The organism is Trichococcus ilyis, from assembly GCF_900109135.1.
Classification (GTDB): domain Bacteria; phylum Bacillota; class Bacilli; order Lactobacillales; family Aerococcaceae; genus Trichococcus; species Trichococcus ilyis.
This window is the reverse complement of sequence record NZ_FNYT01000005.1, coordinates 1-115,343: the sequence shown is the minus strand read 5'-3', so window position 1 is coordinate 115,343 and position 115,343 is coordinate 1. Positions and strand designations below refer to the sequence as shown.

Here is a 115,343-nt window from a genome sequence, read left to right as displayed (position 1 = left end):
GATGTGCAGACGGAAGACGGCTATTTTGTTGCGGATCCGCAAAACGATCAAGTGAAGATGGTGGTTTGCGAACGCCATCACCAAACCGGCAGCATCGGAGCTGGGATCGTCAGCGGGCTCGGTCTGAAGCGCGGCGCGATCGCCTCGACTGTAGCCCACGATTCGCATAATCTGGTCGTGGCCGGAACGAATGATGACGATATGCTGTTGGCGATCGAGGAAGCGGAACGGATGCAGGGCGGGCTCGTCATCGTGGATGGCGGCAAAGTGCTGGCATCTGTACCGTTGCGGGTCGGCGGCATCATGTCGGAAAAAACGTATGAGGAAGTGATTGCGGAATTGCATGGGCTGCACGAGCAGTTGGCTACGCTGGCGGAGGAATCGCAGAACATTTTCATGATCCTCTCGTTCCTGTGCCTTCCGGTCATTCCGCGCCTGAAATTGACGGACAAAGGCTTGTTCGACGTAGATTCCTTCCAGCATATCGAAGTGGGGATTCCGATGTAGAGGGGTCTGCTTCATTGTCACCATAAGTCATCGTGAAAGGCGGGATCGTTATGGCGATTTCATTCCATGCATTTATCCAGATTCTGCAGACGAGTCCGGCCACCTTGGTGACGGTTGTGTTGACGTTGGGCGTCGTTTTGGTGAACGGGTGGACCGATGCGCCGAACGCGATCGCCACCTGCGTCTCGACCCGGAGCATGACGCCGCGGAATGCGATCCTGATGGCGGCGGTGTTCAATTTTTTGGGCGTCTTTGCGATGACGGCGATCAACGCGAAAGTTGCCCAGACGATGGCGAAGATGGTCGATTTCGGCGGGAATGCGGAGGATGCGGTCGTGGCGCTGTGTGCGGCGCTCTTTGGGATCGTAGTCTGGGCCACTGCGGCTTGGTATTTCGGTATTCCGACCAGCGAAAGCCACGCTTTGATCGCCGGTGTATCGGGGGCTGCAATCGCTTTGCAGGGCAGCACCGGCGGCATCAACGGGGCGGAATGGATCAAGGTGCTGTACGGCTTGGTGCTTTCCACCGTACTGGGCTTGTCCTTGGGTTTTCTGGTGGTAAAACTGGTCGGCGCGCTGTTCCGTGATATCGAACGCCAGAGCACATCAACCTTTTTCCGCAACAGCCAAATAGCGGCCGCCGCGGCGATGGCCTTCATGCATGGGGCCCAAGATGGCCAGAAGTTCATCGGGATTTTCCTGTTGGGCATCGCCTTGTCTCAGGGAGGCACCGCAACCGAGTTTGCGATCCCGCTCTGGCTGATGCTGCTGTGTTCCATTGTCATGGCCTTGGGGACCGCGATCGGCGGCGGAAAGATCATCAAAACGGTTGGGGTCAATATGGTCAAGCTGGAAACCTATCAAGGCTTCAGCGCTGATTTTGCCGGAGCCTTGAGCCTCTTGACGGCTTCCCTTCTGGGGCTGCCGGTGAGTACGACCCACACGAAAACGACCGCCATCATGGGAGTGGGCGCGGGCAGGCATCTGGGGAGCGTAAACTGGCTGACGGTCAGGGAAATGGTCTATACGTGGGTGTTGACCTTTCCGGGCTGCGGGCTGGTCGGGTATGTGATGGCGAAGCTGTTCATTCGGATTTTTTAGGGGGTGCCGGTTATGTTCAAAAAGAAGACGGAAAAGTTGGATTATTTCGATGCGTTCATCAGACTGGCCGAATGGGGCGTCGAAGCGGCGAAGTTCCTGAAACAGGCCCTGGCGGACTATCCGGTCGCTGACCTGAGCCAAAAGCTGGACGAGATGCATGCGATCGAACATGATGCCGACCTCGCCAAATACAGGCTGATGCGCTACATGTACAACGATCTGCTGCCGCCTTTCGACCGGCCGGATGTGATTGCGCTGGTCACCAGTCTGGACCATGCAATCGACATGATCGAGGATGTCATGATCCATATCGAAATTTATCAGCCGCAGCACATTACCCCGGAAATCAGCCAATTCCTGGATCTGGTGGAACAATCGGCGGAGGAACTCCTTGAGGCGGTCCGGTTGCTGAAGACCTACAAGAAATCGCACAAAGAGATCCATGCAGTCATCGACCGGATCAATGCCAGCGAAAAAGCGGGCGATCTGCTGTATATCCAAGCGATGCGCGAACTCCACCAGAGCGAAAAAGACGCCGTCAGCATCGTCATTCTGAGCAAAATCTATCAGTCGCTGGAGGATTGCTGCGACGCGTTCAAGGACGTGACCAAGTTCGTCGAAGAGATCGCGTTGAAATATGCATAGATTGGCAGTAGTTTTGGCGGTACAGGGTGGACTTCGTAGCGATATTCCCCGCCAAAATGGTCTTGACGGGGAATATCGCGAGGTCCGCGGACATTTTTGCCCGCCAAGGCGGTTTCGGCGGTTTTTTTGACTGCGAGTTGAACTGATTTTTCCCGCCAAATTGGTTTTGACGGGTTATTTCAGAGCATGCATTCCATTTCTATACAAAATCAAAGAGGCAGTGACAAAACCAGAAGAGTATTTTCTGATTTTGTCACTGCCTCTTTAGCATCATTATTTCGTTGAAAACTATCCAACCGCCATAGTTCGTTGCCTGAGGAATGAAATCACTGGGTCACGGTTGGCGTTGCTTCTTGAGCGCAATAACGAACCGTTCCATCCCAGTTTCTCGCATGCATACTGACGCCGTTCATGTGATGGGCGTCTTCCGTGTGATGACGGAGATGAGTGGCATGGCTACGCACATACTGTCCGTGGTTTTCAAATGTCACCGTATCCATCATCGCTGCTTCAACAGGCGTTGCGAGAGCGAAGCTGGTCAAGGCAGTAAAAGAGATGAGGCCAATCAGCAAAGATTTTTTCTTCATGGTAAGTTCTTCCTTTCTGTGTGTAAACAGGCTATCCATTGTGACCATATTTTTGTGTCTCGGAGTGGGTGATGAGAACGAGCATTGTATCCGGATCACTTGATCCTTCTAAATTATACAAAGGAATTATGTAGAACAGATGTAGAAAAAATATATTGAACGAATTGGTAATTAGTTGAATTTTGCGCAATGTTATGACATAATATATTTGAAAACTAAATAACTTCTTTATCACGAGAGATTGAGGGACTGGCCCGATGACATCTCAGCAACCGACCCACGCGTAACGCGGCGGCACGGTGCTAAATCCTGCAGAGTAATCTGAGAGATAAGAAGAGCAAATCGACATTCCCGACTCTTCTTGTTATAAGAAGGGTTTTTTGTTTTCAAAAAAACAATCTGGAGGGAAAAACGATGACAATGACAAAAGAACAATTCGAACAGTGCGAAAAAATGGAAGCAACAGGTGGCCCGAAAAGCCAAGCCGGGGCAATGCTTTACCATCAGTACAAGCAACAAAAAAAACAACTGGAAGGTGCAAGACAGCTCGGCAAGGGACAGCTCCAAAGTGACATAATGGAAAAAATATTGGAAGTGCAGCAGCTTGAATGCAGCATCAAAAAGCTACAGGGACAGCTTCAGATCGAAAAGCTTGCCTTGGAAACCATGACCAAAACACTGGTGCTCTTGGGAGATTAAGTGTAGAAAGAATAACCGGAGATATGCCAAGCAGACCTTTCGTCATATTTGGCAACTTATAATCATTTTTGTGGAGGAGTCAAACGAATGAATCATATTTCTCGCGGGGCACCGGCTAAATACGCCCACTTTCCAAATATTCAAAAGATTGGTCATTCAGATAGAGTTTCTTGCGGTACTTGTGCATTTTATGACAGGAGTGATCGATCTTGCAAGAAGCAACCTGTCTTTGTTCCGGAAATCGGTTATAACTATTGGAAATATTGCAAACACTTCCAGTTAGATCGTGAGTATGCCTCCCAAGGTAATCTAGCCTTTGTGGAAAGAAACTGGATGTGTGCGAAAAAAAAGAAGAAAATGAACAATACGAAAAATGAAGAATCACCAAAAGAAGCAGCACCTCAAAAGCGAAAAGAGCCTTCCAAAAAATCAGAATGGCTGGACCGGAAGATTTCTGTGTACGACTATGAGGATAAAGAGACATACAGTTACAAAGTTGTCCAATCACCGAACAGCAACTTAGAAAAGCACCAAATCAGCAAAGATTCCGTTCTTTTCCAAGAAGCAAACAAAGTATCGCCGGGAACAGATTTCAAAGTGAATGGATTCAGGTATAAGCTGATCAGTAAGAAAACACGCTAGTCAGGATCGGACTGTGATTCGATGATCAGTACGATTTTGGTTAATGTAAGAAAAGGAGTGATAAGCTTGGAACTGAAAATGAAACGCATCTACGATTCCCCGACAGAAGCGGATGGTTTCCGGATTCTGGTCGATCGATTGTGGCCGCGCGGAGTCAAGAAGGAGGCCGCACAGCTGGATGCATGGCTGAAGGACAGCGCGCCTTCACCTGATCTGCGCAAATGGTTCGACCACGATCCCGAAAAATTTGCCGCCTTCAAAGAACGCTACGAGGAAGAACTGCTGACGAACCCACCGGCTGCGGCTTCAGTGGCTGAGATCCTGAAACAGTTGGAAACGACCGATGTCACATTGGTCTATGCCGCGCGGAATCCGGAAATCAATCACGTTGTTGTGCTTCGGGATTTTCTGGAGGAGCAGCAACGCTAGCAAGCATTTAACCGATAGGAAGGTATTCCGGATGAACGAAAAACCCCACTCTGCATATTCTCTGAAACCGAGAATATGCAGAGTGGGGTTAAATGATGCTGTTTGACTATCAAATGATGGCTATTGTTCCCCCAGTATCACGCGGTAATAACCATCATCACCTTTGAAAACCAGCTTGATCTTCAGGTCACGTTCGGAAAGCTCCGGATCAACAAAAGTATTTGTCTCATCGGATACCTTTTCTTTGATTGCATCGAGGGAGTCATAATAGGCTACAATGAAGGGTTCATGTTCCGCATCAAAATCCGCGATTTGTTCCAGAAAGGCAGTTTCGTCGTCAATTACTTCCGTGCTTAGGACTTCTGTACTTTCGCTGACTGATGATTGAGTGTTTTCAGATTGGGGAGTTTCGTCCGTACCATTGGAACAGGCCATTAGCAGTAGGGCAACCGGAAGAGCTAAATAAGGTTTCATTTTCATATTGATTCCTCCAATTTTTAAATTGTTTCAATATTAAGTATAAACCAGTTATACTGAGAGTAGAAATAATGTTAATAATAAGGAACAAATAAGATGGCTTGGTGATGGTCTGTGCTTTTTACACTGTCGCTTTATGGGTTCGCGAGGCAATTCCAGCTTCCCGTTAGTTATCCCTTGACTTAACCTTAACTTTAAGGAGTATGCTTTTTATACAGGAGCAAGAGCGCCGTGAAAGGACAGTGCGCAGCTTTTGAATACGGAAGCATAATGGAGGAAATATATATGGTAGTAGCAAAAGCAAGAGCAGTCGATGGTCCGGACAAACCGTTCCGATTTGCGGAAATCGAAAGACGGGAATTGGACGAGCAGGATGTCCTGATCGAAATCAAATATGCGGGCATCTGCCACTCGGATATCCATACGGCCCATGGTGAATGGGGGCATGTGCATTATCCGCTCGTGCCGGGGCATGAAATCGCCGGAATCGTGACGGACGTCGGAACCGGAGTCACAAAATACAAAGTCGGCGATCGCGTTGGCGTCGGCTGCATGGTCGATTCCTGCGGGGAATGCGAAAACTGTCTGCGCGACGAGGAGCAGTACTGCCTCAAGGGCAACGTCCCGACTTACGCCGGCGTCGACAAATACGGCGAGCCGACACAAGGCGGCTATTCCACGCACATCGTCGTGACGGAAGGTTTTGTGGTACGCATTCCTGACAACATTGGATTGGATGCGGCAGCGCCGTTGTTGTGTGCCGGCATCACGACCTACTCGCCGTTGAACCGCTGGCAGGCCGGCCCCGGCAAAAAAATCGCCGTGATCGGACTGGGCGGATTGGGGCACATGGCCGTCAAAATAGCGCATGCGATGGGGGCTGAAGTCACCGTCCTGTCGCAAACTTTGGGCAAAAAAGAAGACGGCCTGAAGTTTGGGGCGCAGCACTATTACGCCACTAAGGATCCGGCGACCTTCACGGAATTGGCCGGCAGCTTTGACCTCATCATCAATACGGTGAGCGCCGTGATCAACTTGGATGCCTATCTGGGCTTACTGAAGCTTGACGGCACGTTGGTGAATGTCGGCGCTCCAGGTGAACCTTTGTCGCTGAATGTGCTGTCCCTGATCGGGCACCGCCGTTCCTTCGCCGGCTCGATGATCGGCGGCATCCGCGAAACCCAGGAAATGCTGGATTTCTGTGCCGAACACGGCATCGTTCCCAATATCGAAGTCATTTCCGCCGACCAGATCGATGAGGCATACGAACGCGTACTGGCTTCCGACGTCAGATACCGCTTCGTCATCGACACAAGCACAATCTGATACTGACTCTTTTCGGGAGTGCCTCATTTAGTTGGGGGCACTCTTGTTTTTTGGAGTTTTGTCGGTTGTTCAGTCTTGAGAGAATGCATAACAGCCGAGAGATAAGCATTTTGTCGGCTGTTCTTCCTTTGACAGTCGTTGTTCACCCGACGTTTCTGCTCCGGCTCAGCAATTGCGAAGCGGAATTCCCAAAATTGCGCCGATGCTATTGCTAATCCCTGCGTAAAATTATAATATGATTAAAAAGAAATCGGAGGAAAACAGATGGAATTCAAGAATGTAAGTGTAGTGAAGGAAGCGAATGTGTATTTTGATGGGAAAGTGACGAGCAGAACGGTCCTGTTCGAAAGCGGCGAGAAGAAGACGCTGGGCTTCATGTTGGCGGGGGATTACGAGTTCAACACGGACGCGGAGGAAACGATGGAGGTACTCGGCGGCGAGATGTCGGTGCTGTTGCCGGGAGAATCCGAGTACAGACTGTACACGAAAGGCGAGAGCTACATCGTTCCTGCCAATTCATCCTTCAAGATGACTGTGGAGAAATACGTGGATTACTGCTGTTCCTACAAAAATTGATCAAAAGCTTCTGCGCAGGGATGAATAATCCTCTCTGCGCGGAAGCTTTTTGCATATCCAAATGCATTCGTTCAAAGAGTTGTCGGAAAATGTCGGTTGTGCTGAACGGACGCGAGGGGCATAATGGAAGAAAGGATTGGAGGGATCGGAAGATGACGAAGGAAAACGCAGCAGATTATGCAATCACCATCGGGAATGTGCGTTATGCCGCGCCGCAGCGGTATTACGGAACGCGGATTTTATTCGTGGTCAACGGAAGTGCGGGCGTTTCGGTGAACGGGGAGCAGCACCTGATGGAAGCGGGGGACATCCTATTCATCAACCGGAACGACCACTATACCGTCCGTGGCAGCACAGACAACAATATCGTTTGCCTCAGCATTCCGAGCCATTTTTTCGTCATGCACTATCCTCATTATTTCCATTATGATTTCGTCTGCTTTTCGAAGGAACTGGATCCGGGGCGCGGGGATGTCGTCGCGAAACTGCGCAGGATGCTTTCCGAGCTCGTGATCGTCCATTCCCGGAATGAAGAAGGCAGCCTGCTGGAAGCCCAAAGCCTGCTCTTTCAGTTGCTGCTGTTGGTGACGCGCTACTTCAAAACGGAACGCCCGCATATGGACGCTGGCGAGGCGAGCGATGAACGGATTGCGCGGATCATCCAAAAAATGGAGTTGCGCTACGCCGACCCATTGACGCTGGCGGAGATGGCGGAGAGCGAGTACTTGTCTTCGGCCTATCTTTCCCGTTATTTCAAGCAAACGACCGGCATGGGCTTCCTGCAGTATCTGAAAATGGTGCGCCTGAAGCATTGCGTGGAAGATCTGCTGTACACCTCCGACAATCTGTCCCAGATTGCATTGAAGAACGGTTTTTCGACGGCCAAAAACTTCACGGAAGCCTTCAGATCGGTCTACGATCAGACGCCGGTGCAGTACCGGAAGGAGCACAGGCAAGAAAACAGCGCCGCGTTCGCATCCATGCCTGAAAAGCTGGCGGCCGGAAAGGAACCGGAAGCGCCGGAAACGCTCATGCAACTGACGCGGTATCTGGAAGAGGCTCCGGATCAGCGTGCCTTGCCGAATGAAGCGCCGAGCGAGGATTGCCGGATCACCATCGCTAAAGGCGAAACTGCAACAGCTTTGGCGCGCGAAAAGCACATCCTTTTCATCGGGGAACTAAATGAGCTGCTGAATCAGCAGGTGAAAGAACAGGTCATTCTGGCCAAACAGCAGATCCGGGTTGACTATGTGGGCGTGCGCAATCTGATCGGCGGGTCCACGCTGTTGCCGGAAGTGGAGACGGATGAGTTCATTTCCACCACACCGAAGTACGCCAATGCCGACCTGGCCATGCAGTTCATGAAGGAGCAGGGAATCGGGCTCTTCTTGCGGATCGCCTACACGGAAGTCATCCGCAACGAAGACCGCTATTTCCTGGAGCTGGAACGGTTCCTGGTCCACGCCCTGCAGGCATTCGGAAGGGAATTCGTCAACCGCTGGCAGTTGCTTTTCCATGCCGAAAAGGAGACGGCCGTTTTGGGCACCGAACTGGAACGCATCTATTTGCGGCTGCATGCAAGCATCCGCAAATACGCGCAGCAAATCAAAGTCGGCACGTTCCTTCCTTTCAAAGAGGAGAAAGAAAGCCTCGGATTGGCCCATCAATGGCAGTTCCAGCAAAGCGACAGGATCGATTTCATCACGTACGATGCGGACCAGAACGAGGTCGTCGACTTTTCGGAAATCAGCGATGAAGACTTCCAGAGCAGCCAGGATTATATCATCGGGAAGACCCGTAAGCTGAAGCGATTCCTGAAAAAACATCATATGCCTCAGCCAATCTACTTGGAGAACTGGAACACGCTGACCGGAAATACGCGCTACACGAACGGAACCTTTTTCCGGGGTGCGTTGATTTTGAAGACGGTCCTGGATCTGAGCGCGGAAGTCGCAGGCCTGGGCTTCTGGCTGAACAGCGAAATCCACGGAAAGAACGGCGGAACCCGCAATCCGACAGTGAGCGGGCTGGAACTGTTCCACTTCTTCAACGGCAAACGGCCGGCCTTCTACACGATGCTGTTCAAGGAACGGATGACCGGGGAAGTGTGCGCGGAAGGGGAAAACTACGTGCTGACCCGCGACGAGGACGGTTATCGCTTGCTGCTTTTCAATGAAAAACATTTCAATCCGCGCTACTCGGTCGATACCCTGTTCATGCGCAACCGCAGCCAGGAGCTGCACGTGCGCTTGCTGGGGATGGAGCCCGGGGAATACCAAGTCCGGAAATACTTGTTCGACCAGCAAAATGGCGGCCTCTACACGAAATGGGGCCAACTGAACAGCAAGCACGGCATCGATCTCGAGGTGATGGACTACATCGTCCAATCATCCCGGCCGACGCTGGAGATAGAGGATGAACGGATCGACGCCGATTGGTCCTTCTATGCCTCGATGAGCAGCAACGCCATTATGTTCATCGAATTCCGCCGCGCAATCGGGGGATCAGTACAATGAATGAAGAAAAGGTTGTCTCCGATTAGTCGAGGCAACCTTTTTTTGTCCGATTCATTCGGTTTATCGGACAACCTGCAGAACAGAAACTCTTTTTCCGCCCGCTTGCGGACCATTTTCGAAATGAAAGGGCTTCATGACAAAAATCATCCGCACCAAATTGCTGTTCTGCCTGTTTCTGAAAATACAAAGACAAAAATCCGGAGTTTTTGCATAAGAACCGCCCTTTTCTTATTTTTCCGTGGCGGTATACTGACTGAGTGATTACGAAACGTAGCATCAATCAACCTATACAATGGTTAATAAGTCAAAAATAAGGGAGCGCAATAAAAATGAACGAAACCATCAAAGCGCAATTATTCCGCAAGCTGGCCGAGAAACAGGCGCGCATGATCGAAATCTACCGTTACCTGCATGCCCACCCGGAATTATCCTTCCAGGAGGAAAACACCGCCAAGTACATCGAGGAATTTTATGCAGGCAAGGACTGCGACGTCCGCACCCATGTCGGCGGACTGGGCATCGTCGTGACGATCGACAGCGGCAAGCCCGGAAAAACGCTCGCCATCCGCGCGGATTTTGATGCGCTGCCGATCCAGGAAGAGACCGGCCTGCCGTATGCCTCAAAAACTCCGGGCGTCATGCATGCCTGCGGACACGATGCGCATACAGCCTACATGCTGACACTGGCTGAATGCTTGATCGAAATGAAAGAGCAACTAGAAGGAAAGGTTGTTGTCCTGCATCAGCCTGCCGAGGAAGTGCCGCCGGGCGGAGCGATCGGCATGATCAAGGACGGCGCTTTGGACGGCGTCGACAATGTCTTCGGGATCCATGTGATGTCGCAGATGCCGTTCGGGAATGTGTATTATCGCGAAGGCAATGTCCAGACCGGACGCGCCAATTTCCGCGTGAAGATCCAAGGCGTCGGCGGCCACGGCTCCTCGCCGCACAAAGCCAACGACGCCATCGTGGCGGCCAGTTATTTTGTGGTCGCTGTGCAATCGATCGTCAGCCGCCGGATGAATCCTTTCGATGTCGGCTCGATCACGATCGGCAGCTTCGACGGCAAAGGTTCGTTCAATGTCATCAAAGATTCGGTCTTCCTTGAAGGCGATGTGCGCTCGATGTCCGAGGAAACGCGCACGCTGATCGAAAAGGAAATCCGGGCGAAACTGGACGGCATCGCCGCCATGTTCGAGGTGACCTATGGACTGGATTACGAAAACGACTATCCGGTGCTGTTCAACGATCCGGAACTGACGGCATTCGCGGCAGACGCTCTGCAGGCCACCGAAATGCCGGGAGTCATTGGAATTGAGCGCTGCGAGGCGCAGCCGCCTTCGGAAGATTTTGCTTATTATGCGAAGGAACGTCCGAGCGTCTTCCTCTATGTCGGGGCGGCACCGGAAGACGGTGAGGCTTATCCGCATCATCATCCGAAATTCCGGATCAACGAAGGCAGCATGCTGGTCGCAGCCGAAACGATGGGGACATTAGTGGTTGATTACTTAAAAGGGAGCAGTGAGAAATAGTGGAAACGCAATACAAAGGCAATGACAAATTAATTGCAGGGATTATGATGGGTGTCGTCACATTCTGGTTGTTCGCGCAGGCGATGGTGAATATCGTGCCGGCCGTTCAGGCGGACTTGGGCATCTCATCGGGCGTGCTGAGCATCGCGATCAGCTTGACCTCTTTGTTTTCTGGGATGTTCATGGTTGCGGCAGGTGGCTTGGCGGATAAATACGGTCGGGTCAAATTGACGAATATCGGCCTGATCTTGAGCATCATCGGTTCGTTGTGCCTTGTGTTCGCCAACGGGGCAGCGCTTTTGATCATCGGTCGCATCATCCAAGGGCTTTCAGCGGCCTGCATCATGCCCGCCACTTTGGCTTTGATGAAGACTTACTTCGATGGCGCCGAAAGACAGCGCGCCTTGAGTTTCTGGTCGATCGGTTCATGGGGCGGATCGGGGATCTGTTCTTTCTTCGGCGGTCTGGTAGCGACTTATTTCGGATGGCGCGCCATCTTCATTGTTTCGATTTTCGTTGCCGCGTTGGGCATGTTCCTGTTGCGGGGCACGCCGGAAAGCAAATTTGAAGCAACCGGTGAAAAGAAACCTTTCGACATCGGCGGTCTGGTTACCTTTGCGTTGGCAATGCTGGCATTCAACATTATTGTTGGTCAAGGCGCTTCAATCGGATGGACCAATCCGGTCATCCTTGGCTTGGCGGCTTTGCTGGTTGTATCGGTCTTCCTGTTCGTAACAATCGAAAAGAAACATGTGAACAGCTTCATCGACTTCTCCTTGTTCAAGAACAAAGCCTACAGCGGAGCGACATTGTCCAACTTCTTGCTGAACGCGTCGGCTGGGACGATGGTCGTCGCAAATACCTATGTGCAGATGGGCCGCGGTTTTTCTTCGTTCCAATCCGGCTTGCTGACGATCGGCTACTTGGTTTGCGTATTGAGCTCCATCCGTTTGGGTGAAAAAGCCCTGCAAAAATTCGGTTCGCGCAAGCCGATGGTGACCGGATCATTCATCGCGACGATCGGGATTGCTTTGATGGCCTTCACTTTTGTGCCGGGAATCATCTACAACTTGTTGGTGTTCGTCGGCTATGCTCTGTATGGTTTCGGTTTGGGGATCTATGCGACACCATCCACTGATACCGCCATTTCGAATGCGCCGGCTGACAAAGTCGGCAGCGCATCCGGCATCTACAAAATGGCCAGCTCGTTGGGCGGGGCAGTCGGCGTTGCCCTTTCATCCAGCCTGTTCAACGCATTGAGTGCACAGGGGAATATGGAAATTGCCGGTTCCGCCGGGTTGATGCTGAATGTGGCGTTTGGGACGATCGCATTGGCTTCGATTTTGCTGACGGCTCCGAAAGCGAATGCGCAAGTGGAAGCGACGGAATAGGTTTGTGCAAGTAAACCAAAAATAGATGAAAATAAGAATGCAAAGCCCTAACAGCTTCGCATTCTTTTGCTATATACTAGTACCCGTACGCAATACTAAAAGATCAGTAGGAGGATTAATATGGCATTCATTTCGATTGTGGAAATGATCGGGACGGTCGCCTTCGCTATGGCGGGAGCGCTGACTGCGATCGAGAAGGACCTTGATTATTATGGTATAGGAATATTTGCGATCACAACCTCTGTCGGCGGTGGGATCGTCAGGGATCTGCTGATTGATCGGCCTTTGCCGGCTTCATTGGAAAATCCGCTTTATGCACTCATCAGCCTGCTTTCTGCCGGCTTCGTCATCCTTTTTTATACGCACATCACCAAGTTGTCGAGAATGCTGCAGTTTTTTGATGCGATCGGTCTTGGGGCGTTCACAGCCATCGGAGCTGAGGTGGCTGTGCAGATGGGCTTCCAGCAATGGTACGTCGTGGTGACTTTGGCTGTATTGACCGGAACCGGCGGCGGCCTGATCCGCGATGTGTTCGCCCGGGAGATCCCCTATGTATTCCGCAAAGAAGTCTATGCGCTGGCTTCGATCCTGGGCGCCATCCTTTATATCTTTGTATATCAGTTGGCCGGAAGCCAGATTGCGCTCTACAGCTGCTTCTTGGCGACGGTTTTGATCAGGATTTACTGCATGGAGAATGATGTGCACCTGTTGCGGGTCGGGAAAGTCAATCTCGAATAGTCGTCAGTTCCGCAGTTATGTTCATTATTCAACACAATTTCCAAATAAGTTTTTTGTTGAATTTTTTATACTTACAAATTGAGCTGCCTAATTGAATGTTAAACCGCAAAGAAAGCCTTTCTGATGTCTTTCTTTGCGGTTTTTTGCATTTCAACAGATTCTGAACTCCGGAAATGACAGCGCTTTAAAACCGCTTGACACTTCTTTGTTGTGGGGTTATAATTCATTTAGTTAATATTTAGTAAAAATAACTAGTAAATATTTATCGGAAACAAAACAAAAAAACGAAACTCAAAACAAGAAGGAGCGGATGAAGATGGAATTGACAGGATTGAAGCAGAAATTTGAGGAATTGTTCGGCAAAGGGGACTACACAGCATTTTTCGCGCCGGGACGGATCAATCTGATCGGCGAGCACACCGATTACAACGGCGGGAATGTTTTCCCATGCGCGATCACATTGGGGACTTATGCGGTTGCGGCAAAAAATGATCTGAAGCAAGTGCGCCTCTATTCGGAAAACTTCCCGGAAGCCGGCGTCATCAGTTTCGATTTGGCCGATTTGGATCATAAAAAAGCGGACAGCTGGGCCAACTACCCGAAAGGTATGCTGCGCTATCTGAAGGAAGCCGGTCATGTCATCCCGGAAGGCATGGATATGGTCATCTTCGGCAATATCCCGAACGGATCGGGCCTTTCTTCTTCCGCTTCCCTCGAACTGTTGATGGGCGTCGTTTTGGATAACCTCTTCAACCTGAACGCGGATCGCCTGGATCTGATCAAAACCGGCAAGCGCGTCGAGAACGAGTTCATCGGAGTGAACAGCGGCATCATGGACCAGTTCGCCGTAGGGATGGGCGAGGAAAACAAAGCGATCCTGCTGGACTGCAATACGTTGGAATATGAGTTGGTCCCTGTCGAATTGGGCGACCACGCGATCGTCATCATGAACACAAAAAAACGCCGCGAATTGGTCGACTCCAAGTACAACGAACGCCGCAGCGAATGCGAAGAAGCCTTGGCGAAGCTGCAGACGGTCGTGTCGATCGGCAGCCTTGGCGAACTTGATGAAGAAACGTTCGAAAATGCGAAAGCGGTTCTGGAGAGCGATGTGCTGTACCGCCGGGCACGTCATGCGGTCACGGAAAACCAGCGCACGCTGAAAGCCAAAGCGGCCCTGCAGGCCGGCGAATTGGATGCATTCGGCCAACTGATGAACCAGTCGCACATTTCCTTGCGCGACGACTATGAAGTGACCGGCATCGAATTGGACACATTGGTCCAAGCTGCCTGGGATCAATCGGGAGTGTTGGGCGCACGCATGACCGGAGCCGGCTTCGGCGGCTGCGCAATCGCAATCGTCCAAAAGGCTGCCATCCCGGCCTTCATCGAAAATGTCGGCAAGACTTATGAAGCAGCGATCGGTTACCCAGCAGAATTCTACATCGCCGAAATCAGCGATGGCGCAAAACGGTTATAAGGAGCGTTCGCAATGACGATAAATGAGACAGTGTATGCGATCGACCAGGCTGTTGTCGATTTTGTGGAAACGGGCATCGCAAACGGGGAAACGGATGCGCTGGACAGGATTGCGTTGCGCAATCTGCTGCTGGCCCTGATCGGAAAGGAAGACTTGGATACGCAGCTGGCGCCATCGCAAACTTTGCCGGATCGTTTGGATCTGCTGGATCGCTTGGTGGATTGGGCGGCCGCAAACGGTGAAATCGCGGACTACCAGTACGCAAGGGAGACGCTGGAGGCGCAGATCATGTCTTTGATCACGCCTCTGCCTTCCGTCATCAACAAGCGTTTTTGGGAACTTTATGAAATAAATCCGGAAACCGCGACCGACTATTTCTACGAGCTGAGCCAAAACAATGATTACATCAAAACCCGCAGCATCGCCAAAAATATCGCATTTGCCCACCGGACCGATTACGGCGACCTGGAAATCACGATCAATTTGTCCAAACCGGAAAAGGATCCGAAGCAGATCGCGCTGGCGAAACATGCGCCTGCCTCCGCGTATCCGGCTTGCCAACTCTGCATGGAAAATGAAGGCTATGCCGGTCGCATCGATCATCCGGCCCGCGCCAACCACCGCATCGTCCGCATGCCTTTGAACGGCGAGAAGTGGGGGCTGCAGTATTCGCCTTACGCTTATTACGAGGAGCACTGCATCTTTTTATCGGAGGAGCACACGCCGATGAAACTGAACAAGCATACTTTCGGGAAGCTGCTCGGGATCATCACGCAATTCCCGCACTATTTCGTCGGATCGAATGCGGACCTGCCGATAGTCGGCGGTTCAATCCTGTCGCATGACCATTACCAGGGCGGCCGGCACACCTTCGCGATGGCGGAAGCGCCGATCGAATTGCCGTTCGAACTGGATCGATTCGCGTCGGTGCAAGCAGGCATCGTCAAGTGGCCGATGTCCGTCATCCGGCTTGCCGGGAAGGATGCGGAAGAATTGGCGGAAGCCGCAGAATTTATTTTGGATGCATGGCGGGGCTATTCGGATGAAGCGGCCGACATCCTGGCGGCGACCGATGGCACGCCGCACAATACAATCACGCCGATCGCGCGCATGAGGGACGGTTTATTCGAACTGGATCTGGTGCTGCGCAACAACCGGACTTCGACTGAATTTCCGGACGGCATTTTCCACCCGCATCCGGATGTGCAGAACATCAAGAAAGAGAACATCGGCCTGATCGAAGTGATGGGGCTGGCCATTTTGCCGCCGCGCCTGAAGGATGAATTGATTGCAATCGAAAATCATCTCAATGGAGAGACGGCGGAAATCGCTACCTACCACAAGGAGTGGGTTGCAGGTTTGGCGGAAACGAAGGACCGGAGCGGTGCTGATACCGCGGATGTGGTGCAGCAAGCGGTAGGCGCGGCCTTTTTGCGGGTGCTGGAGGATGCCGGTGTGTTCAAACGCACCCCCGAAGGCCAGCAAGCGTTCCGCCGTTTCATCGGAAAGTTGCATTGAACTTTAGAGTGAAAGTGGAGGGGATAAAATGTCAGTATTAGTGACTGGAGGCGCCGGCTACATCGGCAGCCATACCGTAGTGGAATTATTGAACGCAGGCCAGGAAGTGGTCATCGTCGACAACTATTCGAACAGCAAACCGGAAGTGTTGAACCGGATCAAAACAATCACCGGAAAAACACCGACTTTCTATGAAGTGGACGTGTTGGACCGCGAAGCGTTGGACGCTGTCTTCGCAAAAGAGGATATCGACTCGGTCATCCATTTCGCCGGCTACAAAGCGGTGGGGGAATCGGTCGCCAAACCGATCGAGTACTACCACAACAACATCACGAGTTCTTTAATTTTGTGCGACGTGATGCGCAGCCATGGCGTCAAAAAAATCGTCTTCAGCTCTTCGGCGACGGTCTACGGCATGAACAACGTGTCGCCGCTGACGGAGGACTTGCCGACAAGCGCGACGAATCCATACGGCTACACGAAAGTCATGATCGAACAGATCCTGCAGGACGTTGCCGTTTCCGATTCCGAGTGGAGCATCGCTTTGCTGCGCTACTTCAACCCGATCGGCGCGCATGCATCCGGCCTGATCGGCGAAGACCCGACCGGCATCCCGAACAATCTGATGCCTTACATCACGCAAGTGGCGGTCGGCAAACTGCCGCAACTGAGCGTCTTCGGGGATGATTACAATACACCGGACGGCACCGGCGTGCGCGACTATATCCACGTCGTCGACTTGGCGTTGGGCCACATCAAGGCTCTGGACAAAATCAAGCAAACCGAAGGCGTCGGCATCTACAACCTCGGCACCGGCATCGGCTACAGCGTGCTGGACTTGGTGCACAACTTCAAGAAGGCGAACGGCATCGAGATCCCTTACGTGATCGTCGACAGACGCCCCGGCGATGTCGCGACCTGTTATGCGGATGCGACGAAAGCAAAAGAAGAACTGGGCTGGACCGCGACGAAGGATTTGGCGGACATGTGCCGCGATTCCTGGAACTGGCAAAAGAACAATCCGAACGGCTACGAATAAAAAAGTGAAGGCCAGCTCCATTTTTCTGGTGCTGGCCTTCACTTTTTTCGTTTTTTTTTTTAGATTTGGTTCGAGTGTTTGGAGCTTGTCGGATAACCGAGAAGAATCCGACAAGCGGCGACCGTGTACGTTATTTTTTCCGCACTTCCGAAGGCAGACAGTTGAATCTGTTCTTGTAGCACGTATAGAAATAGGTTTTGTTCGAGAAGCCGACTTCGGTCAGGATCGTCTGGACCGGGAGTTCGGTGGACTCGATCAGCAGGTTGGCCTTCAGCAGCCGCTTCTCATTCAGCAGTTCCGTGAACGTCTGGCCGCTGCGCTTTTTGATCATGTTGCTCAGGTAATTTTTGTTGAAGTTCAACCGTTTGGACGCTTCGTCCAAAGTCAGCGTTGTGAACTCGGTATCGATCAGCTGGAGGACCTCGTAAAAGGGGTCCTTTTTGCTGAACGTTTCGCTGTATTCATGCGGCAGCGAGCGCGCCAATTCGTAGAGCAGGATCGGCAGATAGCTGCTGATGATCTTGCCGGAAAAGACTTTCGGGAAGAAATATTCGTCCGCCATGTTGTTGACGATCTGCTTGATGTGCTCGTTCTGGTCGTTGCGGAACAGGATGAAATTCGCCGCCTGCGTGTCGAGCGGATTGTTCGTCAGCAGAATCTTGTAGAGGATGCTGTCGTTGTGGTTCATGTTCATCAGCCAGTTGATCGAGATGCTTTTGTTGTTGAAAAGGATGTTCAAAAGCAGGTCGTCCTTGCCGAGCGCTTCGATGGAATGCGCGCTGCCGGTGTCCATCAGCAGGATATCGCCTTCCTTCAAAAGATATGGGATCCCGTTTATGATCTGGCGGCATTCGCCTTTCACGATGTAATTGAGCTCAAGGAACTGGTGCGAGTGCTCGGGATAGGCGGCGTAGCGGTTGTGCTTGCTGATGTAGATATCCTTGTTTTCGAAAAACAGATGCTCCTTGATTTTTGGGGCCCGGATCGACGAACCCTCCAGTTCCGGCAGATCGGGCACGAATTTATGCCGCTTTTTCTGCTCCTTTTCGATGGCAGACTCCTGCGACAACAGCGCAATCAGATCCATCCCAACACCTCCTGTATATTTGGTACTCACAACTCATTCAGTGACATTGTAGCATACATCCGGAAGTTGTTTAATAGTAATGTAAACAATTACAAGACGGAGGTGTGAAACAAGTAAATGAAGTACTATGCAATGATAGATATCGGCGCCTCCAGCGGGCGCATCATGCTGGCGGAAATAGACAATAAACAAATGGATTTGCAGGAGGTGCATCGTTTCAAAAACGGCTTCAGCCGCATCGACGGATCCGACAGATGGGACATCGAGACCATTTTCGAAGAAATCTTGACCGGGCTCTCCAAACTGAAGGCGCTCGGCGTGACGGAATGCCATCTCGGCATCGACACATGGGCGGTCGACTACTGCCTTATCGGAACGGACGGCCAGCTGCTGCAGCTCCCGATCAGTTACCGGGACGAACGCACGAAGGACACGATCGAAAAAGTGGCGCAAGAAATCCCCAAGGAGACGATCTACGCCAAAACGGGCATCCAGTTCCTGGACTTCAACACGTTGTATCAACTGTATGAAGAGGACAAGGACTTGTTGGCCAGGACGGACAAAATCCTGATGATTCCGGATTATCTGGAGTACCGCTTGACCGGAGCGATGGTCGGCGAAGTGACGAACGTGTCCTCTTCGCAGATGCTGAATCTCGAAACCGGCGAGTTCGATGCGGATCTGCTGGAACTTGTGGGCATCCCGAGAGATAAGTTTCCGCAATTGGTTGCACCAGGAACGAAAATCGGCGATGTAAAGGCGGAGCTGGTGGAAACCTATGACCTGCCCCAGATCGAAGTGATCGCTGCGGCGACGCACGATACGGCATCCGCAATCGTCGGCGTGCCGGCACTGGGCGGGAAATGGGCCTACCTGAGCAGCGGAACCTGGTCCTTGATCGGGGTCGAAAACGACGCACCGATAAACGGCCGCCCGGCTTACGAAGCGAACTTCACGAACGAGTGGGGCGCTTACGGCACCTACCGTTTCCTGAAGAACATCACCGGCATGTGGTTCGTGCAGGAAATCGCGCGCAACCTGGATTACCGCCATTCCTACGCCGAAATGGCGCAGCTGGCTTATGCGGTCGAACCGTTCCTGCAGTATGTCGACCTGAACGATCCGCGCTTCCTCAATCCGGAAAACATGATCGCGGAGATCCAAGCCTACTGCCGCGAGCGGGGCGAAATCGTGCCGGAAACGACAGGAGAATTGGTGATGTGCGTGTACAGCAACTTGGCTTTGGCCTATGCGCATGAACTGAAAAAAATCGAACAGCTGACGCTGGAACCGATCGAAGTGCTGCACATCGTCGGCGGCGGCGCGAACGTCAAACTGCTGAACCAGCTGACTGCCGATGTCACCGGCAAGCTGGTCGTTGCCGGTCCTACCGAAGGAACCGCAATCGGCAACCTGCTCGTGCAGATGATCGCGACCGATGAGTTCAAAAACCTGGCGGAAGCCAGAGAATGGCTGCGCACCCAGATCCACGTTGAAGAATATCCACCGAACCCAATCGCTGACCGGGAGCATTTAAAAAAATACGAAGAAAAGATTGGAGTATAGAAAAATGACACAACCTATCGAAGAAGCCTACACATTAGCAAAACAGAAATACGCCGCCATCGGTGTCGATACTGATGCCGTGCTCGATAAATTGAGCCAAATCAAGGTTTCCTTGCAATGCTGGCAAGGGGACGATGTATTGGGATTCATGTTCCCAGACCAAGCCTTGACCGGCGGGATTTCCGTCAGCGGCAACTACCCGGGCAAAGCAACAACGCCGGCGCAACTGCGTGCCGACTTGGACAAAGCCTTGAGCCTGATCCCCGGCAACCATAAAGTCAACTTGCATGCCATCTACGTCGATACGGACGAAAAAATCGATCTGGACCAGATCGAACCGAAGCACTACGAAAAATGGGTAGAATGGGCGAAAGAAAAAGGCCTTGGGCTGGACTTCAACCCGACTTGCTTCTCGCATCCGAAATCGACGGACGGCACCTTGTCCAGCAATGACCCTGAAACACAAGCGTTCTGGATCGAGCACGTGAAACGCAGCCGTAAAGTTGCCGCTTATTTCGGGGAAGAACTGAACCAAACTTGCGTGAACAACATCTGGATTCCGGACGGCTACAAAGACAACCCGATCGACAAAATGTCGCCGCGCGTACGCCTGCGTGATGCGTTGGATCAATGTTTGGAAGAGAAATTCGACGATGCGCACATGCTGGATGCAGTCGAAGGCAAACTTTTCGGTATTGGGGCAGAAAGCTTCACGACCGGTTCCAATGACTTCTACCTGTCCTACGCTCTGACGCGTGACATTTTGTGGACGATCGATGCCGGACATTTCCATCCGACCGAGGATGTTTCCGATAAATTCACTGCCTTCCTGCCGTTCGGTAAAGGCTTGATGCTGCACGTGAGCCGCCCGATCCGTTGGGATTCCGACCATGTCGTCATCCTGGATGAAGCGACTACCCGCATCGGCGAAACCTTGGTCCGCAATGACTTGCTGGACAAAACGTTCATCGGCATGGACTTCTTCGATGCAACGATCAACCGTGTCGCAGCGATGGTCATCGGCGCGCGCAGTACGTTGAAATCCTTGCTGCTTGGCATGCTGAGCCCGATCGATACATTGAAGGACGCCGAAAGCACAGGCGACTTCACGACCCGTTTGGCTGTCACGGAAGAAATGAAATCTTACCCATTCGGCGCTATCTGGGATTACTATTGCCAACAACAAAGCGTTCCTGCAGGTACGGAATGGCTGAAGGAAGTAAAAGACTACGAACAAAAAATTCTTACGGAACGCAACTAAGGGGGAAATCATAAAAATGAAAAACATTTTGGAAGCACCATTCATCAAAGAAGTCATGCTGTTGACGGACGTCATGTACAAATTCGGCTGGCACGAAAGAAACAGCGGCAACCTGTCCTACTTGCTGAAGGAAGAGGAACTGACGGACTATCTGGACCTGAACGAAGTCAAACGCAACATCCCGATCGCTTTCGACGGGAAAGCCCTGGCCGGGAAATATTTCCTGGTAACCGGAACAGGCAAATTCTTCAAAAACGTCATCCATGACCCGGCTGATGTTTTGGGAATCCTGAAAGTGACTGCGGAAGGCAACAGCGTGGATCTGTTATGGGGCCACGAAAACGGAGCGGCTCCTACCAGCGAATTGCCTGCGCATTTGATGTCGCACATTGCGCGCTTGTCGGTAGATCCCGAAAACCGCGTCGTCTACCACTGCCACGCAACCAACTTGTTGGCGATGTCCTTCTCTTGCGAGTTGGATGAAAGAAGCTTCACGCGCATCCTTTGGAAAATGTGCACCGAATCATTGGTCGTGTTCCCTGAAGGCGTGGGCATCCTGCCTTGGTTGATGCCGGGAACGAACGAAATCGGCGAAGCGACTGCTGAAAAAATGAAGGAATACCGTCTGATCGTCTGGCCGCACCACGGACTGTACGCAGCCGGAAAAGATCTGGAAGAGTGCTTCGGTTTGGTCGAAACGGCCGAAAAATCAGCGACAGTTTACACACTTGTGCAATCGCAAGGCGGCATCCGCCAGGAAATCACCGACGAACAACTGAGCAATCTGGGCAAACGTTTCTCGGTAACACCAAGAGCGGGCTACTTGAACGTCTAATCATATCAAAAGGGGATAATCGAAAATGGCAACTTTTTATGTACCGGCAATAAACCTTATCGGAAAAGGCTGCATCAAGGAGATGGGCGGTTATGTGAAGGACCTTGGCTACAAGAAAGCTTTGTTCGTAACGGATAACTTCCTGGCCAAAAGCGACATGATTGACGTCGTTTTGGCGGAATTGGACAACGCGGCGATCGACTATGTGATCTATGCTGATGTCGATCCGAACCCGACCTGCAAAAACGTCAATGAAGGCGTAGCGATGGCCCAAGCGGAAAACTGCGACTTCATCATTTCCTTCGGCGGCGGCTCCCCTCAGGATGCAGCGAGCGCAATCAGCATCATCCTGACGAACGGCGGCAAACCGCAGGATTACGAAGGCTTGCACAAATCAGCGAAAGCCGGCTTGCCGGTTGTGGCGATCAACACGACTGCCGGAACATCCGCAGAAATCACAATCAACTACGTCATCACCGATGAAGAACGCAAAGTGAAGATGGTCATGGTCGACAAAAACAGCTTGGCGAAGATTTCCGTGAACGATCCTGAACTGATGCTGACGATGCCGAAATCATTGACGGCCGCAACCGGAATGGACGCGCTGACCCATGCGATCGAATCGATGGTAACGCCGGGCGCTTACGCTGTGACGGAAGTCCTGGCAGCCGGCGCGATCGAATTGATCCGCGAGTATTTGCCGAAAGCTGTCGAAAACGGCACGGATCTGGATGCGCGCGACAAGATGGTCAATGCCATCTTCCTGGGCGGAATGGCCTTCAACAATGCCGGCCTAGGCTATGTGCATTCGATGGCGCACCAACTGGGAGCCGTTTACCACTTGCCGCACGGCGTCTGCTGCGCGATGTTGTTGCCGATCGTGGAAGCTGAAAATGCCAAATTCGCGCCTGAGCGTTTCCGCAAAGTGGCGAAAGCTTTAGGGATGGCCGTTACGGATGCAGTATCCGATCAGGCCTGCGCGGATTACACAGTCGAAGAAATCAAACGCTTGTCCAAAGTCGTCGGCATTCCAACATCATTGAATGAGCTGGGAATAAAAGAAGAGGAGTTCGACTACGAATACCTGTCCAAAAATGCCATGATCGATGCCTGCGCACCAGGTAATCCGTTCACGCCGACATTGGAAGAAACGATCGCAATGTACAAAAAATTGTTCCAATAATCCAGTCCTGATCCAAACAACGACTTTTTTCAAAAAATGCAGATAATCCGAATTTGTCCAAAAATAAGGTTATCCACAACAAAGAAGAGCCACCTCGATAATTTGAGGCGGCTCTTCTTTGTCTTGCCAAACTTCGGGTATGGGGCTGGTTGTCGGCTGTTGAGGATGCGATAGATACCGAACAGCCGACAGAATCCGGATTTCTCGACAGTTCGCGCGTTTCCGGGGCATCAGTCTTCCGGAAACAGCTTCAGGTGCTGGCAGGCATAATAGATGCCGTCCCGCCACACTTCCCGGGTGACGAAATCGGCTTTTTCCTTCAGCTCGTCGATGGCATTCCCCATCGCGACGGCAGTTCCCACCGCATCGAACATTTCCAGGTCATTTTGCTCATCCCCGAAAGCCACAGCGGATTCCGCCGGCAAGGCAAGTATGTCCAGCAGGTGCTGGATTCCGGAAGCTTTCGAGACATTATGGGGCAGGATATCCAGGGTTACTGGGGTGGTCTTGACGACCTTCAGATTCGTCACCCAACTGCTGATGCCCTCAAGATCATCCGTATCAACCAGTATCTGCATCACCTTTGTCGGGCATTCGCCGGGTTCGAGGAAGCGGATCGGGGCTCCCCGGTCAATCAAGTCCTTTCGGCCGGCGGAGCTGAAGATGCCGTGAGCGGTGTCGTAGAACACATCGATCCCGCGTTCTTCGAAGGCACTGAAGATATCTTCCACCACATCCTGTTCGATCCAATTCTGGTAAATGCTCTTGCCGTTCAGGATGATCTCTTGCCCGTTGGAGGTGATCATGCTGTCGATGCCCAACAAGGAAGCCAGGTCCACAACCGCTTCTTTGTAGCGCCCGGAAGCTATCACCGGAATGATTCCCGCCGCTTGGATCTTTCTGATGGCTTCTTTTGTGGATTCGGGCACCATTTCACTCATGTTGAGCTTGCGGTTGCGGGAATCGACCAAAGTGCCGTCGATGTCAAAAAAAGCGATCTGATAGTTTGTCATACTCATGCTCCTTTGCCTATTGCTAATCTCTTGATAGTCGGTATGTGCTCACCTTCATTATAGAATGATTTTGGGGGATGAAAAGGTTTTGATTGCAGTCGGGTGAAAAGTACCAGTGATTTCAGGCGAAAATAAGCCTGTTCCGGACCTAATGTTCAAAGCTGCGACTTGCCGAACTTGCCGGTGCATCCGGCATTAGGATCTGTTTGTGGGCGGAGGCTTCGCCGGAGTTCGGCGGCCATAATGTGGTGCATTCTCCGACGAGCATTGCTTCATCGGAGTTGAGTTCGATAGCTGCCGACGTCCTCCGATGAGCGCGGGTTCCCCGGAGGACAGCTCTTCCGAATGGAGGCGTCCTCCGCCGAAGCCAGCGTTGAGCGGAGCAGAGCGAACCGCAACAGCGCAACGGGCTCAACTCCGGCCAACCGAGATTGCCCCGCCAACCCTTATAGCATTTATCTATATCTGAGTATATTTATTTAGTGTTATCCTATATCCCGATTCCGTGGCATACTGAAACAACCTTCTGATAAGAGATGATCAGCAAACAGCACGACAGTCGTCTGTATGCTCACTATTATTGCAGCAGGAACCAAAAAACGAAATGGAGGAGTCAAAATGAACAGTTCACTAATCGGTTTTCCAAGGGTAGGCAAGTTGCGCGAATTGAAGTTCGCATCCGAAAAATACTTCAGAAAAGAAATTTCAACAGAAGAGTTGGAGCAAGTCGCAAAGGGTCTGCGGGAAATGCACTGGAATCTGCAGCAGGATGCCGGCATCAGCCACATCCCTTCGAATGATTTTTCATATTACGATAACGTGCTGGATCTGACGGTCCTGTTGAACGCGCTGCCCGAAAGCTACAAACAGCTCGGTTTGAGCGAGCGCGATACGTATTTCGCGGCCGCACGCGGATACCAGGGCGAAGCGGGCGACGTCAAAGCATTGGCGATGAAGAAATGGTTCAACACCAATTACCATTACTTGGTGCCTGAATTGTTCGACGATTCCGAAATCAAATTGGCGGGCGACAAGCCGTTCGACGAATATGAAGAAGCCAAACAAATCGGTGTGCTGACGAAGCCGGTCATCATCGGCGGATTCACTTTCCTGAAGCTGGCAAAATGCAAAGGCTCAAAAACGATTAACGATTTTGCGGAGGACGTGGCGAATGCCTATATCGCAATCCTGGACCGGTTCAATGAACAGGGCGTGGAATGGGTGCAGTTCGATGAACCGAGTCTCGTCACCGATCTGACGCAAGCGGATGTGGCGCTGTTCACGGCCCTTTACGAAAAAGTGCTGGCGCACAAGGGCAACGTAAAAGTGTTGCTGCAGACGTACTTCGGGGATATCAGGGACAGCTATGAGGAAGTGGTCGGCTTGGACTTCGATGGCATCGGCCTGGATTTCCTGGAAGGCAAACAAACGCTGGCACTTTTGGAAAGGCACGGCTTCCCGGCCGACAAGACGCTGTTTGCCGGCGTCGTGAACGGGAAAAACATCTGGAAGAGCGACTACAAAAAAGTCATCGCTTTGGTCAACGGACTGGAAAAGTTCAGCCAAGACATCGTCATCAGCACTTCCTGTTCGTTGCTGCATGTCCCTTACACTTTGGAAAATGAAACGAGCTTGGCGCCGGATGTATCCCGCTACTTCGCTTTCGCGAAGGAAAAGCTTCAGGAAATCAAGGAACTGACGGAACTGATCGGCGCCTCCGGATATGAAAATAAGGAAAGTTATCTTGCGAATCAACAAGTCTTTTCAGCGGAGCGTGTGTACGAGGACAAGCACGTGCAGGCGTCCGTGGCGAGCTTGACGGAGAGAGATTTTGTCAGAAATGTTCCAAGAACAAAACGCAGGGCGATCCAAAAGGAGAAATTGCAGCTGGGGCTGTTGCCGACGACGACGATCGGCTCCTTCCCGCAGACGAAAGAAGTGAAGCAGAACCGCAGCAAATACCGCAAAGGCGACATCACGAAAGCCGAGTACGATGAGAACATCAAAGGATTCATCAAGGACTGCATCGAGCTGCAGGAGGAATTGGGGCTGGATGTGCTGGTCCACGGCGAATCCGAGCGCAACGACATGGTGGAATTCTTCGGGGAAAACCTGGCCGGATACATCTTCACCGAAAAGGCCTGGGTGCAATCCTACGGAACAAGATGCGTCAAGCCGCCGATCATCTTCGGCGATATCCGCCGCGAAAACCCGATCACCGTGTTCTATTCGGAATATGCGCAGAGCCTTTCCGACAAACCGGTCAAAGGGATGCTGACGGGTCCGGTGACGATCCTGAACTGGTCGTTTCCGCGTGAGGACATTTCGCTGAAGGAGATGGCTTTCCAGATCGGACTGGCGATCCGCGAGGAAGTTTTGGATTTGGAAGAAGCCGGCATCAAGATCATCCAGATCGACGAAGCGGCGCTGAAAGAGAAGCTGCCGATCCGCAGGGAAGAATGGAACAGCGAATACCTTGATTGGGCGATCCCGTCGTTCCGCCTTTGCCACAGCGGCGTGCGACCGGAGACGCAGGTGCATACGCATATGTGCTACAGCGAATTCGAGGAGATCGTAACGGATATCGACAACATGGATGCGGACGTCATTTCCTTCGAAGCTTCGCGTTCCAAACTGACGATCATCGATGCTCTGAAGGCGAACCGTTTCGAAACCGAAGTCGGACCGGGCGTGTATGACATCCATTCGCCGCGCGTGCCGAGTGTCGAGGAGATGGTGGCGGTCCTGAAGAACGCGCTGACGAAGATCGACGAAGAAAATCTCTGGATCAATCCGGACTGCGGGCTGAAAACCAGAGGCATCAAAGAAACGAGAGAAAGCCTGGCCAATTTGGTGGCGGCAGCGCAGATCATCAAAGACGCAGTATCGGTCTGAAAAGAGGTGTCAGCTGATGAAAATCGAATCCAAATTCCAGAAGAAAAAACCGGTGCTTTCCTTTGAAATCTACCCGCCAAAACGCGATAAAGCGATCCAGAACATCGATGAGACGCTGGCGATCCTGAGCGAACTGAACCCTGATTTCATCAGCGTCACTTTCGGCGCGGGCGGGAGCCACACGAACAACCAGACGGTCGCCTTGGCCAAGCGGATCAAGCATCAATTCGGCATCGATCCGCTCGTGCATCTGACCTGCCTGAATTCTTCGAAATTCGAAATCTGCGAACTGTTGGAGGAACTGAAGGACGCGGACATCGACAGCATCCTGGCCTTGCGCGGGGATGTCAATCCGGAGGTGGAAGCGAAGAAGGATTTCCGCTATGCCAGCGATCTGGTAAAGTTCATCAGGCAATACGGCGATTTTTCCATCAGCGGCGCCTGTTATCCGGAATGCCACACCGAGTCGAAGAACAAAGTCGAGGATATCGCCCATCTGAAGGAAAAGGTGGACAGCGGTGTGCAGCATTTGATTTCCCAGCTTTTCTTCGACAACAATGCCTTCTATTCCTTCCAGGAGCATATCCAGATTGCCGGCATGCAGGTGCCGGTCGAGGCGGGCATCATGCCGGTCATCAACAAAGCCCAGATCGAGAAGATGGTGACGCTCTGCGGGGCCTCTTTGCCGGAGAAATTTTCGAGGATCATGCACAAGTACGAAGACAACAAAGAAGCGCTGTTCGATGCCGGCATGGCCTACGCGATCAACCAAATAGTCGATCTGCTGGCGCATGATGTGGACGGCATCCACATCTACACGATGAACAATCCAATCGTCGCAAAACGGATCTGCGACGGGATCAAAAACCTGATTTGATCCGGAATATGTTTGGGTACCGCTCATCGGAGCAGGGCGATGGAAAAAAGTGCGCTCCTCCGGCGAAGATTCTGGCGGCCGGAGGAGAGTGGTAACTTTTGCGCTCACCTCCTATAAAGCCGTGCTCCTCGGAGGACAGGTCTTAAATGTGGTCTGAACTTCGGCGAAGCCTCCGTTCGCCGGAGGAGGCGATTCATCACGCCGCATTCATCAGTTTTTTCATAAAAAAGAGAGCTCCCGCCGGATCTGTTTCGGCGGGAGCTCTCTTTTTGCTTACTTGCTTTGGGTATTCTTTTTGCTTTGGGGGCGCGGTCTTTGGCCGGCTTTTTGGCCGCCGCGTGGACCTTGCTGGTTTTTGGTGCGGGTACCGTTATTGCGCGCGGCAACCGGTTTTTTCGGTTGCGGTGCCGGTGCCGCAGTGCCTTCCTTCAACAAGAAAGGCTGATCCTTTACGACCGGAACTTTTCTTTGGATGAGTTTTTCGATGTCGCGCAACAAAGCTGCTTCCGTTTCATCACAGAAAGAAATGGCTTTACCGCCGCGTCCGGCACGTCCTGTCCGGCCGATGCGGTGAACGTAGGTTTCCGGCACTTCAGGCAGATCGTACAGAATGACATGTGAAAGCTCAGGCACATCGATGCCTCGCGCTGCGATATCCGTCGCTACGAGAATGCTGGTTTTCTTGGTCTTGAAGTTTTCCAAGGCGCGCTGACGCGCGGTCTGGGATTTGTTGCCGTGGATCGCTTCGGCTGTAAGCCCAGCCTGCAACAGTTTTTTCACGATTTTGTTGGCGCCGTGCTTCGTTCTTGAGAAGACAAGCGAGCGTTCCACCGTGTCTTCCTTCAGCAGATGGATGAGCAGGTCGGTTTTGTCGGTCTTGGCTACGGGATAGACGCTTTGGTGGATGATTTCCACAGTCGAAGACACCGGAGTGACTTCTACCTTCACCGGATTTGTCAAAATGGTGCCCGCAAGTTTTTCGATCTCAGTCGGCATCGTCGCCGAAAAGAACATGCTCTGGCGTTTCTTCGGCAATTCGCGGATGATGCGGCGCACATCGTGGAGCATCCCCATGTCCAACATCATGTCGGCCTCGTCCAGGACGAAATAATCCACGTGGTTCAGTTTGATGTAGCCCTGTCCGATCAGGTCCAACAATCGGCCCGGTGTCGCGACCAGAATGTCCGTTCCGCGTTTCAGCGCGGCTGTCTGGGGATTCTGGGAAACACCGCCAAAAATGACTTGGATCTTCAATGGCAGGTATTTTGCGTAAAGTTGGAAGCTTTCCCCGATCTGCAGGGCAAGCTCGCGGGTAGGCGCAAGGATCAGCGCTTTGATGGCGCCTTTTCCAGCTGTTCCTTCTTCCGTCAGATTCTGCAGGATCGGCAAGGAAAAGGCAGCGGTCTTGCCGGTACCGGTCTGGGCACAACCCAGCAAGTCCTTATTGTTCAACAGATGCGGGATCGCATCTTCCTGGATGGGCGTCGCTTTCGTGTAGCCTGCTTCTTTCAGTGCGCGCAGCAGGTGTTGGTTCAATTCTAGTTCTTTAAATAACAAATGGTTCTCCTTCAGCATGTTCTTCATGCATTTGATTTTTTTGTGTTTCCGGTCAGGCCAGTTTGGGAAAGAGAGGCGGGTTCTCGTTTGCCAAAAGCCTCACCGCGAAACGTTATGTAGGTTCTCTGGGCAACAGCGTGACTGGCCTACTATATCACAAATGAGGGGAAAAGTCATAGGAATCCGTTTCCGAAGAGGATAATTGGTGTGCCCGAGGGCTGGAAGATCCAAAATAACCCGCCAAAATCAATTTGGCGGGCCAGAATACAGAATTTTCCACACAATTACCTGCCGACACGGCCGCCAGCTCCGGCTAAGGCGTCTTCATCGGAGTACAGAAATGCGCGCAGTCGTCAACTCCGGCGAGCGTGCCTTCGCCGGAAAACGGCTCCAACCGTGGCCGCGAATTCCGGCGAGCCCACCGTTCACCGGAGCACAGCCCTCCTGTAGCGTCAGAGCAGTTCCCATTTCTTCGCAGCTTCATTTTTTTTCTTGAGGCTGTTGAGGTTTTTCGTGTATTCGCGCGCGTAAAGGATCGAAAACAGCGTGTCCAGAATGTATTCGAAAGAAATCTGCGAAGAGAAGGTGCCGACTTTGAAGAAGTCGAACTCATCATAAGGGACCTCGATCACAAGGTCGCAGAGCTTGCTTGTTTCTTGCTCCGTATTTGCCGTCAGCAGGATGCAGGGGATCTTCATGGAATTCAGATATTTGATGATCTTTTTGTGGGTGGGCGAATTGCCGCCGTAACTGATGAAGAGGGCGCAATCATTCTTGCTCATGCTGAGGGCGTTCCAGGCGGATTCGCCGTACTCGTCGCCAATGATCAGATGTTTGTTGATCTTGATGAATTTGTTCTGGTAGCTGCGGGCGCGGATCTGGGAATCGCCTGTCGCGAAAAGGAAGATTTTATCCGCTTTTTCCAGCAGATCCACCGCTTTGTTCAATTTGTCCTTTTCCAGTTTCACCAAGGTTTTCCTGACTGTTTCGATCGTCAGGTCGGCCATTTTCTTGGCGATGGCCATCGGGCTGTCCATCGGCAGGAACGGGAAGTTGGGATCGACGATTGTGGGCGCGTGTTTGTCGCTTTGTATGTCATGGATCAAGGCAACTTTGAAGCTCCGGTAACCCGAAAAGCCCAGTTTCTGGCTGAGCCGGATGATCGCCGAATGGGAAGTGAACGTTTGATCTGCAAGTTGTTGGATCACCATATCGGGCACATCCTCCAAGTTTGCGAGAATGTAATCGGCAATCCTTTCTTCCGTATCCGTAAAGTTTTGTTTAGCTTGTAATTTTTTCAGCAAACTCATCTGATTCCCTCCATATATATGACGCATTCGGCAATGATCCAATCCGCGTAAGCGATCCGGCATTTCCTTCAATATAACCAACAATACTCGAAAAGGCAACTGTCGGGTGAAGTGTGTCTGAACATAATGTTCAACTTTTTCCATGCGTTTTGAACAAGCTCTGAAAAGGAAGTCCCATCAGAAGTAAAAGCGTTTTCTTGTTGAGGTGGATTGACTATACTGAGGCCATGAAAAAGAAATGGAGGAATCATTCAATGTTAACAATCGCTTATATCGGCGGCGGGAAAAGCGCCAATCGCTATCATCTTCCTTTTTCGTTAAAAAATGAAAATATCCGCGTCAAAAGCATCTATTCCCCGGTCGAGGACACTGTCTGGGCAAAAATCCCCGGCGTCGCCTATACCAACAATGTCGAGGACATCTGGAACGACGAGGAGATCCAACTGGTCGTCGTGTGCACGCCATCGGATTTCCATTATCACTACGGCAAAGAGGCCTTGGAACACGGTAAAAACGCTTTGGTTGAAAAACCTTTCACAAACACTTCCGCTGAAGCCAAAGAGTTATTCGCCCTGGCCAAAGAAAAGAACCTCTTCATCCAGTGCTACCAAAACCGCAGATTCGACTCCGATTTCCTGACGGTCCAAAAAGTGATCGAGAGCGGCATGCTGGGGGACATCATCGAGGTCGAAATGCACTATGACTATTTCAGACCGGAAGTCCCGGAATCGATCACGTCATTTTCGAAGGTCAACAGCTATCTGTACGGACACGGCTGCCATACGCTCGATCAGGTGCTCTCCTATTTCGGCAATCCGGATTGGATCACCTACGATGTCAGACAACTTTTAGGGCCAGGCCGCTTCAACGATTACTTCGATCTGGACCTGTTCTACGGGCCGAAGAAGGTTTCCGTCAAATCGAGCTATTTCCGCCTGAAGGAACGTCCGAGCTTCGTCGTCACCGGGAAAAAAGGTGTTTTCGTCAAGCAGACAAAGGATCGCCAAGAGGAGCATCTGAAAATGTTCCATATGCCGACGAACGCTGATTTCGGGATTGACTTGCCGGAGCACTACGGCGTCCTCACTTATATGGATGATGCCGGCCGTTATCACGAGGAGAAAGTCATTTCCGAAGTGGGCGATTACGGACGGGTCTATGCCGGTGTCTACGAGTCGATCGTGAACGGAAAAGAAAAAATCGTTAAAGATGAAGAAACCATCCGCCAAATCGAAATTCTCGAAGAAGGCATCAGCACTATCAAGGAATAATTCAGGAGGTATTGAAAATGGATAAATTATTGCAGATTCTGGAAGAAAAAATGACGCCGATCGCTGTAAAACTGGAACAGAACAGATATTTGAGCGCCGTGAAAAACAGCTTCATGTCCGCTATGCCGCTTTTGATCATCGGCTCCTTCTTCATCTTGCTGGCTTACTTGCCGATCCCGCCTTACACCGACTTCATGCTGAACACCTTTGGGGATGATTGGCAGCGCATGTTCACGATCCCGAACAACATTTCCATGAGCATGATGACCGTTTACGTTGTGATCGGCATCGGCAATGAGTTGGCGCAAGCGTATGGTTTGGACAGAATGGCCGGCATCTTTGCGGCGTTGGCATCCTTCTTTGTGGTCACACCGATGCACGCTTTCGCGGAGGAAGGCCAGGGAATCGGGATTCCGTTAGGGAACCTTGGCGCTGCTGGTTTGTTCGTCGGTATCCTTATCGCAATTCTTTCCGTGGAAATCATCCGCTTCACCGATAGGATGGGCTGGAAGATCAAAATGCCGGATTCGGTTCCGCAAAACGTATCGAAGTCCTTCTCCTCGTTGATTCCGGTCGCCTTGGTCATCGTTTTCTTCAACTTCGTGCGCATCGGTTTTGAGCAGACCAGCTACGGCGATGTCCAAACGTTCATCTTCAATAATCTGCAGACGCCGTTGACGGCCTTGGGCAGCACGTTGCCTGCCACTATCGTCGTACTGATCCTTGAAGGGATCTTATGGTCATTCGGTCTGCACGGATCCAATATCGTCGGCAGCGTGATGCAGCCGATCTGGTTGACGCTGACAGCCGAAAACGCAACAGCGGTGGCTGCAGGACAAGCCATCCCGAATATCGTGAACTATCAATTCTACAGCAACTTCGTCAAAGTCGGCGGATCCGGCGCGACATTTGGTCTGTGTTTGTTGCTGTTGTTTGCTGCCAAATCGAAGCAATTGAAAGCGTTGGGCAAATTGTCGATCGGTCCGGAAATCTTCACGATCAATGAGTCGATCATTTTCGGTATGCCGATCGTGTTGAACCCGATCATGATCGTGCCGTTCCTGTTGACGCCGCTCGTTTTGTGTATCGTCGCTTATTTCGCCATGAGCACCGGACTCGTACCGCTTACAAACGGAGTCAATATCCCATGGACCACGCCGCCGGTCATTTCCGGGTTCCTGGTTTCCGGGTGGAGAGGCGCTGTCCTGAACATCGTGCAGATCGGCCTTTCCGCAGCAATCTACTTCCCGTTCTTTAAAATAGTGGACAACATAGCTGTCAAGGAGGAAGCGGAAAACGAAACTGAAATGCAGCACCAGATGGATGCTGTTGAAGCATAGGGGTACAATAAAAATATAATCGGATTTTAAAGAATCGAAAAAAGGGGTCTTACATATGAAACTTGCAATACTGGGATCGGGACAGATCGTCATGGATTTTTTGACGATGGCGAAAGATTTGCCGGATACTGAATTGGTCAGCCTGTTCGGCATCGAAGCAGAACGCGCGAAAATGGAGGATTTGGCAAGCAAATACGGCATCGGAAAAGTATACACGGACTATGCAGAAGTCTTGAATGATCCGGAGTGCGACACCATCTATGTGGGCCTGCCTAACCATTTGCATTACACTTTCACGAAACAAGCCTTATTGAGCGGGAAAAACGTAATCTGCGAAAAACCGTTCACACTCAAGTCAGCCGAGTTGGTCGAGCTGAAGGAACTGGCCGAAAGTAAAAAGCTGATTTTGGTCGAAGCGATCACGACAAGATACCTGTCCAACTATCTGGCGATCAAGGAACAGATTCCGCAACTGGGGGATCTGAAGATCATCGAGTGCAACTATTCGCAGTATTCTTCCCGCTACGATGCCTTCAAGAACGGGGAAGTTCTACCGGCCTTCAACCCGAAAGCGGGCGGCGGAGCCTTGATGGATATCAACATCTACAATATCCATTTCGTCGTGGGCCTCTTAGGGAAGCCGACATCGGTGAATTACCTTGCCAATATCGAGCGCGGCATCGACACATCCGGCATCCTGTTGCTGGAATATCCAAGCTGCAAAGTCGTCTGCATCGGCGCGAAGGATTCGGCGGCTCCGGTCCGCTCGGTCATCCAAGGCGATAAAGGCTCGGTCGTGCTGAATGGCCCGGCCAATGTCTGCAACTCCTTTGATGTGAACATGAATGGACAGGCGAGCCAAGCCATGGACAAAAAGGTCCATCCGCACCGGATGTACGAAGAATTCTGCGAATTTGCGCGGATGATCGACGGAAAGGACTTTGCGAAGGCCAAAGAGATGCTGGAGCAAAGCAAAGTTGTGATGGAGATCGCCGAAGAGGCGCTGGCAGGCGCCGGTATCGTTCTGGGCTGATGAATCGAGCAAAAGCGTAGGACTGTTTGGCGAAATTGTCGAATGCATGGGTGACATTCGACAATTCGAATGGAGCACAAGGCCAAATTGTCGAATGCTGAAAAACATCCGACAATTCGCCCCCGTTTCTCGGTGAAATTGTCGAATACCAGAAGTACATTCGACAATTCGATCCGTCAGTCTGTAGGGAGCGATCAAACATATCCAGTATATACAACAAAATCAGGGGGCTGTCCCGAAATGCCGAGACGGGCGGCCACATCAATGGAAAGGTGCGTGCACAATGGACAAAACCAAGTTGTTGGAACAGGAACAAACGCTGCAGTTCGAGGCATTCACGCATGCCACCGGACTCGACATCGCACTGCGGATCATCGCAAAAGTCAAGGAACGGGCGAAAAAGACCGTAGGCATCCGGATCGTGCACAATGATCTGCTGATCCTGCATTATTTGATGGACGGCCGCGGGGAGAGCCCGTGGTTGAACCGCAAGGAAAAAACGGTGATGGACAGCGGGCACAGTTCGCTCCACACCTTCCTGTATGCGGAAGAAGTGCCCGAATTCAAAGCGTGGGAAAGCAATCCGGAGTACGCCGTCTGCGGCGGCGGCTTCCCGATCATCGAAAACGGGGAAGTGACCGGTGTCATCTGCGTTTCCGGTCTGGATCACTTGGAGGACCACAATCTGATCGTCGAGTCGATCGGGGAAGTGCTGCTGCAAACCGCGTAACCAAAACAAAATAACCAAAACAAAATAACCAAAAAAGAGGGCAAGCCCGCATGTTGGATCATCAACATGCGGGCTTGCCCTTTTTGCGGCTATACCGGATTTTTTTGGTAACCTAAATTTTGTCTGGATCGCTTTTCCTACAGTTCATCCAGCTTCTTCAGATGCTTCTCGGCGATTTTTTTCACTTTGTCGACGCGGTTGGTGTATTTTTCGATATCCTTGAGATAATCGGTCGTCATCCAGGCTTCCACGATTTCGAGCGCCAACGCCGAGCCGATGATTTTTCCGCCGAGGCAGAGGACATTCGTGTCGGAGTGGGAACGCGCCAATTTTGCGCAGAACGGGTCTTGGCAGACGGCCGCATAGACGCCGTAGATCTTGTTGGCGATCAGGGCACTTCCGTAGCCAACGCCATCGACAAAGATGCCGCGGTCGGCTTTTCCTTCCGCCACAGCCAGTGAGGCAGGGTAGACATAATCGGACAGGTCGCAAGGTTCTTCGTTGTAAGGCCCGAAGTCGAGCACTTCATGGCCTTCCTTTTCAAGTAAAGCTTTGATTTCTTCTTTCAGTGCGAAGCCGGCATGGTCGCTGCAAACGGCAATTTTCATTTAAATCCCTCCATTATCTGTCATCCACCCAAAGTATAAGGCAAACGGCTGGAGGAGTACAGTGAAAATGCGAAACTGTGGTCCGGACAATCGGTGTGACCAAGCAAACCGGATAGGGAAACTCGTTAAATCTGGCGGTTACCCGGATACTTGATCGGTATCCGGGCATTTTGCATGCACTCGTTCTTTTTTTGCTGTGGCGCCATCTGCTGATATAATGGAACTAGAGGGAAATAATCGGGCAATGCGCCGGAGTGAATGCTTGTTCTTAAGGATGGGGGCGTAACATTATGCAAATCGATTGGGCCACTATGAGCAGCAACTATGCAAATTTTGCCGGTATTCTTGCCGGGTTTGTCTTCAGCGGCATTTTCTTGCTTCTGGAGGACGAGAAAAGGGACGCTTCCGAAGTCATCAGCATCCTGCTGGTCGGTTTCTTCGGTCTCCTGCTCACCGCCTTCTTGTTCTCGAACATCAGCGGGGTGGAAGCGTATAAAACGGATCCAGATCGAATCCGGCTGATCTCGTTCCACATAGTGATCGCCAGCATCATCTTCTCGATCGCAATCATGCAGATGTTCCTGAGCCTGGTTTTCATCTTTATCCTTTACCGGCTGCCGGCACAGGTCATCAGCCTAGGGAAAACGATCTATTACGGATCGGCGCTCATCGCAACGATGTTTGTCATTCGGACGATGCCGGCTCTGTATACTGACGCGGCTATCCTGGCCGCTTTGCCGCGAAATCTGTATCTTGCGGTAGCTGTTACAGTGGTTCTCCTGTTTATCCTCAGCAAAGTTTTCCTGAGAAAACTGGATGCCCTGTTTGAACATTACTTCATCATGATCATCACCGCCACGTTCCTGTTCATGCTGCTGCTTGTTGTCCTTTACAACACGCAGATCCATCTGAAGGACATCCCCGTTGTCGGCGCTCAGTTGATCATGGGCATGTTCACGGTCAATATGATGATCAACAACTTCAGCATCAATCACGAATACCGGACGATGCAGCTGCAGGACAAGAAATGAACGATTTGTGCTCGTTTCGTGATTTTTGTTTTGATATTTCGTCCGTTTCGAGTACAATGAAAGAAAAGAGACGGGGTGAACGAATGAAATCGAGTCAAGGGATTGTTTACAAGAGAAGGCAGCATATTTTGAAGGCTCTTCAGGAAAAGAAAGTTGTCTTGGTGGAGGACATGGCGAAAGAACTGAATGTTTCCGAGATTACCGTCAGACGGGATCTGCAGAGTTTCGACGATCAGCATCTGATCGAGCGTTTTTATGGTGGGGCGCGCCTGTTGGAAGGGTCCTTCCAAAAAGAAGAGTATCCTGCAGTCAAACCGCACCGATCGAAAAAACAGGAAATCGCGAAGTTGGCCGCTACTCTGGTTCATGATCATGACATGATCTTCATCAACTCGGGGTCGACCGCGTTCCTGTTGCTCAACTATCTGTCGGACCGTAACGTCACCATCATCACGAACAATGGCCGCGCCATTTTCAGGAACCCGTCGTCGAAAGCGGAAGTGGTCCTGTCCGGCGGGGAAATTTATGAAAAGAAAAAGTCGCTTGTAGGTGATTTCGCTTTGTACACCTTCTCCAAGGTGACTGCAAATATCTGTTTTCTGGGTGTGGGCGGCATCAATGAAAAAGGGATCACAACTTACGCCTTGCCGGAAACAGCCATCAACCGGCTGATCCTGGAGCGGACGAACGGGCCGCGCATCGTAGTGGCGGAGGGCGCCAAGGTGGGCCGCGAGCAAAATTTTTCTACGGCCAGCATCAGTCTCATCACGCATCTGATCACGGATCGCTCGGCGGATAAGGAACAGATCGAAAAGATCGAAGCCAAGGGCGTCAAGGTGTTGTACGTGGACGACAACCAACGCGAGGACGAAACCGGAACGACGAAGTAAATATACCGAAAAGCAACCGAACGCAAGGGGGAAATGCCTGCTGCGCTCGGTTTTTTTTTCGATCCCATAAGCTGGCTTCTCCTTGCTGTCGGTATTTTTGGGCTGCATGTCGCTCCGAAATCCCGACACCTACCGCAAACCCAAGCGCAGCCTAAAACAATCAAATCCGCGGACGCCGAGCATCAAACCGTTCATAAACTCATGAAACGATCATAAAAATAAGCTAAAGATTGTTTGTTTAGGTCCTATTGCTAATGAAAACGTTTTATATTATGATTAATCCATCGAAAGAGATGTTCATTTTATGAACGTTTAACGAATTGCAAGTGAAACGATCAAATAAGTGATCAGGCTTTTAAAATCAAAGGAGTGGAGAAAATGAGTAAAATTGATGGGGTAACAAAAGAGTCTTGGGTATTGAGCACATTTCCTGAATGGGGCACTTGGCTGAACGAAGAAATCGAGGACACTGTGGTCGCTGAAAATACATTCGCAATGTGGTGGCTTGGTTGCACAGGCATCTGGTTGAAATCTCATGAATCGACAAACATCCTTTGTGACTTGTGGTGCGGCACCGGCAAACAATCGCACGGCAGCGGCAAGATGAAAGCCGGACACCAAATGCAACGCATGAGCGGCGTCCAAAACATGCAGCCGAATCTGAGAACACAGCCATTCGTTATCGATCCGTTTGCAGTGAAGAACGTGGATGCTTTGGTCGTAACGCATATCCACTCCGATCACCTGGACATCAACACGGCAGCAGCCGTTCTGAAAAATTCAAGCGATGCCGTGAAGTTCGTCGGACCGCAAGCGGTTGTGGATACGTGGATCGGCTGGGGCGTTCCGGAAGAAAAATGCGTCGTTGTAAAACCGGGCGACAGCGTCAAAATCAAGGACATCGAAATCGTCGCTTTGGAAGCTTTCGACCGCACAGCCTTGGTTACTGCTTCCGAAGGTGAAGTGCTGAGAGGCAAAATGCCGCAGGACATGGATTTGATCGCAGTGAACTACTTGTTCAAAACATCAGGCGGAAACCTTTATCACGCAGGCGATTCCCATTACTGCAACTATTTCGCTAAACACGGAAACGATCATCAAGTGGACGTCTGCTTAGGAGCATTCGGCGAAAACCCACGCGGAATCACCGATAAGGTCACTTCCGTGGACATGTTGAGAATGGCGGAATCCTTGAACGCGAAAGTGGTCATCCCGGTCCATTACGATATCTGGTCCAACTTCCAGGCGGACCCGAAAGAACTGGTCGAATTGTGGAAATTCAAAAAAGACCGTCTCCAATACGGCTTCAAGCCATACATCTGGCAAGTCGGCGGCAAGTTCGTCTATCCGAACGACAAAGACAAAATGGAATTCAACTTCTACCGCGGCTTTGATGATGTGTTCAGCATCGAAAACGATGTGCCTTTCACTTCATTCCTATAAGAACAACACCTAAGAGGAGAGATCATATGTTAGATGAAGTCATCAAAAATCAAAGGTATTCTTTCCACGAGGGATTCGATAGTTGGCAAGACAGCATTCGTGCTGCTTGCCAACCACTTATCGAAGAAGGCGCCATCGAGAGCGCTTATCCCGAGTACATCATCGAGAACGTCAACGAATTTGGTCCATACATCGTCATTGCGCCGGATATCTGCATCCCGCATGCGCAAGAAGGCAAGGGCGTAAATGAAACCGCTATCTGCTTCATGCGCACGAAAACACCGGTGAACTTCGGGCCGGCAGCCGAGTACGAAGCGCGCATCTTCTTCGTTCTGGCATCAACGGACAACGAAAAGCACCTGGCGAATTTATCCTCGCTTGTGACCTTGCTGTCTGATGAAAGTGTTGTGGATGCCTTTATTCAAGCCAATTCAGTTGCAGATTTAGAAAAAATTATGGAAATCGAGGGTGAATATCTTGGAACTACTAATTAGTGTATGGACATTCTTTCAAGTCAATATCTTGACGCAACCTGCTTTTTTCCTTGGTATTATCGTATTCGTCGGCTATCTGTTGCTGGGCAGACCCGTATATGACGCCCTCGCCGGCTTCATCAAGGCAACTGTCGGATACTTAGTCTTAAATGTAGCGGCTGGCGGTTTGGTCGGAAATTTCCGTCCGATCCTGGCAGGCCTAAAAGAAAGATTCAACTTATCGGCAGTCGTAATCGATCCTTATTTTGGACAAACAGCTGCGCAACAAGCGATTGAAGGGGCAGGACGTTCCTTCAGCCTTATGGTTATCGTTTTACTTATCGCTTTCATGGTGAATATTGTTTTAGTCATTTTCCGTAAATATACCAAAGTCCGGACCGTGTTCATCACCGGCCACATCATGGTGCAACAGTCTTCCACTGCTTTATGGCTTGTCCTGTTCGCCTTCCCTGAACTGCAGGATGCAGGCGTCATCGTCATGTTGGGCCTTTTGTTGGGAACGTATTGGTCAGTCTTCTCTAATCTGACCGTCGAAGCAACCCAAAATCTGACAGAAGGCGGCGGCTTTGCGATCGGGCATCAGCAAATGTTCGGTGTCTGGTTGACCGATAAAGTTGCCGGCAAATTCAGCAAAAACAGCAAAAAACTGGAAGACATCACGCTGCCTGGATTCCTTTCCATCTTCAAGGAAAGCGTCGTTTCGACAAGTATTCTGATGTTCCTGTTCTTCGGCATCATCATGGGTATCCTCGGGAAAGACCTGATGATGACAATCGATGCAGTCTATACAGGCGAACGGAACTTTGTGTTCTACATTTTGGAAAAATCGTTGTACTTCGCAGTTTATCTGCAAATTCTGCAACTTGGTGTCCGCATGTTCGTATCTGAATTGACGGAATCTTTCCAAGGGATCTCCAACAAACTGTTGCCTGGTTCCATGCCGGCAATCGACTGTGCGGCAACTTATGGATTCGGTCCAGGAAACGCCGTAACATTCGGCTTCCTGTTCGGAGCTTTGGGACAATTCTTGGCGATCATCGGCTTGGTGGTATTCAAGAGCCCTGTTTTGGTCATCACTGGATTCGTGCCGGTATTCTTTGATAATGCAACCTTCGCTGTGTATGCCAACCACAAAGGCGGCATGAAAGCAGCGATGATCATCCCGTTCCTTTCAGGTGTCATCCAGGTCATCGGCGGCGGCTTGGCTGCCTACCTCTTCCAGCTTTCCCAATTCGGCGGCTGGCACGGTAACTTCGACTGGGATACATTATGGTTGGGCTATGGAGCGATCATGAAATACGGCGGCTATGCCGGCGTCGCTGCGATCGTCATCGGGATGCTGTTGATACCGCAACTTCAATACCGCAAAAACAAAAAACATTACTTCATGATTGCGGAAGATTATGAACAATACAAAGAAGAAGTCGAAGCTGAAAATCAAACAGTAGTCAGCGCTGAAGCAGCCTGACCGAAAAACGGAGTCATATAATAGGAGGAATTGATTATGAAAGTACTAGCAGCATGCGGAAGCGGAATGGGTTCAAGCCAAATCATTAAAATGAAAATTACGAATGTCTTCAAAAAATTGAACATCCCTTTGGAAATCCACCACTGCGCGGTTTCCGAAGCAAAAACACTGGCTCCTAATTACGATGTGGTTGTTTGCTCGAACTCGCTATTGGACGTATTCAAAAATGTGGACCAAAGCAAAACGAAAATCATCGGCTTGAAGAATCTGTTGTCTGAAAAAGAGATCGAAGAAAAAGTCCGCGAAGTCGTTTTGGGCGAGTAGAGGGTGATCCTATGACATACACAGACCTGAAAAAAAGAGTGTTGGAAGCGAACCTGCAGTTGCCCGAATATGGGCTGGTGAAATTCACCTGGGGCAATGTTTCTGAAATAGACCGTGAAAGAAATGTCATCGCAATTAAGCCTTCCGGGGTCGAATATGCCGATATGACTTTGGAGGACATCGTTGTCGTCGACCTGGACGGAAACACAGTGGAAGGCAGCCTGAAGCCGTCCTCGGATTTGGATACGCATCTGGAACTGTACCGCAACTTTAAGGATGTCGGCGGCGTAGTGCACACGCACTCGCCTTGGGCAACCACTTTGGCGCAGGGCGGCGTGGCGATCCCTGCCTACGGGACGACACAAGGGGATTACTTCTACGGAACGATCCCTTGCACCCGCCGCATGACGAACGAAGAAATTACCGGATCGTACGAACTGGAAACCGGGAAAGTGATCGTCGAAACGTTTGCAACCATCGATGAAAATCAAGTTCCCGGCGTGCTGGTCCACAGCCATGGCCCATTCGCTTGGGGGAAAGATGCCTTTGAGGCAGTCCACAATATGGTTGTCATGGAAGAAGTCGCCATGATGTCGTGGCGCAACCGCGTCATGAATCCGATGATGGAACCGATGCAACAGGAACTTTTGGACAAGCACTTCCTCAGAAAACACGGTCCTGGTGCCTACTATGGACAGGTAAAGGAGGATCAGGATGGCATACACGCTGGGAATCTATGAAAAATCGATGCCGGGCAATCTGGACTGGAAGGAAAAACTGACAATCGCGAAGGAAGCCGGCTATGACTTCCTGGAAATGAGCGTCGATGAAACCGACGAGAAACTTGCCCGAATCGAATGGAGCAAACAAGAACGGAAAGAACTTGTCGATGCCATGTATGAAGTCGGGCTGCCGATCCGCTCCATGTGCCTCAGTGGCCATCGGAAATATCCGCTGGGTTCGCATGATCCGCTTATCCGTGAAAAAAGCTTGGAGATCATGGAAAAAGCCATCGAGCTGGCGGACGATCTGGGAATCCGCATCATCCAATTGGCAGGCTACGACGTCTATTATGAAGAAGGCGATCTTGAGACCCAAACCTATTTCGTTGAAAATCTGCAAAAAGCCGTGGATATGGCGAGCAAAAAAGGGATCCTGTTGGGGTTCGAGACGATGGAAACATCCTTTATGAACACGGTGGAAAAAGCGATGAAGTATGTGGACATCATCCAATCGCCTTACCTGCAAGTCTATCCCGATACCGGGAATTTGAAAAATGCATCCTTGTCCAGCAGCAAATCCGTTCAGGAAGATATCCAAACGGGCAGAGGGCATATGGTTGCAGCGCATCTGAAAGAAACGATTCCGGGACATTATCGTGAAATCCCCTTCGGTACGGGACATGTGTCCTTCGAGGAGACAATCAGAACGATGTGGAATGAAGGCGTCCGCCGCTTTGTTGCCGAATTCTGGTACACTGGCCAAGAAAATTGGCTGGAGGATATCCAGTACGCGCAGACGTTCTTAAGAGGAAAATTTCAAAAAGTTGGCCATTAATTGAGTCTGGTTGAAGGTCATAGGACCTTCAACCATTTTTTAGGAAGAGAGGATATGCGAAAATATGCAAAATAAATTTGATCAAATCGACGAGTTGGCGGTAAATACGGTGCGCACACTGAGCATCGAGGCCGTACAAAAGGCAAATTCAGGACATCCGGGCTTGCCGATGGGAGCTGCTCCGATGGCGTATGCGCTCTGGACGAAGCATTTGAAAGTCAATCCTAAGAACAGTTTGTGGGCAGATCGCGACCGTTTTGTCTTGTCGGCCGGGCATGGTTCTTCGCTATTGTATAGTCTGCTTCACTTGGCGGGCTTCGCTGTGAGCCTGGATGATGTGAAAAACTTCCGTCAATTGGGAAGCAAGACACCGGGACATCCGGAAGTGCACCATACGGACGGCGTGGAAGCGACGACCGGTCCATTGGGCCAAGGGATCGCCAACGCGGTCGGTTTCGCGATGGTGGAAGCGCACTTGGCGGCAACCTACAACAAAGAGAATTTCCCGGTTGTGGACCATTATACTTACTTCCTGAACGGCGACGGCGATCTGATGGAAGGGATCTCCCACGAAGCAGCCAGCTTGGCTGGCCATCTGAAGTTGGGCAAACTGATCGGTTTGTACGACTCGAATGATATTTCTCTTGATGGACCGACTTCCAAATCCTTCACGGAGGATGTAGCAGCCCGCTTTGAAGCATGTGGCTGGCAACATATTTTGGTGAAGGACGGCAACGATCTGGAAGCCATCTCGAAAGCCATCGAAGCAGCCAAAGCGGAAACCGAAAAACCGACCCTGATCGAAATCAAAACCATCATAGGCTTTGGCGCTCCTGACGCAGGAACGCATAAAGTGCATGGCGCTCCTCTTGGGGAAGAAGGCGTCGCTTTCGCGAAAAAAGCTTACGGCTGTTCGGACGAAGCTTTCTGTGTGCCGGCTGAAGTAGCAGCCCGTTTCGAGGAAACAACGGTTACGGAAGGCCAAAAAGCGGAAGCGGCATGGACTGCCATGTTCAACGACTACAAAGCGGCATATCCAGAATTGGCGCAACAATTTGAAGACGCGATGGCCGGCAAGCTGCCTGAAGGTTGGCAAGACAAATTGCCGACTTATGAAGTGGGCAGCGCAGCCAAAGCCAGCCGCGTGACGAGTGCGGAAGTAATCCAAGCCTTGGGCGAAACGGTTCCTTATTTCTGGGGAGGTTCGGCTGACTTGTCTTCTTCAAACAACACGATGATCAAGTCCGCAACTGATTTTGAGCCGGGCAACTATGCCGGCCGCAATATCTGGTACGGCGTGCGTGAATTCGGGATGGCTGCCATCATGAACGGCATCATCCTGCACGGCGGAACGAGAACGTATGTCGGAACCTTCTTCGTCTTCACGGATTACCTTCGTCCAGCGATGCGCTTGGCTGCTATTTCCAACTTACCGGCCACTTACGTGATGACACATGACTCGATTGCGGTCGGTGAAGACGGTCCGACGCACGAACCAGTGGAACACTTGTCCAGCTACCGCGGCATGCCGAACTTGACTGTTCTGCGCCCGGCTGACGGCAACGAAGTCAGCGCAGCATGGGAAATCGCGGTTTCTTCCGAAACCAAACCGACGTTGTTGGTGCTGACGCGCCAAAACTTGCCTGTGCTTGAAGGCACGCCGACATTGGCCCGCGAAGGCGTGAAAAAAGGCGCTTATGTACTTTCGCCGCAACAAGGCGAAACGCCTGAAGGCATCCTGATCGCGACCGGTTCGGAAGTGAACTTGGCTGTGGAAGCGCAGAAACAACTGCGTGAAGCAGGCGTGGACGTGTCCGTCGTTTCGATGCCGAGCTTCGATCTGTTCGAAGCGCAGGACGCTGCCTACAAAGAAACCGTCTTGCCTGGTGCAGTCCGCAACCGCATGTCCATCGAGATGGGCGCGACTTTCGGCTGGGAACGTTATGTCGGCCTTGACGGACTGGCTTACGGCATCGACACTTACGGCGCAAGCGGCAACGGCAACGTTGTGATGGCCGAATATGGCTTCACGACTGAAAAAGTGGTTGCAGCCTACCAAGCGAAGTTCGGAAAGTAAACGAAATCGTGCTGAAAGTGTGCGGATAAATGATGAAGGGGGCAAAAATGATGAAAATTACCAAAAAGAAATTGGATGATATGTACCGAAGCTATTGCGCCAGCTACATCACGATCGGAGGCGAAACGTGCGCGTTGATCGCCAGCGAGGAGGAAGGCTACCCTTGCTACATGTACTCGGGCAAAGACTTCGAAAAAAGGGAAACGGTTTGGGAAAAGGGCGGCGGCTGCATGTCCATCATCCCGATCCCGAACAAGAGCAATGAATTTCTGGCCATCGTCGATTTTTACCTGAAGGTCAGCCCAAGCAAAGCGAAAGTCGTCTGGGGCAAATACGATCCGGAAACGGGCTGGGAAATCAAGGACGTGCTGTATCTCCCTTATCTGCACCGCTTCGATATCTACGCTGTGGATGGCATGAATTACTTTGTCGGCGCCACGATAGCGGACGACAAAGATTTCAAGGATGACTGGTCAAGATCCGGCAGCATCTATTACGGCGTGTTGCCGGAAAATCCTGCGGACGGCATCGAGCTGAAAGTTTTGGGGAAAGGCTATTTCCGCAACCACGGCTACTACAAGGATTACGAAGGGGACAAACCGGTCGGCTACTTCACGAGCGACCAGGGGATCATCAAAGTGACACCTTTTGCGGACAAAGAATGGGAAATCGAACAGATCATGGACAAACCGATCGGCGAAGTCGCCCTCTTTGATATCGATTCGGACGGGGAGAAGGAACTGATCACGATCGAACCGTTTCACGGCGACAGCATCAAAATCTACAAAAAGACGGCATCCGGCTATGAATCCGTCTATGAATACCCGCACAAAATCGATTTCGCCCATACGTTGGTCGGGACGACGCTGAGAGGCGTGCCGAGCTTTGTCGGCGGCATCCGCCGCGAAAACTGCGATCTGTTCTACATTCAATATGTCGACGGCGCGTTCAAAACCGAAATCATCGACAAAGGCTGCGGCCCGTCCAACATCATGGTTGTGAATGAGGCGGACAGGGACATCATCGTAGCCGCGAACCATACAGGTAACGAAGCTGCGGTCTATATAGTGGAGGATTGAGGAAAAGCGGTCCGAGCCTGGAATGCGGGCTAGCGGATACTTCATCGTTCTCCTCCGGTGAACGGAGGCTTCGCCGGAGTTCGACAACATTTCTGGTCGTGACCTCCGGTTAGGCAGGCTTCGTTGGAGTTGCGGCCGGAAATTACCAGTGTCCTCCGGCGGCAGAAGCCTTGCCGGAGCTGACGGCCAATTCCCGTCGTTCTCCTCTGGCCAGCGGGCACCGCACCAGAAAAACACAATCAAAAAAGCATGGCCCGCCTCATTTTCGGAGGCGGGCCATGCTTTTTCGTGCAATTATTGATGCAGTCTCTCGTACAACTCAGCGGAAACGGGCTCCAACCATTCCGGCTTGCCGGCGGTGATGGCAATGTGCTCGAACCAACTGTCCTTGGCGGCGCCGTGCCAATGCTTCACGCCGTCATGGGTGACGATGACGGCCCCGGGCTTCAAGGCTTGAGCCGGCTTGCCGGCTTCCTGGTACCAGCCTTCCCCGCCGGTCACCAGCAGGATTTGGTAGCCGTCGTGGTGGATGTGCCAGTTGTTGCGGCAGCCAGGTTCGAAAGTCACCGTGCCGACACCGACGTTCACTTCAGGATCGGCAACCAATGAATTCAGATAGCTTTGGCCGACGAAATATTGCGCGTAGGCCGTGTTTTTGGCCCCAATCGGGAAAATGACGCCTTTCTTCACTTCTTCATTTTTGGACATAAATGTTCCCTCCTGTAAATCAATCTTTGTATATTTCCTTGGCGATATTGAAGGCCGACCAGGCTTTCGGCCAGCCGACATAGAAGGCCAGCTGGGTGATGATTTCCGCGACTTCCTCTTTGGTCACACCGTTTTCCTTCGCTTTGTTCAGATGGAACGGAAGCTGTTCGAAGTTTCCGCCTGTGATCAGTGCCGTGACGGTGACGATGGAGCGATCGCGCGGCGCGAATTCCGTTTCCCGCGACCAGACTTGCCCAAACAGGACATCATCATTCAGTTCGGCGAATTTGGGGGCGAAATCGCCCAGTGCGTCCCGTCCTGCAGTAACTTTAGCCATAGAAATCATCTCCTTATGAATGTTAGCTTCAGCATACTCCTTAAAGTGCACTTTAAGTCAAGGACGAATTCAACGTTTTTGTGCTGATCAAATAGCAGACAACAAACTCGGGCTGTATTCCAAAGCTTTGAATCGAGTGCTTATTATAGATTAGTGTATAATGAGAATATTATATCTTATTGCTAGAACCGGCTGAATTGTGTTGCTTTTTTTGGGGATATAGTGAGGTTTAAAAATTTGAAAGAGGTGGAATATGGATAAGAAAAGAATTGTCATTTATTCGCTATTATTTATAGCAACTTTAGCAATTGCGACGCAAGGATTCACGAATTTAGGTTTGGACGGACTGCTGGTCCCGTTAATTTTTACCTTTGTTTATTTTACAATCATCTTTATCATTGCAACAGTAATCAAAAACAATTCGATCGTCGATATCGGTTGGGGGATAGGTTTCGTCGTGGGAAGCTGGCTCACACTGCTTGTGACTGAAAATCCCACAGTTTTATCGTATGCTATTGTTGGATTCATCAGTGTGTGGGGCCTCAGGTTATCCTTGCGGTTATTTAAGAGGAATTATGGGAAACCCGAAGATTTCAGATACGCACAGTGGCGTAAAGAGTGGGGTGATAAGGTAGTCGTCACCGCCTTTTTTAGGGTGTTTGTGGTTCAAGGCATCATTAATTTTATCGTTGGATCCGCAAGCTATGTGGTGATCAAATACAACGAATTCAGTTTTGATGCAGCGCACCGCTATTTCGTTTATGCGGCATTATTCATTGCGCTAGTAGGACTGTTTTTTGAAGTGGTAGGGGATGAACAACTAAGACGACACATCAATAAAAAAACGCGTTCCCTGCTGCAATCTGGATTATGGTCAGTTACACGCCATCCAAACTATTTTGGTGAAATCCTGATTTGGATTGGATTGTACGCTAGTGGTATTACGTTGTTTTTCACTGATTCCATCAACCCTTATTATTATCTGTTATTGATCATCTCACCTATTCTGATGAGCACCGTATTGATCAAAATATCGACGCCATTGCTGGAGAAGAATATGGAGAAATACGAGGGGTGGGAAGAATACACCAAAAGGGTTCCGATGCTCTTTCCATTCACTAAAAAATAAGGCAGCGCAGGTAACGATTAAAACACTTAATTGAATAAAATGTGCGAAGCTGTGTGTGGAAGTTTTTAGTATTTCCTTGCATACAGCTTTTTGGTGTTCTATTATCCCTTGACTTAATGTCAAGGTTAAGGTGTACGCTCTGGATGTATAAGAGAGGGGTCAAAAAATATGGAACATCTGAACCAACAACTATTCACCGGGGAGCGGGCTTTGTTCAAAGCGAGAGAACTGCAGATCAGCCGTTCCGTCTTTGCGGACGGGGAATCGCCATTGAAGGAAAGCAGCGATATCCTGCTCGACAACACGATCTTCCGCTGGAAATATCCGCTGTGGTACGCGAAGCATATCCAAGCAAATGGCGTCACTTTGGTCGAAACGGCGCGCTCCGGCATTTGGTATACGCATGACATCACCGTCACCGACAGCGTGATCCAAGCGCCCAAGACATTCAGAAGAGCGACCGGCATCACGCTGGAACGTGTGGAAATGCCAAACGCGCAAGAAACGTTATGGAACTGCAGCGATATCACGCTGAAGCACGTCCATGCAGCCGGCGATTATTTTGCGATGAACAGCGAAAACATCCGAGCCGCGCACTTCACGCTGTCGGGCAACTATGCCTTCGACGGGGCAAAAAATATCGAGGTTTCGGACGCCAAGCTGATCTCCAAGGACGCTTTCTGGAACTGCGAAAACGTGGTCGTGAGGGATTCGACCATCATCGGCGAATACCTGGGCTGGAATTCGAAAAATGTCACCTTCATCAATTGCGTCATCGAGAGCAACCAGGGCATGTGCTATATGGAGAACGTGAAAATGGTGAATTGCACGATCATCAACACGGATCTGGCTTTCGAATATTCGACGGTCGACGTCGATGCTGCCACAACGATCGACAGCGTCAAAAATCCGATCGGCGGCACAATAACCGCTCCCGGCATCGGCGAACTGATCCTGGACGATCCGGAAATCGCCGCCGAAAAGACAAAATACCAGCTTGCGGAGTACAAGGAATATGCCTTTCGATTTTGATCAGATCATCGACAGAAGGGCCACAAACGCCTACAAGTGGGACGTCGGGGCGGATGAATTGCCGATGTGGGTGGCGGACATGGACTTCGCGACGGCGCCCGCCATCGTCAATGCCATCGCCAGACGTCTGGAACAGGGCGCTTTCGGCTACAATACCGTACCGGAGAGCTTCCGCGAAAGCATCATCTGCTGGTGGCGGACGCGGCACCAGCACACGATGGAAAAAGAGTGGATCCTCTATTGCACCGGCGTCGTACCGGCCATCTCCTCGATCGTCAGGAAAATGACCGAGATAGGCGATGACGTCGTCGTCCTTGCGCCGGTTTACAACATCTTCTACAATTCCATCCTGAACAACGATCGGAAGGTGCTGGCAAGCGGGCTGCGCTATGCGGACGGGAGCTATGCCATCGACTTCGCGGACCTGGAAGAAAAACTTGCGCGCAGCACGGTTTCGCTGTTCATTTTCTGCAACCCGCACAATCCAATCGGGAAAGTCTGGGATCGGCAGACGCTGGAACGGGTCGCCGAACTGTGCGTCAAGCATGATGTGCTGGTCGTGAGCGACGAAATCCATTGCGATCTGACGCATATCGGCCACAAGTACACACCCTTCGCTTCGGTGTCCGAAGCGATCGCTGAACGGACGATCACCTGCGTAGCGCCGACGAAGACATTCAACATCGCCGGCCTGCAGACGGCGGCGATCGTCATCCCGAACAAGGAAATCAGAAAACGCGTGGACCGCGGGATCAATACCGACGAAGTCGCGGAACCGAACAGCTTCGCGATCCAAGCGGCCGAAGCGGCCTTCGACGAAGGGGAAGGGTGGCTTGATGAGCTACGGGAGTATCTGGAACAGAACCGGAAATTATTGGTCGGTTCCTTGAAGCGGCTTGTTCCCGAGGTCCATGTGGTCGAAGCAGAAGCTACTTATCTGGCTTGGATCAATTGCGCGGCGATCACGGACGATACGCAGGAACTGTGCGCGTTCATCCGGGAGCATACCGGACTGTACCTGTCGGCAGGGGATATCTTCGGCGGCAACGGTTCCCGCTTTGTCCGCTGGAACTACGCTTGCCCGCGGGCGCTTCTGGAGGACGGCATCCTCCGGTTCAGCGAAGGTGTTGCGTTGTACCAAAAGGAAAAACGTCGTTGAAAAAAGCGTTCCTATTGACACCTGAACCCTCAAACGGCCGCAATCTGTTTTTCTCCGGTGAACGCAGGCTTCGCCGGAGTTCGGCACATTCTGTGGTGTGTCCTCCTGCGAGCATGTCTTTATCGGAGTTGAGTCCAATTGTTGCCGGCGTTCTCCGGGGAGCGGAGCGCTCACCGGAAGAACGGACGCAACCTGCAGCGTCCTCCAGGTTGTGTCCGTTCCCTGATTCGGTTTTACGGTTGCGGCTGGATGTGAGATACTTGAACTGAAGCGATTGCAGCCCCGCTGCGCAGAAGAAGCGGGCTGTAATCGAAAGCCGTCGTCTCGGCTGAATCAAAGCCGGATCAGGGGATAGGAGAGTACAAACTATGGAGTTGCGCGTTCTGAATTATTTTTTGACGGTGGTGTATGAAGAGAATATCACCAGTGCCGCCGAAAAGTTGCACATCACCCAGCCGACCTTGTCGCGCCAACTGATGCAGTTGGAGGAGGAATTAGGCGTTTCCTTGTTCCGGCGCGGCAAAAAGAAAATCACATTGACCAGCGAAGGGCTGCTGCTGAAAAGACGGGCGGAAGAAATCCTCGATCTGACCAACAGGACCGAACAGGAGCTGAAGGAACAGCAGCCGCTCATGAACGGCGAAATCGCCATCGGTGGAGGAGAAACGCAGTCCATGCGCGTTTTGGCCGATTTCATCAAAGTCTTCAGCAGCGAATATCCGCAAGTGACGTACAAATTGTACAGTGCCGATGCCGATGACATCAAAGATCGGGTCAACAAGGGGCTGATGGACATTTGCCTGCTGACGGAGCCGGTCGATATCGATAAATATGATTTCATCCGGATCCCCCAAAAAGAGTACTGGGGCGTCGTCATGCGGAAGGACAGTCCGCTGGCGCAGAAGCGGTCCGTTGCACCTGAGGATCTGTTGCCTTTTCCGATCCTGATTCCGGGGAGGGCGTTGGTCCAGAACGAACTGGACAATTGGTTCGGCGACTCCTATGGGGCCTTGCACATCATCGGGCGCTACAATCTGATCTACAATGCAGCCATTATGGTGGAAGCGGGCATCGGGGTTGCGTTGTGTCTGGAAAAACTTGTCCCGGCAAGCGAGGAAACCGAACTCTGTTTCAGGCCCTTGGCACCTGCCCTGGAGACAGGTGTCGTCATCGCCTGGAAAAAGTATCAGGTTTTCCCGCCGGCAGTAGCCAAATTCATCGAGCTTCTTAAAAATGCCTTAAAGGCATGATCAATCATGCAAAACAACTATTTTCTTTTTCTGCGGTTGCGTTTTAAACTAGTGATAAGAAAACGTATGTATGCTGTACAGGCATGGACAATCAGAAAGGAAAATCATCAGTATGGATATGAGGATAGTCAAGAAACTTGCGCTGCTGTCCGCTTCATTAGTTGTCGTTTCCGGCGGGGCCATCGCGGTGAATGTGCCCGCCATCGCCCGGGATTTTCCGGAGATTCCGTTGCCGCTGGTGGAATCCTTGACGACGATGCCTTCCCTGTTTTTGATCGTTTCGGTGTTGCTCAGCCACGCCATCGCAAAGAGGATCGGCTACAAGAAGACGGTCCTGCTGGGGCTGATCACGGTTCTGGTCTCCGGCTTGGTTCCGGTGTTTGTGCATCATTTCTGGGCCATCTTCCTTTCCCGGGCTTTCTTCGGATTCGGGATCGGACTTTTTAATTCGCTCCTGGTCAGTTTTATCCGGCATTCTTATGAGGGGAGTGAAAGGGCGGCCATGATCGGGCTGCAGAGCGCCTTCGAGGGCATCGGCGGGATGAGCATTTCCTTCTTGGTTGGGCAGTTGCTGAAGATCGACTGGCAAACTTCCTTTTGGGTCTACTTGGCGGCCCTGCCGGCTATTTTGTTGTTCGCGGCCCTGGTTCCGGATATCCCGGTTGAACCGGCGGACGTTTCCGGTCAGCCACAGCAAACGGATCCTTTGAGTACAAGCAGAAAGGGCATGGACAGGGAAGTTTTCGGCTATCTGGCTCTGCTCGTTGTGGCGGTGATGTTCTATATGACGATAACGGTCCGGGTCACGCCGCTCATGCTGGCGGACGGGTACGGCGATGCCACGGACGGGAGCTATATCCTTTCCCTGATCGGCATCGGCGCAATGACGGCCGGTTTTTTGTTCGGAAAAGTTTTTGGGGCTGTCGGGAAATATACTTTGCCGCTCGCCTTGTTCGGGATGGGGGTGGCCTTGGTGACGATCGGGCTGTCCAACGCGGTCTGGGTGACCGGTTTGGCTGCTGCGTTCTGCGGCTTCTCCTTCCGTACTTTTATTCCGTATCTGTTCAACAAAGTCAACAGCTCGGCGTCGGGGAACGCAAACGCTGCAACCTCGCTGCTGTTGATCGGATTCAATCTCGGCGCGGCCTTTTCCCCTTACGGCATCGTCCTGGTGGAGCGCCTGTTCCGGCTTGCTTCCGAACGCGGGATCTTTTTCCTGGAAGGGACACTCCTGCTGGGGTTCGGCATCATCGGCGGTGGCTATCATTTTCTGGCGCGGCATGCTGAAACGAGTGCGGAGGAAGTGTGAGCAACTCAGCTTCGGCGTACCATTGATCTGAATGGAGCGCGGGAGCCGGGTCCGCACTTGTTCTGCTAGCCAAATTGTGTCATCATGGGAATGTGAACGCATTCATTTTGCGAACAATGGCAAAACTGCAACTGTATAAAAAAGTTGGACCATTTAGGAGGAAAAGAAAATGGCAACACACAAACAAGCCGTTCCGCCGCCTACCGTATTCTTTGGGGAGGAAGCCTTCCGACCGATCGACCACACGGAAGTCCGTTGGCTGGGCAGCGGCGGGATGTTCGTGAACACCCGCGGCACTTGTCTGATGATGGATCCAATGCTGAAGGACTTCGATATGCCGCTTTTGATCGAGATGCCGATCATGCCGGAAAAGGTCCCGCACTTGGATGCGGTATTGATCACGCACTGCGACAACGACCATTACAGCGTACCGACGCTGCACGCGCTGGAACATGCCTCCAAGGCATTCCACGGACCGCACTATGTGGCGGAGCTGATGGGAGCGGAAGGCTTTCCGGCAAACGGGCATGATATCGGAGCCAGCTTCGAAGTCGGTCCGGCCAAAATTACGCTGACGCCGGCGGACCATGCTTGGCAGAACGAAAAAGCCAAATACAACTACCGCGTTTTCCGGCTGGAGGATTACTGCGGTTTCTGGATCGAGACGCCGGACGGCATCATCTGGGCGCCGGGCGATTCCCGCTTGATGCAGGCACAGCTGGAGATGCCGCAGCCGGATGTGATCCTGTTCGACTTTTCCGACAACGAGTGGCATATCGGCTTGGAAGGGGCAATCCAAATGGCGAACACCTATCCCGAAGCGCATCTCATCCTTTGCCACTGGGGCACGGTGGATGCGCCGGATCTGAACGTATTCAACGCTGATCCGCAATCCTTGTACGATAAGGTAGTGAACCCGGAACGGATCCATGCCTATGCACCAGGACAGCCGTTCAAACTGAAAAAATAGAGGCTATGGGAAGAATGGAGGAAAAATGATGGAGTATGTGAAATTCGGCAATACGGGTATGGATGTATCGCGGATCTGTCTGGGCTGCATGAGCTTCGGCGATCCGGACACGTGGCTGCACAAATGGGCGCTGAAGGAAGAGGAAAGCAGACCGATCATCAAGCACGCCTTGGACCTGGGCATCAATTTCTTTGATACGGCGAATGTCTATTCGTTGGGTCGAAGCGAGGAAATCCTCGGCCGTGCAATCAAGGATTTTGCCAAGCGTGACGAGGTGGTCATCGCCACAAAAGTGCACGGGAAAATGCATGATGGCCCGAACGGATCCGGCCTGTCCCGCAAATCCATCCTCAGCGAAATCGACAACAGCCTGAAGCGCCTGGACATGGATTATGTGGACCTTTACATCATCCACCGCTGGGATTACAACACGCCGATCGAGGAAACGATGGAAGCCCTGCACGATGTGGTGAAATCCGGAAAAGCCCGCTACATCGGAGCTTCTGCGATGTATGCCTGGCAGTTCCAAAAAGCGCTGCATGTGGCGGAAAATTACGGATGGACCCGCTTCGTCTCGATGCAGGACCATCTGAACCTGCTTTACCGCGAAGAGGAACGGGAAATGCTGCCGCTTTGCCGGGAAGAAAAAATTGCCGTGACCCCGTACAGTCCGATGGCATCCGGCCGCCTGACGCGCGACTGGTCGGAGACTTCCAAACGGATGGAAACGGACAATGTGGCGCGTTCGAAGTACGACGCCACCGCCGATAAGGACCGGATCATCGTCGAACGTTTGGCAAAAGTAGCCGCCGACCGGGGCGTTTCGCGCGTCGAAATCGCGTTGGCCTGGCTGCTGCAGAAGGACCCGGTCGTGGCGCCGATCATCGGAGCGACCAAACTGGAGCATCTGGAAAAACCGGTGGAGGCCGTATCGGTCAAACTGACGGCTGCTGAAGTCGCATTTTTGGAAGAACCGTATGTCCCGCATCTGATCGTAGGGCATAGCTGAAGCATTCCGGCAGGTTAAAAATCATCCTTGAGACTGATTCGATTACTTTTGAGAAGCGGTATACTTTGTCCAAGATGACCTGACAAGGACATCCAAATCCATCAGCAAAGGAAAATGCAGAATGAAAGTAAGAAAGAAAACCAGTCTGACACCGTTTGATAAAGTCAAGTCACTCGTGCTTTCCCTGTTCGATTCGAAAGTCGACGGCAAGAAAAAATGGATGGTAGTTGGGATCCTTCTTTATATCATCAGCCCGATCGACCTTTTGCCGGATGTTTTGCCGATGGTGGGATATGCGGACGACGTTTTGTTGCCGATCTTGTTTTTGATCGCTGAAAAGATCCTTTCGGACGCGCCTGACAAAGAAGACCAACGCCCAATCAAAGAAGCAAAAAAAATCTGATATATAGCTTTCCTAGCTCCGCTCCTCGCCGAAATGGCAAAGGAGCGGGGCTTTTTCGTGGATCGTACCATGAGCATCCGGTTGGACGGGGCTATTTCATTCCTTTAGAATGAACATATCGGTCTAATACAAGATATTTGAAAGCGAGGAATACAAGTGATGAATGAAACAATCGAACGCATCTTGGCGCACCGCACGGTAAGGGACTTTGAAGACCGGACTTTGAGCGCCGAACAGATCGAAACGATCGTCCGCAGCGCGCAGGCGGCTTCGACTTCGAGTTTTGTGCAGGCCTACTCCATCATCGGGGTCACCGATCCCGACAAAAAACGTGAACTGGCAAAAATCTCCCGCAATCAAGCTTTCGTGGCCGAGAATGGCCATCTCTTCGTGTTCTGTGCCGACCTGCATCGCCACGATGTGATCGGTAAGATGGAAGGCAAGGACGTTGCAGCCTCGCTTGAGAGCACCGAAAAATTCATGGTCGGCATTATCGATGCAGCCTTGGCCGCCCAAAATGCCGCCCTTGCCGCGGAAGCGATGGGACTCGGCATCTGCTATGTCGGCGGATTGCGGAATGATCTCGAAAAAGTCCGCGACCTTTTGAAGATTCCGGACAAGGTATTGCCTCTCTTCGGGTTGGCTGTGGGGTATCCGACCTGCATCAACGACCAAAAACCGCGCCTGCCGTTCGAGCATGTCTACCATGAAAATGAATACCAGCAGGATGATGAAGTCTATAAATCTCAACTTGAGCAGTACAACAACGTAATCACGGACTATTATGTCGAACGGACCGGTGGCGAGCGTTCCGATACTTGGACCAGCCAGATGGCCGAAATGCTTTCCCATCCGCAACGCATGTACATGCGTGATTTCGTCGAAGAGCAAGGGCTGAACAAGCAGTGAATCCGGAAATCGAAAATCTTTTTATTTGCATCGAACGGATATTCGTGTTATAGTGTCATCTCAACGTCCAAGAACATATGCATCTTATATGTATGGAACCATGGCTTTTCTCTATTCTGCAGCGGATGCTGCAGGCAACCGGAACCAAAAATAAGCGAAGTTAAATTTATATGTAGCGCCAGATACTGGTGCCCGCAACATGAATTTCCAAGATTTTGATTTGATAGTGAAAAAGCCGCGATTCCTGTACAGGAATACCTTTTTCTTTCTTATGATAATAAGCAGAAATGAAGAGGTACTCGCTTGAGTGCCTTTTTGATTTCTCTGAGTACAGAAAAAAGGATAAATGAGGAGGTTGAAAGACAGCAGCGTACGCATATGGTTACGCTGAAGAAGGAGCAAGAAATATATGAAGAACATCGTCTATACGAATTCGCAGAACGTGACCATCGAAATCTCATGGGAAGCGTATTTCAAAGAGATCGATATGCGCAAACAAGAGCGTTTGAAGAAAAAACAAGCGCAAACAAGCAGCAAATAAGGTCCTAGCGCCTCTTTTAACGGAGTGCCGAAAAGCTAAAAGCCCGGAAGCCATTTCCCCATCAAATGTTGGGCAGCGGCTTCCGGGCTTTTTTGTTGTTTCCGTAACGGATATCCGAATGTTGCGTGCAGTCTGGACAATAATTTTCAGTTGTTCCGACCGGTTTCGTGGTATCATCATTGGAAGATGCGCCTATGGAGGTGCAGTGAAAAATAAGCGGTTGAAGAAGGAATACAACAATGAGACAAATTAAATCAGCGGTTTATCAGGAAATATTTTTTTACGGCATTGCGGCGATCGTGATGGGCATATTGGTGGGGGCCTTGGATGCCTTGTTCGGCGAAGTCCTCATTTTGATCACACAGTTCCGCGGGCACCACGTCGCAGTGTTGTTGCCGTTTTTGGCAATCGCGGGCTTGGCGATCGTCTATGTTTACCAGAAATTCGGCAAGAACAGCAGCAAAGGGATGGGGCTCGTCTTCACTGCGGGGAACAAGCAGGATGAAGAAATCCCGAAACGGCTGGTTCCATTGGTCATCGGCGGCACTTGGCTGACCCACCTTTTCGGCGGCAGCGCCGGCAGGGAAGGCGTGGCCGTCCAGATCGGAGCGACCGTTGGCTATACTTTCGGCAAAAAGCTGCCTTTCCAGGATGCTAAAAAAATCCTGCTGGTTGCCGGGATGGCAGCCGGTTTTGCGGGCTTGTTCCAGACACCGATGGCGGCAACGTTTTTCGCTTTGGAGGTGCTGATGGTAGGCGCAATCGAATACCGCGCGCTTTTCCCTGCGGCAATCAGCGCCTTTGCGGCCGCCTATACTTCGCATTTCTTCGGGTTGGAAAAATTTTCGGTGGATTTGGATGTGGCGGTGCCGGTCGATCTAGCTTTTGCCATAAAGGTTATCGTTTTGGGCATCGTCTTCGGGGCGGTCGGCGGGGTGTTCGCCAAACTGTTGAAGATCACGAAAAGCTGGATGGCGCAAAAGATAACTGATCCCTACAGAAGGATTTTTGTGGTGGGTGTACTGTTGACCATCGTGCTGTTAGCGTTGCACATGGGTCGCTACTCGGGCCTTGGCACCAATCTGATCAGCGCCAGTTTCCAGGAAGGCACGATCTACGGTTATGACTGGGTGCTGAAATTGGTGCTGACGATCGTTACCCTGGCAGCGGGATTCCAGGGCGGCGAAGTCACGCCCTTGTTCTCGATCGGCGCGAGTCTGGGCTACTGGTTGGCGCCGGTGTTCGGCCTGCCGCCGGAAATGGTCGCCGCTTTGGGGTACGCCAGCGTTTTCGCATCCGCAACGAACACCTTCATCGCGCCCGTCTTCATAGGCGTCGAAGTCTTCGGGTACGACACGTTGCCTTATTTCTTCGCAATCGTGTCGGTCGCCTATGTGTTCAACAGCGGGCACTCCATTTATGCGCAGGAAAAAATGAAGAGCGATTATTTGCAATAATCGCTCGGATGAATACAAGGGTAAGGTATACTCTCGAAGCGGGCTGTCTCCAAATGGGGCAGCCTTTGTCTGTGTTGAAAACGAGTGCATTCGGCGGGAGAAATTGTCGAATACTACAAGATCATTCGAGAATTTGGCGCCAGCGAAGAGCAGAATTGTCGAATGTTCAAAATTATTCGACAATTTGGACCTAGCGAAAGGCAAAATTGTCGAATACAGGTGTTATATCCTGCAATCCGGGTATCCGGTCGGCGCACCCTATTTCAATCAAATGCACTTGCTCGCTTCGCACACGCAATGTCAATCCTGCAAAATTGGGGTGATCCGCTAAAATTAGCTTTTCGCATCCGACGAAATTATAATGGACTATGAAGAGCCATTCTTCAGTATCATCCGGATCAGAAGCGACAAAAATCCAAAGAGAACGGAGCATAAGCATGGGCATTGGAGCATTTTCCCTCAGCTTGACGGTCAAGGACATACACGCATCAAAGGCATTTTACGAAAAATTGGGCTTCAGCACATTCGGTGGGGACATCGACCAGAATTGGTTGATCATGAAGAACGAGGACTGCATCATCGGATTGTTCCAAGGCATGTTCGAGAAGAACATGCTGACATTCAATCCCGGCTGGAACAGCGACGCGGCGGAAGTGAACCCGTTCAAGGATGTCCGCCAGCTGCAGGAGGAATTGCGGGCAAAGGGCATCGCGTTCGTTTCGGAAGCCGACCCGGAGACTGAAGGACCGGGCAGCTTTATCATTCTCGATCCTGACGGCAATCCGATCCTCGTCGACCAGCACCGCTAACGTTTCTGTTGCACGAGCACCTTTGCCAAACGCACTCTGCATAAGCCATCAGCAACAACTGTTTTGCGAAAAATAGGGGGTAACGGAATCATGGGAAAAGTCATTCATTTTGAGATTCACGTTGATGACATGGAACGGGCCAAGCGCTTCTATGGTGAAGTTTTCGGCTGGACATTCGAGGATTGGACCGCTTATGCGGGCATGCCTTATTTCGGTGCGGTCACAGGGGACACGAGCGAGCCGGGCATCAACGGTGCTTTGATGCAGCGCCAAACTCCTCCGCCTGAAGCGGGCCAAGCCGTAAACGCCTTTGTGTGCACGCTGGGTACGGAAGATTACGATGCGACCGAAGCGCTGATCCTGGAGCAGGGCGGCAAAGTCGCCATGCCGAAAAATGCTTTGGTCGGGATGGCTTGGCAAGGATACTACTTCGATACGGAAGGGAATCTGTTCGGGATCCATCAGCCGGACCTGCAGGCGAAATAACCGCTGACAGGGAAAGTAAAAAAAACAATAGTGGACGAAGAAACGGGGCTGCCTCATCGCGAGGCGGCCCCGTTTCTTCGTCATCCGGTCAGGTTCGGTGCGACCACTCTTTGTTGCTGAACGCTCGTGCCGCGTTTTTCTCCGGCGAACGGAGGCTTCGCCGAAGTTGAGCTAACATTTTGTCTCTGTCCTCCGATAATCGTAGCTTCGTCGGAGTAGGGGCCGAAAATTACCGGCGTTCTCCGGTGGGGAAGCCTTCACCGGAGAAGAGCATACATGCAGGGGGCGCACTCCTATGGCTACCAGGCACACGCAAAAAAAACTGTCTCCAACCAACGTGGAGACAGTTTTTTGGCGCTATCTTGCAGTGATATTCATCTTTTTCAGGACTGCCGACAACGGCAAGGCAATGGCGATCCCGACCGCGTTCTGGACGAGGTTGCCGGGGATCGAAGCGAACGGGGTGATGGCGTTGCCGTACAAAATCCATTCGCACAGATAATAACCGATTAGCATCACCGGAACCGAAAGCAATGTGGCCAAAAGATTCACAACAAAGCTGTCACCTTGACGTCCCTTAGACCAAGCCAATTTTCCGACCAGATAGCCTTGCAGCCCGCGAGTGACGAATGTGAAGGGCGCCCACAGCACCCAACCGGCCATCAGATCAAAGATGGCCATGCCGACCGCTCCGGCGATGGCGCCCTTTTTCGGTCCGAACAGGATAGATGACAGGAAAAGCATCACCGTGCCGAGATGGATCAAGCCGCCGTTTGCCCCAATCGGCAATTTGATGTTCAGGAAGACCGTCGCAACGAAGACGAGGGCGATCAGAATCGCCGTCAGAACCAAATCATAAGTGCGTGTGTTTGAATAACCTTGTGCTTTTTGCATAGTGTAGCCTCCTAGTTTTCTTTTTTGTATTTGTCGATGAACAGCTGGGCCAAGTTGCCTTTGCCTGCGAAGCCGAGATCGCGCAGGCCGTTGTCGATGATGGACAAGACATAAATGAGTTTGTCCATGAAGGCATTCTCGCCCATATGGCCTATGCGCAGAATCACATCCGCATATTGTGCCAAGGAGGTGGCGACAAGCAGATCGTAGTGCTCGCTGAGGTGCTCCTGCAGGCGCAAAGCCCCGATCGCTTCCGGAATCCGGATGGCGGTGACTGTGTTGGAACGGGCGGAATCCAGGAACAGCTCCAGGCCGTACGCTTTAGCGGCTTCTCGTACAGCAGAGGCAATCCTGTCATGGCGTGCGAAAACCGTTTCGATGCCTTCCTCAAGGATGTTGTCCAGGGCGGCATCGAGCGCCGCGACATCGCCGGCAGAAGTCGTGTAAGGCAAATACTCTTTTTCCGCGTAGCCTTTGAATACCTGCAGATTTGCATAGAAGGACGCGATCGGTGTTTTGCGGTTGTCCATCGCTTTTTGGGCGTCCGCGCTGACGGAAACGATCGCCAGTCCGACCGGAGCCGAGATGGCTTTTTGCGTCCCGCCGCAGCAAATGTCGATTTGGTTTGCATCGACTGCTATCGGTTCGCCGACCATGCCCGCGACGGAATCGACAACGGTCAGAATGCCGTATTCCTTCAATAAAGGACAAAGCGCCGCCACGTTGTTCAGGACCGATGTCGGCGTGTCGCAATGGACCAAGGTGGCATATTTGAAGTCGGAATCCTTTTCCAGATAGGCGCGGACGGCTTCAGCTGGGATGCCGCTGTGGTGATCGAAGCTCAGGACGACCGGCTCGCCGCCGTAGATGCTGACGAAGTCCTTGAAGCCTTCGCCATAGATGCCGTTGTCCAGCACGAGCACACGGTCGCCGGGCTCCGTCAAGCTCGCACAAGCAGCTTCCAAAGCCAAAATCCCTTCACCGGCAAGCAGCAGCACCTCATTGGTGGTTCCCATGACTGTCCCCATTTTTTGGCTGACCTCGCGGTAATAGCGCACAAACTCCTTGTCGAAGTCGCTGTTGTTGGTCCTTTTTGCGCGGGCCAGCCGCACATTTTCGCGCACCTCGGTCGGACCCGGGGCGTAATTCGGTTTGTATCTCATCAAGAAGCCTCCTCGTCTTTTCGTATATTGTTGCTTATTTTAGCAAATGAAAGGGACTGTGAAACCGTCCAATCCGGCGGAAAATGAGCGGTCCAATTTGTTTTGAAGGGTGTTTTGGATGCGTTTCGGAAATGTATGCGTTTTCAAATGATTTTGGCCAGCTCCACGGGTTAGCCCTTCGGAAATTAGTGAAGGAACCCGTTCCGCTTTTATCTTTTGCGTGAGTTTTTCCGCAAATCTCTGGCTTTTTTTCGGGGATTGCCGGCGGGCCGAAAGACTATACTGTGGAAAAGGACCGGTATACAGGCCGGTCAATCCGTTCAATAGTAAGGGTTGTGAAAAATGTGACAGTAAGGAGCACTTCGATGCAAGGCAGCAGCGCTATTCCAAAAGACCTCTCGTCCTATACATTGAAGAACCTTGCCATAATCGCAATGTTTTTTGATCATATATTTGCGGTATTTGTGCCGCAGGATACGCTTGAAGGCGTGGTGTTGCGGATAGCAGGGCGGATCGCCGCCCCGATCATGTGCTATATGATCGCGGAAGGCTACCACTACACTTCCGATCTGAAAAAGTATACGCTGCGGCTGTTCCTGTTCGCCGTAGTTTCGCATTTTCCGTATGTCTGGTATTTCGGACTTCAGTGGTGGCAGGCAACCAGCGTGATCTGGGGCTTGGCGCTGGGGCTGGTGGCTTTGGCGGCGGCAAAACGAGAGGATTGGTCCCTCCCGTTGAGAGCGGCAATCGTTTTGGCGTGTTGCCTGTTGGCTGTTCCGGCTGATTGGAATTACGTAGCGGTGTTGTGGATCCTGTTTTTCGGGCTGTTCAGGGGACAGACCGAAAAACAGCTGCTCAGTTTCGCTGTCATCGGCATCCTGTTCCACATCATCCCGTCCATCCGGGAAATCGGCTGGACGCAAGCCTACCAGCTGGGCATCTTTCTGGCCGTGCCCTTACTGCTCCTCTACAAAGGAAGGCAAGGCAAGAAATCCAATCTGATGAAATGGGGCTTCTATGCTTTCTATCCGTTCCATCTGGTGCTGTTGGAACTGGTGAAAATGATCGCATCCGCGTAATGGAGGACTGAAAAGATATGAGAATCAAAAGAAATTGGCGCCGCGCTGTCATCGGTTTCCTGACAGTGGCGGTGCTTTCCGCTTGCTCCGGGCAGGATGAAAGGGCGGAAACGGAGGAGGCGGAAATCGCTTCGGCGAGTTCGGAAGAGATAACTTCAGAAACGGTGACTTCCAGCGAGGCAGGGGAAACAGCGGATGTGCAGCCGGAAAATCCTGAGCCGCTGGTGTATGCAGGGGAGCTGGAGCTTCCCGTCACCGGGGCGACCGGGTATGCCTCGATCGGGATGGATCTGAAGGCGACTCCCGATGCGGCTTCCGAAACGCTTGCGGCACTGGAAGCGGGCACCGCTTTCGAGGTGCTGGAGGAAGAGGGCGACTGGTGGTTCGTCCAGACCGCAACGGAATCCGGATGGGTGCAGCATCTGCATTGTTTCATCAATCTCCCGGATGTGATCCCTTCCATCATCTATGACAACACCAACACCTACGCATCCAAGTTCGTCTCTTCCGGAAAAGCGATCCCCGGCATCACCGGCGAAGCGCTTTATGACGGAAAAGCTTACAACATGCGGCTTGGGAAAATTAGCGACATCGTGCCGGTACTATACAGTATGTCGAAGAAAATTTATCTGGCGCAACAAGCCGCTTTGGCGGATGGGAATACGTTGGTCATCTATGAAGGGTACCGTCCTTATTCCGTCCAGAAGCTGACTGTGGATGCCGTGACGGTGCTGGCAGCGGACGATCCGGAAGTGATGGCGGGAATCAATACCGCTCCTTGGGACACCAACTGGTTCATTGCGACAAGCGTTTCGAACCATCAGATGGGCTATGCCATCGATGTCACGCTTGCGAAAGTGACTGAGCAGCAGAAAATCGTCATCGGCGACTATGCCGCGACGGCCGTCACAAGCTACACCGAATACACGATGCCGACGACCATCCACGAGCTGAGCATGGCCTCGGCTACATTCACCGGACCGGTCAAATCCAGTTCGCCGACTGCTTGGCTGCAGGCCACTCTGGCGGATACGATGAATGAGGCCGCGATCCTGCTGCAGCGCTACTGCACGGATGCCGGGCTGACGCCGCTGGCTTCGGAATGGTGGCATTTCAACGATCTCGATGCGCGCTTCGCCACCGAGGACGACAGCAGCAAAGGCGAATATCTGTTGGATGCGGCCATGAGCCAAGCGCCGACAGTCGATTAAAAAAAAGAGGCGCGAGCGGATCTCTCCGATCGTGCCTCTTTTCAGTGTTGTGCTGAAGCTTGATGGTCCCTACTGGGATTGAACCAGCGACCCCTACCATGTCAAGGTAGTGCTCTCCCGCTGAGCTAAGGAACCGTTAAACAGATGAATCACCTGCTCGTATGTTTGATTATAACACATTTATGTGAGAAGTGAAGAGCTAATTTTAAAAAAATGAGAAAAAGTATAAGGCATTCCGCAGGCCAACAGGGTATACTGGAAAAGGACAACTGAAAAGGAAAATTTGGAGGCTAATTATGGACAACAATGATATATTGATCCGCTTACGCTATGCGCTGGACATCAAGGATGCGGATATGGTGGAAGTGTTCCGCTTGGGCGGACTCGAAGTGACGAAGGAAGCCGTGCAACAGATGCTCAAGAATCCGAAGAAGGATGAAGCAACGGACGCTGCGGGCGCGGATGACCCGTCAGGCGATGGACAATTGGCTTGCGACAACGCGGCGCTGGAATCGTTCCTGAACGGTCTCATCACTTCCCAACGCGGCAAACCGAAAACGAAGCCCGGCGAAGCAGAACCCAAGCCGGAATTTCTGCTGAACAACGGGAACGTCAACAATACGTTGCTGAAGAAGGTCAAAATCGCGCTGACTTTGACGAACGAAGATATGCTGGAAATCCTGGAATCGGCAGGCGTAACCGTGTCGAAAAGCGAACTTAGCGCCGTCCTGCGCAAAGAAGGGCACCGCAACTACAAGCCTTGCGGCGACCGCTATGCGCGTAATTTCCTGAAAGGGCTGGCGCTGCGCTACCGGGGCTAGGCTGGAATTTAGCATAAGAGCAGTCTGACGGGTTCAGTGGCGGGTTATTTTTCGAATATGATGTCGGAAAAGCCTTCCGAAATGGCCTTGACGGGTTTTATGATCAGCTTATACTAAGAAAAACCTTCCAAAGATCCTTTGGAAGGTTTTTCTGTGGAAACCAATGCAATTTTGCCCGCCAAATCACTTTTGGCGGGTTATTCCGATTTTGTGAGCCCCCAGCACGCAAGGAAAAGCCGCCTCGCGTGAGACGGCCTGTTTCCAATGCCTATGGATTCATATTCATCCAACTGCCCAGATGATGGATGCCGATGCCGCTGAAGGCGCGGTTTTTGCTGAAGTACTGGCGGACAAGACTCAGTTCGTTGTACATGTAGGTGCTGCCCTCCTCGAAGAAGGTCACATAGGTCGGATCGCCGATGTTTTCGGTTTCGACGGCGATGGTCGCACTCACGTTGTATTGGCGAGCTAGGTTCATTTCGGTTTCGGCGATCTGATTGATGCCGTTGGCCCCGACAGCGAAGTCGCGGTAGGCCATGATTGTGACGGTCTTGATGTTGTTGAAAATCCATGCCGCCAGGTTGCCGTTCCCGTAAGCCGTGCTGTATTGCACTTCATTGAACCAGAACGGGATGTCGATGGCCAAATTCAATTGCAGATTGTTCGCCACTGTTTTTGCATGCATCAGGTAATCCTGATAACGTCCCAAAACCCCGTTCGGATCCGTGCCGTAGCCCGTGCTGTAGTGGTAAGGCTCCACGTCCAGATGCATGCCCTTGAAGCGGGCTTCCGGAGCGGAGTTGGCTTGGTAATCGGTCAGCCAGTTGAAGAAATAGTCCTGGTAGACTGTGCCTTCAGGCAGAACCCAGTCAGGCGATCCCTCCAAAGCATGCACGGCAATATTATTGGCTGCTGCCCTGCTGATGAAATCCTGATAGTAGGCGTAGTCTATTCCATAGTTCACTTGCAGGTGCAAATCGGTTACGTTGTTGGCCACAAGAAAATTCAGGATATTGTCGCTGTTGTATGTGATCTCATTGGTGTTCCACAACCAAGTGGAATAGCTGCCGGTGCTGACGACGGAAGTGTTGTTCTTGTTGGGAGCGGCTTGGACGGCAGTCACAGGTGCGAACAGCAGAGCAAAGATAAGGAAAAGCGGGATCAATTTCGATGGCTTCATGGGCATTTGTACCTCACAATCAATTTTTTTATTCATTATACAATCGAATCAGTAAATCCTTTAACACAAAAGTGGTGAATATTTATCACTCATCTGAAAGAAAAATGACTGAGGCGGAAAGAATGGAAATCAATTGGAGGTAAGTGCCATTCCCGTACAATTGTGGACAGTGGATTTTCCGGAATGTTGTCTGATCAAGTATTTCGAAAAAATTCGTTTTGGAACTTCAGTATTCTTTTTGTATTTTTTTTGGAAGATAGCTAAATAATGGCAAGGTAAATGTTATATTATTTTCAATGGTGATAAAAACGATAGAAACATTCCAGTGAGTGCTGGGACTAAGGGGAAAACACGATGATCAGGATGAGCAGAAAACAAAAACTGGCGGTGAGGATTTTTGCGTTGCTTGGTGCAACCGCAGTGCTGATGGTTTTTATGAGATACAACAACGCGGTCACCGAAGCGGATGCCGCTTTTTATGAAGAACGGGGTTTAAGCTTCATTTCCAAAACTGACGGCAAAGAGTTTTCCATATACAGGGACAACGAATGGCAGAATGAATTCTTGGAAGGGGTCAACATCGGCGCGGCCAAACCCGGTTATTTCCCGGGGGAGCTCGGGATAACCGAAGAGGATTATCTGCGGTGGTTCGGCTACATCAGCGACATGCATGCGGAAGTCATCCGGGTGTACACGACTTTGGACCCCGCTTTTTATAATGCGCTGTACGAATTCAACCGGACGGCCGAGCAGCCGCTCTATCTGATGCAGGGGGTATGGATCAACGAGGAGGATATCGCTACGCTTCAGGATGCCTTTGCCGAAGATGAAAAAATTAAGCAGGATTTTGTTGCGGATGCCAAAAATTTGGTCGACATTTTCCATGGGAATGCCGTTTTGCCTGAAAAACCGGGATTCGCCAGCGGTGAGTACACGAAAGACATCTCACCCTATGTCATCGGCTGGATCATGGGAATCGAATGGGATCCGGCATTTGTGGAGACGACGAACCTGAATAGTCCGGGAAAGACAAGTTTCTCGGGGGAATATTTGTATACGGAAGACGCCTCGCCCTTCGAAGTATTTTTGAGTGAAGCTGGGGATGCGGTGCTGCGCTACGAAGCGGAGGAGTACCGGACGACAAGGGCGTTGGGATTCACGAACTGGGTGACGACAGACATGCTGGAACACCCGAGCGAGCCTTACGAAAAAGAAGACAAAGCGGTGGTGAATACGGAACACATCAAGGCCCGGAGTTCATTCCCGGCAGGACTGTTTGCCGCGTATCATATCTATCCCTACTATCCGGATTTCCTGAGTTACGAGGAGGAGTATATCCAGGATGTGGATGAGAACGGGGAAATCAACACCTACCGCGCCTATCTGGAGGATCTGATGGCGGAGCATACGGTGCCGGTCCTGGTCGCCGAATTCGGAGTGCCGGCATCGCGCGGGAAAGCCCATGAGAGCCTTTATTCCGGTTATGACCAGGGCAATCATGATGAAACGGAGCAAGGCGAAATAGTGGTGGATCTGCTGCAGGACATCCATTCGGAAGGATACTGCGGCGGTTTGGTCTTCACATGGCAGGATGAGTGGTTCAAACGGACCTGGAATACGATGGATTTCGATTTGGCTGACCGGCGTGCCTATTGGTCCAATCCCCAGACGAACGAGCAGGAATTCGGTCTGATGGCATTCGACCCCGGCGAGGAAGCGTCCGCCCGTTACGTGGACGGGGATATTTCCGACTGGAGCAAAACCGAACCGATCGCCGAAACAACGGACGGCGCTTTGTATGCGGCATCTGATGAAAAATACCTATATCTGATGGTCGCAACTGAAGGATTCGATTTCGGCGCCGACACGCTCTGCATCCCGATCGACACGATCGCGGACCAAGGGAACACGGCAGCCGCAGGTCAGCAACTGCAATTTTCAAGCGGAGCCGATTTTATGGTCCGGATCGCCGGAGCGGATGACGCCCGGATCCTGGTGGATGCCTATTATGATTCCTTCCATTACCTCTATGCCGAGCAATTGGGGATGATCGACAAAAATTCCGCCTTTGCGGTCAAGGATTCAGGGATCTTCAATCCGATGCTGCATTGCCTCTCAAGGGAGATTTTCCTGCCTGCATCCCAGCAGACTTTGCCTTTTTCTTCCTATGAAACAGGGTTGCTGTCGCTGGGTGATGCGAACCCGGAGCATGAGGCCTATGATTCCCTGACCGATTATGCCGTCAAGGACGGAAATGTCGAAATCCGGATACCTTGGCAGCTTCTGAACGTTATGGATCCTTCGACCAAGCAAATCATGGGCGATCATTACGAAAACGGCAAAATCCAAGCGCAGGCCACTGATGGATTCAAAATAGGGATGGCTGTCCAAAAATCCGGGGAATTGGCTACGAGCCCTGTCAAAATGGCAAAATATACTTGGGAAGCCTGGGATATGCCGACCTACCATGAACGGTTGAAACCATCGTATTACATTATTCAGGAAGCGTTTGAGGCACTGGATGAGCACGCCGCCAGCGCTGAATGATGGCATGATTGACCGATGCTTGCTCCGGTGGTGCGAACATTCATCGGAGGACAGCGATTACCAGTGGGCTTATCTACGGCAAAGCCGATCATATCGGAGCTAGACTGCAGAATATCGCGCCAACTCCGGCGAAGCCTGCGTTGGACGGAGCAGGAAAAAATACGCCAGCCGGATCGATTGCTGCCGCGTTATTTCGCACGAAAATGAGGTTTCGCGCAGGCCGGGAAAGACTGCTTGGATCAGGGGAAAACAAGCCTTACTGTAACAAGAATTTAACGTTTTTTCAGTGAAGGATATGCTATAATTCTGTTTATTTATCAAACAGAATATCATCAAATTAACATGAAGCTAAAATAGAGGGATAAAATAATGGGAAATCGACTGGCCGATAGGATGATTACAGAAGGTTTTTATCCGGTAGGGGAAAATAGTGATTGCAATGCTTATTTATTGATGGAAAACGGGAACGGCATCCTCATCGATCCGGGTCCTGTGGCGGGATTTGAAGCGGGCTTTGAGGATGTGCTAAAGATTATCCCGTTGGAGAGGATCACCCATGTGATTGTGCAGCATCCGGGACCGGAATGTTGCGCAAGCCTGCCTTTGTGGGAACAGAAAGGATTGCAGGCGGTCGTTGTGACACATGGCGTGACGGCAAGGGGGCTGCGGCATTTTGGGGTTACGTCTGACGTTTACTTGCTTGACGAAGAAGGCTATGAGCTTATTTTGCCTTCGGGCAGGAAACTGCAATTTTTTGTTCCTCCCTATATTTTCCTAAGCGGGATCGTCATAACGTATGACGAAAGGACAAGCACGCTTTTTTCCGGCAACTTGTTCACCCCCTTCATGAAACGCCAGCAAGAATCGCTGGTGGAGGAAGGGCATGAGGGGCAATACTTGCCGTACGGTGAATGGATGCATTCCCTGATGAACAAACTTCTGCGCAGCGATATCAACAGGCTTGCGCCCAGAACAGGAAAGATAGTGGATGAGGAAATCGAAAGCTTTATCGGTACGCTGCGGGAATGGAATTATGGCAGCGGCAGTGAACCCAAGCTGTCCGCTTCGAAACGCTATCTGTTGGCTTGCAACCGCGTCGTCCAGAAGCTGTATACCATGTATGAACCAGCTGCCATCCGAGCTGTCCTGGAGAGACAAGGCGCCGTTTTGGATGAAGAGAGCGGGCTTATCCAAGAGTATGCAGCATCCGGGGTGGAAGCCTGGAACAAACTGTTCGAAGTCATTTTCCGCGAGAAGGGCCTGGCAATCTTGGAAGTTTTGGAACCCTTGACCCAAGCCATCCGCCAGGAATATGCGATTCCGGTTCCGGAAATCATCCATTCGAAACTGCTCAAAAGGGACAGGAAAATCAAGGAAATCAACGACAAGTACCGCAAATTGGAAGCCTTCAACAAAAATCTGGTGGCAAGCATGGAAAAAATCCAGGACAAATTCATCCGCTGCCCGATTACAGGGCTGTTCAACGAAATGTTTTTCCTCGACTACATGAAGAATGCATACGGCGACTTCCCCAACGGAGCGCTTTGCCTGATCGATATCGACAATCTGGCCGACATCAGGCTGGAGTACGGCACCCGTTATCGGGACGAAACGCTGAAGAACCTCGCCTATCTGCTGAAACGGGACAAGGGGGAGAAGCATCGCGTCTTCAAGCTTCAGGACGCGCTTTTCGCCTGCTTCATACCGGATTCGGAAAAGACGAAGGCCATAGCGGCAGCTGAGCAAATCCGGAAAACGACGGCCCAGTCCAACCTGTTCCGGGAACGGATCACCCTGTCGATCGGCATGGTGTTTTTTGAAGAAGTGACCGCAGCTTTGGACAAGCCGGAAAGCATTTCCGAGTTCGTCCAAAATACGGCATACAGCCGTCTGCAGATCGCCAAACTGACCGGAAACAGCGTGTGCAGCGAGACGAAGGTCAGCCCAAATGCGGATGCCGTCAAAAATGTCCTCCTTGTGGATGAGGACGAACTCACGCTGGATCTCCTGAAGCGCGCTTTGGAGAAGGAAGGCTTCAGCGTCCATACAGCGAAAGATGGTCTTGAGGCTCTGGCGTTGACAAAAAAAGAGCGGATCAGTCTGATCATTTCGGAGCTGCTGTTGCCGAAAATGGATGGACTGCTGCTGAAAGAAAGTCTTTCTTTCTACTCGGAGCGCAGCCGGATTCCGTACATCCTGATGTCCCACCAAAAGGACAAAGCGACAGTGGAGCGGGCTTTCGACCTGCAGGTGAGGCACTACCTTAAGAAACCGTTCATGTTCACGGAACTGATCGGCATCACCAAAAATATACTGAGGGGCAGTGATTGACATGACGATGGACGCCAGAACGATTCTTTTCGCTATCTTCGCCATTTCGTCGCTGATCGTCTGGATGATTTTGATGGTCTTCTTCAACAAACAGCGGCATGATGACCTGAAAACGATGACGGCCGAGATGGACCGGTTCATCATCGACGGCCTGCTGGACAAGGAAGGTATCCTTTACAAAAAAGACGCAAAGCTTTTCATGAAGCGCTACACTGATTTGAAGCAAGTCATCACGATCGATGCGGAAAAGGAAGCGGCCTTCATGGCTGTCATCGAAACATTTGATCTGGAAGCATTTTATCGGAAACGGCTGCGTTCGCGCTTGAAATACCGCCGCATCGAAGCTGCTGTATATTTGGGCGTCATCAATACAGAGACGGCCCGCCAAGCGATCGAAGAGGCCTTGTACAAGGAACGCCATTATTCGGCCAAACTTTATTATATCCACACCTTGGTGGGGATCAAACACCCGTGCTCCATCCCGCCCATCGCCCACAGCCTGCTGGATGCGCCGCAGTGGTACCGCGAAAAGGTCCACCCGTTGCTGAATGAGTATGGGAAGGCCTCTTTCGAATTCTTTTCGCAGATCAAGGACAGCCAGCGCAGCGAATACAAGGAACTGATCATCGGTTTCGCCGAGGCTTACCCGGTCACTGCGCTGCAGGACTACCTGCGCAACATCGCGAGGGACCCCGATGAGGAAGAGGCTATCCGTTACAAGGCAGCTTCCGTGCTGATCAAGGTCTATTTCATCGAAATCGACCGCCCGGAATATTTGGAGCACCCGGATCCATACATCCGCGGCCTTTCCATCCGGGCATACGGGGAAAACCCCTCCGCGGAAAACCTGTATGTGCTGATCCCTTTGCTTGCGGAGGATGAATATAAGGAAGCCGCGATGGAGGCGATCGGGAAAATCATCGCCCAGAGGCCGCCGCAAGTCTGCATCCTGCTGGAGGAATTCCGCAAATACAGCAATGAGCATGTCCGGAGCGGCCTGGCGGAACTGATCTCAAAACGCGTGGACTATATGATGCTGAAGGTGTCCTCGGAAAACAAGGAAGATTTCCAGGCAATCATCAAGGAGATCATGCTGCGGGGGAAAAACAGCAACATCATCAGTTTCCTGAACAAAAACCGCGATCCTGCCATCGAGCGGGAAATGATTCCGATCCTGAAGGACGTGTTCGACAAAAGTCCGGAAGTCCGGCTGACCTATCGGACCTATCTCAATGAGACGCTGCTGAAGAAATGCGGCCAGATGCGCTTTGTGCCCGAAGCGGTAAAGCGGGAAGAGAAGCAGAACAAACGGGTCATCCTTTATCTGTATTTCCTGCTACTCGTGCTGTTCTTCAGTTTCCCGGCCGCCTATGCCATCAGCCACCGCGAGCTGCTGTTCACCTTGCCTTGGCTGGAGCAACTGAAAGTGTACGTAATCGACTTCAATTATTATTTGGCCTACTATTCCATGGCGGTGAATGGCATCTATCTGTTCCTGCTGGTCTGCTCCTTCTTCGGGGTCAGGGAACAAGCCAAATACTGGAAGCTGAAGAAGATGCCTTTCCTGTTCAAAAAAGGGATGATGCCCTCCGTTTCGATCATCGCTCCGGCCTATAACGAGGCGGCCTCGATCATCGAAAGCGCGAACTCGCTGATGAACCTCCGCTACCCTGACTATGAGCTGATCATCGTCAACGATGGTTCAAAGGACCAGACATTGCAGACGCTCATCCAATATTTTGGTCTGGAAAAAGTGGATCAGGCCGTGAACGGGAATCTGAGGACGATGCCGATCAAAGGGATCTACCGGAACGAAACGTTGCCGAAACTGACGGTCGTCGACAAGGAGAACGGCGGAAAAGCTGACTCATTGAACACGGGCATCAACCTTTCGGCAAAAGAATACTTCTGCGGAATCGACTCGGATTCTTTGCTGGAGACGGACGCCCTGCTCAAGTTGGCTTCGCTGATGCTGGACGAAGAGGTCGAATGCCCCGCTTTGGGCGGCAACATTTTCCCTGTCAACGGCTGCACCATCGAAAAAGGCATGCTGACGGATCTGCGGATTCCGGAAAACCGGGTGGCGCGCCTGCAGATGATCGAATACATCCGCGCCTTCATGGCCGGGCGCGTGGGTTGGGCGCAATTGGATTGCCTGCTGATCATTTCCGGCGCATTCGGGCTGTTCAAAAGGGACCGCATCATCGAAATCGGCGGTTACCTGACCAGCAGCGGGGAGTACCAAAAAGATACAGTCGGCGAGGATATGGAGTTGGTTGTCCGCCTGAACCGCCATCTGCTCGAGAAGAAACAGAAATTCAAAATCAAATACAGCTACAACGCCAACTGCTGGACGGAAGTGCCGGAGACGTTCCGCGTGCTGAAACGCCAACGCGACCGTTGGCACCGGGGCCTGATCGACATTTTGACGTTCCACAACAAGATGATCGGCAACCCCCGCTACGGAAAAGCCGGGACGATCGCGATGCCTTACTTCTTCATTTTTGAAATGATGGGGCCGCTTGTGGAAATGCAAGGATATGTGATGGTGCTGCTGGCCGCACTGTTCGGCTTGTTGAACCGTGAAATCGCGGGCCTGCTGTTCGTTTCCATCATCCTGATGGGCATCCTGATTTCCGTTTCCTCGTTGTATCTGGCGGAAAAGGAATCGGATTACTTCACTTTCAAAGAACTGGCCGTATTGGTCTTCTATGCCTTCATCGAGAATTTCGGACTCCGCCAATTGATCAGCTTTTGGCGGGTGACGGGATATGTGAACTCACTCAAGAAACCCAAGGGCTGGGGGAAAATGGAACGCAAAGGCTTCGCCGTCAAACCGGACCTCGCCGATGTGCCGAGCCCATAATGAATCAAAACAAAAAAACATGATTCTCCGCAAAATGGGGAATCATGTTTTTTGTCATTTCGAATACAGCAAAAAGCTTTTCGGAACGGGCGCGCTGAAGCGGACGAGTTCACCGGTCACGGGATGGATGAAGGCGAGGGTGGAAGCGTGCAGTCCCAAACGTTTCATCGGATTGGTGCGGGCACCGTATTTCTTGTCCCCGGCGACTGGGTGGCCCAAGGACTCCATGTGGACGCGGATCTGGTTCTTCCGTCCGGTCTCCAGTTCTACTTCCAGCAGCGTATAATCCCGGTTCCCCCTGACCTTCCGGTAATGGGTCACGGCATGCTTGCCGCCGTTGTCTTTCGGGCTGGAATGGACTTTCATGGCTTTGCTCTCGGTCAGCCACGAGGAGATGGTGCCCGCATCCTTCTTGATCTCGCCTTCGACCAGGGCAGTATAGATGCGTTCCTTAACGATGTTTTTCCAATCATTTTGCAACGTCTCTTTCAGTTCTTCGGTTTTCGCGAAGAGCATGACGCCGGACGTATCCCGGTCCAGGCGATGCACGACGAAGATCCGATTCGCGCGGTTTTCCTCTTTGACGTATTGGCTCAATTGGCGGTAAGCGGTCGGTTCCTTTGGATCGTCGGTTGCCATCGACAGCAAGCCGGCATCCTTATTGATCACGATGATGGATTCGTCCTCGAACAGAATCTTTAGGCCGGAAAGGGACGTTTTTTTGAGCGCTTCCTTGTTTGCCAGAATGCCGACGGACTGTCCTGGTTCCAGGGGATGATTGTGTTTGGTGATGGCCTTGCCGTCGACCGTGACTTGTCCGCGGGTAAGGATCGACTTGACGGAATTGCGGCTCTGCTTGCTGAGGATCTGCAGCAAAAAGGGCAGCAGCTCGATCGGCTCGGTCACGGGGTATTGGGTAACCCCTTTGGCGGACTGGCTCTTTTGGGCTTGTGCCGCTTTTTCGAGCGGCTTGCGTTTGTTTTTGATGGGCTGTTTTTGGTTTGTTTTTTTCATGAATTTCGCTCCTGACTCTGTTTGACCGCCTGAACATCGCGGTCGTCTCCTCTGCAGTATAACAGAAAACAGCGCATCCAGCCCCTATAATCAAGACAAAAACGCAGCAAGTGGCATATAATTGGGGCAGAAGAATCAAAACGGAAGCGGGGAGCATCATGGACTACATCAGCATCATCGGCGCTAAGGAAGGAAATCTGAAGAACATCAGCGTGGATTTGCCCCGGAGCAAATGGATTGTGCTTACGGGGGTGTCCGGTTCGGGGAAAACGACGCTGGCGATAGATGTGCTATATCAGGAATGCCAACGCCAATACCTGGAGGCGATCGGCTACCAAGGGATCCGCAAACCGGACATCGAGGCGATCCGCAACGTGTCTCCCGCCATCCAAATCAAGCAACCGGTCTCCAACAAAAATCCGCGTTCGACGGTCGGAACGGTCACAGACATCTACACCGATCTGCGGATGCTGTTCGAGAAGCTGAGCACCAGAAGCTGCCCCAATTGCGGGAAGGTGATCGACTCGGCCGATTGCCGCGAAGAAACCGAAAGGAGCGCTGATGATTTCAAGGTGTTCCAGTACTGCCCACACTGCGCTCACCGGATGGAAAAATTGACCCGCAGCCATTTTTCCTACAACACCCGCGAAGGCGCCTGCGCAACCTGCCAAGGATTGGGCGAGGTGCTGACGGTTGTTGAAGAGAAAGTGCTCGATGAAAAACTATCGCTTGAGGAGGGCGCGGTCGCCTTCTGGGAAGGCCGCTACCGGGATTATCAGCTGGAGGCTTTGGTTGCCGCCTGCGACCATTACGGGATTCCGCTGAAATCAAATACACCGGTAAAAGACTTTACGCCGGCGCAGCGCGTGCTGTTGCTGGAGGGGACCGAAAGTGAAGCTGTCCGTCGGCTGTTCCCGGCTGTGCCGGAGCCGCGAACGCTTGCGGAAGGGAAGTTCGAAGGGGTTTTGCCGAACCTATGGCGCAGAATGGCAGACAAAAAAGGCAACTCCAAACTCCAGGAAAACTATTTTGAATCGGCCAGATGTCCCGAATGCCATGGCGAAAGACTGAACAAGCTGAGCCGGAGCGTCACGGTGAAAGGGACGCGTTTGCCGGAACTGTCCGGGAAAGCGTTGATTGGACTTACGGATTGGGTCAGCAGCCTCGAAGCTAGGCTGCAACACAACGAGCGACTGTTGGCGGGTGTCTACGTGACAGATCTTAAAACCAAGCTGAAAAGAATACTGAAGCTGGGATTGGGCTATCTCTCGTTGGACAGGCAGACGATGACACTGTCGGGTGGAGAAGGGCAGCGGCTGCGTTTGGCCGCTGTGCTGGATTCGGACCTCACGGGCGTCATCTACATCCTGGATGAACCGACGATCAGTCTGCATCCACAAGACACCGAAGGGCTCCTGACCATTCTGCGGTCTTTGCGGGATAAAGGCAATACGCTGCTCGTCATCGAACATGACACAGCCGTTATGGCGGCCGCGAACTATCTGATCGATATCGGTCCGGGAGCGGGGAAATACGGGGGCGAAATCATCGGATCGGGGACGCTCGAGCAACTCAAGAAACAATCCCGGTCCGTCACCGGCGCCTACCTGAACCGGAAAGCGGCGCCACGCACGCTTTTCCGTAAAGGGTCCGGCGACTTCATCGAAGTGAAACGGGCGGACAAACATAACCTCAAGCATATCTCGGTCCGTTTCCCCAGCGGCTGCCTTATCTGTGTCACCGGCATATCGGGGTCCGGGAAGTCAACGCTCGTGTTCGATGTATTGGCCAAGGGCGACACTGCCGGCTCCATTAAAACGAACCAGGTGAACGGGACCAAATCATTCGATCGGATCGTCGTCGTGGAACAGGCGCCGCTCACCCGGATGAAACGCTCAAATGTCGCGACCTATTCGGCTGCCTATACGGAAATCCGGAAAATCTTCGGCCGACAGCCGACAGCCATCGAAAAGGGCCTGACCGCCAATCACTTTTCCTTCAATGCGAAAGGGGGACGCTGCGATCATTGCGAAGGTTTAGGCGTCATCACGACCAATCTGCTGTTTTTTGAGGATCAGGAAGTCCCTTGTCCCGTCTGTTCCGGCAAACGCTTCAAGGATGAGGTGCTGTCAGTGACCTACCGCGGCCATTCGATCAACGCCGTGTTGGGATTGTCGGTGGAGGAAGGCGCGGAACTGTTTGCCGATTCGCCCAAAATAAGCACCATTTTGAGGCTCCTGAAGGATGTCGGCCTCGGCTACCTCGAGCTCGGCCAGACGACAACGACCTTGTCCGGCGGCGAAGCGCAGCGGCTCAAGTTGGCCACAGAATTACTTGAAAACAAGGGGAAAAAGAACCTGTACCTGATCGACGAGCCCACTATCGGTCTGCATCCGCTCGATGTGGAAAAATTCCTGGCATTATTGGAGCGGATGGTCGATTCCGGCAGCACTGTGGTCATTGTGGAACATAATCCGCAAGTCATCGCTGAGGCTGATTGGATCATCGATCTCGGGCCTGGGGGCGGGGATGCCGGCGGTCGTGTCATTGCGGAAGGGACACCCGCCGACATCCGCAACGACGTGGATTCGGTGACCGGAAAATTCATCTGAAGCCAAAAAAGTGAAAATGATTGACAGGAGCCAAGAAAATAGCTATCTTATTAGAAAGCGATGAGAACGGAAGGGGAGGCGGAACCATGCAGATGATGATGTGTTGTATGTGCGGATGCAAGAAACATGCAGGTCTATTCTTATCATCTTTTGTTTACGCAACCGGATGCGCTTGGCCGCTCTGTAGAGGGAGTCAGGGGCAATTTGCCCATCCGTGTCCACGCCTCCGAATGAAGCGCTGAAATGATGAAGAATATTCGTGCATGTGTGTTTTGTTGACGCGCATGCACTTTTTTGTGGAAATGATGGGGATCCATCGTCAATGGGAACGAGGAGGAAAAATTATATGAATCTGCAACAATTGCGATATGTCATAACCGTGGCGAAATACGGCACTTTTCGTGAGGCCGCAAGGCAATTATATATGGCGCAGTCCAGCCTGTCGTCAAGCATCAAGGACCTGGAGGAAGAATACGGCATCCAGATTTTCGAACGTTCCAAAAAAGGGATCGAAATAACCAAAGAAGGGGCCATGCTTTTGGAGTTCGCCGATCAGATCGTGGCCCAAGCGGACCAACTGGATTACCGCTATCTGTATGCGACCGAAAACCGGAGACTGTTTTCCGTTTCCAGCCAGCATTACGATTTTGCTTCGGAAGGTTTCGCCCGGCTGGTGTCGGAAAAGAAAGACGAGTCGCTCAATTTCCGCTTCCTGGAGACGAGCACCTCGAAAGTGATGGAGGACGTGCGGGATGCCGTCAGCGAGGTCGGTTTCATTTACCTGAACGACTTCAACGGCAAGGTCATCAAGCAGCATCTCGAGGCGTTCGATCTGAAATTCGATCCGCTGATCGCCTTCCAGCCGCATGTCTTCCTCAGCGAGTCGCACCCGTTGGCGAAGAAAACGAAAATAGCGCAGGAAGATCTCCATCCTTATCCTGTCATTTCGTTCGATCAAAGCAAAAACAGCACGCTGCAGCTGATGGAGGAGTCGGTCCAAGTCGATCAGAATGCCCAGCGGATCAGCGCAAGCGACCGCGCGACCGTATTGAATCTGCTGTCCGTGACGAACGGATATCTGGTCGGTTCCGGGCTGCTGAAATCGAGCACGCAGGATCATATCGTCGTTGTGCCGATGGATGTCGATCAAAGAAACACGATCGGCTTCATCTATTCGAAAGTGCGGCCGCTCAGCGCGATCTCCAAACGCTACATGGAGATTGTGCGGGAACTGCTGAAGGGGGACCACCGCATCGCGCTGACCGATCAGCTGGACTGACCGGCCTGCTCTTTAGCCGGCGTGGATTTCGTTGCTCTCCTCCGGTGAACGGAGGCTTGCCGGAGTTCAGCCAACATTTATTTTGCGTTCTCCGATGAGGCAGGCTTCGCCGGAGAAGCGGCAGGATGTCACCTTTGTCCTCCGGTGAGCGCCCGCCTGACCGGAGTTGCGCACGGTTTCCACCAGTCTGCTCCGGCAGGCGACAGAATGCAAACAGCAGAAAGAAGGGGGGGACTCGATCGAGTCGCCCCTTCTTTCTGCTGTTCCGATTGTTTTTTGCTGACGGCAGGTCATTCCGAGAACAGCGTGTCGATTTCCACCCGCAGAACGCGGTCGATGCTCGGATTGCCATGGTCGCGGTAAGGATAGGCGCCCGATTCGAAGAGGATATAGAGCTGCTTTCCGTCCACCGCGATCTGTTCCAGATAGGCAGGCAGGGCGATTTCGGTGCTGGCGTTCTTGTCCGTGAAATTCTCGGTTTCCTGCAGACGGTCAAAAGAAAGCAGGGTCGAATCGTCTTCGCGGCCGGCGGAGCGGGACAGCATCAGTTTTTCCTGATGGAAAGCCAAACCTTGGATTTCTCTGCCGATTTTGTCGACGTCGTCGGGATAGGCTTCTTCGGTGCTTTTCCCGGTATCGAGCGTGCGGACTTCCTTGCCATCCGCATTTTCCTTTGTGGAGATTGCGTAACGGTGCATAACGCTGGCCCCGTTGTCATTGAAATAAGCCGCATAGAGGTCATTTCCGTGGACCGTGATCGTGGAAGCGCGCTTGATGTCCGGCAGGTCGATGCTGTCGGCGTAGCGGATCGGCTCGGATGCTGCCATGAAATCATAAGCTTCGATGTCGGCCAGCGCCAGGGTGATGACTTGCGCGGTGTCGCCTTTTTCCGAGGTGACCCAGAGCAGGTCGTGGTTGTTGTCGTAGGCGAGCCCGCCAGCATGCGGGATGCCGTCCAGCACGATTTCCTTGATGAAGGAGCCGCTCTTTTTATCCAGTACATAGACGACCGAATTGTGTTCTTTTGTTTGGCAGTAAGCGGACAGGAACAGGTAATCCGCATTCACCGCCAAGCCTTGCGGTGTCATCGTTGTGCAGATGTCCGCTTCTTCGTGGTCGTGATGGAGCGTCAAGGTCGTCTCCATTCCGGGGATGATGAAGGCATTCTCGCCGGGTTCGACACCAGCCTCCTCGAAGACGGCTTTGTGCAATTCCGGATAGGCGGCCAGACCTTCCTTCAGGTCCTCCAACGAGCCGAGGCTGGCTTCCGTGTTCGTTTCTTCGCCAAAAGCCACCCGCTCGATCTTTCCGCTCTTTGTGAGCAGAACTAGTGCGACGATGCCCGCTATGATGACGCCGATAACGGCGCAGTTGATGAGTTTTTGTCTTTTATTCTTTTCCATCGTATCCCTTTCCGAAATGAAAATTTACAGGAGCTTGTCCGCTTTTCTGATATCTTACTACAGGAACTGGTCTGCGGCTAACGAAAAGCCTCCGGTGCAGCCTATTCCTGATAAGCTTTGAGCACTTCCTGGAGCGGGATTTTGGCGATTTTCCGCCTGCTGATGTAGGTGCCGGCGAAGAAAATCAGGACCAATATCAGCAAAGTCTGCAGCAGGAAAATCGGCCGGTACTGCAGCGGCAGGATGACGCCGTATTCCTCCGTGAAGAAGCGCATCATCAAGTTCAATATGCCCAGAGCGATGGGGATGCTGATCAGATAGGAAATCAGGGCATAAAAGAAATAGCTGTTCAGGATCATCGCATTGACTTCCCTGCGTCTGTAGCCCATCACTTTGAGCAGCGAAATCACATAGTAGTTTTTTTCGACGGTGAAGGAAGTGAGCACGAACAGAATGCTGGCTGCGATGATTGCCGACCCGCCGATCATGACGTTCGAGATGAACTGGGTGTAGTTGGACATCGCCTTCGATTGTTCGATGAGTCCGGATTTGCTGATGATCGTGCTGTAGTAGGTGTCTGAAGGCCTCTTGAGCGAATAGATGCCGCTGTACAGGCGCGAAGTGCTGTTTTCCGACAAGATGTTGCTGAGTTTTTCGATGTTCAGGTACACCTTATCGGAAATGTATTCATCGGTCACGCCTTTGACAAGGAAAGGGAAAGCGTCGTCGTTGACCACCAGCTCGATGGTGTCGCCTTCTTCAATGCCGAGCTTGAGGCTGATCCGTTTTGTAATCACGGCGCCGTTCTGGATGTTCACTGTGATGTCATTGCCTTCCGTATCATACAGGCTGTAAAGGTCGTTCCTTGAGGAAAGCCCCTGAAGCGACACAACGTTGCCGTCCAGCGAAGCAAAGGGATAGATCAGGAATTTTTCGTCGCCGGGCCGCGTTTCGGGCAGCCTTTTGGTGACATCGAGATAGGCTTCATACTCATAGGCGACCTTGTTCAGATAATCGACCGTCATCCGATCGACCATGCCGCCCATCATGAAGGAAAAGCTCATCAGGATGGTCGAGAACATGATGCCCAGGAAGAAGATGAAGAAGCTGCCGGTGCTCTTGATCGCGTGCAGGTATTTGAATTTGGTGCTGCCTTTGGCCTTGGCAAGGACCCGGCTGAGGTACCTTCCGATCCGGTTGATCGATTTGGCCTGATGCGGCTTCAGCAGTTCCAGGGCGTTCTCGCCGAGGATCCGGTAGATGATGGCCCCTGAAACCAAGGAGAAGAACAGCAATGGAACCAGGATCGCCGTAGCGAAGACGGTGAAGCTCTGGGCGATTTTGACCTGGGGCAGCAGGTAGAAATCGAGATACAATTTCTTCAACGGTTCGGAATAGAGCGATCCGATGAAGTAGCCCAGGATCAGCATGAGAGCAGCAAAAACCATCACAGCGACGAAATACGGCCGGGCTATTTCCGAACGGCGGTAGCCGAGCGCCTTGAGGATGCCGATCTGGCCTCTTTCGGCATGGAGCAGGTTGTAGATCAGTATCGATACGATGATGACGGCGATGGCCGCGATGAAGAGGCTCAGCCCCAATGCCATGACTTTCCCTTGGGTCAGTTCGTCATAGATGGCTCCGCTCCGCATGGTGGTCTGCGTGTCCGCAATCTGGCTGACGAAGGGCAGCTCCTCCTTGTCGAAGGCGGTATCGATGCTTTCCCCGGTCAGGTTCATGCCGGCCAAGCGGAAACTTTCCTTGTCGTCGAAGTTCTCGTATTCTTCATCGGACATGAGCAGCAGTGTCTGCAGTCCGGTATCCAAGTTGAAGGTTTCATCGGACATCGGCAGGGTGTAATCCGGGAAAAGCACAAAGCCCGTCACGCGGTAGTTTTTGTTTTTGATGATGAGGGCGTCCCCGATGGAAAGGCCGTTCTTGTCGGCATATACTTTGGTGACGGCGACTTCGTTGTCGGCTGAGGGTTTGCGGCCTTCCTCCATATAGGAAAGGTTGATGCTTTTTCCGTCCTTCACGAGCAGTGCCTTATGCGACTGTCCTTGATAAACGTAGGAGGTGTTTTTGTATTCCCTCAGTTCGAGACTGACATCGCGGTAGCGCGCTTCAAACTCGGCGATCCGGTTGTCCATAAGCTTGTAGAAAGTGGCGGGCTCGACTTTCTTGATGTCGCTGAGCGAGTAAAAGCCCCGGGCGAGCAGCGCCGCCGCGATGGGGTAGGCTGCTTCCTCCAGCGTGACCCGGTTCAGCATTTCAACGGCAAAGTCCTCCTGGTTGTAGTCCGCCAGGAAAGCTTCCGTCGGTTCCTCGATGCCGCTCAGGCCGTAGAACATCATGGTGTAGGTGGCGGAGCTCAGGATAATGATGAAGCCGATGGCAACCAGCTGCATCCACTTTTTCCGCAAGGTTTTGATGACGTTTTTCAGCAGCATGATCCGCACCTCGTCCTATCCCCAGGAAATGTCCTGGGCATTCTTTTTGGTTTTGTTGAGGGTGACCTCCGTGATTTGTCCGGAGTTCATTTTGATGACTTTGTCCGCCATTTCGGCGATGCCCAAGTTGTGGGTGATGACGATGACGGTCTTGTTGTAGTCTTCGTTCAGATCCTGCAGCAGTTGCAGGATTTTTTTTGAATTTTCTTCATCCAGCGAGCCGGTGGGTTCGTCGCAGAAGATGATGTCGGGATTCTTGGCCAGGCTTCTGACGATCGAAACCCTTTGCTGCTCTCCGCCGGAAAGCTGGCTGGGATATTTGTTGCGGGCTTTTTCCAAGCCGACCTTTTCGAGCAGGCCCACTATATCGAGCGGAGCAGTGCCGATGTCCGAGCCGATCTGTATATTCTCGTAGACGTTCAGATTCTGCAGCAGGTTGTATTGCTGGAAGATGAAGCCCAGATGTTTCCTTCTGAAGGCGGTCATCCCTTCTTCGTCCAAATTTGTCAGTGTCTCGCCCCTGAAGGTGATTTCACCCGATGTGACGGTATCCAAGCCGCTGATGACGTTCAGCAGGGTGCTCTTGCCGCTGCCGCTGGGTCCGAGGATGACGACGAACTCGCCTTCTTCGATGGTCAGGTTGACATCTTTGAGGGCGTAGGTTTCCACGTCACCGGTTTTGTAAGTCTTCGAAACATTGGTCATCGTAATCATTGCAGACACTCCTTCTGGATCCGTTTCCATCAATTCAAGTATATTTGTGTCGGGATTTTTTGTCAAAAAATGAAAAGGTCAAAAACGGATCTGTATGCGCTGACAATATTTTCACAGAAGTATCGGCAGGTATGTTAAAATTGAGGTACCGAAATGGTGCAATCATCAAGATTATCCGGAAATTGCGTAAGGGGGTCTTCTTTATGGGAAAACTGAAAGCTATCCTATTCAAATCAAAAAAATCGGTCATTATCGCTGCGGTCGCTCTTTTGGTTGTGCTTGGCGGCGGAGCGGCTGCCTTTTGGTGGTACCAGAATGCCCAAATCCAGCAAGTCTCGCTGCAAACGGCCTGGAAAGGGCAATTGGCGAAATACGTGCCGATCACCGGCGACATCGAAGCAAGCAGCAGTAGCAGCCTTTATCCTTCACCTACCGCCAAGATTGTCGAAGTGTTTGCTGTGGAGGGGCAATCGGTCAAAAAAGGCGAAGTGCTGGCGCGGATCGACTCGACCGAATACCGCACCCAGTTGGATAAACAGACCATCAATCTGGCGAATGCAGAAGCGACCCTTGCCTATCTTTCCGGGAGCAGCGCAGACATGGACAAGGCTTCCTCCCAAAATGCGGTAAGCCAAGCGGGGATCGCCCTGGAAAATGCCCGCTCCAATTACAGTGCTGCGCAAGGGGGGCTGGATGACATCAATGCGCTCAATGCGAATGCCATCAAGCAGGCGAGCCTAGCCCTCGAGAACGCCCAGTCGAATTATGCAGCCGCGAAAGCCAATCTTTCGGGACGGGGAACGCTCTATGACAATGCGGTGAGCCAAGCCCAGCTTGCGCTGGAGAGCGCCCAGGCAAATGCTGCGGCTTTTGCGGATAAATTGCATAACGTCGAAATTGCCAACGCGAATGCAGTCGGCCAAGCCGAATTGACTTTGGAAAATGCGAAAGCGCACTACCGGATCGCCAAGAAGAACCTGGATGACCTCGAGAATGCCTTGCATGAAGCCGAATGCGCACTTGAGACTGCAAAAGCGACCTATGAGAGTGCAAAACTCAATCTGGATATCGTAAAGGCGCTGTATGATGCCGATCCGATTCTGTATGCGCTGGACTACCAGCTCGCGCAACAGGCCGTCACCACTGCCGAAGCAGCCGTCGGGACTGCCGAACTGGCTTTGGGCAGTGCTGAAACGAGCTATCAGACCGGGCATGATGCTGCCAAATTGGTGGTGATCGATGCTGAAACGGCAGTCCGCAGCGCAGAAATCGCGCTTTCGAACGCCAAAAATGCAGCCGATGCGGAATATGCCGCAGCTGAAAAGGCGGTTTCGGACAGTCAGGCCGCTGTGGACAATGCGGAAATCGTGCTTTCGAATGCAGAAAGCGCTGGCGCTCTTGAATATGCTGCAGCCGAAAAAGCCGTCACTGACAGTGAAGCCGCTGTCCGCAATGCGGAAATCACGCTTGCGAATGCCAAAACCGGCGCAACCGTAAAGTACGAGGCTGCGGTCAAAGCGATCAGCGACGGCGAAAAAGCCGTCCGGAGTGCCGAAATTGCGCTTTCGAACCTGCAGACAACAGCAACCTTCTCAAGCGCGACAGCGGAGGAAAGGATCTCCAATCAGAAAGATCAGATCGCTCTCCTGAAAACGGACATCGCCTACTTGAATAAAAAAATCGAAGAGTGCGATCTGAAAGCCAATGTCGACGGCATCGTGACGAAGATGGGTGTCGCAGCGAACGAATATCCTGAAGTCGGTGATGCAATCATCGTTGATGGCGCGACCGAATTTGTGGTCAAGCTGGCCGTCAGTCAGTACGACAGCGTCAATATGCGCGTAGGCCAGAAGGCGATCGTCAAGGTGAAAGGGGTCGCCAAGGAATATGAGGGGGTCGTCTCGGAAATCGGCCAACTGGCGGAGAAGTCAGCGACATCCGCAGATCAGGATGCCAAAGTGGCGGTAAAAGTCACGCTCACGGATCCCGACGAAAACATCAAAGTAGGCTATGAAGCTGATGCGGAAATCATCACGGTCGAGAAGCTCGGTGCCTTGCGGGTGAACTTCGAGGCTGTCCAGATCGAAGCGGATTCGGAAAAAGCCTATGTATACGTAGTGGACAGCAGAAACCGGGTCGAGAAAAGGTATATCGAGACCGGGCTGGAAACCGAATATGACATCGAAATAGTGGATGGCCTTGTGGAAGGGGAACGCTATGTCGCTGATCCGACCAAAGAGATTGTGGCCGGCGTGAAGGTCAGGGACAGCGGTGTCGCCGATTGACGACGGATGCTATAATAAGGAATGGAATCGGGCGATGCGCAGTCGCCCGCAAAGAATAAGATCAGAAAGAGGATTTTCGAATGTCGAAGTTAGGGTTGCAGCTCAGTCCCGCAGACAGCGAAAGCAAGTGCTGGGTGGCGGAAATCACCGGCGAGGACGAAGTGTACAAACTGAAACGGGACTTCATCCCGGAGGAGCCTGAAGGCGGCTGGATCCTCTATGATGGCTGGTACCAATTGAACGGGACGGTGCCCGGCGTCACCGAATTCAGGAAAGAATATATCCGCATCAAGGACGGAAAAGTCAGGAGGAACCTGGCGTTCCGGGAACTCGTTGAAAGCCTGGATGAAATCAAGGCCGGCGAGGGTCCCCGTACCGAGCGGATGCGCAAGGAAATCAGCGCCATTTTGGATGAAATCAAAGCAGCGGCCTACTGTGAGCCGGTGGCCGAAGGCATCGAAAAGCAAAAAGAAGACTTGGACATGGTTGACGAGCCGGACCAGATCAGAAATGCGCTCTATATGCTGAAAAAACAAAAGCAAAACTACATCAAGCAGTACCGGAAAATGTTCAATCTGTAAGATTTCCGCATGAAAAACAACAAAAGTGCTTAAAAACGAGCATGTTTCCGGTATAATTCGAAAAGGAAAAAGAAAGGCGGTGGAGCAATGATCAGAAAAGCAACGCCAGCGGATCTGCCCGCAATCATGGCAATCATCAATGAGGCGAAAGCTACTTTAAAAGCATCCGGAATCGATCAATGGCAAAAGGGGTATCCGAACGAAGCGGTCATTCTTCAGGATATCGCTGGAGGATACAGCTATGTCTACTTGCGGGATGGCATTCCGGCGGCAACGTTTGCGTTCTTTTGCGGTGAGGATCCTACCTATAAAGTCATCACCGAAGGCCACTGGCTGACGGACAATCCTTACAGCGTCATCCATCGCATCACAATCAAGGGCGCGTTCCGCGGCCAGGGTGTTCTGGGGGAAATCGTGGAGTGGGCTACGGAGGAATCGCTCAAAAAAGGCTATACCAGCATGCGCATCGATACGCATCCGGACAACAAAAGCATGCAGCGTGCGCTGCAGAAAGCCGGCTATACCTATTGCGGCCATATCTTGACGACCATCAGTGACATGCGTTGGGCATATGAAAAAGTACTCTGAAAATCAGTTGGCCGATTTCCGAAAAGGATTGCACCCGAAGCAAGCGGTGCAATCCTTTTCGTATGGTACGAGCACATGGCGAAAAAAGAGGAGACAGTATGATGGACTTGAAATTAGAAAATCTACCGGTGAACGATGACCTGATCGGGATGATACTCAGTTGGGAAAATGATCCGGCCATTGCGCCGTTCATCACGCCCCATTATGAAGAAAGCGAACTGCCTTTAGTGACGGAAGCGGATGTCCGCGAGAGCCTGGACAATCCCGAGATGCGTCTTTATTTCATCTGCGTTGATGACAAACCAATCGGGATTGCGTCGATCATCCGAAACTTTACTGCTTTGTTGAAGGATGACGGGCATACGGCTTGGCTGGGAATCTATATCGGTGACCCGGATTGGCGCAGCAAAGGCATTGGCGCAAAGGTCCTGGACCTTTATGAAGAGGAGTGTCGGAAGCTTGGTTATCAGCGCATCGAACTGGGGGTATTTTCCCACAATTGCGGCGCAATCAAGCTGTACGAAAAATCCGGATTCAGGAGAATCGGCATTATCCCTCATTTCACCTACGCTCAAGGGCAGTGGCGGGACGATGTCCGGATGGAGAAAAATCTTCATCACGATTCGGGCTGAAACCCATAAGGAATCCATTGAGAGGAGTGGGAGTTTTGAGCAGGAAAAAAAGAATTATATTGGCTTTGGTTGCGGTGCTGCTGGGGATAGCGGTTGCGTTAAGTTACCATAACTACGGATGGTATGAAGAGCCGATCGCCAAGGTGATTACAGCGGAAGACATGGAAACCGGTGAAGCAATCGGTGCCGATCAGCAAAACTATCCCATATACTACCAAAAATTGACGGCTGTACTGATGAACGGGGAGTCGAAAGGAGAGCAGGTTATCCTTGAAAACAACTATTCCGCTTCACTTGCCTATAGCCAAATGTACAGTTCGGGTGACGAACTGTTCCTGTCCTTGAGTGATGATACGGGTACCTTGATGGGCAAAATCATTGAGGTGAAACGGGATAAATATGTAGTCATCTTTGGGGCTCTTTTCCTTTTTGTACTTATGGCAGTAGCTGGCAACAAAGGCCTGCTTTCCCTCATCAGCATAGCGGGGAATGTGCTACTGTTCACTGCCGCTCTGGAAAATTATGAAATTGCGGACAATGCACAACTATTGTGGATCAGCAGTGGCGCAGTGGTCGGTTGGACGGTTCTGACGCTTTTATTGGTCAGCGGCAGAAACAGAAAGACATATGCAGCGATTCTTGCCACGTTGATCGGAACATTCACGACCTTGATTATCGCCTATGGGGTCATCGACTTGACGAACGGACAAGGCCTGCGATATGAGGAAATGCAGTTTGTGACGCATTATCCGCGGCGCATCTTCTTGTCCAGTATTTTGATCGGTTCATTGGGTGCTGTCATGGATGTGGCCGTCACGATGACAGCAGCTATCCAAGAACTGTACGAGCAAGACTCGGCCATATCTATCAAAGCTTTATTGCAGTCCGGACGTGAAATCGGCAAGGACATCATGGGGACGATGGCGAATGTGCTGCTTTTTGCCTATGTCAGCGGGGCGATTCCGACGCTCGTTTTCTATCTGGAGAACGGCTCAGATGTGTCCCACACCTTTTCAATGCAATTATCATTGGAAATAACCCGGGCTTTGGCGGGGAGTCTGGGTATTGTTTTGACAGTACCGCTGGCAATCATTGCTGCTGTCCGCCTGATCCCCAAGAAAGCGGGTAATCCGAAATGAGTGTACAGATGGTATTGGCGCTGCTGCTTCTGCTCCTGATGGGAGTAGTGGGCGGTAAAAGTGGGATCACTTCGTTTCTGTCGCTTTTTTTCAATTTTGCGGTCCTTTACATATTGGTGCTGTTGTTGATCAATGGTTTTCCTGCACTTTTTGTGACGTTGCTGGCGTGTGTTGGGGTCAGTTACATTAATCTGTTCTACATCAATGGTGTGAATGTGAAGACCCGGGCGGCTTTTTATGCGACGCTCGCCACGACATTGTTTTTGTTGTTGTTGATCATCTTCGTGCACCGGTTCGCCATGATACAGGGCTTTGGTCCTGAGGAAGTGGAGGAGTATACCACGCTTTCCTTTTTTGTGACTGTGGATTTCGTCCAGATCGGAATTTGTACGATGTTAACGGGGACAATAGCGGCCATCACGGATACGGCCATATCCATTTCGTCCTCCTTGTGTGAAGTCCATCACCGCAATCCGCACTTGAACGAAATGGAACTATTCCGATCAGGGATGACGATCGGAAAGGATATCATCGGCACGACGGCGAATACACTGTATTTTTCTTTTATCGGAGGTTACCTTGCGCTTTTCCTTTGGTTCAGGGATCTGTCCTATACGTTTGGGGAAGCGCTGAATGCAAAGGTGCTCGTATCGGAAGTACTCTCCATGTTCGTCATCGGCATCGGCGTGACCGTAATCATCCCTTTCACGGCTGGGGTTACGGCGAAGATGCTGCTGACGGTCGAAAAGGCGGACGAATGATTCTGGCGAAAGCTTACGATGTTTTTCTGCTGAACAAAATGTCCAGGAGCCGAAAATGCATATTGCCAATCAAAGAAAAACCTCTATAATGGTTAGAGTTGAAATCAATACAGAATGAGAAGTATATAAATGCACGATACAAATACTGGAGGAAAACAGATGAAGCAAATCGGCTTTGATCCACAGAAATACATTGAAGAGCAATCGAAATACATCCTGGAGCGGGTCAACAATTATGACAAATTGTATCTTGAGTTCGGAGGGAAACTGATCGGCGACAAGCACGCAAAACGCGTCTTGCCGGGATTCGATGAGGACGCCAAAATCAAATTGCTGCAGAAACTGAAGGATCAGGCGGAAATCCTGATCTGTGTGTATGCAGGCGACATCGAACGCAACAAAATCCGCGGCGACTACGGCATCACTTACGACATGGACGTTTTCCGCCTGATCGATGAACTGAGGGAATACGGTCTGTCCGTCAACAGCGTCGTCATCACGCGCTACAACGGACAACCTTCGACCAAGCTGTTCATCAACAAGCTGGAAAAACGCGAAATCAAAGTCTATACGCACGGCGCCATCGAAGGCTACCCTTCCAATATCGAAAAGATCGTCAGCGAGGAAGGCTTCGGCCAGAACACGTACATTCCGACGACCAAGCCTATCGTCGTCGTGACGGCTCCGGGTCCCGGCAGCGGCAAGTTGGCGACCTGCCTGAACCAGCTGTACCACGAACGCCGTCAAGGACGCGTGGCCGGTTATTCCAAATTCGAGACTTTCCCGGTATGGAACGTTCCTTTGAAGCACCCGCTGAACATCGCCTATGAAGCCGCAACGGCCGATCTGAAGGACGTCAACATGATGGACAACTATCATTTCGAGACCTACAACGAAGTGGCGGTCAACTACAACCGCGATTTGGAGACTTTCCCGGTCATCAAACGCATCATCGAGCGCATCACCGGCAAGGAATCCGTTTATCAATCGCCTACGGACATGGGCGTGAACCGCGTCGGTTTCGGCATCACTGATGACGAAGCGGTCCGCGAGGCATCGAAGCAGGAAATCATCCGCCGCAGCTTTGCGACAGAATGCGACTACAAAAAGGGTCTGAGTGACGAAGAGACGCGCGACCACATGCGCCTGATCATGGAAGAGCTTGAACTGAAGCAAGAGGATCGTGCCCCGGTGAAGCCTGCCCGCGCATACGCGGAGCGCTTGATGAACCACGTGGTCGACAACGAAATCCCTGCGGTCATCGCTTTCGAATTGAACGACGGGCGGATCATCACCGGCCGGACCTCCGATCTGATGGATGCCTGTTCCTCCGCCATCCTGAATGCGATCAAAGCTTTGGCGAACATTTCCGACGAAATCCTGCTGCTGTCGCCGGTCATTCTGGAACCGATCAAGAAACTGAAGAGCGAAGGTCTGCATAAGCGCATCCCGACCCTGACAGCGAACGAAATCCTGATTGCGCTGTCCATTTCAGCGGTCACCAATCCGACAGCCCAACTGGCTTACAGCAAACTTTCCGAATTGAAGGATGTGCAGGCCCATTCGACGGTCATGTTGAATAAAGATGATGATCAGATCCTCCGGAATCTTGGCCTCGATGTCACTTGCGATCCGGTGTACCCATCCGAAAATCTTTACTATGTTTAGAGAGTGATGAATCCCGGGTAGAAATCGAGCACTAAGAGGACTAACACAAAAAAAGATGGATAACTTGATGTTATTCATCTTTTTTGTGTTTTCAGTGTCGAAAAGATGGATCATTTTTTGGAATCCATCTTTCCTCCATGTGACCAGAGCCTTATTCTTCCGCAAATTGGATGCCTCTTGGCCCGACCGAGGTGGAGAAGACGACTTGCGTATAGGTTTTGCCGAACTGCTGCAGCTCGCCGATGAAGGTATCCAATTCATTCGTCGTCGGAAAGGCGACCTTGAGGAGCATCGAGTATTCCCCGGTCACGCAGTTGCATTCCAGCACATTCGGGATGCTTTCCACAAAAGGATAAAATACCAGCTTTTGCTTGGGATCGACCTCCAGATTGATGAAGGCCTTGATGTTGTACCCCAATGTCTGCAGATTCAGATGCGCGCCGTAATCTGTGATGACCCCGTTCCTTTCCAGTTGCGCGATCCTTGCCGAAATCGCCGGCGAGGACAGAAAGGTGGCTTCGCCGATTTCCTTCAGGGAAGCCCGCGCATTCGCCTGCAGAATGTTCAAAATTTGCTTGTCGATTTTATCCATGATAAGTTCCTTTCTGGATTTCCGTGGTGTTTCCTAAGATTCTATACCCCGGATGTCACCGAGCGCAAACGAATGCTGACACGGCTGAAGAAAATAAAGTTCCATGGGAAATAGGTTGTGATTCTTTTGCGGAAAGGACGAATGTGCAGGTTTTGTTCGCAACATCCCTTGGGCTGTTTCATTCAGTCGGCAGCGGTGGTATCCTTTGTCCCATGAATGACAGAAAATTTTCAGGGGGCAAACAGAGATGAACATGAGAATTGAAGCGGACTCGATCGGAACGTTGGCGGTACCCACAGAAGCGTATTATGGCGTGCAATCATTGCGTGCAAAGGAAAATTTTGCCATCACGGGCACGAATTTGCATCGGGCACTGATCCGCAATCTGGCGCGGATCAAGAAAGCGGCAGCGATTGTGAACGCCCAGTCGGGCAATCTGGCAGTCAGCAAAAAGGACGCGATTGTCCAAGCCTGCAACGAAATCGTGGCGGGACGTCTTCATGAGGCCTTCATTGTGGATGCGATCCAAGGCGGCGCCGGTACTTCGGCCAACATGAACGCCAACGAAGTCATCGCCAATCGTGCCATCGAAATTTTGGGCGGGAGAAAGGGCGACTACCGCATCGTCCATCCGAACGATGATGTGAATCTGTGCCAATCCACGAACGATGTCTTCCCGACAGCGGGGAAAATGACCGTCCTGCAACTGCTGCCGGAACTGCTTGCGGAACTGGAAAAGTTGGAGCGGGCATTGGGTGCCAAGTCCGAGGAATTCGCCGGGGTCATCAAGATGGGGCGGACGCAAATGCAGGATGCGGTGCCGACCAATTTGGGGAGAACCTTCCGGGCGTATCGGTCCTTCGTCAAACGGGATATCCGTCACCTGTTGAACGCGGCGGAAGAGATGAAGAGTCTCAATCTCGGCGGTACCGCCATCGGGAATGCGATCAATGCAACGCCGGAGTACGTGGCAAACATAACTGCAGCCCTGAGTGAGGAAGCGGGGATCAGTTTCATGCAGGCGGAGGATCTTTTCGATGCGACCCAGAACGTGGATGGCTTCGTCAGGGTATCGGCTGCCATCAAAACGGCAGCGGTGAACTTGTCGAAGATGAGCAACGACCTGCGCCTGTTGTCGAGCGGTCCGAGAGCGGGCATCGGCGAAATCAATTTGCCGGCCAAGCAAAACGGCTCTTCGATCATGCCGGGGAAAGTGAATCCGGTGATACCCGAAGTCGTTTCGCAAGTCGCTTTCCGCGTGATCGGCAACGATCTGACCATCACGATGGCTGCCGAATCCGGACAGTTGGAGCTGAATGCTTTTGAACCGATCATTTTCCATTCGTTGTTCGAATCGATCGATTGCCTGGCGCATGCGGTCGCTACTCTGACTGTCAATTGCATCCAAGGAATCCAAGCGAATGCGCTCGTGTGCTACAAACAGGTGGAAGAGAGCGCCGGCATCGCTACCGCCCTCTGCCCGACGCTAGGCTACCAACAAGCCAGCGCGATCGCCAAGGAATCGCTGAAGACAGGCAAAACCGTCAGGGAATTGGTGCTTGAGAAAGGTCTGTTCTCGGTTGAGGAAACGGAAAGCATCCTCGATCTCAAACGCATGGCCGGCATCCCGGCGGAACTGGTCCGCCGGGCAGGCAAGGCAGTCTGAATTTAATTGAAAAGGACCACCAACGGGTCTGGGGCAGTCGCTCCAAACTATGCTGGTGGTCCGAATTTATGATCCTAAAAAATGCCAACAGTCATTCTTGAGAATGGGTCCTGGATGAAAGCGGGATTATCTCATCATTTTATAATTGTATTCTCTCATTATTATTGCTAAAATAAGCGGAGCAAAGTCCTTTAAACTAATCCAGAGAGATTAAAAAGGGTAACAAATCGAATATTTGATACCTTAGGTCCTTTTGCGAATATCATAATTCAAGGGCTTTTTTTTGTGCCTATAGGAGGAAATATAGTATGTCTTCAAAGAAAATTATTCAGGTTGACGAAAAGGTGCCTGCAAACTTGCTTATTCCGCTCAGTTTGCAACATACTTTCGCAATGTTCGGTGCTTCAGTGCTTGTGCCTATCATTTTCGGGATCGATCCGAGCATCGTATTATTGATGAACGGGGTCGCCACGCTATTATTCATTTGGATCACAAAAGGGAAAGCGCCGGCTTATCTTGGGTCAAGCTTTGCCTTCATCGGACCGACGAGCATCATCATCGCGAACCAAGGTTTTGAGTATGCGCAGGGCGGTTTCGTCGTCTTGGGTATCATCGGCTGTATCATGGCGTTCGTCATCCATCGTGTCGGCACAAAGTGGATCGATGTTGTCCTTCCGCCTGCAGCGATGGGGGCTGTTGTTGCCTTGATCGGTCTGGAGCTGGCTCACCTTACGATTCAAGGCGGATCGATCGGTGCGAACTTGATGACCGACACTGCGACAGCACAGAACTTCGCTGTCTTCTTCATCACTTTGGGCACGGCTGTCCTAGGTTCCGTACTCTTCAAAGGTTTCTTGTCCACTATCCCTATTCTGATCGCCATCGTCGTCGGCTACATTTCTGCGATTGCTTTCGGGATGGTTGATTTTACTCCTGTAATGGAGGCATCCTTGTTCACGATGCCTCATTTCCAATTGGCAAAATTTGATATGGATGCCATCTTGACGATGCTTCCGGTTCTGCTTGTGCTGACTTCGGAGCACATCGGCCATCAGGTTGTCACTTCCAACGTCGTCGGCCGCGATCTGATCAAGGATCCGGGCTTGCACCGTTCGTTGTTTGCTGATTACTTTGCCTCTGCGTTATCCGGTTTGATCGGCGGGGTTCCGACGACGACTTATGGCGAGAACATCGGGGTAATGGCCATCACACGTGTCTACAGCGTGCGCGTCATCGCTGGCGCTGCGATTTTCTCCATGGTCATGTCCTTCTTCGGACCGTTGGCAGCCCTCATTTCCACAATTCCTGGTGATGTCATCGGTGGGGTCACGTTCCTGCTTTACGGCATGATCGGCACCAGCGGCTTGCGCCTGTTGGTTGAAGAAAAAGTGGACTACAGCAAGTCCAAGAATCTGATCCTGACATCCATCGTCTTCGTGACTGGTTTGAGCGGTTTGACAGTTCAATTTGCCGGCATCGAATTAAGCGGCATGGTGCTTGCGAGTGTGGTCGGCATCATTTTGAGTTTGGCTTTCTACCTGTTTGAAAAAGCAGGCTTGATGAACGAAACGGACTGAGCTTAGAAGGCAGTATCGGGTGATTACTTTTTATGACGGCCCCAATCCGGGATATCCCGGATTGGGGCCGTCATTTTCGCTTTTTTCACCAGCGGTAGTATAATGTAGGCGAGCGGGCAGGCAGGTTTGGACTTATTCACGGATGGAGAGTGGGGTAAATGGTGACGAAAAGGATGAAGATTTCTATCGTCATGGGGGCACTGTTGGGCGTAGTCTGCATCATAGGAGCCCAGGTGCGTTCCGGATTTGAGAGGGAGGCGCTCTATCTGTTCGCCTTCTGGTATAACCGGCTGTTGATGGGTGCCGTCATCGGTCTGGCGGGGAAAACGCAGGAATTGAATCGTGCTTTGGCACGGGGAGCCTTATTGGGGTTGCTGGTGTCCTTCGCCTTCTATAGCGCAACAGGATTCGGTGATGCGGTCGGTTTTGCGGCAGGCATCGTCTATGGCGTCATCATCGAATATGCGGCCTACAGATTCGATGATAGGGGCTGATGATGTGAGAGGCAGAATCCAAGAAATTTCAGAGGAACTGAAGCTGGTCGTTTCAGGGAGGACTTTCGATGCATTATTGCCTCCTTTGATGTTTGCCTTCGTCAACGGAAGGTACAGCTTGACGGTAGCCAGCATCTGGGCGGTTGTTTTGGCATTGCTGTTGGTGATGATCCGGTCGGTGCGGAAGCAACCTTTGCGCTATGCTGTGGGTGGTTTGGTCGGGGCACTGCTTGCCTGCGGAATCGCCTATTTTTCGGATAATGCCGCCAACTACTATCTCCCCAAAATCGTGACCAGCACCGTGCTTGTGTTTGCGGCGCTGATCAGCCTGGTCCTTGGGAAACCGCTGGCAGCTTTGACGAGCCATTTGACGCGCGGATGGGATTTGGCGTGGTATTGGCGCAAGGATGTGAAACCGGCCTATCAGGAAGTGACGTTGGTTTGGCTGGTGTTTTTTCTCATGCGTTTTGCTTTGCAGATCCTGCTTTTCAGGCGCGGGGATGTTGTCGCGTTGGCTTGGACCAATACGCTCCTGGGGCTTCCGGTTACGATGGCGGGGCTGATCCTCAGCTATCTTTATGGCGTTTGGCGCCTCCGCAACCTGAAAGGGCCGAGCGTGGAGGAGCATCGGCAAGGGAAACAGCAGCCGTGGGAAGGACAGACACGAGGTTTTTGAGGGCCGCATGCAGGCAGTTTTTTGAAGGAAAGAAGGCATTCCGATGAATAAGGCGGGAAGAGCCGCAGGAAAGGGCCGCTATGTCAACCGCATTTCAGGCAAGTGGCTGTTGTTATTGCTGGGTCTGTTGCTCTTTGGTTGCGGAACCTCCAATAATGACAATACAAGTGAAACGGATCTGGAAGAACTGGCCAAAACCGAAGTGAACGAATATGAAGGGCAAGACCTGTCGTCTCTGACCGATTTTCGGGAAAACTCCATCAAAGGCCCCCAATATATCGACGTGGATGTCTACACGCTGACGATTGACGGTTTGGTGGGAAAACCGGTCGCCTTGTCCTATGATGAAGTGCTGGATAATCAGAAATACACGAAGGCAGTCACGCTGCATTGCGTGGAAGGCTGGAGCGTCGACATCCTTTGGGAAGGGATTCTGCTTGCGGATCTGTTCGAAGGAGTGGATGTTCAGGCAAGCGCCGATACGGTCATTTTCTATTCAGAGGACGGCTATAGCACCTCCCTGCCGCTGCAGACGATCATGGAAAGGCAACTGATGCTCGCCTACAAGATGAACGGGGTCGTCCTGCCTCCCGAAAGGGGTTTTCCCTTCCAGCTGGTGGCGGAAGACAAACTGGGATACAAATGGATCAAATGGATCACCCGCATTGAACTTTCCGATGATGCGGATTATAAAGGCTATTGGGAACAGCGGGGCTTCGACAACGAGGCGGATGTCGGACCATAAGGGGAGCGGCTTCCAATCCAACACGAGTGGCCGGGGCTTTTGTCCTGGCCATTTTTCTGCCCTTTCTCAGTTCCATCAAAACTATAGGCTTGCACCCCGGCATTTGGTATGATGGAGGTATCGTTTGAGCCAAAAATAACAGCATTGATGAGGAAAAATATGATACTTGTAATAGATAATTATGATTCCTTCACCTACAATCTCGTCCAATACCTGAAGCAGCTGGACGGGAACGTTGTCGTGAAACGGAACGACGAAACAACAATCGAAGCGATAGCGGCACTGGATCCGCTGATGATCCTGATTTCCCCGGGGCCGAAAACGCCTGACGAAGCGGGCATCAGCCTGGATGTCGTCAGACATTTTGCAGGGACTATCCCGCTTCTGGGTGTTTGTCTGGGGCACCAGACGATCGCCGAGCTGTTCGGTGCGGCAATCGTGAAGGCGAAAGAGCCTGTCCACGGCAAGGTCCATGCCATCCGCCACACAGGGAAGGGCGTCTTTCAGGGCTTGAAGAGTCCGCTGAATGTCACCAGATACCATTCCTTGATTGTGGAAAGAGGCAGCCTTCCGGATGAGCTGGAGATCACCGCCTGGATGGAGGAAGGCGAAATCATGGGCTTCCTGCATCGCGAAGAGTTGATCGAGGGCGTACAGTTCCATCCCGAGGCGATCCTGACGGAACATGGGCTGGACATGCTGCGCAATTTTTATGAGCGTGCCAAAAAAAAGCGGGAAGGGGGGATTGTTGATGAAAAAAAGAACGGCTGAGATCGTGATCAAGGAAATCGCCACAAGCCTGTCGAGCTTCGAACTGTTCTCTCTGTTCCGCGAGCGCAGGCATTGCTTCTTTCTCGACAGCGGGTTGGATCCGGAAAAACTGGGACGCTATTCCTTCATCGGCTTCGATCCGGAAATGACGCTGACCGCAAAAGCGGGCGTTGATGCTTTCGAAGAGCTGAAAGCGTTGCTGGAGGAATACCAGCTGGATTACGCAGGGGAACTGCCTTTCATCGGGGGAGCGGTCGGCTACTTCGGCTACGAACTGCGCCACCAGGTGGAACGCCTGCCCAAGGAAGCGGTCGACGATGTCCATATCCCGGACAGCTTCTTCGGCATCTACGACGGTGCGATCGTGGTGGATCATCTTTTGGGGAAGGTCTATCTTGCCTCGCCGGGCTTCTTTGGCGATCCGGAAAAATGGGTGGCCGAGACGGAAAAGGTCATTATGGCTGCGGGGGGGACGCATTTTCCGGTTCAAGCCTTGGGATCGGCCACCGAAACCAAGCCGAAGCTCACCGCGAACATGACAAAATCCTACTATCTGGAGGCGATTGCCCGCATCAAGGACTATATCCGTTCCGGCGATATCTATCAGGTCAACATGACCCAACGCTTCCAGTGCCGGACGGAAGCATCGCCTTATGAGCTCTATACGCGCTTGCGCAGCATCAACCCCGCTCCGTTCGCCGCCTATCTCGACTTCGGCATGGGCCAACTGTTGAGCAGCTCGCCGGAACGGTTCCTGCAGATCCGCAACGGCAAGGTGCAGACACGGCCGATCAAAGGCACCCGGCCACGGGGCGCCACCGAGCAGGAAGATAGCGCGAACCGCCAGGAATTGCTGGAAAGCGAAAAAGACAGGGCCGAACTGCTGATGATCGTCGATCTGATGCGCAATGACTTGGGCCGGGTCTGCAAGACGGGCAGCGTCAAGGTCACGGAAATGTACCATATCGAAGACTACAGCACGGTTTTTCAGCTTGTTTCGACCATCGAAGGGGAACTGGAGGAGGATATCCATGCCCTCGACTGCATCAAAGCCGCCTTCCCGGGCGGATCGATAACCGGCGCGCCCAAGATCCGGGCGATGGAAGTCATCGACGAGCTCGAACCGACGCAACGCAACGCCTATACCGGCTCAATCGGCTATGTCGGCTTCAACGGCGATGCGGATCTGAACATCGTCATCCGCACGATCCTGCTGAAGGACGAAACCGCCTATTTCCAGGTCGGCGGCGGCATCGTCTGGGATTCGGATGCGGAAATGGAATACGAGGAGACGCTTGTGAAGGCGAAGGCGCTCATTGCGGCGCTGCAGGCGGAACTGCCGGAAGGGGAAAACGTATGAAAGTATTTTTGAATGATGCCTATTTGGATGAAGCGATTGCCGCGGTCAGTCCGCTGTCCCCAGGCTTCATGTATGGTTACGGCGTTTTTGAAACGATCCGGGTTTCCGGCAGTAAAGCGGTGTTTTTGGATCAGCATTACCGGCGCATGGTCCAATCACTTTCCGTTATGGGGATGACTTGCCCATACGGGGAAGAAGCGCTCAACGGAATCATCGGTGAGCTGCTGGCGCTGAACGGAGTCGATGCAGGTTTCGTCAAGATCGTCTGCAGCAAACCGACCCCGAAAAAACAGCCGCACCAAGAAGCGGATATCCTGATCCTGAGCGGAACGAAAACCTACAAAGCCGAGTATGCAACAGGTTTGAAAGTATGTCTGGCCGAAGCGAAAAGGAACGAATTCTCCAAGCTTGTCGGCATCAAAAGCCTGAACTACGCCGAAAACATCCTGGAGAAGGAAGCGGCAACGAAGAGAGGCTTCGATGAAGCCGTCTTTTTGAACACGCATGGACATGTCGCCGAAGGGTGCGTCGCGAATGTTTTTTGGGTGAAGGACGGCGTCGTTTATACGCCTTCGCTTGACTGCGGCATCCTGGAAGGGACAGCGAGAGCGCGGGTGATCCAGCTCTGCGCTGAACTGCGGATCCCTGTCCGCGAAGGAGTTTACGGCTTGGATGAACTTCTCGGGGCGGACGAAGTGTTCCTCACCAATGCCCTGATGGATGTCATGCCGGTGAGCCTTTTGGAAGACCGGCGCTTCGACCTCGGGGCCTATCAAACAGTGCCCCAGCTCCAGCGAGGCTGACGCCCGCCGGAACAAACGAAAAAGCCTAAAACTCAAAAAACTTAAAAACCTAAACCCGGATAGCTTAAGCCCGCAAGAAAGGAAAAATTCACCACAATGGAAAAATGCGATCAAATTGAAAGAAGCCTCATCAAAAAATACCGGAAACCCTTGTGGCGGCCCTTCATCAAAGCAATCCAGGAATACGACCTGATCCAGAACGGCGACAAGATAGCCGTCTGCATCTCCGGCGGGAAGGACTCGATGCTTCTGGCCAAACTGATGCAGGAGCTGCAGCGCCATGGTCCGCTCCGGTTCGAGCTCGTCTTCCTGGCGATGAATCCGGGATACAGCGAACCGAATCAGCAACAGATCCTTGCGAATGCCGCATTGATGGACATCCCGCTGACCGTTTTCGAGTCGTCCATATTCGATGTCGTGGAGAATGTCGAGTCGTCCCCTTGTTATCTTTGCGCGCGCATGCGCAGGGGCAGCCTGTACCAAAAAGCCCAAGCGCTCGGCTGCAACAAGATCGCTTTGGGGCATCATTTCGATGACGTCATCGAGACGATCCTGATGAATATGTTCTACGGCGGGACCATCGAGACGATGATGCCGAAATTGCACAGCCGGAATTTTGCGGGGATGGAGCTGATACGGCCGCTCTATAACGTGAAGGAAGCGGACATCATCGCCTGGAAGGATTACCATCAATTGACCTTCCTGCAGTGCGCCTGCCGGTTCACGGAAATGTACGATAGCCAACTGAGCGATCTGGGCGGTTTCAAGCGCAAGGAAGTGAAGGCGCTGATCGGAAAGCTGCGTGAAACGAGCCCGCTCATCGATGCGAACATCTTCCAGAGTGTCCAGAGCGTGAATCTCGAAAAAATCATTGCTGGCCGCGATCGGGACGGAAGGCATCATTTTCTGGAAAAATACGCGGATGGGGCTGAAAGGCCGCAGCCGGATATGGTAGAATGAACCGAACCTCCGCAAAAACGGAGAACATGAATAGGGAGTTGAAAGAAATGACCTTGTCATTCGAAGAAAAAAAAGCGATATTTGACGACTATGAGGAACTGACGGCCGTACCGGTCTCGATGAACCGGATCAATTATCATTTCAATGCGAGCGCGGTGGAGCACAAGATCGTTGTCCGCTTCCTGCATCCAAACGGCAATGCCTTCATTTATGCAGGCTACCTGCCGAAAGAAGAGACGGAGAAAGGCTACATTTCCGTATTGGAAAGCGATGAAGGGACGATCCGCTTCCTGTTGGAAAAGGCGATCGCCTTCCTGAAAAAGACAGCTGACGGCTATGTGGAAGGTCATTCGGAAAAATGGGTGGATGCTTCCGGAGACGTGCTGCTGCTGATCTACGACAATCCGATGTGGTCGGTGGCGTTGATGAACGGCCAAATCGAAGGCATCTTCAAGACCCGCGATGCGGCCGTCGGTTATCTGAATGATGAAGGCTTCTCGCGGACCAATTGACCGCCAAAAGCATGCGAAAGGAAGGCTGGCATGGGAATCAGACAAATGCTTGCGGACTATTCCCCCTTTAACCAACAGGAGGAAAAGGACCGCGAGCTGATGCTGCGTTATCTGGATCAGTTCGCTGATCTGTTCGGGCGCGAGAATGAGTTCGCCCACTTCACCGCTTCGAGCTGGGTCGTCAACCGCGAGCGGACCAAGGTACTGATGGTCTACCATAACATCTACCGTTCCTGGTCCTGGATCGGCGGCCACATGGACGGAGAAACCGATTTTCTGGCGACGGCCATCCGGGAAACGAAGGAAGAAACGGGTATCGAAGAGGTGCGACCGGTATCTCGGGAGCTCTTTTCGCTGGAAATACTCAGCGTCGATGGGCATGTCAAAAACGGCAAACAGGTAGGGACGCATGTGCACCTGAACCTGACCTACCTGCTGGAAGCGGACGAGACGCAGCGGACGAGCGTCAAACCGGACGAGAACAGCGGCGTCGCCTGGATGGGGCTGGATGAGGCGCTTGCCAAGTGCAGCGAGCCTTACATGAAGCTTATTTACGCCAAGCTGAATGCCAAATTGAAGGCAACCCAATAATGAAAAAATAGCTGCTCAGCGCCGATGGTTCTCATTTTCCATCGGCAACGAAAAGTGGCATAATGACAGTGGGAAGCACCGGTGTTGCTGAAGAACGACTTCAGCAGCCTGATGCAGCCGCTGTTTTTTGTGTGCAATTGTACCGTCGCAATCATCGTTTCAACAATAAGGGGGATCCGGAATATGCAAAAAATTGTTCCGCACTTTTGGTTTGATACGCAAGCTCGAGAAGCCACCGCATTCTATACATCACTGTTCGATAATTCCAAAATCACAAGCGTCATCCAAATCCACAATCCGCCACCATACGGAACAGCCGAGCTGATCTCGATGTCGTTGGCTGGGCAGGATTTCATGGCGATTTCGGCGGGCCCGTATTTCCGCTTCAATCCGTCCATCTCCATCCGGATCGATTGCGCATCGTTGAAGGAAATCGATTTCCTTTGGGAAAAACTTTCGGAAGGCGGCGCAGTGCTCATGCCGTTGGATGCTTATCCTTTCAGCAAAAGGTATGGTTGGACCGAGGACCGCTATGGACTGTCCTGGCAAATCATGTACGTCGGCGATCGGGAGATCGAGCAGAAACTGACGCCGACGCTGATGTTCACAAAAAAACGATGCGGCAAAGCCGAAGAAGCGATCCTTTTCTATGAGTCGGTATTTTCGGATACCGAAATCGAGGGAATGGATTACTACGGATTTGGGGAGGAACCGGATGCGCCGGGAACGGTCAGGTTCGCTTCGTTCAAACTGGAAGGCCAAACGTTCGCAGCCATGGACAGCGTTCAGGCCCATGATTTTGAATTCAATGAAGCCATCTCTTTCATCGTCAATTGCGAAACGCAGGAAGAAATCGATTACTATTGGGAAGCCCTGTCTTATGTGCCGGAAGCGGAAAACTGCGGATGGCTGAAGGATAAATACGGGGTATCTTGGCAAATCGTTCCAACGGACATGAACGAGATGATGGAGACACCAGATCCTGAAAAATTGGCACGCGTCACAGAGGCGACTCTGAAAATGAAAAAATTGGATCTTGCGGAACTGAGAAGGGCTTATGAAGGATAATCACTTGCGGTTTGTCTGAAAGAAGGATGCAGGATGGAAAAGATGAATAAGACGGTCTGGTGGAAAGCCCTCTTCTGGAGCATCAACTTGGTATTTTTGGCGATTTTGTTGGGATTTTCGGGTGTCGCTTCGGCCGCGGGCATGGATGCGGAGAATCTGGATCATTTGGCTGCCGGGGAAACGATCGAGGGGCCGGGTTTCTTTGCGGGTAATGTGGTGAAGGTCGACGGCAATGTGGAAGGGACGACGTTTGTGTCAGGGCAGGATGTGCGGATCAACGGCAACATCAACGGCGATCTTTTTGTGGCATCGCAGACGATCACCATCAGCGGGACGGTGACCGGCAATATTTATGGGGCGGGCCAGTCGCTCGACTTTGACGGGCAGTCGGAAGGCGATGTCTTCTTTGCCGGCCAAAGCATCTCCATCGGACGGGATGCGTCTGTCGGCAGGGATCTGTTTGCGGCCGGGGCGACGATCCTGCAGGAGGGGATTATCCAACGCAACCTCTTTGGGGGCGCTGCCGAAATCGTGCTCAGCGGACAGATCGGCGGGGACGCCAACCTGCAGACGGACAGCCTGAAGCTTCAGGATGGCGCGAACATAGCCGGCGACTTGAGCTACAAGGGAGAAAACGAGGCTGACATCGGCACCGGCGCAACGATTGAAGGAGACACCGATTGGGAATTTGCCGAAACGGTGGACGTGGACAGGGAAGTCGCGGTGAAAGCGACGAGAACTCCGGTAAGGAAATTTTTCTGGTTCCTCTGGAGCTTGGCGAGCGCTTTGCTGATTTGGTTCCTTATCCGGATTTGGCGGCCTGCCTTCTGGAACAACACGGTCCGCCCGTTGGCTGAAAAGCCATTGAAGACGCTAGGGGTGGGATTGCTGACGTTGCTGGTGGTGCCGCCTATGATCATCTTGGCGATGGTCACAGTCATCGGAATACCGGCAGGCTTCATGCTGAGTGCCGTCTATACGTTCTCGCTGTACTTGTCGCGGATCATCGTGGCGGTTTTCATCGGCCAGTGGGTGGCGAAACGCTTCAAATGGCCAGAGCTGCATAAGGGAGTCTGGCTGGTGCTCCTGGGATTGGCTGTCCTCGGGCTTTTGGGGCTGCCGCCGTTTGTCAATTTCCTCAGCTCCCTGCTGACCGTTATGGCAGGCTTGGGTGCTCTGGTGATGGCTCATTACAAGGCTGCCCCCGAAGAAACCAGCGTTCAGCCCGAGCTGGATGTATAGTCAATCGGTCCGGAAGTGCGGAAACAGCAAAGGAATTGCCGATTTTTTTACCGGCAGCGCAGCCTTTTTGCTATAATGGACGCTGAGGTGAATCTATGAAATTCGTAGTGGCAAGGACATTCAAAAAGAACGGCAGTGCGGCGATCGCGATCAATGCGGTGCCATCGATTATGGGCTATTCGGAAGAATTGGAGCAGCGTTTCGGACGGAAAATCGAGGTGCTCTTGCTGAGCGGGGACTCCGCGGAAGCCTTGGAAGAGGCTTGGCCGGAATACGCGCCCATCACGGTGACGGACAACAAAGAAAGCTTCGAACGCAAGATCGAGGAAAAAGTCAGCCGGAAAAAATAGGTTTGGCCGGGGCTGTCCCATTGCGGGATGGCCCTGTTTTGCGCGCGGGAATCCATCTGGTATAATCGGGTAAGAATCAAAATGCAAAACGAATAAGCGTTTTTACGACCAAAGCAGCGAGAGGAGAGGAAAGACAGATGACCCTAAAACAATTGAGATATATGCTGGCGGTCGCCCAATACAAATCGATCAACGAAGCAGCCAAAAAATGCTTCATTTCGCAGCCGAGCCTCTCGAATGCCATCAAGGACCTGGAGGAAGAGATCGGCTTGGAGCTGTTCATCAGGACCGCCAAAGGCATTACCTTGACCGCGGAGGGCACCGAATTCCTGAAGTACGCGCAGCAGGTGATCGAGCAGGCGGAACTGCTGGAACAGCGCTATCTCGACAAGAAGCCGGCCAAGCAATTGTGTTCCATTTCGACCCAGCATTATGCGTTCGCCGTCAGCGCGTTCGTCAACATGATCAAAAAGAGCGGAGCGGATGAGTACAAGTTCACCTTGCGCGAGACGCGCACGCATGAAATCATCGAGGACGTCAAAAGTTTCCAGAGCGAAATCGGCATCCTCTATCTGGATTCGTTCAACCGCAATGCGCTCCAGAAAATCCTGCTGGAGAGCCAATTGGAGTTCCATCCTTTGTTTGAAGCGGAACCGCACATCTTTGTCAGCGTCCGCAATCCTTTGGCGTCCAAGCAAAGCGTAACCTTGGCGGATCTCGAGGACTATCCCTACCTGTCGTTCGAACAGGGCGAGCATAATTCCTTCTATTTTTCGGAAGAGATCCTCAGCACCGTCTTCCATAAAAAAAGCATCCTGGTAAGCGATCGGGCGACTTTGTTCAATTTGGTGATCGGACTGGACGGCTATACCATCTCCACCGGCGTACTTAGTGAAGAGCTGAACGGCACCGATATCGTTTCGGTTCCATTGGACGTCGAGGACCGGATGGTGATCGGCTGGATAGCCAACAAGAAAGCCGGGATCAGCCGGCAGGCGGCAGCCTATATCAAGGAGCTGAAGGCAGTGATCCGGACCTACGGAAACTGAGCAGGTCGGCCCATATAAGCTATAGTCTTTGGCTATAGCTTATTATATTTTTTTGGTGTTACTCTATATCTTCATTCCATGGCATACTATTGGAAATAAATGACTTTTTGTGGTAAGTCATCGGCAGTCATGATCAACTGTACACAAAGTAAGTGCGCCTAAAAATCCGCACTTTGAACGAATTGGAGGAGGACATGAGTTATGAAGATTAGAGATATGATCAGCAAAGGGGAACCGACCGTTTCGTTTGAAATTTTTCCGCCGAAGAGCAGCTACGCCCTTGAAACGGTTTTCGATACTTTGACCGAACTGAAGGACCTCCATCCCGATTTCATTTCCGTGACGTACGGCGCAGGCGGTACCGCCCAAAGCAACACAGTCGAAATCGCATCGCGCATCAAAAAGGATTTCGGCATCGAATCGATCGCCCATTTGACCGGCTGCACCTCCACCAAAGAGGGCATGAAACGGACGTTGGCATCGATCAAGGACAGCGGCATCGAAAACATCCTGGCTTTGCGCGGGGATATCCCGCAGGAAAAGCTGGCGGACAAGAACTGGAAGCCGGAATACCGTTACGCTTCCGAGCTCATCGACGACATCAAAGCGGCGGGCGATTTTTCGATCGGCGCGGCCTGCTATCCGGAAGGGCACGTCGATTCCATCAACAAAGTCGACGACCTGAAAAACCTGAAAAGAAAAATGGACCACGGCGCTGATTTCATGATCACGCAGCTTTTCTACGACAACGATCTCTTTTATCAATTCAAGGAAAAATTGGAGCTTGTCGGCATCGAACAGCCGGTCATCGCGGGGATCTTGCCGGTACTGAACATCAAACAGGTGAAACGGATCCAGGAAATCTCCGGCTGCAACCTGCCGCCGAAATTCCTGCGGATACTTGACAGATATGCGCACGATCCGGCATCGCTTCAGGAAGCAGGCATCGCCTATGCAGTCGATCAGATCATCGATCTGCTTTCTTCCGGGGTGGATGGCGTCCATATCTACACGATGAACAAGCCCGACGCAACCAGAAGGATCATGGAGAACATCTCCTGCGTCCGCAAGGCGGTCTGCAGAAAAGAGCCGCAACGATGAAGACGGATCTGAAGCTGGTCGCGAAGTACCTTGGCTTCGGCAACAAACAACCGGATGAACGGACAAGGAACGACATGGAGAACATCGCCGCCCAGTTTGAGCAGGCAATCACCGGGAAATGGACGTATGGGCACTATCTCCTGGACCACTCAGTCGAGGGCGTGATCACGCTGGAGGGGACCGCTGTGGTGCTGGAAGGGAAGAGCATCACCCGCACGCTTAAACGCTGCAAGGAAGTCTATATCATGGTCTGCACGTTAGGCGCGCAGGGCGACCGCATCATCGAGCGCAACAAGTTGATGTCGCCTACCTTGGGCATGATCGCGGATGCCTGTGCATCCGCATTCGTCGAGACGATCGCGGACAGTTGCCAGCAGGAAATCGAAAGCCAGCTGCCGGCGGGAGCCGCATTGACTTTCCGTTACGCGCCCGGATACGGGGACCTGCCGCTGGCGACCAACAAAACGCTGCTCGGGGAATTGCAGTCCGACAAACGGATCGGCGTCCATCTGACCGATTCGATGCTGATGACGCCAAGAAAGTCGATTGTGGCGATCTTGGGCGTTCTGGAGGAAGGCGCATCCAAAGGCAAGAACCATCGCTGCGGGAACACCAGCTGCAGCGAGTGCGAACTGAACGACAGCTGCACAGCTAGAAGTTAAACCAGGGGGGGACAAAAAGAATGGATATCAGAAAACAAACCGGGGAAGAGCTGCTGCTCTTCGACGGTGCGATGGGCACGATGCTCCAAACATACGGAATGAAAGCTGGCCAAAATCCGGAAGCGTTGAATCTGGAGGATCCCGAGCTGCTCGGCCGGATCCACAAGGAATACGTCGAAGCCGGCGCCCAATTCATCACGACCAACACCTTCGGAGCGAATGCCTACAAACTGGAAGAAACGGGTTACTCTGTCGCTCAAATCGTGACGGCGGCCGTCGAAATCGCCAAAAAGGCGGCTGAAGGAACGGAAACAAAGGTAGCGCTCGACATCGGGCCGGTCGGAAAGATGATGAAACCGATCGGATTGCTTGATTTCGATCAGGCCTACGCCTACTTCCGCGAGCAAGTGACGGTAGGAGCCGCGGCCGGAGCGGATCTGATCCTCATCGAAACGATGTCGGATTTGGCGGAAATGCGCGCGGCCGTTTTGGCGGCGAAAGAAAACTGCAACCTGCCGATCTTCGCGACGATGACCTTCACGGAGGACGGCAATACGCTGACCGGAACCGAGCCGGAAATCATGGCGCTCTCCTTGGATGCACTGGGTGTGGATGCACTGGGCGTCAACTGTTCATTGGGGCCTAAGGAACTGATTCCGATCATCAAAAGGATCTTGGCCTTCACGAATACGCCGGTGATGGTGCAGGCGAATGCCGGCATCCCTGTGACGGAAGCGGGCGTCGCCAAATATTCCGTCACTTCCGCGGACTATCTTGCCGTCGCGAAGGAGTTGGCTGGTTTGGGTGTCTCCGTGATCGGCGGCTGCTGCGGCACGACACCGGAGTACATCCGCGATCTGCAGCAGGCCAAAGCGTTTTTCGCGAAAAGGGAAGCCAACAAATTGAAACGTTACGTCTGCTCCGCGCAGAAAAAGGTTTGCCTGGACGGCCAGATCACCCTCATCGGTGAGCGGATCAACCCGTCAGGCAACAAAAAATTGAAGGAACAATTCGTGGCAGGCAATCCGTTGGCTGCCATCAAAGTCGCTTTCGAACAGGTCCAAAAAGGTGCGGACGTGTTGGACGTCAACACTTCTTTGCCGATGATCGACGAAACGGACTACATGACCAAAATCATCGACGGCATGAGCGGTCTGGTGGAAGCGCCGCTGCAGTTCGATTCGACCAAGCCGGATGTGCTTGAAGCGGCTTTGCGGCGCTACAGCGGCGTCGCGATCGTCAATTCGGTCAACGGGAAAGAATCCTCGATGGCCGAAATCTATCCGATCGTCCAGAAGTACGGCGCTTTTGTCGTGGCTTTGTGTCTGGATGAAGCGGGCATCCCGGATGATGCCGCAGGCCGGACCCAGGTCGCCCAAAAGCTGATCGACCGGGCAGGAGAGCACGGCATCGGAGCGGAGCGCTTGCTGGTCGATTGCCTTGTGCTCACTGCGGCCGCCCAACAGAAGGCGGTCATGGAAACACTGAAGGCGTTGCGTTGGGTCAAGGAAAATACGCCGGCGCTGACGACTTTGGGATTGAGCAATGTCTCCTATGGACTGCCTTTCCGGGCCTTGATCAACCGCACCTATTTTGCGATGGCCCTGACTTCTGGGTTGGATACGGTCATCATCAATCCGGGGGCGGACGGAATCGTCGATACGATGCGCGCTTTCAATGTGCTGTCAGGCCAGGACGAAGGGGCAATCGACTATATCGACTACAACAACAAAAAGGCTGTCGTCAAATCCGATGGGCCCAAGCAGGAGACTGTCGTGCGTTCCTACCGGGAAATGCTGCTGGAGGGCGATGAATCCGGGATCATGAAGGCAACCAATGACTTGCTGAAAGACAATACTCCGTTGGCGGTCGTGGATGATCACATCGTGCCGGCCCTGGATGAAGTCGGCAAGCTCTATGAGCAGAAGAACATCTTCCTGCCCCAGCTGATCCGCGCCGCCGAAACGGCCGGAAAGGCCTTCGAAACAATCCGCGCGAAACTTTCGGACAGCCATGAAAAGCTGGAATCGAAGGGAACGATCATTATGGCGACCGTAAGAGGGGATATCCATGACATCGGCAAGAATCTGGCGAAAGTGCTGCTGGAAAACTACGGCTACGATGTCATCGACCTGGGCAAAGATGTCCCGATCGAGGAGGTTGTGGCGATGGCCAAGCAGCGACAAGTCAAGCTGGTCGGATTGTCCGCCTTGATGACGACGACAGTGACCGCGATGGAGGATACGATCACAGCCTTGCGCGAGGCGGATCTGCCTGTGAAGGTCTTCGTCGGCGGAGCCGTACTGACGGAGAAATACGCCAAAGCCATCGGTGCGGACTATTACTGCAAAGATGCCCGCGCCGGCGTCACGGTTGCGGAAGAAGTATTCGGACAGGCATAAAAAAATCCGTCGACGAGTCATGCATGATGACTTGTCGACGGATTTTTGCGGTAATACAAAGGAAAGTATATAATTTTTTGTAATCAAAAGTGCATCACCATCAGTGTTTCACAGGTTTGCAAAATGTTTCATGCAATTAAAATGATGTCCAGCTTCACGGGTTAGCCCCTCGGAAATTAGATAAATCTGACCCATTGCGCTCTTCGATGCTCATTCAGGGCCAGATTTCCTAAATTTCTTTCAGGGCTGAGCGAACCCGTTCCGCTTTTCTTATATCAGTGATGGACGGGATGTCTTCTTGTCTCTTCCGGTTTTGCCCGCAGCAGGAACGTGCTGATGAAGAAGGCGACGGCATACATCGCCAAGATGGCGTACAGGACATTATTGTAGGAGCCGGTCTTCGCGATGATGAAGGCACTCAGTTGGTTGCCGGACAGGCCGGCAAAAGCCCAAGCCGACAAGGCCAGTCCATGCACTGTGCTGATGGTCTTCATGCCGAAGCGGTCAGCCAACAGCGGCGGCAGACTGGAAAACCCGCCGCCGTAACCCGCATTGATGGTGCACATCAACAAGATGATCAGCGGCGCGATGGCATTATTCACACCGTTCGCTAAAAGCGTGATAGCCGTTGCGGCAATCGATAGGCCAAAAATCCAGATATAGATGGTATTCCTGTCTTTCAGCCTGTCTCCGAATGCTGAAAAGGCGAGTCGGCCAGTTGCGTTGAAAATCGCAGTCAAGGAACTGATTGTGGCGATCGCTCCGAAACCGATGAAATGCAGCAGATCCTTTTCCTGGGAGATGAGCGCCAATCCGCAGGTGATGTTGAGGTAAAACATCAGCCAGATGCCGATGAACGTTCTGTTCTTGAAGATATCCAGCGTGTTCCCGCGTTCCGTCTTCGCAGTCACTTCCACCCAATCCGCTGGCTTCTTCAAAAGAAGATGGCCGACGAACATCATGATGAAGTAGGCCACAGCCAAGATATAGAACAGTCTGTAGAGCCGAGTCGGGTCAACCAGCGTACCGTCAGCGTTCGTTGCGCCCAGCAGCATCTGGATGATCGGGCTGGCGATGACCTTTGCCAAACCGAACCCGGCCACCGCTATTCCGGTTGCGAGGCCTTTATTGTCCTTGAACCAGAGCATCAGTGTCTTTACCGGCGAAAGGTAGCCGATGCCGCAGCCGATGCCCATCAAAACGCCATAAGTCAGAAAAATCCCGATCAGCGATTTTTGTTGGATGAAAAAGCCCGTTCCGGCCATTCCGGATGCGAAGCAAACCGCTGCAATCAGCGAAGCTTTATGGATATCCTTTTCGACGATTTTGCCGGCGAAGGCGGCCGATATCCCGAGGCAGAAGATAGCGAGGCTGAAAGCCCACTCGACTTCGGGTAACGGCCGGCCGATGTATTCGGCGATGCCACCCTTCAGCAAAGACCAGCAATAGACCGTCCCGATGCTGCAATGGATCAGCAGTGCCGGGACGGCGGCACGCATCCATTTGTTTTCGATGTTGTTCATGGTGAATCCCCCTTAAATAATGAAAGTATGGATTGCGTGAATAATTCCTCAATCTATCGTCATCTTACCCCCGTTTTACCGGAAATGCAATCGCTTTCCGGATTATTGGCCCAATATAATGTGTCCAATCAGACAAAATTTGATCAGGGAACGCCGTGCACAAATAATTTTTCTGGAAATATAAGTTGCTTATCGGTAAAATTAACGGATGACAGAAAAGAGGGATCCAAAGATGCAAATTGAGATCAGGAAAGCGACGTTGCAGGATTTGGCTGCCGTCAAAAGAATCGAAGATACCTGTTTTCCGGAAGCAGAGGCGGCGACAGAGGCATCACTCAGCGAACGGCTGCAGCTGTTTCCGGAGAGCTTCCTGGTTGCCGAAGCGGAAGGAGAACTCGTGGGATTCGTGAATGGGGCGGTCATCGATGAACCGATCATCCGCGATGCCCATTACCACGATGCGGCCCTGCATAATCCGGCTGGTGCCTACCAAAGCGTATTCGGCTTGGATGTCTTGCCGGAATACAGGAAGCGGGGGATTGCCGCGAACTTGCTGAAGGCGCTGATCGGAGCGGCCCGTCAAGCAGGCAGACAAGGGCTGACCTTGTGCTGCAAGGAAGAAAAGATTCCATACTACGAGAAGTTCGGGTTGGCGAACAGCGGCAGATCGGACTCGACGCACGGCAATGCCGTGTGGTATGACCTGATTCTGCACTTTGAAGAAAGAAGGGGAGAGCAAATGGGGCCGAAAATCATATTGGCGAGCCAATCGCCAAGACGCAGCGAATTGCTGTCCTTGTGCATCAAGGACTTCGCGGTCCAGGCTGCGGACATCGACGAAAAAGCGGTGGAGGAACGTGTTCTGGCAGAAGCGGAGAACGGAAGCTTTTTGGACACCGCCAAGGAACTGGTGGAGACGCTGGCGCGGGAAAAAGCGGCAGTCATCCACCGCGAAAACAAGGAAGCGTTGGTCATCGGCTCTGACACCGTGGTTGTTTTGGACGAAAAGATCCTCGGCAAGCCGATCGATGAAGCTGATGCCGGTGCGATGCTGCGCGCGATGGCAGGCAAGACCCATTCGGTCCTGACCGGCGTCAGCATTTTGTGGGGCGAAAAGGAAACGACCTTTGCATCGGAGACGAAGGTCAGCTTTTTCGAATGGGACGATCGGATGGCGGAGGAAGTGCAGGCATATGTCGCATCAGGTAAACCGATGGACAAAGCCGGCGCATACGGTATCCAGGAGGAAGCCGCGCTCTGGGTTTCCGGTGTCGAAGGGGACTACAACACGATTGTCGGGTTTCCGATCGCATTAGTCGACAGGGCGATCCACCGCTTGCTGGCGGAAGCTGGAACCGAGAAATAGTGTTGCCGCCCTTCTTCTCCGGTGAAGCGGCTTTGGCCGGAGGAGCGCATTAGCATGAGAGCGTGAACTCCGGCGAGGCTATGTTCACCGTAGTACAGTCTTTGAAACGCCCATCAACTTCGATAAGGCTCCGTTCACCGGAGTTAGCACGAAAAGTAGAACACAAAAACCCGACGAAGCTTCCTCGCTTCGCCGGGTTTTTCAACATTTGTCACTTAAGCATCGTAATCAGGACGGATCGGAAACCTCGATCTGGCGGATCACACGCGCGGGATTTCCGGCGATGACGACATTGTCCGGGAAGGATTTGGTCACGACGCTGCCCATTCCGACAACGACATTGTTCCCCAAGGTGACGCCCGGGCCGATCACGGATGAGCCGCCGATCCAGACGTTGTCGCCGATCGTGATCGGTTTGCCGTATTCCCAGCCGCTGTTCCGTTCGACCGGATCAAGCGGATGGGTAGCCGTATATAAGCTGACGTTCGGCGCAATCATCACGTTGTCCCCGAATGTGACCGGACACGTATCCAGTATCGTACAATTGAAGTTAGCGTAGAAATTCTCGCCGACAAAGATATTGGAGCCGTAGTCCAGCGAAAACGTCGGTTCGATATAGATATTCTTGCCGGTTTTTCCGAACCAGCTTTTCAGCAGTTCGCTGCGCTTGCGGGCATCCGTTTCGTTGTTGAAGAGACGCATCTTTTCGCGGGAACTTTGCCGCATTGCGGAAAGCTCCGGGTCGCTGGAAAAATAAAGTTCGCCGGCGATCATTTTTTCTTTTTCTGATTTCATCTTTTGCTTACGCTCCTGCCGTCAATGATAGTAATTTTTCGATCGAGAACAGCACGCCGTCCTCATCATTCGTCTTCGTCACAAAATCCGCATGGGCTTGGACTGCGTCGAAGGCATTGCCCATCGCGAAGCTCAAGCCGGCCTCATCCAGCAGTTCGAAGTCATTGAACCCATCGCCGAACGCAACGGTTTCTGCTTTTGTGCAGCCGAGGATCTCCTGCAGGTGTTGGACGGTGGCGCCTTTGTGCTGGCCGTAGTTCGTGATGTCGATCCAGGCCGCCTCGCTTGCGACAAGGTACAGACGGTCGGCAAAATCCTGCAGCAGCTTGACCGTTTCCAGACAGCGCTTTTCGCCATCGAAGATGGTGATCTTGACGATATCTTCCTCGATTTCGTTGAATTCCGCCACTTCCTTCACGACGGCATAGCTTCCGCGTACGATTTTCTGTTCGAGTTCGCTGCGGTTGTTTTTGATGTAGGCAGCTTTATCCGTGCAGACGATGATCGTGAAATCGAGTCCCAAAGATTCCAACTTTGCGATCATGTCTTTGCCGGTTTCGTTCGGGATCAGCGATTGGAAAACGAACTCCCCTTGGTGCTTGATGCGGGTCGCACTGTCGCCCAGGATCCAGATATCTTTTGCGGCCTCGCCGAACAATTCCTCGACCCGTTCGCATTGTTTGCCGGTGCAGGCGGCAAATTTGACGCCGCGCGCATCCAAAGCGGCTTTTACACTTTCAAAACGTTCTTTATTGAAAGAACCTTTGCTGTTCAAAAAAGTACCGTCCAAATCCGTGATCACTAACTTCATCATTTGACATTCCTCCTCATTTTAAAGGGCAGCTCTTTTTGAGCCAGCCACAAAAGACCGATATAGACATGTTCTTCATAATCTTCCGATACGAGCAATTCCGGTTTGATGGGAATGCCCATATCCTTCAAAGCGGCATCCAGTTTTTGGCCCAATACGTTCCCGTTGACATTGTTGATGTGCACCAAGATATGTTTGGGCGCCAACAGGATGGTGTATAGTGCGAGGATGCGCACGGTAAAATCAACTTCCTGCTCCAGCGTGTAAACGGTACTCTGTTCACTGGAAAAGAAGGGCAGATATTTCACTTCCCCCGCCAGAGAATCTGTTCCGGTGATCAGCTGTTCGTCATAAAAAAATGATGCGCCCGGACGGCTCAGATGCGGATAATACAAACCGACCACGCCTTCTTTGGAGTCGATCCCAAGGCGGTGGGCGAACCCGATCGTGGCCAAGTTGGCGTCGTTTTCGATGTGGGCCGGGACATGAAAGGTCTCGGTGACGGTTTCTTCGATCCGCCACCCGTTCATTTTGTCCCACCAGCTGATTGCCACCGTTCCGTCGACACTCTTGCCCGGAATGGCAATCGCGACCGACAATGGTGGATGGGGGGATTCCAGCAACAACCCTTTGATGAAATCTAGCAAGGCGGGGAGGCTGACGTCCGGATAATCCGCATCCTTTTGCGCCACTATTTCTTTCCGCCCGTCGATCAGCCGGCCTTCCAACCGCAGCGCCTGATCATGTTCAACGATGGACACCAAAAGGTAGCTGAATTTTTCGGCATTCAACCGGTACATAGTGGAAGGTCTGCCGACGGTGCTTCTTTCTTTTCCGACCGCGATGATTTCCCCGTCCTGGAGCAATTCGTCGATCAGGATATTCATCGTCACAGTGCTGACGCCAATTTGCTTGGCCAGCAAAGGTTTTGTCCAGGACGGCTCCGACAGGAACAAGGAGCGGATCAGGTTTTTTTTGCTTTCTTTACGGTCCATTTTGCCCCCTTCAGTCAATGGTGTTTTTTATTAATTAACTTAATTAATTAATAAGGATCACCACTTTACAACTTTTCACGCCCCTAAGGGCATAAAAATACAAACAACCCCAAATTTTTTGTATGATTGATTTGGAGAAAAAACCAACAAAAAAGGGGGTTGTTTGCTATGAATCAATTATATCAAAAAGGCATGACAATCAAAAGTTTAAGAGTCTATTTCGAGCCCTATTTTGCCGGAATGACCCGACCGACTGCAAATAAAATTTTCTTTTTTCTTTTGGCAATCATTTCGATGCAAGGGATTCAATCTGTCCGTTTTTTGTACACTTGGTTTTTGAAGAGGATAGATACCTCTGGTTTGAACTCGTATTAC

At 51.9% G+C, this 115,343-nt stretch carries 102 protein-coding genes, 1 tRNA gene, 2 pseudogenes and 1 riboswitch (1 of these 106 running past the window's edge); of the genes and pseudogenes, 83 read left to right on the top strand and 22 right to left on the bottom strand.

Annotated features, from left to right (window positions below):
* The 3 genes in view from ade to BMX58_RS04135 are tightly spaced (at most 50 nt apart) and all read left to right on the top strand, a layout consistent with a single transcriptional unit that may run on beyond the window.
* Positions 1-507, top strand: partial view of an adenine deaminase gene (gene ade / locus BMX58_RS04145; RefSeq protein WP_068622273.1) — the end only. 1,218 nt of this gene lie to the left of the window's left edge; only the last 507 of its 1,725 coding nucleotides appear in the window; its start codon lies beyond the left edge, outside the window; its stop codon occupies positions 505-507.
* A gap of 50 nt (positions 508-557) precedes the next feature.
* Positions 558-1,607 (top strand): inorganic phosphate transporter, encoded by a 1,050-nt coding sequence (locus BMX58_RS04140; RefSeq protein WP_068622275.1) that lies wholly within the window; start codon positions 558-560, stop codon positions 1,605-1,607.
* A 12-nt stretch (positions 1,608-1,619) separates the two neighbouring features.
* Positions 1,620-2,252, top strand: a complete 633-nt coding sequence (locus BMX58_RS04135; RefSeq protein WP_068622277.1) for a DUF47 domain-containing protein — start codon at positions 1,620-1,622, stop codon at positions 2,250-2,252.
* Between the two features lie 326 nt (positions 2,253-2,578).
* On the opposite strand, the gene BMX58_RS04130 is transcribed toward BMX58_RS04135, so the two are convergent.
* On the bottom strand, positions 2,579-2,839 hold the full coding sequence (locus tag BMX58_RS04130) for a hypothetical protein (protein ID WP_068622279.1): 261 nt from the start codon (positions 2,837-2,839) through the stop codon (positions 2,579-2,581).
* 225 nt (positions 2,840-3,064) lie between these two features.
* Positions 3,065-3,174: riboswitch (SAM riboswitch) on the top strand.
* Between the two features lie 79 nt (positions 3,175-3,253).
* Here BMX58_RS04130 and BMX58_RS04125 point away from each other — a divergent pair.
* The 3 genes from BMX58_RS04125 (at position 3,254) to BMX58_RS04115 (ending at position 4,609) form a co-directional block, all read left to right on the top strand.
* Positions 3,254-3,538, top strand: coding sequence for a hypothetical protein (locus BMX58_RS04125; protein ID WP_068622281.1), 285 nt, complete (start codon positions 3,254-3,256; stop codon positions 3,536-3,538).
* 87 nt (positions 3,539-3,625) lie between these two features.
* A complete protein-coding gene (locus tag BMX58_RS14580) occupies positions 3,626-4,180 on the top strand; it encodes a hypothetical protein (protein WP_131814039.1) in 555 nt (184 codons plus the stop codon).
* A 66-nt stretch (positions 4,181-4,246) separates the two neighbouring features.
* Positions 4,247-4,609 carry a DUF488 domain-containing protein gene (locus BMX58_RS04115; RefSeq protein WP_068622285.1) on the top strand — a complete coding sequence of 121 codons (363 nt, stop codon included), beginning with the start codon at positions 4,247-4,249 and terminating at the stop codon, positions 4,607-4,609.
* Between the two features lie 120 nt (positions 4,610-4,729).
* Here BMX58_RS04115 and BMX58_RS04110 read toward each other — a convergent pair whose 3' ends face one another.
* Entirely contained in the window at positions 4,730-5,089 is a 360-nt protein-coding gene (locus BMX58_RS04110) for a hypothetical protein (protein WP_068622287.1), read from the bottom strand.
* 282 nt (positions 5,090-5,371) lie between these two features.
* On the opposite strand from BMX58_RS04110, the gene BMX58_RS04105 reads away from it, so the two are divergent.
* The 9 genes from BMX58_RS04105 (at position 5,372) to galE (ending at position 17,202) form a co-directional block, all read left to right on the top strand.
* Entirely contained in the window at positions 5,372-6,412 is a 1,041-nt protein-coding gene (locus BMX58_RS04105) for an NAD(P)-dependent alcohol dehydrogenase (RefSeq protein WP_068622289.1), read from the top strand.
* A gap of 264 nt (positions 6,413-6,676) precedes the next feature.
* Positions 6,677-6,988: a pyrimidine/purine nucleoside phosphorylase gene (gene ppnP, locus BMX58_RS04100; RefSeq protein WP_068622291.1), complete on the top strand. Its 312-nt coding sequence runs from the start codon at positions 6,677-6,679 to the stop codon at positions 6,986-6,988.
* Between the two features lie 152 nt (positions 6,989-7,140).
* On the top strand, positions 7,141-9,504 hold the full coding sequence (locus BMX58_RS04095) for a helix-turn-helix domain-containing protein (RefSeq protein ID WP_068622293.1): 2,364 nt from the start codon (positions 7,141-7,143) through the stop codon (positions 9,502-9,504).
* A 329-nt stretch (positions 9,505-9,833) separates the two neighbouring features.
* Entirely contained in the window at positions 9,834-11,036 is a 1,203-nt protein-coding gene (locus BMX58_RS04085; RefSeq protein ID WP_068622297.1) for an amidohydrolase, read from the top strand.
* Positions 11,036-12,427 carry an MFS transporter gene (locus BMX58_RS04080; RefSeq protein WP_239420534.1) on the top strand — a complete coding sequence of 464 codons (1,392 nt, stop codon included), beginning with the start codon at positions 11,036-11,038 and terminating at the stop codon, positions 12,425-12,427. Before BMX58_RS04085 ends, BMX58_RS04080 begins: the two co-directional genes overlap by 1 nt.
* A gap of 120 nt (positions 12,428-12,547) precedes the next feature.
* Positions 12,548-13,165 carry a trimeric intracellular cation channel family protein gene (locus BMX58_RS04075; protein WP_068622299.1) on the top strand — a complete coding sequence of 206 codons (618 nt, stop codon included), beginning with the start codon at positions 12,548-12,550 and terminating at the stop codon, positions 13,163-13,165.
* A gap of 316 nt (positions 13,166-13,481) precedes the next feature.
* Complete coding sequence (locus BMX58_RS04070) at positions 13,482-14,645, top strand: galactokinase (protein WP_068622456.1); 1,164 nt, start codon at positions 13,482-13,484, stop codon at positions 14,643-14,645.
* A gap of 12 nt (positions 14,646-14,657) precedes the next feature.
* Complete coding sequence (galT, locus tag BMX58_RS04065; protein ID WP_068622301.1) at positions 14,658-16,163, top strand: UDP-glucose--hexose-1-phosphate uridylyltransferase; 1,506 nt, start codon at positions 14,658-14,660, stop codon at positions 16,161-16,163.
* Positions 16,164-16,191: 28 nt separating this feature from the next.
* The gene (gene galE / locus BMX58_RS04060) at positions 16,192-17,202 is read left to right on the top strand and encodes a UDP-glucose 4-epimerase GalE (RefSeq protein ID WP_068622303.1); all 1,011 of its coding nucleotides are present in this window, start codon (positions 16,192-16,194) and stop codon (positions 17,200-17,202) included.
* 130 nt (positions 17,203-17,332) lie between these two features.
* Here the strand turns inward: galE and BMX58_RS04055 are convergent, their stop codons facing one another.
* Complete coding sequence (locus BMX58_RS04055) at positions 17,333-18,289, bottom strand: helix-turn-helix domain-containing protein (RefSeq protein WP_068622305.1); 957 nt, start codon at positions 18,287-18,289, stop codon at positions 17,333-17,335.
* A 117-nt stretch (positions 18,290-18,406) separates the two neighbouring features.
* Between BMX58_RS04055 and rhaB the strand changes: the two genes are divergently transcribed.
* Genes rhaB through BMX58_RS04035 form a run of 4 tightly spaced genes read left to right on the top strand, consistent with a single transcriptional unit; the run spans position 18,407 to position 23,134 of the window.
* Positions 18,407-19,855: a rhamnulokinase gene (gene rhaB, locus BMX58_RS04050; protein WP_068622307.1), complete on the top strand. Its 1,449-nt coding sequence runs from the start codon at positions 18,407-18,409 to the stop codon at positions 19,853-19,855.
* Positions 19,856-19,859: 4 nt separating this feature from the next.
* Positions 19,860-21,116 (top strand): L-rhamnose isomerase, encoded by a 1,257-nt coding sequence (locus BMX58_RS04045; protein ID WP_068622309.1) that lies wholly within the window; start codon positions 19,860-19,862, stop codon positions 21,114-21,116.
* A gap of 10 nt (positions 21,117-21,126) precedes the next feature.
* The gene (rhaD, locus tag BMX58_RS04040) at positions 21,127-21,951 is read left to right on the top strand and encodes a rhamnulose-1-phosphate aldolase (RefSeq protein WP_239420535.1); all 825 of its coding nucleotides are present in this window, start codon (positions 21,127-21,129) and stop codon (positions 21,949-21,951) included.
* 25 nt (positions 21,952-21,976) lie between these two features.
* Positions 21,977-23,134, top strand: coding sequence for an iron-containing alcohol dehydrogenase (locus BMX58_RS04035; protein WP_068622313.1), 1,158 nt, complete (start codon positions 21,977-21,979; stop codon positions 23,132-23,134).
* Positions 23,135-23,364: 230 nt separating this feature from the next.
* Here the strand turns inward: BMX58_RS04035 and BMX58_RS04030 are convergent, their stop codons facing one another.
* Entirely contained in the window at positions 23,365-24,147 is a 783-nt protein-coding gene (locus BMX58_RS04030; protein WP_068622315.1) for a Cof-type HAD-IIB family hydrolase, read from the bottom strand.
* A 618-nt stretch (positions 24,148-24,765) separates the two neighbouring features.
* Here BMX58_RS04030 and metE point away from each other — a divergent pair.
* Together metE and metF (BMX58_RS04020) are read left to right on the top strand one after the other, a co-directional pair.
* Positions 24,766-27,042 carry a 5-methyltetrahydropteroyltriglutamate--homocysteine S-methyltransferase gene (metE, locus tag BMX58_RS04025; protein WP_068622317.1) on the top strand — a complete coding sequence of 759 codons (2,277 nt, stop codon included), beginning with the start codon at positions 24,766-24,768 and terminating at the stop codon, positions 27,040-27,042.
* Positions 27,043-27,058: 16 nt separating this feature from the next.
* Positions 27,059-27,919, top strand: a complete 861-nt coding sequence (metF, locus tag BMX58_RS04020; RefSeq protein WP_068622319.1) for a methylenetetrahydrofolate reductase [NAD(P)H] — start codon at positions 27,059-27,061, stop codon at positions 27,917-27,919.
* Positions 27,920-28,192: 273 nt separating this feature from the next.
* On the opposite strand, the gene BMX58_RS04015 is transcribed toward metF (BMX58_RS04020), so the two are convergent.
* Entirely contained in the window at positions 28,193-29,476 is a 1,284-nt protein-coding gene (locus BMX58_RS04015) for a DEAD/DEAH box helicase (protein ID WP_068622458.1), read from the bottom strand.
* Between the two features lie 452 nt (positions 29,477-29,928).
* Positions 29,929-30,786: a MurR/RpiR family transcriptional regulator gene (locus BMX58_RS04010; RefSeq protein WP_068622321.1), complete on the bottom strand. Its 858-nt coding sequence runs from the start codon at positions 30,784-30,786 to the stop codon at positions 29,929-29,931.
* 254 nt (positions 30,787-31,040) lie between these two features.
* Here BMX58_RS04010 and BMX58_RS04005 point away from each other — a divergent pair, with 254 nt between their 5' ends.
* The 4 genes from BMX58_RS04005 (at position 31,041) to BMX58_RS03990 (ending at position 35,160) form a co-directional block, all read left to right on the top strand.
* Positions 31,041-32,057 carry a Gfo/Idh/MocA family oxidoreductase gene (locus BMX58_RS04005; RefSeq protein ID WP_068622323.1) on the top strand — a complete coding sequence of 339 codons (1,017 nt, stop codon included), beginning with the start codon at positions 31,041-31,043 and terminating at the stop codon, positions 32,055-32,057.
* A gap of 17 nt (positions 32,058-32,074) precedes the next feature.
* A complete protein-coding gene (locus BMX58_RS04000) occupies positions 32,075-33,397 on the top strand; it encodes a PTS sugar transporter subunit IIC (RefSeq protein WP_068622325.1) in 1,323 nt (440 codons plus the stop codon).
* Positions 33,398-33,452: 55 nt separating this feature from the next.
* Positions 33,453-34,430, top strand: a complete 978-nt coding sequence (locus BMX58_RS03995; protein WP_068622328.1) for a Gfo/Idh/MocA family protein — start codon at positions 33,453-33,455, stop codon at positions 34,428-34,430.
* Between the two features lie 283 nt (positions 34,431-34,713).
* Positions 34,714-35,160, top strand: coding sequence for a heme-binding protein (locus BMX58_RS03990; RefSeq protein ID WP_068622330.1), 447 nt, complete (start codon positions 34,714-34,716; stop codon positions 35,158-35,160).
* 137 nt (positions 35,161-35,297) lie between these two features.
* Here the strand turns inward: BMX58_RS03990 and BMX58_RS03985 are convergent, their stop codons facing one another.
* Complete coding sequence (locus BMX58_RS03985) at positions 35,298-35,768, bottom strand: RpiB/LacA/LacB family sugar-phosphate isomerase (RefSeq protein ID WP_068622332.1); 471 nt, start codon at positions 35,766-35,768, stop codon at positions 35,298-35,300.
* 290 nt (positions 35,769-36,058) lie between these two features.
* On the opposite strand from BMX58_RS03985, the gene BMX58_RS03980 reads away from it, so the two are divergent.
* From BMX58_RS03980 to BMX58_RS03930, 10 genes are all read left to right on the top strand, one after another.
* Complete coding sequence (locus BMX58_RS03980) at positions 36,059-36,799, top strand: hypothetical protein (RefSeq protein ID WP_068622334.1); 741 nt, start codon at positions 36,059-36,061, stop codon at positions 36,797-36,799.
* A gap of 83 nt (positions 36,800-36,882) precedes the next feature.
* A complete protein-coding gene (locus BMX58_RS03975) occupies positions 36,883-37,689 on the top strand; it encodes a DeoR/GlpR family DNA-binding transcription regulator (protein ID WP_068622336.1) in 807 nt (268 codons plus the stop codon).
* 378 nt (positions 37,690-38,067) lie between these two features.
* Positions 38,068-39,132 (top strand): L-ascorbate 6-phosphate lactonase, encoded by a 1,065-nt coding sequence (gene ulaG, locus BMX58_RS03965; protein WP_068622340.1) that lies wholly within the window; start codon positions 38,068-38,070, stop codon positions 39,130-39,132.
* 26 nt (positions 39,133-39,158) lie between these two features.
* On the top strand, positions 39,159-39,626 hold the full coding sequence (locus BMX58_RS03960; RefSeq protein WP_068622343.1) for a PTS sugar transporter subunit IIA: 468 nt from the start codon (positions 39,159-39,161) through the stop codon (positions 39,624-39,626).
* On the top strand, positions 39,607-41,094 hold the full coding sequence (locus tag BMX58_RS03955; RefSeq protein WP_204243768.1) for a PTS ascorbate transporter subunit IIC: 1,488 nt from the start codon (positions 39,607-39,609) through the stop codon (positions 41,092-41,094). Before BMX58_RS03960 ends, BMX58_RS03955 begins: the two co-directional genes overlap by 20 nt.
* Before the next feature lie 36 nt (positions 41,095-41,130).
* Positions 41,131-41,418 carry a PTS sugar transporter subunit IIB gene (locus BMX58_RS03950; RefSeq protein ID WP_204243764.1) on the top strand — a complete coding sequence of 96 codons (288 nt, stop codon included), beginning with the start codon at positions 41,131-41,133 and terminating at the stop codon, positions 41,416-41,418.
* Between the two features lie 11 nt (positions 41,419-41,429).
* Positions 41,430-42,158 carry an L-ribulose-5-phosphate 4-epimerase gene (locus tag BMX58_RS03945; protein ID WP_068622345.1) on the top strand — a complete coding sequence of 243 codons (729 nt, stop codon included), beginning with the start codon at positions 41,430-41,432 and terminating at the stop codon, positions 42,156-42,158.
* On the top strand, positions 42,133-42,975 hold the full coding sequence (locus BMX58_RS03940; protein WP_068622348.1) for an L-ribulose-5-phosphate 3-epimerase: 843 nt from the start codon (positions 42,133-42,135) through the stop codon (positions 42,973-42,975). Before BMX58_RS03945 ends, BMX58_RS03940 begins: the two co-directional genes overlap by 26 nt.
* A gap of 64 nt (positions 42,976-43,039) precedes the next feature.
* Positions 43,040-45,052 (top strand): transketolase, encoded by a 2,013-nt coding sequence (gene tkt, locus BMX58_RS03935; RefSeq protein WP_068622350.1) that lies wholly within the window; start codon positions 43,040-43,042, stop codon positions 45,050-45,052.
* A gap of 50 nt (positions 45,053-45,102) precedes the next feature.
* Positions 45,103-46,131: a hypothetical protein gene (locus BMX58_RS03930; RefSeq protein WP_068622352.1), complete on the top strand. Its 1,029-nt coding sequence runs from the start codon at positions 45,103-45,105 to the stop codon at positions 46,129-46,131.
* A gap of 294 nt (positions 46,132-46,425) precedes the next feature.
* Here the strand turns inward: BMX58_RS03930 and BMX58_RS03925 are convergent, their stop codons facing one another.
* Positions 46,426-46,839: a cupin domain-containing protein gene (locus BMX58_RS03925; RefSeq protein WP_068622354.1), complete on the bottom strand. Its 414-nt coding sequence runs from the start codon at positions 46,837-46,839 to the stop codon at positions 46,426-46,428.
* A 19-nt stretch (positions 46,840-46,858) separates the two neighbouring features.
* The gene (locus tag BMX58_RS03920) at positions 46,859-47,176 is read right to left on the bottom strand and encodes a carboxymuconolactone decarboxylase family protein (RefSeq protein WP_068622356.1); all 318 of its coding nucleotides are present in this window, start codon (positions 47,174-47,176) and stop codon (positions 46,859-46,861) included.
* A 253-nt stretch (positions 47,177-47,429) separates the two neighbouring features.
* Here BMX58_RS03920 and BMX58_RS03915 point away from each other — a divergent pair, with 253 nt between their 5' ends.
* The 13 genes from BMX58_RS03915 (at position 47,430) to BMX58_RS03855 (ending at position 59,639) form a co-directional block, all read left to right on the top strand.
* Entirely contained in the window at positions 47,430-48,305 is an 876-nt protein-coding gene (locus BMX58_RS03915; RefSeq protein WP_084253830.1) for a DUF1295 domain-containing protein, read from the top strand.
* A gap of 168 nt (positions 48,306-48,473) precedes the next feature.
* Positions 48,474-49,337 carry a DUF3737 family protein gene (locus tag BMX58_RS03910; RefSeq protein WP_068622358.1) on the top strand — a complete coding sequence of 288 codons (864 nt, stop codon included), beginning with the start codon at positions 48,474-48,476 and terminating at the stop codon, positions 49,335-49,337.
* Positions 49,321-50,496 (top strand): MalY/PatB family protein, encoded by a 1,176-nt coding sequence (locus BMX58_RS03905; RefSeq protein ID WP_068622360.1) that lies wholly within the window; start codon positions 49,321-49,323, stop codon positions 50,494-50,496. Before BMX58_RS03910 ends, BMX58_RS03905 begins: the two co-directional genes overlap by 17 nt.
* Before the next feature lie 368 nt (positions 50,497-50,864).
* Entirely contained in the window at positions 50,865-51,746 is an 882-nt protein-coding gene (locus tag BMX58_RS03900; RefSeq protein WP_068622362.1) for a LysR family transcriptional regulator, read from the top strand.
* 112 nt (positions 51,747-51,858) lie between these two features.
* The gene (locus BMX58_RS03895; RefSeq protein WP_162268603.1) at positions 51,859-53,055 is read left to right on the top strand and encodes an MFS transporter; all 1,197 of its coding nucleotides are present in this window, start codon (positions 51,859-51,861) and stop codon (positions 53,053-53,055) included.
* Between the two features lie 169 nt (positions 53,056-53,224).
* Positions 53,225-54,025 carry an MBL fold metallo-hydrolase gene (locus BMX58_RS03890; RefSeq protein ID WP_068622364.1) on the top strand — a complete coding sequence of 267 codons (801 nt, stop codon included), beginning with the start codon at positions 53,225-53,227 and terminating at the stop codon, positions 54,023-54,025.
* Positions 54,026-54,053: 28 nt separating this feature from the next.
* On the top strand, positions 54,054-55,034 hold the full coding sequence (locus BMX58_RS03885; protein ID WP_068622366.1) for an aldo/keto reductase: 981 nt from the start codon (positions 54,054-54,056) through the stop codon (positions 55,032-55,034).
* A 121-nt stretch (positions 55,035-55,155) separates the two neighbouring features.
* Positions 55,156-55,437 carry a YkvA family protein gene (locus tag BMX58_RS03880; protein WP_068622368.1) on the top strand — a complete coding sequence of 94 codons (282 nt, stop codon included), beginning with the start codon at positions 55,156-55,158 and terminating at the stop codon, positions 55,435-55,437.
* A 159-nt stretch (positions 55,438-55,596) separates the two neighbouring features.
* Positions 55,597-56,346, top strand: coding sequence for an oxygen-insensitive NADPH nitroreductase (nfsA, locus tag BMX58_RS03875; RefSeq protein WP_068622370.1), 750 nt, complete (start codon positions 55,597-55,599; stop codon positions 56,344-56,346).
* Between the two features lie 409 nt (positions 56,347-56,755).
* The gene (locus tag BMX58_RS14995) at positions 56,756-56,887 is read left to right on the top strand and encodes a hypothetical protein (protein WP_275425214.1); all 132 of its coding nucleotides are present in this window, start codon (positions 56,756-56,758) and stop codon (positions 56,885-56,887) included.
* Between the two features lie 239 nt (positions 56,888-57,126).
* A complete protein-coding gene (locus BMX58_RS03870) occupies positions 57,127-58,344 on the top strand; it encodes a chloride channel protein (protein ID WP_068622372.1) in 1,218 nt (405 codons plus the stop codon).
* A 437-nt stretch (positions 58,345-58,781) separates the two neighbouring features.
* Positions 58,782-59,153 carry a VOC family protein gene (locus BMX58_RS03860; RefSeq protein WP_068622376.1) on the top strand — a complete coding sequence of 124 codons (372 nt, stop codon included), beginning with the start codon at positions 58,782-58,784 and terminating at the stop codon, positions 59,151-59,153.
* Between the two features lie 90 nt (positions 59,154-59,243).
* The gene (locus BMX58_RS03855; protein WP_068622378.1) at positions 59,244-59,639 is read left to right on the top strand and encodes a VOC family protein; all 396 of its coding nucleotides are present in this window, start codon (positions 59,244-59,246) and stop codon (positions 59,637-59,639) included.
* A 357-nt stretch (positions 59,640-59,996) separates the two neighbouring features.
* Here the strand turns inward: BMX58_RS03855 and BMX58_RS03850 are convergent, their stop codons facing one another.
* Together BMX58_RS03850 and BMX58_RS03845 are read right to left on the bottom strand one after the other, a co-directional pair.
* Positions 59,997-60,533, bottom strand: coding sequence for an ECF transporter S component (locus tag BMX58_RS03850; RefSeq protein WP_068622380.1), 537 nt, complete (start codon positions 60,531-60,533; stop codon positions 59,997-59,999).
* A gap of 11 nt (positions 60,534-60,544) precedes the next feature.
* Positions 60,545-61,696: a pyridoxal-phosphate-dependent aminotransferase family protein gene (locus tag BMX58_RS03845; RefSeq protein WP_068622382.1), complete on the bottom strand. Its 1,152-nt coding sequence runs from the start codon at positions 61,694-61,696 to the stop codon at positions 60,545-60,547.
* 365 nt (positions 61,697-62,061) lie between these two features.
* Here BMX58_RS03845 and BMX58_RS03840 point away from each other — a divergent pair, with 365 nt between their 5' ends.
* Together BMX58_RS03840 and BMX58_RS03835 are read left to right on the top strand one after the other, a co-directional pair.
* Positions 62,062-62,775 (top strand): TraX family protein, encoded by a 714-nt coding sequence (locus BMX58_RS03840; RefSeq protein ID WP_068622384.1) that lies wholly within the window; start codon positions 62,062-62,064, stop codon positions 62,773-62,775.
* A 17-nt stretch (positions 62,776-62,792) separates the two neighbouring features.
* Complete coding sequence (locus BMX58_RS03835; RefSeq protein ID WP_068622385.1) at positions 62,793-63,986, top strand: M15 family metallopeptidase; 1,194 nt, start codon at positions 62,793-62,795, stop codon at positions 63,984-63,986.
* 63 nt (positions 63,987-64,049) lie between these two features.
* Here the strand turns inward: BMX58_RS03835 and BMX58_RS03830 are convergent.
* Positions 64,050-64,121, bottom strand: a tRNA-Val gene (locus tag BMX58_RS03830).
* A gap of 161 nt (positions 64,122-64,282) precedes the next feature.
* On the opposite strand from BMX58_RS03830, the gene BMX58_RS03825 reads away from it, so the two are divergent.
* Positions 64,283-64,807 (top strand): YehS family protein, encoded by a 525-nt coding sequence (locus BMX58_RS03825; protein ID WP_068622387.1) that lies wholly within the window; start codon positions 64,283-64,285, stop codon positions 64,805-64,807.
* 268 nt (positions 64,808-65,075) lie between these two features.
* Here BMX58_RS03825 and BMX58_RS03820 read toward each other — a convergent pair whose 3' ends face one another.
* Positions 65,076-65,987, bottom strand: a complete 912-nt coding sequence (locus tag BMX58_RS03820) for a hypothetical protein (RefSeq protein ID WP_068622389.1) — start codon at positions 65,985-65,987, stop codon at positions 65,076-65,078.
* Positions 65,988-66,350: 363 nt separating this feature from the next.
* Here BMX58_RS03820 and BMX58_RS03815 point away from each other — a divergent pair, with 363 nt between their 5' ends.
* From BMX58_RS03815 to BMX58_RS03800, 3 genes are all read left to right on the top strand, one after another.
* Complete coding sequence (locus BMX58_RS03815) at positions 66,351-68,534, top strand: family 2 glycosyl transferase (RefSeq protein ID WP_093088787.1); 2,184 nt, start codon at positions 66,351-66,353, stop codon at positions 68,532-68,534.
* A gap of 369 nt (positions 68,535-68,903) precedes the next feature.
* Positions 68,904-70,865 (top strand): oxygen-binding di-iron domain-containing protein, encoded by a 1,962-nt coding sequence (locus tag BMX58_RS03805; protein ID WP_068622394.1) that lies wholly within the window; start codon positions 68,904-68,906, stop codon positions 70,863-70,865.
* A 1-nt stretch (position 70,866) separates the two neighbouring features.
* A complete protein-coding gene (locus BMX58_RS03800; RefSeq protein ID WP_084253834.1) occupies positions 70,867-73,731 on the top strand; it encodes a glycosyltransferase in 2,865 nt (954 codons plus the stop codon).
* Between the two features lie 54 nt (positions 73,732-73,785).
* On the opposite strand, the gene BMX58_RS03795 is transcribed toward BMX58_RS03800, so the two are convergent.
* Positions 73,786-74,745 carry an RluA family pseudouridine synthase gene (locus BMX58_RS03795; protein WP_084253836.1) on the bottom strand — a complete coding sequence of 320 codons (960 nt, stop codon included), beginning with the start codon at positions 74,743-74,745 and terminating at the stop codon, positions 73,786-73,788.
* Between the two features lie 110 nt (positions 74,746-74,855).
* On the opposite strand from BMX58_RS03795, the gene BMX58_RS03790 reads away from it, so the two are divergent.
* Both BMX58_RS03790 and BMX58_RS03785 read left to right on the top strand, forming a co-directional pair.
* Positions 74,856-77,357 carry an ATP-binding cassette domain-containing protein gene (locus tag BMX58_RS03790; protein WP_204243765.1) on the top strand — a complete coding sequence of 834 codons (2,502 nt, stop codon included), beginning with the start codon at positions 74,856-74,858 and terminating at the stop codon, positions 77,355-77,357.
* Positions 77,358-77,703: 346 nt separating this feature from the next.
* Complete coding sequence (locus BMX58_RS03785; RefSeq protein WP_068622397.1) at positions 77,704-78,636, top strand: LysR family transcriptional regulator; 933 nt, start codon at positions 77,704-77,706, stop codon at positions 78,634-78,636.
* Positions 78,637-78,926: 290 nt separating this feature from the next.
* Here BMX58_RS03785 and BMX58_RS03780 read toward each other — a convergent pair whose 3' ends face one another.
* From BMX58_RS03780 to BMX58_RS03770, 3 genes are all read right to left on the bottom strand, one after another.
* On the bottom strand, positions 78,927-80,039 hold the full coding sequence (locus BMX58_RS03780; RefSeq protein WP_068622399.1) for a YncE family protein: 1,113 nt from the start codon (positions 80,037-80,039) through the stop codon (positions 78,927-78,929).
* A gap of 101 nt (positions 80,040-80,140) precedes the next feature.
* The gene (locus BMX58_RS03775) at positions 80,141-82,489 is read right to left on the bottom strand and encodes an ABC transporter permease (RefSeq protein WP_068622401.1); all 2,349 of its coding nucleotides are present in this window, start codon (positions 82,487-82,489) and stop codon (positions 80,141-80,143) included.
* Positions 82,490-82,504: 15 nt separating this feature from the next.
* Positions 82,505-83,203, bottom strand: a complete 699-nt coding sequence (locus tag BMX58_RS03770; RefSeq protein WP_068622403.1) for an ABC transporter ATP-binding protein — start codon at positions 83,201-83,203, stop codon at positions 82,505-82,507.
* A gap of 203 nt (positions 83,204-83,406) precedes the next feature.
* Here BMX58_RS03770 and BMX58_RS03765 point away from each other — a divergent pair, with 203 nt between their 5' ends.
* From BMX58_RS03765 to BMX58_RS03735, 7 genes are all read left to right on the top strand, one after another.
* Positions 83,407-85,488: a permuted SH3 domain-containing protein gene (locus BMX58_RS03765; protein ID WP_068622405.1), complete on the top strand. Its 2,082-nt coding sequence runs from the start codon at positions 83,407-83,409 to the stop codon at positions 85,486-85,488.
* Between the two features lie 80 nt (positions 85,489-85,568).
* The gene (locus BMX58_RS03760; RefSeq protein ID WP_068622407.1) at positions 85,569-86,069 is read left to right on the top strand and encodes a hypothetical protein; all 501 of its coding nucleotides are present in this window, start codon (positions 85,569-85,571) and stop codon (positions 86,067-86,069) included.
* Between the two features lie 87 nt (positions 86,070-86,156).
* Positions 86,157-86,657 (top strand): GNAT family N-acetyltransferase, encoded by a 501-nt coding sequence (locus tag BMX58_RS03755; RefSeq protein ID WP_068622409.1) that lies wholly within the window; start codon positions 86,157-86,159, stop codon positions 86,655-86,657.
* 98 nt (positions 86,658-86,755) lie between these two features.
* A complete protein-coding gene (locus tag BMX58_RS03750; RefSeq protein WP_162268604.1) occupies positions 86,756-87,289 on the top strand; it encodes a GNAT family N-acetyltransferase in 534 nt (177 codons plus the stop codon).
* A 35-nt stretch (positions 87,290-87,324) separates the two neighbouring features.
* Positions 87,325-88,428 carry a YibE/F family protein gene (locus tag BMX58_RS03745; protein WP_084253843.1) on the top strand — a complete coding sequence of 368 codons (1,104 nt, stop codon included), beginning with the start codon at positions 87,325-87,327 and terminating at the stop codon, positions 88,426-88,428.
* A complete protein-coding gene (locus tag BMX58_RS03740; RefSeq protein WP_068622413.1) occupies positions 88,425-89,189 on the top strand; it encodes a YibE/F family protein in 765 nt (254 codons plus the stop codon). The genes BMX58_RS03745 and BMX58_RS03740 overlap by 4 nt, the downstream gene beginning before the upstream one ends.
* A gap of 159 nt (positions 89,190-89,348) precedes the next feature.
* On the top strand, positions 89,349-90,857 hold the full coding sequence (locus BMX58_RS03735) for a DUF1846 domain-containing protein (protein ID WP_068622415.1): 1,509 nt from the start codon (positions 89,349-89,351) through the stop codon (positions 90,855-90,857).
* 151 nt (positions 90,858-91,008) lie between these two features.
* Here BMX58_RS03735 and BMX58_RS03730 read toward each other — a convergent pair whose 3' ends face one another.
* Complete coding sequence (locus tag BMX58_RS03730) at positions 91,009-91,449, bottom strand: Lrp/AsnC family transcriptional regulator (protein WP_068622417.1); 441 nt, start codon at positions 91,447-91,449, stop codon at positions 91,009-91,011.
* A 253-nt stretch (positions 91,450-91,702) separates the two neighbouring features.
* On the opposite strand from BMX58_RS03730, the gene BMX58_RS03725 reads away from it, so the two are divergent.
* The 18 genes from BMX58_RS03725 to BMX58_RS03640 all read left to right on the top strand — a co-directional run bounded on the left by BMX58_RS03725 (position 91,703) and on the right by BMX58_RS03640 (position 109,478).
* Positions 91,703-93,115: an aspartate ammonia-lyase gene (locus BMX58_RS03725; protein WP_476756160.1), complete on the top strand. Its 1,413-nt coding sequence runs from the start codon at positions 91,703-91,705 to the stop codon at positions 93,113-93,115.
* 308 nt (positions 93,116-93,423) lie between these two features.
* Positions 93,424-94,692, top strand: a complete 1,269-nt coding sequence (gene uraA / locus BMX58_RS03720; RefSeq protein WP_068622421.1) for a uracil permease — start codon at positions 93,424-93,426, stop codon at positions 94,690-94,692.
* Positions 94,693-94,850: 158 nt separating this feature from the next.
* Positions 94,851-95,186: a hypothetical protein gene (locus tag BMX58_RS03715; protein ID WP_084253845.1), complete on the top strand. Its 336-nt coding sequence runs from the start codon at positions 94,851-94,853 to the stop codon at positions 95,184-95,186.
* Between the two features lie 4 nt (positions 95,187-95,190).
* On the top strand, positions 95,191-95,862 hold the full coding sequence (locus BMX58_RS03710; RefSeq protein WP_162268605.1) for a DUF3159 domain-containing protein: 672 nt from the start codon (positions 95,191-95,193) through the stop codon (positions 95,860-95,862).
* 43 nt (positions 95,863-95,905) lie between these two features.
* A complete protein-coding gene (locus BMX58_RS03705; RefSeq protein ID WP_084253848.1) occupies positions 95,906-96,607 on the top strand; it encodes a molybdopterin-dependent oxidoreductase in 702 nt (233 codons plus the stop codon).
* Positions 96,608-96,766: 159 nt separating this feature from the next.
* Entirely contained in the window at positions 96,767-97,378 is a 612-nt protein-coding gene (locus BMX58_RS03700) for an anthranilate synthase component II (RefSeq protein WP_068622481.1), read from the top strand.
* Entirely contained in the window at positions 97,359-98,738 is a 1,380-nt protein-coding gene (pabB, locus tag BMX58_RS03695) for an aminodeoxychorismate synthase component I (RefSeq protein WP_165605749.1), read from the top strand. Before BMX58_RS03700 ends, pabB begins: the two co-directional genes overlap by 20 nt.
* Positions 98,735-99,541: an aminotransferase class IV gene (locus BMX58_RS03690; protein ID WP_068622425.1), complete on the top strand. Its 807-nt coding sequence runs from the start codon at positions 98,735-98,737 to the stop codon at positions 99,539-99,541. Before pabB ends, BMX58_RS03690 begins: the two co-directional genes overlap by 4 nt.
* Positions 99,542-99,637: 96 nt before the next feature.
* Positions 99,638-100,501, top strand: coding sequence for a tRNA 2-thiocytidine biosynthesis TtcA family protein (locus BMX58_RS03685; RefSeq protein WP_068622427.1), 864 nt, complete (start codon positions 99,638-99,640; stop codon positions 100,499-100,501).
* 47 nt (positions 100,502-100,548) lie between these two features.
* Positions 100,549-101,013 (top strand): hypothetical protein, encoded by a 465-nt coding sequence (locus BMX58_RS03680; RefSeq protein ID WP_068622485.1) that lies wholly within the window; start codon positions 100,549-100,551, stop codon positions 101,011-101,013.
* A 30-nt stretch (positions 101,014-101,043) separates the two neighbouring features.
* The gene (locus BMX58_RS03675) at positions 101,044-101,604 is read left to right on the top strand and encodes an NUDIX hydrolase (protein WP_068622429.1); all 561 of its coding nucleotides are present in this window, start codon (positions 101,044-101,046) and stop codon (positions 101,602-101,604) included.
* Positions 101,605-101,787: 183 nt separating this feature from the next.
* Positions 101,788-102,672 (top strand): VOC family protein, encoded by an 885-nt coding sequence (locus BMX58_RS03670; protein WP_068622487.1) that lies wholly within the window; start codon positions 101,788-101,790, stop codon positions 102,670-102,672.
* 33 nt (positions 102,673-102,705) lie between these two features.
* Positions 102,706-103,914, top strand: a complete 1,209-nt coding sequence (locus tag BMX58_RS03665; protein WP_068622431.1) for a bactofilin family protein — start codon at positions 102,706-102,708, stop codon at positions 103,912-103,914.
* Between the two features lie 95 nt (positions 103,915-104,009).
* Positions 104,010-104,264 (top strand): DUF6718 family protein, encoded by a 255-nt coding sequence (locus BMX58_RS03660; protein ID WP_068622433.1) that lies wholly within the window; start codon positions 104,010-104,012, stop codon positions 104,262-104,264.
* Positions 104,265-104,401: 137 nt separating this feature from the next.
* Positions 104,402-105,313 carry a LysR family transcriptional regulator gene (locus tag BMX58_RS03655; protein WP_068622435.1) on the top strand — a complete coding sequence of 304 codons (912 nt, stop codon included), beginning with the start codon at positions 104,402-104,404 and terminating at the stop codon, positions 105,311-105,313.
* Positions 105,314-105,514: 201 nt separating this feature from the next.
* The gene (metF, locus tag BMX58_RS03650; RefSeq protein ID WP_068622437.1) at positions 105,515-106,414 is read left to right on the top strand and encodes a methylenetetrahydrofolate reductase [NAD(P)H]; all 900 of its coding nucleotides are present in this window, start codon (positions 105,515-105,517) and stop codon (positions 106,412-106,414) included.
* On the top strand, positions 106,411-107,076 hold the full coding sequence (locus BMX58_RS03645; protein WP_068622438.1) for a vitamin B12 dependent-methionine synthase activation domain-containing protein: 666 nt from the start codon (positions 106,411-106,413) through the stop codon (positions 107,074-107,076). Before metF (BMX58_RS03650) ends, BMX58_RS03645 begins: the two co-directional genes overlap by 4 nt.
* A gap of 20 nt (positions 107,077-107,096) precedes the next feature.
* The gene (locus BMX58_RS03640; protein WP_068622440.1) at positions 107,097-109,478 is read left to right on the top strand and encodes a homocysteine S-methyltransferase family protein; all 2,382 of its coding nucleotides are present in this window, start codon (positions 107,097-107,099) and stop codon (positions 109,476-109,478) included.
* A 275-nt stretch (positions 109,479-109,753) separates the two neighbouring features.
* On the opposite strand, the gene BMX58_RS03635 is transcribed toward BMX58_RS03640, so the two are convergent.
* Positions 109,754-110,992, bottom strand: coding sequence for an OFA family MFS transporter (locus tag BMX58_RS03635; RefSeq protein WP_068622489.1), 1,239 nt, complete (start codon positions 110,990-110,992; stop codon positions 109,754-109,756).
* A gap of 241 nt (positions 110,993-111,233) precedes the next feature.
* Here BMX58_RS03635 and BMX58_RS14835 point away from each other — a divergent pair, with 241 nt between their 5' ends.
* A complete protein-coding gene (locus tag BMX58_RS14835; RefSeq protein WP_068622442.1) occupies positions 111,234-112,367 on the top strand; it encodes a Maf family nucleotide pyrophosphatase in 1,134 nt (377 codons plus the stop codon).
* A gap of 237 nt (positions 112,368-112,604) precedes the next feature.
* Here the strand turns inward: BMX58_RS14835 and BMX58_RS03620 are convergent.
* The 3 genes and pseudogenes from BMX58_RS03620 to BMX58_RS03610 all read right to left on the bottom strand — a co-directional run.
* A pseudogene (locus BMX58_RS03620) lies at positions 112,605-113,162 on the bottom strand (sugar O-acetyltransferase); the annotation flags it as partial.
* A 7-nt stretch (positions 113,163-113,169) separates the two neighbouring features.
* Positions 113,170-113,976, bottom strand: a complete 807-nt coding sequence (locus BMX58_RS03615) for a Cof-type HAD-IIB family hydrolase (RefSeq protein WP_068622444.1) — start codon at positions 113,974-113,976, stop codon at positions 113,170-113,172.
* Entirely contained in the window at positions 113,973-114,968 is a 996-nt protein-coding gene (locus BMX58_RS03610; protein WP_068622446.1) for an ROK family protein, read from the bottom strand. The genes BMX58_RS03615 and BMX58_RS03610 overlap by 4 nt, the downstream gene beginning before the upstream one ends.
* A gap of 168 nt (positions 114,969-115,136) precedes the next feature.
* On the opposite strand from BMX58_RS03610, the pseudogene BMX58_RS14830 reads away from it, so the two are divergent.
* Positions 115,137-115,343: pseudogene (locus BMX58_RS14830) on the top strand (IS701 family transposase); the annotation flags it as partial.

Bases quoted from the DNA above. Each gene is read 5' to 3' on its own strand.
- BMX58_RS03905 (WP_068622360.1), top strand. From the start codon at position 49,321: ATGCCTTTCGATTTTGATCAGATCATCGACAGAAGGGCCACAAACGCC.
- BMX58_RS03725 (WP_476756160.1), top strand. From the start codon at position 91,703: ATGAGAATTGAAGCGGACTCGATCGGAACGTTGGCGGTACCCACAGAA.
- galE (WP_068622303.1), top strand. From the start codon at position 16,192: ATGTCAGTATTAGTGACTGGAGGCGCCGGCTACATCGGCAGCCATACC.
- BMX58_RS04085 (WP_068622297.1), top strand. From the start codon at position 9,834: ATGAACGAAACCATCAAAGCGCAATTATTCCGCAAGCTGGCCGAGAAA.
- BMX58_RS04000 (WP_068622325.1), top strand. From the start codon at position 32,075: ATGGATAAATTATTGCAGATTCTGGAAGAAAAAATGACGCCGATCGCT.
- metE (WP_068622317.1), top strand. From the start codon at position 24,766: ATGAACAGTTCACTAATCGGTTTTCCAAGGGTAGGCAAGTTGCGCGAA.
- BMX58_RS03960 (WP_068622343.1), top strand. From the start codon at position 39,159: ATGTTAGATGAAGTCATCAAAAATCAAAGGTATTCTTTCCACGAGGGA.
- BMX58_RS03655 (WP_068622435.1), top strand. From the start codon at position 104,402: ATGACCCTAAAACAATTGAGATATATGCTGGCGGTCGCCCAATACAAA.
- BMX58_RS04135 (WP_068622277.1), top strand. From the start codon at position 1,620: ATGTTCAAAAAGAAGACGGAAAAGTTGGATTATTTCGATGCGTTCATC.
- BMX58_RS03870 (WP_068622372.1), top strand. From the start codon at position 57,127: ATGAGACAAATTAAATCAGCGGTTTATCAGGAAATATTTTTTTACGGC.
- BMX58_RS03730 (WP_068622417.1), bottom strand. From the start codon at position 91,449: ATGGATAAAATCGACAAGCAAATTTTGAACATTCTGCAGGCGAATGCG.
- metF (WP_068622319.1), top strand. From the start codon at position 27,059: ATGAAAATCGAATCCAAATTCCAGAAGAAAAAACCGGTGCTTTCCTTT.
- metF (WP_068622437.1), top strand. From the start codon at position 105,515: ATGAAGATTAGAGATATGATCAGCAAAGGGGAACCGACCGTTTCGTTT.
- BMX58_RS03805 (WP_068622394.1), top strand. From the start codon at position 68,904: ATGGGAAATCGACTGGCCGATAGGATGATTACAGAAGGTTTTTATCCG.
- BMX58_RS03785 (WP_068622397.1), top strand. From the start codon at position 77,704: ATGAATCTGCAACAATTGCGATATGTCATAACCGTGGCGAAATACGGC.
- BMX58_RS03640 (WP_068622440.1), top strand. From the start codon at position 107,097: ATGGATATCAGAAAACAAACCGGGGAAGAGCTGCTGCTCTTCGACGGT.
- BMX58_RS03880 (WP_068622368.1), top strand. From the start codon at position 55,156: ATGAAAGTAAGAAAGAAAACCAGTCTGACACCGTTTGATAAAGTCAAG.
- BMX58_RS14995 (WP_275425214.1), top strand. From the start codon at position 56,756: ATGAAGAACATCGTCTATACGAATTCGCAGAACGTGACCATCGAAATC.
- BMX58_RS03835 (WP_068622385.1), top strand. From the start codon at position 62,793: ATGAGAATCAAAAGAAATTGGCGCCGCGCTGTCATCGGTTTCCTGACA.
- BMX58_RS04095 (WP_068622293.1), top strand. From the start codon at position 7,141: ATGACGAAGGAAAACGCAGCAGATTATGCAATCACCATCGGGAATGTG.
- ulaG (WP_068622340.1), top strand. From the start codon at position 38,068: ATGAGTAAAATTGATGGGGTAACAAAAGAGTCTTGGGTATTGAGCACA.
- rhaB (WP_068622307.1), top strand. From the start codon at position 18,407: ATGAAGTACTATGCAATGATAGATATCGGCGCCTCCAGCGGGCGCATC.
- BMX58_RS03780 (WP_068622399.1), bottom strand. From the start codon at position 80,039: ATGGAAAAGAATAAAAGACAAAAACTCATCAACTGCGCCGTTATCGGC.
- BMX58_RS03685 (WP_068622427.1), top strand. From the start codon at position 99,638: ATGGAAAAATGCGATCAAATTGAAAGAAGCCTCATCAAAAAATACCGG.
- BMX58_RS04055 (WP_068622305.1), bottom strand. From the start codon at position 18,289: ATGGATCTGATTGCGCTGTTGTCGCAGGAGTCTGCCATCGAAAAGGAG.
- BMX58_RS03845 (WP_068622382.1), bottom strand. From the start codon at position 61,696: ATGAGATACAAACCGAATTACGCCCCGGGTCCGACCGAGGTGCGCGAA.
- BMX58_RS03900 (WP_068622362.1), top strand. From the start codon at position 50,865: ATGGAGTTGCGCGTTCTGAATTATTTTTTGACGGTGGTGTATGAAGAG.
- BMX58_RS03930 (WP_068622352.1), top strand. From the start codon at position 45,103: ATGAAAATTACCAAAAAGAAATTGGATGATATGTACCGAAGCTATTGC.
- BMX58_RS04130 (WP_068622279.1), bottom strand. From the start codon at position 2,839: ATGAAGAAAAAATCTTTGCTGATTGGCCTCATCTCTTTTACTGCCTTG.
- BMX58_RS03850 (WP_068622380.1), bottom strand. From the start codon at position 60,533: ATGCAAAAAGCACAAGGTTATTCAAACACACGCACTTATGATTTGGTT.
- BMX58_RS04105 (WP_068622289.1), top strand. From the start codon at position 5,372: ATGGTAGTAGCAAAAGCAAGAGCAGTCGATGGTCCGGACAAACCGTTC.
- ppnP (WP_068622291.1), top strand. From the start codon at position 6,677: ATGGAATTCAAGAATGTAAGTGTAGTGAAGGAAGCGAATGTGTATTTT.
- BMX58_RS03990 (WP_068622330.1), top strand. From the start codon at position 34,714: ATGGACAAAACCAAGTTGTTGGAACAGGAACAAACGCTGCAGTTCGAG.
- BMX58_RS04125 (WP_068622281.1), top strand. From the start codon at position 3,254: ATGACAATGACAAAAGAACAATTCGAACAGTGCGAAAAAATGGAAGCA.
- BMX58_RS03820 (WP_068622389.1), bottom strand. From the start codon at position 65,987: ATGAAGCCATCGAAATTGATCCCGCTTTTCCTTATCTTTGCTCTGCTG.
- BMX58_RS03715 (WP_084253845.1), top strand. From the start codon at position 94,851: ATGGTGACGAAAAGGATGAAGATTTCTATCGTCATGGGGGCACTGTTG.
- pabB (WP_165605749.1), top strand. From the start codon at position 97,359: ATGAAAAAAAGAACGGCTGAGATCGTGATCAAGGAAATCGCCACAAGC.
- BMX58_RS03915 (WP_084253830.1), top strand. From the start codon at position 47,430: ATGGATAAGAAAAGAATTGTCATTTATTCGCTATTATTTATAGCAACT.
- BMX58_RS03950 (WP_204243764.1), top strand. From the start codon at position 41,131: ATGAAAGTACTAGCAGCATGCGGAAGCGGAATGGGTTCAAGCCAAATC.
- BMX58_RS03680 (WP_068622485.1), top strand. From the start codon at position 100,549: ATGACCTTGTCATTCGAAGAAAAAAAAGCGATATTTGACGACTATGAG.
- BMX58_RS03890 (WP_068622364.1), top strand. From the start codon at position 53,225: ATGGCAACACACAAACAAGCCGTTCCGCCGCCTACCGTATTCTTTGGG.
- BMX58_RS03755 (WP_068622409.1), top strand. From the start codon at position 86,157: ATGATCAGAAAAGCAACGCCAGCGGATCTGCCCGCAATCATGGCAATC.
- nfsA (WP_068622370.1), top strand. From the start codon at position 55,597: ATGAATGAAACAATCGAACGCATCTTGGCGCACCGCACGGTAAGGGAC.
- BMX58_RS14580 (WP_131814039.1), top strand. From the start codon at position 3,626: ATGAATCATATTTCTCGCGGGGCACCGGCTAAATACGCCCACTTTCCA.
- BMX58_RS04110 (WP_068622287.1), bottom strand. From the start codon at position 5,089: ATGAAAATGAAACCTTATTTAGCTCTTCCGGTTGCCCTACTGCTAATG.
- BMX58_RS03825 (WP_068622387.1), top strand. From the start codon at position 64,283: ATGGACAACAATGATATATTGATCCGCTTACGCTATGCGCTGGACATC.
- BMX58_RS03995 (WP_068622328.1), top strand. From the start codon at position 33,453: ATGAAACTTGCAATACTGGGATCGGGACAGATCGTCATGGATTTTTTG.
- BMX58_RS03860 (WP_068622376.1), top strand. From the start codon at position 58,782: ATGGGCATTGGAGCATTTTCCCTCAGCTTGACGGTCAAGGACATACAC.
- BMX58_RS03615 (WP_068622444.1), bottom strand. From the start codon at position 113,976: ATGATGAAGTTAGTGATCACGGATTTGGACGGTACTTTTTTGAACAGC.
- BMX58_RS04030 (WP_068622315.1), bottom strand. From the start codon at position 24,147: ATGACAAACTATCAGATCGCTTTTTTTGACATCGACGGCACTTTGGTC.
- BMX58_RS03770 (WP_068622403.1), bottom strand. From the start codon at position 83,203: ATGATTACGATGACCAATGTTTCGAAGACTTACAAAACCGGTGACGTG.
- BMX58_RS03610 (WP_068622446.1), bottom strand. From the start codon at position 114,968: ATGGACCGTAAAGAAAGCAAAAAAAACCTGATCCGCTCCTTGTTCCTG.
- BMX58_RS03975 (WP_068622336.1), top strand. From the start codon at position 36,883: ATGAAATCGAGTCAAGGGATTGTTTACAAGAGAAGGCAGCATATTTTG.
- uraA (WP_068622421.1), top strand. From the start codon at position 93,424: ATGTCTTCAAAGAAAATTATTCAGGTTGACGAAAAGGTGCCTGCAAAC.
- BMX58_RS03765 (WP_068622405.1), top strand. From the start codon at position 83,407: ATGGGAAAACTGAAAGCTATCCTATTCAAATCAAAAAAATCGGTCATT.
- BMX58_RS03925 (WP_068622354.1), bottom strand. From the start codon at position 46,839: ATGTCCAAAAATGAAGAAGTGAAGAAAGGCGTCATTTTCCCGATTGGG.
- BMX58_RS03735 (WP_068622415.1), top strand. From the start codon at position 89,349: ATGAAGCAAATCGGCTTTGATCCACAGAAATACATTGAAGAGCAATCG.
- BMX58_RS03885 (WP_068622366.1), top strand. From the start codon at position 54,054: ATGGAGTATGTGAAATTCGGCAATACGGGTATGGATGTATCGCGGATC.
- BMX58_RS03945 (WP_068622345.1), top strand. From the start codon at position 41,430: ATGACATACACAGACCTGAAAAAAAGAGTGTTGGAAGCGAACCTGCAG.
- BMX58_RS03920 (WP_068622356.1), bottom strand. From the start codon at position 47,176: ATGGCTAAAGTTACTGCAGGACGGGACGCACTGGGCGATTTCGCCCCC.
- BMX58_RS03750 (WP_162268604.1), top strand. From the start codon at position 86,756: ATGATGGACTTGAAATTAGAAAATCTACCGGTGAACGATGACCTGATC.
- BMX58_RS14835 (WP_068622442.1), top strand. From the start codon at position 111,234: ATGCAAATTGAGATCAGGAAAGCGACGTTGCAGGATTTGGCTGCCGTC.
- BMX58_RS04010 (WP_068622321.1), bottom strand. From the start codon at position 30,786: ATGAGTTTGCTGAAAAAATTACAAGCTAAACAAAACTTTACGGATACG.
- BMX58_RS03840 (WP_068622384.1), top strand. From the start codon at position 62,062: ATGCAAGGCAGCAGCGCTATTCCAAAAGACCTCTCGTCCTATACATTG.
- BMX58_RS04045 (WP_068622309.1), top strand. From the start codon at position 19,860: ATGACACAACCTATCGAAGAAGCCTACACATTAGCAAAACAGAAATAC.
- BMX58_RS03700 (WP_068622481.1), top strand. From the start codon at position 96,767: ATGATACTTGTAATAGATAATTATGATTCCTTCACCTACAATCTCGTC.
- BMX58_RS03690 (WP_068622425.1), top strand. From the start codon at position 98,735: ATGAAAGTATTTTTGAATGATGCCTATTTGGATGAAGCGATTGCCGCG.
- BMX58_RS04035 (WP_068622313.1), top strand. From the start codon at position 21,977: ATGGCAACTTTTTATGTACCGGCAATAAACCTTATCGGAAAAGGCTGC.
- BMX58_RS03980 (WP_068622334.1), top strand. From the start codon at position 36,059: ATGCAAATCGATTGGGCCACTATGAGCAGCAACTATGCAAATTTTGCC.
- BMX58_RS03855 (WP_068622378.1), top strand. From the start codon at position 59,244: ATGGGAAAAGTCATTCATTTTGAGATTCACGTTGATGACATGGAACGG.
- BMX58_RS04075 (WP_068622299.1), top strand. From the start codon at position 12,548: ATGGCATTCATTTCGATTGTGGAAATGATCGGGACGGTCGCCTTCGCT.
- BMX58_RS03795 (WP_084253836.1), bottom strand. From the start codon at position 74,745: ATGAAAAAAACAAACCAAAAACAGCCCATCAAAAACAAACGCAAGCCG.
- BMX58_RS04005 (WP_068622323.1), top strand. From the start codon at position 31,041: ATGTTAACAATCGCTTATATCGGCGGCGGGAAAAGCGCCAATCGCTAT.
- BMX58_RS03705 (WP_084253848.1), top strand. From the start codon at position 95,906: ATGAATAAGGCGGGAAGAGCCGCAGGAAAGGGCCGCTATGTCAACCGC.
- BMX58_RS04140 (WP_068622275.1), top strand. From the start codon at position 558: ATGGCGATTTCATTCCATGCATTTATCCAGATTCTGCAGACGAGTCCG.
- BMX58_RS03670 (WP_068622487.1), top strand. From the start codon at position 101,788: ATGCAAAAAATTGTTCCGCACTTTTGGTTTGATACGCAAGCTCGAGAA.
- BMX58_RS03800 (WP_084253834.1), top strand. From the start codon at position 70,867: ATGACGATGGACGCCAGAACGATTCTTTTCGCTATCTTCGCCATTTCG.
- BMX58_RS03940 (WP_068622348.1), top strand. From the start codon at position 42,133: ATGGCATACACGCTGGGAATCTATGAAAAATCGATGCCGGGCAATCTG.
- BMX58_RS03895 (WP_162268603.1), top strand. From the start codon at position 51,859: ATGGATATGAGGATAGTCAAGAAACTTGCGCTGCTGTCCGCTTCATTA.
- BMX58_RS03910 (WP_068622358.1), top strand. From the start codon at position 48,474: ATGGAACATCTGAACCAACAACTATTCACCGGGGAGCGGGCTTTGTTC.
- galT (WP_068622301.1), top strand. From the start codon at position 14,658: ATGACGATAAATGAGACAGTGTATGCGATCGACCAGGCTGTTGTCGAT.
- BMX58_RS03775 (WP_068622401.1), bottom strand. From the start codon at position 82,489: ATGCTGCTGAAAAACGTCATCAAAACCTTGCGGAAAAAGTGGATGCAG.
- tkt (WP_068622350.1), top strand. From the start codon at position 43,040: ATGCAAAATAAATTTGATCAAATCGACGAGTTGGCGGTAAATACGGTG.
- BMX58_RS03645 (WP_068622438.1), top strand. From the start codon at position 106,411: ATGAAGACGGATCTGAAGCTGGTCGCGAAGTACCTTGGCTTCGGCAAC.
- BMX58_RS03985 (WP_068622332.1), bottom strand. From the start codon at position 35,768: ATGAAAATTGCCGTTTGCAGCGACCATGCCGGCTTCGCACTGAAAGAA.
- BMX58_RS03740 (WP_068622413.1), top strand. From the start codon at position 88,425: ATGAGTGTACAGATGGTATTGGCGCTGCTGCTTCTGCTCCTGATGGGA.
- BMX58_RS03675 (WP_068622429.1), top strand. From the start codon at position 101,044: ATGGGAATCAGACAAATGCTTGCGGACTATTCCCCCTTTAACCAACAG.
- BMX58_RS03660 (WP_068622433.1), top strand. From the start codon at position 104,010: ATGAAATTCGTAGTGGCAAGGACATTCAAAAAGAACGGCAGTGCGGCG.
- BMX58_RS04070 (WP_068622456.1), top strand. From the start codon at position 13,482: ATGGAATTGACAGGATTGAAGCAGAAATTTGAGGAATTGTTCGGCAAA.
- BMX58_RS03665 (WP_068622431.1), top strand. From the start codon at position 102,706: ATGGAAAAGATGAATAAGACGGTCTGGTGGAAAGCCCTCTTCTGGAGC.
- BMX58_RS03815 (WP_093088787.1), top strand. From the start codon at position 66,351: ATGAGCAGAAAACAAAAACTGGCGGTGAGGATTTTTGCGTTGCTTGGT.
- BMX58_RS03760 (WP_068622407.1), top strand. From the start codon at position 85,569: ATGTCGAAGTTAGGGTTGCAGCTCAGTCCCGCAGACAGCGAAAGCAAG.